This is a genomic window from Micromonospora chokoriensis (genome assembly GCF_900091505.1).
Classification (GTDB): Bacteria; Actinomycetota; Actinomycetes; order Mycobacteriales; family Micromonosporaceae; genus Micromonospora; species Micromonospora chokoriensis.
Map to the genome: position 1 here is coordinate 3,461,287 of NZ_LT607409.1, position 115,343 is coordinate 3,576,629.

The 115,343-nt window shown below is 70.5% G+C and carries 95 protein-coding genes, 1 tRNA gene, 4 pseudogenes and 5 riboswitches (2 of these 105 only partly in view); of the genes and pseudogenes, 61 read left to right on the forward strand and 39 right to left on the reverse strand.

Annotated elements, in window-relative coordinates:
- On the forward strand, positions 1-1,347 hold the 3' portion of the coding sequence (gene malQ / locus GA0070612_RS16340) for a 4-alpha-glucanotransferase (RefSeq protein ID WP_088988675.1). 612 nt of this gene lie to the left of the window's left edge; 1,347 of the gene's 1,959 nt are visible here — the last part of the coding sequence; the start codon falls outside the window, past its left edge; it ends in the stop codon at positions 1,345-1,347.
- 11 nt (positions 1,348-1,358) lie between these two features.
- Here malQ and GA0070612_RS16345 read toward each other — a convergent pair whose 3' ends face one another.
- Positions 1,359-2,468, reverse strand: a complete 1,110-nt coding sequence (locus GA0070612_RS16345; RefSeq protein ID WP_088988676.1) for a winged helix DNA-binding domain-containing protein — start codon at positions 2,466-2,468, stop codon at positions 1,359-1,361.
- 153 nt (positions 2,469-2,621) lie between these two features.
- On the opposite strand from GA0070612_RS16345, the gene GA0070612_RS16350 reads away from it, so the two are divergent.
- From GA0070612_RS16350 to wrbA, 5 genes are all read left to right on the forward strand, one after another.
- Positions 2,622-3,014: a hypothetical protein gene (locus GA0070612_RS16350; protein WP_088988677.1), complete on the forward strand. Its 393-nt coding sequence runs from the start codon at positions 2,622-2,624 to the stop codon at positions 3,012-3,014.
- Between the two features lie 139 nt (positions 3,015-3,153).
- The gene (locus GA0070612_RS16355) at positions 3,154-3,744 is read left to right on the forward strand and encodes a TetR/AcrR family transcriptional regulator (protein WP_088988678.1); all 591 of its coding nucleotides are present in this window, start codon (positions 3,154-3,156) and stop codon (positions 3,742-3,744) included.
- 33 nt (positions 3,745-3,777) lie between these two features.
- Positions 3,778-4,539, forward strand: a complete 762-nt coding sequence (locus tag GA0070612_RS16360) for a HipA family kinase (protein WP_088988679.1) — start codon at positions 3,778-3,780, stop codon at positions 4,537-4,539.
- Positions 4,536-4,904 carry a DUF3037 domain-containing protein gene (locus GA0070612_RS16365; protein ID WP_088988680.1) on the forward strand — a complete coding sequence of 123 codons (369 nt, stop codon included), beginning with the start codon at positions 4,536-4,538 and terminating at the stop codon, positions 4,902-4,904. Before GA0070612_RS16360 ends, GA0070612_RS16365 begins: the two co-directional genes overlap by 4 nt.
- A gap of 303 nt (positions 4,905-5,207) precedes the next feature.
- Positions 5,208-5,825 (forward strand): NAD(P)H:quinone oxidoreductase, encoded by a 618-nt coding sequence (gene wrbA, locus GA0070612_RS16370; protein WP_088988681.1) that lies wholly within the window; start codon positions 5,208-5,210, stop codon positions 5,823-5,825.
- 85 nt (positions 5,826-5,910) lie between these two features.
- On the opposite strand, the gene GA0070612_RS16375 is transcribed toward wrbA, so the two are convergent.
- Positions 5,911-7,833 carry an anthranilate synthase family protein gene (locus tag GA0070612_RS16375; protein ID WP_088988682.1) on the reverse strand — a complete coding sequence of 641 codons (1,923 nt, stop codon included), beginning with the start codon at positions 7,831-7,833 and terminating at the stop codon, positions 5,911-5,913.
- A gap of 206 nt (positions 7,834-8,039) precedes the next feature.
- Between GA0070612_RS16375 and GA0070612_RS16380 the strand changes: the two genes are divergently transcribed.
- From GA0070612_RS16380 to GA0070612_RS16390, 3 genes are all read left to right on the forward strand, one after another.
- Positions 8,040-9,452: an FGGY family carbohydrate kinase gene (locus GA0070612_RS16380; RefSeq protein WP_088988683.1), complete on the forward strand. Its 1,413-nt coding sequence runs from the start codon at positions 8,040-8,042 to the stop codon at positions 9,450-9,452.
- Positions 9,453-9,668: 216 nt separating this feature from the next.
- Entirely contained in the window at positions 9,669-12,095 is a 2,427-nt protein-coding gene (locus GA0070612_RS16385) for a sensor histidine kinase (RefSeq protein ID WP_231924199.1), read from the forward strand.
- A complete protein-coding gene (locus GA0070612_RS16390; RefSeq protein WP_088988684.1) occupies positions 12,092-12,514 on the forward strand; it encodes a roadblock/LC7 domain-containing protein in 423 nt (140 codons plus the stop codon). The genes GA0070612_RS16385 and GA0070612_RS16390 overlap by 4 nt, the downstream gene beginning before the upstream one ends.
- 81 nt (positions 12,515-12,595) lie before the next feature.
- Here the strand turns inward: GA0070612_RS16390 and GA0070612_RS16395 are convergent, their stop codons facing one another.
- Positions 12,596-13,939 carry a GH1 family beta-glucosidase gene (locus GA0070612_RS16395; protein ID WP_088988685.1) on the reverse strand — a complete coding sequence of 448 codons (1,344 nt, stop codon included), beginning with the start codon at positions 13,937-13,939 and terminating at the stop codon, positions 12,596-12,598.
- A gap of 832 nt (positions 13,940-14,771) precedes the next feature.
- Between GA0070612_RS16395 and GA0070612_RS16400 the strand changes: the two genes are divergently transcribed.
- Positions 14,772-17,678 carry a glycoside hydrolase family 48 protein gene (locus tag GA0070612_RS16400; RefSeq protein WP_088988686.1) on the forward strand — a complete coding sequence of 969 codons (2,907 nt, stop codon included), beginning with the start codon at positions 14,772-14,774 and terminating at the stop codon, positions 17,676-17,678.
- Between the two features lie 323 nt (positions 17,679-18,001).
- Here the strand turns inward: GA0070612_RS16400 and GA0070612_RS16405 are convergent, their stop codons facing one another.
- Entirely contained in the window at positions 18,002-18,634 is a 633-nt protein-coding gene (locus tag GA0070612_RS16405; protein WP_088991549.1) for a DUF3159 domain-containing protein, read from the reverse strand.
- A 206-nt stretch (positions 18,635-18,840) separates the two neighbouring features.
- Here GA0070612_RS16405 and GA0070612_RS16410 point away from each other — a divergent pair, with 206 nt between their 5' ends.
- Entirely contained in the window at positions 18,841-19,728 is an 888-nt protein-coding gene (locus tag GA0070612_RS16410) for a phosphatase PAP2 family protein (protein ID WP_197699443.1), read from the forward strand.
- A 7-nt stretch (positions 19,729-19,735) separates the two neighbouring features.
- Positions 19,736-20,404 carry a maleylpyruvate isomerase N-terminal domain-containing protein gene (locus GA0070612_RS16415; RefSeq protein WP_088988688.1) on the forward strand — a complete coding sequence of 223 codons (669 nt, stop codon included), beginning with the start codon at positions 19,736-19,738 and terminating at the stop codon, positions 20,402-20,404.
- Between the two features lie 10 nt (positions 20,405-20,414).
- Here GA0070612_RS16415 and GA0070612_RS16420 read toward each other — a convergent pair whose 3' ends face one another.
- Together GA0070612_RS16420 and GA0070612_RS16425 are read right to left on the reverse strand one after the other, a co-directional pair.
- Positions 20,415-21,278, reverse strand: coding sequence for a DUF1028 domain-containing protein (locus tag GA0070612_RS16420; RefSeq protein ID WP_088988689.1), 864 nt, complete (start codon positions 21,276-21,278; stop codon positions 20,415-20,417).
- Positions 21,279-21,330: 52 nt separating this feature from the next.
- The gene (locus GA0070612_RS16425) at positions 21,331-22,551 is read right to left on the reverse strand and encodes a low temperature requirement protein A (protein ID WP_088988690.1); all 1,221 of its coding nucleotides are present in this window, start codon (positions 22,549-22,551) and stop codon (positions 21,331-21,333) included.
- Positions 22,552-22,706: 155 nt separating this feature from the next.
- On the opposite strand from GA0070612_RS16425, the gene GA0070612_RS16430 reads away from it, so the two are divergent.
- Together GA0070612_RS16430 and GA0070612_RS16435 are read left to right on the forward strand one after the other, a co-directional pair.
- Positions 22,707-23,690: an LLM class F420-dependent oxidoreductase gene (locus GA0070612_RS16430; RefSeq protein WP_088988691.1), complete on the forward strand. Its 984-nt coding sequence runs from the start codon at positions 22,707-22,709 to the stop codon at positions 23,688-23,690.
- Positions 23,687-24,478, forward strand: a complete 792-nt coding sequence (locus tag GA0070612_RS16435; protein WP_088988692.1) for an SDR family oxidoreductase — start codon at positions 23,687-23,689, stop codon at positions 24,476-24,478. Before GA0070612_RS16430 ends, GA0070612_RS16435 begins: the two co-directional genes overlap by 4 nt.
- Here the strand turns inward: GA0070612_RS16435 and GA0070612_RS16440 are convergent.
- The gene (locus tag GA0070612_RS16440) at positions 24,456-25,286 is read right to left on the reverse strand and encodes a class I SAM-dependent methyltransferase (protein WP_088988693.1); all 831 of its coding nucleotides are present in this window, start codon (positions 25,284-25,286) and stop codon (positions 24,456-24,458) included. The genes GA0070612_RS16435 and GA0070612_RS16440 overlap by 23 nt on opposite strands.
- Positions 25,287-25,497: 211 nt before the next feature.
- Here GA0070612_RS16440 and GA0070612_RS16445 point away from each other — a divergent pair, with 211 nt between their 5' ends.
- Entirely contained in the window at positions 25,498-26,505 is a 1,008-nt protein-coding gene (locus GA0070612_RS16445; RefSeq protein WP_157742495.1) for a hypothetical protein, read from the forward strand.
- Positions 26,505-27,059 (forward strand): hypothetical protein, encoded by a 555-nt coding sequence (locus tag GA0070612_RS16450; protein ID WP_088988695.1) that lies wholly within the window; start codon positions 26,505-26,507, stop codon positions 27,057-27,059. Before GA0070612_RS16445 ends, GA0070612_RS16450 begins: the two co-directional genes overlap by 1 nt.
- Positions 27,060-27,160: 101 nt before the next feature.
- On the opposite strand, the gene GA0070612_RS16455 is transcribed toward GA0070612_RS16450, so the two are convergent.
- The 6 genes and pseudogenes from GA0070612_RS16455 to GA0070612_RS32510 all read right to left on the reverse strand — a co-directional run.
- On the reverse strand, positions 27,161-29,557 hold the full coding sequence (locus GA0070612_RS16455) for a transglutaminase domain-containing protein (RefSeq protein WP_231924200.1): 2,397 nt from the start codon (positions 29,555-29,557) through the stop codon (positions 27,161-27,163).
- Positions 29,551-30,711: a DUF58 domain-containing protein gene (locus tag GA0070612_RS16460; RefSeq protein ID WP_088988697.1), complete on the reverse strand. Its 1,161-nt coding sequence runs from the start codon at positions 30,709-30,711 to the stop codon at positions 29,551-29,553. The genes GA0070612_RS16455 and GA0070612_RS16460 overlap by 7 nt, the downstream gene beginning before the upstream one ends.
- Before the next feature lie 14 nt (positions 30,712-30,725).
- Positions 30,726-31,721 (reverse strand): AAA family ATPase, encoded by a 996-nt coding sequence (locus tag GA0070612_RS16465; protein ID WP_088988698.1) that lies wholly within the window; start codon positions 31,719-31,721, stop codon positions 30,726-30,728.
- Between the two features lie 27 nt (positions 31,722-31,748).
- The gene (locus tag GA0070612_RS16470; protein ID WP_231924201.1) at positions 31,749-34,373 is read right to left on the reverse strand and encodes a fibronectin type III domain-containing protein; all 2,625 of its coding nucleotides are present in this window, start codon (positions 34,371-34,373) and stop codon (positions 31,749-31,751) included.
- Positions 34,374-34,611: 238 nt separating this feature from the next.
- Positions 34,612-35,589 (reverse strand): fibronectin type III domain-containing protein, encoded by a 978-nt coding sequence (locus GA0070612_RS16475; RefSeq protein WP_197699155.1) that lies wholly within the window; start codon positions 35,587-35,589, stop codon positions 34,612-34,614.
- A 1,218-nt stretch (positions 35,590-36,807) separates the two neighbouring features.
- Positions 36,808-37,281: pseudogene (locus GA0070612_RS32510) on the reverse strand (hypothetical protein); the annotation flags it as partial.
- A 230-nt stretch (positions 37,282-37,511) separates the two neighbouring features.
- On the opposite strand from GA0070612_RS32510, the gene GA0070612_RS16490 reads away from it, so the two are divergent.
- Positions 37,512-37,595, forward strand: a tRNA-Leu gene (locus tag GA0070612_RS16490).
- A 2-nt stretch (positions 37,596-37,597) separates the two neighbouring features.
- Here GA0070612_RS16490 and GA0070612_RS16495 read toward each other — a convergent pair.
- Positions 37,598-38,986, reverse strand: a complete 1,389-nt coding sequence (locus tag GA0070612_RS16495) for a recombinase family protein (RefSeq protein ID WP_088988701.1) — start codon at positions 38,984-38,986, stop codon at positions 37,598-37,600.
- Between the two features lie 318 nt (positions 38,987-39,304).
- Positions 39,305-39,521, forward strand: a riboswitch (cobalamin riboswitch).
- A 195-nt stretch (positions 39,522-39,716) separates the two neighbouring features.
- On the opposite strand from GA0070612_RS16495, the gene GA0070612_RS16500 reads away from it, so the two are divergent.
- The 3 genes from GA0070612_RS16500 to GA0070612_RS16510 are packed head-to-tail and all read left to right on the forward strand — an operon-like array spanning position 39,717 to position 41,769.
- Positions 39,717-40,163, forward strand: a complete 447-nt coding sequence (locus GA0070612_RS16500) for an acyl-CoA thioesterase (RefSeq protein WP_408630572.1) — start codon at positions 39,717-39,719, stop codon at positions 40,161-40,163.
- A gap of 3 nt (positions 40,164-40,166) precedes the next feature.
- Complete coding sequence (locus GA0070612_RS16505) at positions 40,167-40,793, forward strand: LysE family translocator (protein WP_088988703.1); 627 nt, start codon at positions 40,167-40,169, stop codon at positions 40,791-40,793.
- Between the two features lie 55 nt (positions 40,794-40,848).
- Positions 40,849-41,769, forward strand: coding sequence for an ABC transporter substrate-binding protein (locus GA0070612_RS16510; RefSeq protein WP_231924202.1), 921 nt, complete (start codon positions 40,849-40,851; stop codon positions 41,767-41,769).
- 86 nt (positions 41,770-41,855) lie between these two features.
- Here the strand turns inward: GA0070612_RS16510 and metE are convergent, their stop codons facing one another.
- From metE to def, 5 genes are all read right to left on the reverse strand, one after another.
- Positions 41,856-44,120 (reverse strand): 5-methyltetrahydropteroyltriglutamate--homocysteine S-methyltransferase, encoded by a 2,265-nt coding sequence (gene metE / locus GA0070612_RS16515; RefSeq protein ID WP_088988704.1) that lies wholly within the window; start codon positions 44,118-44,120, stop codon positions 41,856-41,858.
- Positions 44,121-44,239: 119 nt separating this feature from the next.
- Positions 44,240-44,456: riboswitch (cobalamin riboswitch) on the reverse strand.
- Positions 44,457-44,570: 114 nt separating this feature from the next.
- Positions 44,571-45,023 carry a hypothetical protein gene (locus tag GA0070612_RS16520; RefSeq protein WP_231924203.1) on the reverse strand — a complete coding sequence of 151 codons (453 nt, stop codon included), beginning with the start codon at positions 45,021-45,023 and terminating at the stop codon, positions 44,571-44,573.
- A 29-nt stretch (positions 45,024-45,052) separates the two neighbouring features.
- Positions 45,053-46,102 carry a prenyltransferase/squalene oxidase repeat-containing protein gene (locus GA0070612_RS16525; RefSeq protein ID WP_088988705.1) on the reverse strand — a complete coding sequence of 350 codons (1,050 nt, stop codon included), beginning with the start codon at positions 46,100-46,102 and terminating at the stop codon, positions 45,053-45,055.
- Between the two features lie 53 nt (positions 46,103-46,155).
- Positions 46,156-46,316: riboswitch (adenosylcobalamin (AdoCbl) riboswitch) on the reverse strand.
- 107 nt (positions 46,317-46,423) lie between these two features.
- Positions 46,424-47,461 carry a tRNA (adenosine(37)-N6)-threonylcarbamoyltransferase complex transferase subunit TsaD gene (gene tsaD / locus GA0070612_RS16530; protein ID WP_088988706.1) on the reverse strand — a complete coding sequence of 346 codons (1,038 nt, stop codon included), beginning with the start codon at positions 47,459-47,461 and terminating at the stop codon, positions 46,424-46,426.
- A complete protein-coding gene (gene def, locus GA0070612_RS16535) occupies positions 47,458-48,012 on the reverse strand; it encodes a peptide deformylase (protein WP_088988707.1) in 555 nt (184 codons plus the stop codon). The genes tsaD and def overlap by 4 nt, the downstream gene beginning before the upstream one ends.
- Positions 48,013-48,063: 51 nt before the next feature.
- On the opposite strand from def, the gene alaS reads away from it, so the two are divergent.
- A complete protein-coding gene (gene alaS / locus GA0070612_RS16540; protein WP_088988708.1) occupies positions 48,064-50,739 on the forward strand; it encodes an alanine--tRNA ligase in 2,676 nt (891 codons plus the stop codon).
- A 27-nt stretch (positions 50,740-50,766) separates the two neighbouring features.
- On the opposite strand, the gene GA0070612_RS16545 is transcribed toward alaS, so the two are convergent.
- Positions 50,767-50,955 carry a helix-turn-helix domain-containing protein gene (locus GA0070612_RS16545; protein ID WP_167393636.1) on the reverse strand — a complete coding sequence of 63 codons (189 nt, stop codon included), beginning with the start codon at positions 50,953-50,955 and terminating at the stop codon, positions 50,767-50,769.
- A gap of 1,147 nt (positions 50,956-52,102) precedes the next feature.
- On the opposite strand from GA0070612_RS16545, the gene GA0070612_RS31465 reads away from it, so the two are divergent.
- Both GA0070612_RS31465 and GA0070612_RS31470 read left to right on the forward strand, forming a co-directional pair.
- Complete coding sequence (locus GA0070612_RS31465; protein ID WP_157742497.1) at positions 52,103-52,384, forward strand: hypothetical protein; 282 nt, start codon at positions 52,103-52,105, stop codon at positions 52,382-52,384.
- A gap of 382 nt (positions 52,385-52,766) precedes the next feature.
- Positions 52,767-52,988: a hypothetical protein gene (locus GA0070612_RS31470; RefSeq protein WP_157742498.1), complete on the forward strand. Its 222-nt coding sequence runs from the start codon at positions 52,767-52,769 to the stop codon at positions 52,986-52,988.
- Positions 52,989-52,992: 4 nt separating this feature from the next.
- Here GA0070612_RS31470 and GA0070612_RS16550 read toward each other — a convergent pair whose 3' ends face one another.
- On the reverse strand, positions 52,993-53,244 hold the full coding sequence (locus GA0070612_RS16550; RefSeq protein WP_088988710.1) for a hypothetical protein: 252 nt from the start codon (positions 53,242-53,244) through the stop codon (positions 52,993-52,995).
- Positions 53,245-53,627: 383 nt separating this feature from the next.
- On the reverse strand, positions 53,628-53,861 hold the full coding sequence (locus tag GA0070612_RS33060) for a transcriptional repressor (protein WP_157742499.1): 234 nt from the start codon (positions 53,859-53,861) through the stop codon (positions 53,628-53,630).
- A gap of 107 nt (positions 53,862-53,968) precedes the next feature.
- Between GA0070612_RS33060 and GA0070612_RS16560 the strand changes: the two genes are divergently transcribed.
- The 5 genes from GA0070612_RS16560 (at position 53,969) to GA0070612_RS16580 (ending at position 56,926) form a co-directional block, all read left to right on the forward strand.
- A complete protein-coding gene (locus GA0070612_RS16560) occupies positions 53,969-54,583 on the forward strand; it encodes a superoxide dismutase (RefSeq protein WP_088988712.1) in 615 nt (204 codons plus the stop codon).
- Between the two features lie 6 nt (positions 54,584-54,589).
- Positions 54,590-54,850, forward strand: coding sequence for a superoxide dismutase (locus GA0070612_RS16565; protein WP_088988713.1), 261 nt, complete (start codon positions 54,590-54,592; stop codon positions 54,848-54,850).
- Positions 54,851-54,926: 76 nt separating this feature from the next.
- On the forward strand, positions 54,927-55,295 hold the full coding sequence (locus GA0070612_RS16570) for a hypothetical protein (protein ID WP_088988714.1): 369 nt from the start codon (positions 54,927-54,929) through the stop codon (positions 55,293-55,295).
- Positions 55,296-55,412: 117 nt separating this feature from the next.
- Positions 55,413-56,114 carry a hypothetical protein gene (locus tag GA0070612_RS16575; protein ID WP_157742500.1) on the forward strand — a complete coding sequence of 234 codons (702 nt, stop codon included), beginning with the start codon at positions 55,413-55,415 and terminating at the stop codon, positions 56,112-56,114.
- The gene (locus tag GA0070612_RS16580; RefSeq protein ID WP_088988716.1) at positions 56,111-56,926 is read left to right on the forward strand and encodes a HoxN/HupN/NixA family nickel/cobalt transporter; all 816 of its coding nucleotides are present in this window, start codon (positions 56,111-56,113) and stop codon (positions 56,924-56,926) included. The genes GA0070612_RS16575 and GA0070612_RS16580 overlap by 4 nt, the downstream gene beginning before the upstream one ends.
- Before the next feature lie 74 nt (positions 56,927-57,000).
- Here the strand turns inward: GA0070612_RS16580 and GA0070612_RS16585 are convergent, their stop codons facing one another.
- Positions 57,001-58,434, reverse strand: coding sequence for a prenyltransferase/squalene oxidase repeat-containing protein (locus tag GA0070612_RS16585; protein ID WP_088988717.1), 1,434 nt, complete (start codon positions 58,432-58,434; stop codon positions 57,001-57,003).
- A gap of 104 nt (positions 58,435-58,538) precedes the next feature.
- Positions 58,539-58,662, reverse strand: a riboswitch (cobalamin riboswitch).
- A gap of 67 nt (positions 58,663-58,729) precedes the next feature.
- Positions 58,730-58,845, forward strand: a riboswitch (cobalamin riboswitch).
- A 94-nt stretch (positions 58,846-58,939) separates the two neighbouring features.
- Here GA0070612_RS16585 and GA0070612_RS16590 point away from each other — a divergent pair.
- The 8 genes from GA0070612_RS16590 to GA0070612_RS16625 all read left to right on the forward strand — a co-directional run bounded on the left by GA0070612_RS16590 (position 58,940) and on the right by GA0070612_RS16625 (position 71,035).
- Positions 58,940-61,669, forward strand: coding sequence for a prenyltransferase/squalene oxidase repeat-containing protein (locus GA0070612_RS16590; RefSeq protein ID WP_157742501.1), 2,730 nt, complete (start codon positions 58,940-58,942; stop codon positions 61,667-61,669).
- Complete coding sequence (locus GA0070612_RS16595) at positions 61,666-62,601, forward strand: LPXTG cell wall anchor domain-containing protein (RefSeq protein WP_197699156.1); 936 nt, start codon at positions 61,666-61,668, stop codon at positions 62,599-62,601. The genes GA0070612_RS16590 and GA0070612_RS16595 overlap by 4 nt, the downstream gene beginning before the upstream one ends.
- A 4-nt stretch (positions 62,602-62,605) precedes the next feature.
- On the forward strand, positions 62,606-63,784 hold the full coding sequence (locus tag GA0070612_RS16600; RefSeq protein ID WP_088991554.1) for a CbiQ family ECF transporter T component: 1,179 nt from the start codon (positions 62,606-62,608) through the stop codon (positions 63,782-63,784).
- Positions 63,781-65,415: an ABC transporter ATP-binding protein gene (locus GA0070612_RS16605; protein WP_088988719.1), complete on the forward strand. Its 1,635-nt coding sequence runs from the start codon at positions 63,781-63,783 to the stop codon at positions 65,413-65,415. The genes GA0070612_RS16600 and GA0070612_RS16605 overlap by 4 nt, the downstream gene beginning before the upstream one ends.
- Positions 65,412-66,263 carry an ECF transporter S component family protein gene (locus GA0070612_RS16610; RefSeq protein WP_088988720.1) on the forward strand — a complete coding sequence of 284 codons (852 nt, stop codon included), beginning with the start codon at positions 65,412-65,414 and terminating at the stop codon, positions 66,261-66,263. The genes GA0070612_RS16605 and GA0070612_RS16610 overlap by 4 nt, the downstream gene beginning before the upstream one ends.
- A 312-nt stretch (positions 66,264-66,575) precedes the next feature.
- Positions 66,576-68,405, forward strand: a complete 1,830-nt coding sequence (locus GA0070612_RS16615) for an ATP-dependent nuclease (RefSeq protein ID WP_167393637.1) — start codon at positions 66,576-66,578, stop codon at positions 68,403-68,405.
- The gene (locus GA0070612_RS16620) at positions 68,381-70,258 is read left to right on the forward strand and encodes a UvrD-helicase domain-containing protein (RefSeq protein WP_088988722.1); all 1,878 of its coding nucleotides are present in this window, start codon (positions 68,381-68,383) and stop codon (positions 70,256-70,258) included. The genes GA0070612_RS16615 and GA0070612_RS16620 overlap by 25 nt, the downstream gene beginning before the upstream one ends.
- A gap of 117 nt (positions 70,259-70,375) precedes the next feature.
- Positions 70,376-71,035: a hypothetical protein gene (locus GA0070612_RS16625; protein ID WP_088988723.1), complete on the forward strand. Its 660-nt coding sequence runs from the start codon at positions 70,376-70,378 to the stop codon at positions 71,033-71,035.
- Between the two features lie 68 nt (positions 71,036-71,103).
- Here the strand turns inward: GA0070612_RS16625 and GA0070612_RS16630 are convergent, their stop codons facing one another.
- Positions 71,104-71,565 carry a hypothetical protein gene (locus GA0070612_RS16630; protein ID WP_088988724.1) on the reverse strand — a complete coding sequence of 154 codons (462 nt, stop codon included), beginning with the start codon at positions 71,563-71,565 and terminating at the stop codon, positions 71,104-71,106.
- A gap of 436 nt (positions 71,566-72,001) precedes the next feature.
- Between GA0070612_RS16630 and GA0070612_RS16635 the strand changes: the two genes are divergently transcribed.
- Together GA0070612_RS16635 and GA0070612_RS16640 are read left to right on the forward strand one after the other, a co-directional pair.
- Positions 72,002-72,370 carry a hypothetical protein gene (locus GA0070612_RS16635; RefSeq protein ID WP_088988725.1) on the forward strand — a complete coding sequence of 123 codons (369 nt, stop codon included), beginning with the start codon at positions 72,002-72,004 and terminating at the stop codon, positions 72,368-72,370.
- Entirely contained in the window at positions 72,367-73,740 is a 1,374-nt protein-coding gene (locus GA0070612_RS16640; RefSeq protein ID WP_088988726.1) for a caspase, EACC1-associated type, read from the forward strand. The genes GA0070612_RS16635 and GA0070612_RS16640 overlap by 4 nt, the downstream gene beginning before the upstream one ends.
- A gap of 461 nt (positions 73,741-74,201) precedes the next feature.
- Here the strand turns inward: GA0070612_RS16640 and GA0070612_RS16645 are convergent, their stop codons facing one another.
- On the reverse strand, positions 74,202-75,329 hold the full coding sequence (locus tag GA0070612_RS16645; protein WP_231924204.1) for a Fic family protein: 1,128 nt from the start codon (positions 75,327-75,329) through the stop codon (positions 74,202-74,204).
- A 355-nt stretch (positions 75,330-75,684) separates the two neighbouring features.
- Here GA0070612_RS16645 and GA0070612_RS16650 point away from each other — a divergent pair, with 355 nt between their 5' ends.
- Together GA0070612_RS16650 and GA0070612_RS16655 are read left to right on the forward strand one after the other, a co-directional pair.
- Entirely contained in the window at positions 75,685-75,987 is a 303-nt protein-coding gene (locus GA0070612_RS16650; RefSeq protein ID WP_088988727.1) for a hypothetical protein, read from the forward strand.
- Positions 75,977-76,480, forward strand: coding sequence for a hypothetical protein (locus tag GA0070612_RS16655; RefSeq protein WP_088988728.1), 504 nt, complete (start codon positions 75,977-75,979; stop codon positions 76,478-76,480). The genes GA0070612_RS16650 and GA0070612_RS16655 overlap by 11 nt, the downstream gene beginning before the upstream one ends.
- Before the next feature lie 203 nt (positions 76,481-76,683).
- On the opposite strand, the gene GA0070612_RS32815 is transcribed toward GA0070612_RS16655, so the two are convergent.
- Both GA0070612_RS32815 and GA0070612_RS16665 read right to left on the reverse strand, forming a co-directional pair.
- Entirely contained in the window at positions 76,684-76,815 is a 132-nt protein-coding gene (locus GA0070612_RS32815) for a response regulator (protein ID WP_269458260.1), read from the reverse strand.
- Positions 76,816-76,822: 7 nt separating this feature from the next.
- Positions 76,823-77,710 carry a LysR family transcriptional regulator gene (locus GA0070612_RS16665; RefSeq protein WP_088988729.1) on the reverse strand — a complete coding sequence of 296 codons (888 nt, stop codon included), beginning with the start codon at positions 77,708-77,710 and terminating at the stop codon, positions 76,823-76,825.
- A 189-nt stretch (positions 77,711-77,899) separates the two neighbouring features.
- Here GA0070612_RS16665 and GA0070612_RS16670 point away from each other — a divergent pair, with 189 nt between their 5' ends.
- The 8 genes and pseudogenes from GA0070612_RS16670 (at position 77,900) to GA0070612_RS16705 (ending at position 92,097) form a co-directional block, all read left to right on the forward strand.
- Positions 77,900-78,700, forward strand: a complete 801-nt coding sequence (locus tag GA0070612_RS16670; RefSeq protein WP_088988730.1) for a GNAT family N-acetyltransferase — start codon at positions 77,900-77,902, stop codon at positions 78,698-78,700.
- Positions 78,701-78,936: 236 nt separating this feature from the next.
- A pseudogene (locus GA0070612_RS16675) lies at positions 78,937-79,581 on the forward strand (ABC transporter permease); the annotation flags it as partial.
- Positions 79,582-79,808: 227 nt separating this feature from the next.
- Positions 79,809-81,362: pseudogene (locus tag GA0070612_RS16680) on the forward strand (TlrC/CarA/OleB/SrmB family ABC-F type ribosomal protection protein); the annotation flags it as partial.
- 77 nt (positions 81,363-81,439) lie between these two features.
- Positions 81,440-83,017, forward strand: coding sequence for an FAD-dependent monooxygenase (locus GA0070612_RS16685; protein ID WP_088988732.1), 1,578 nt, complete (start codon positions 81,440-81,442; stop codon positions 83,015-83,017).
- Positions 83,018-83,124: 107 nt separating this feature from the next.
- A complete protein-coding gene (locus tag GA0070612_RS16690) occupies positions 83,125-84,408 on the forward strand; it encodes an MFS transporter (protein ID WP_088988733.1) in 1,284 nt (427 codons plus the stop codon).
- Positions 84,341-85,207 (forward strand): GNAT family N-acetyltransferase, encoded by an 867-nt coding sequence (locus GA0070612_RS16695; RefSeq protein WP_157742502.1) that lies wholly within the window; start codon positions 84,341-84,343, stop codon positions 85,205-85,207. The genes GA0070612_RS16690 and GA0070612_RS16695 overlap by 68 nt, the downstream gene beginning before the upstream one ends.
- Before the next feature lie 1,253 nt (positions 85,208-86,460).
- On the forward strand, positions 86,461-89,493 hold the full coding sequence (locus GA0070612_RS16700) for a family 16 glycoside hydrolase (protein ID WP_088988735.1): 3,033 nt from the start codon (positions 86,461-86,463) through the stop codon (positions 89,491-89,493).
- A gap of 477 nt (positions 89,494-89,970) precedes the next feature.
- Positions 89,971-92,097 carry an MMPL family transporter gene (locus GA0070612_RS16705; protein WP_231924205.1) on the forward strand — a complete coding sequence of 709 codons (2,127 nt, stop codon included), beginning with the start codon at positions 89,971-89,973 and terminating at the stop codon, positions 92,095-92,097.
- A gap of 95 nt (positions 92,098-92,192) precedes the next feature.
- Here the strand turns inward: GA0070612_RS16705 and GA0070612_RS16710 are convergent, their stop codons facing one another.
- Together GA0070612_RS16710 and GA0070612_RS16715 are read right to left on the reverse strand one after the other, a co-directional pair.
- Positions 92,193-93,095 carry an IS5 family transposase gene (locus tag GA0070612_RS16710; protein WP_088988737.1) on the reverse strand — a complete coding sequence of 301 codons (903 nt, stop codon included), beginning with the start codon at positions 93,093-93,095 and terminating at the stop codon, positions 92,193-92,195.
- Positions 93,096-93,290: 195 nt separating this feature from the next.
- Positions 93,291-96,083, reverse strand: a complete 2,793-nt coding sequence (locus GA0070612_RS16715; RefSeq protein WP_088991556.1) for an AfsR/SARP family transcriptional regulator — start codon at positions 96,081-96,083, stop codon at positions 93,291-93,293.
- A gap of 313 nt (positions 96,084-96,396) precedes the next feature.
- Between GA0070612_RS16715 and GA0070612_RS16720 the strand changes: the two genes are divergently transcribed.
- Both GA0070612_RS16720 and GA0070612_RS16730 read left to right on the forward strand, forming a co-directional pair.
- Complete coding sequence (locus tag GA0070612_RS16720; RefSeq protein ID WP_088988738.1) at positions 96,397-97,641, forward strand: IS256 family transposase; 1,245 nt, start codon at positions 96,397-96,399, stop codon at positions 97,639-97,641.
- 920 nt (positions 97,642-98,561) lie between these two features.
- Positions 98,562-99,101, forward strand: a complete 540-nt coding sequence (locus tag GA0070612_RS16730) for an RNA 2'-phosphotransferase (protein ID WP_088988740.1) — start codon at positions 98,562-98,564, stop codon at positions 99,099-99,101.
- Between the two features lie 407 nt (positions 99,102-99,508).
- Here GA0070612_RS16730 and GA0070612_RS16735 read toward each other — a convergent pair whose 3' ends face one another.
- Complete coding sequence (locus tag GA0070612_RS16735; protein WP_157742503.1) at positions 99,509-99,787, reverse strand: hypothetical protein; 279 nt, start codon at positions 99,785-99,787, stop codon at positions 99,509-99,511.
- Between the two features lie 371 nt (positions 99,788-100,158).
- Here GA0070612_RS16735 and GA0070612_RS31475 point away from each other — a divergent pair, with 371 nt between their 5' ends.
- Positions 100,159-100,311 carry a hypothetical protein gene (locus tag GA0070612_RS31475; RefSeq protein ID WP_157742504.1) on the forward strand — a complete coding sequence of 51 codons (153 nt, stop codon included), beginning with the start codon at positions 100,159-100,161 and terminating at the stop codon, positions 100,309-100,311.
- Between the two features lie 246 nt (positions 100,312-100,557).
- On the opposite strand, the gene GA0070612_RS16740 is transcribed toward GA0070612_RS31475, so the two are convergent.
- Complete coding sequence (locus GA0070612_RS16740) at positions 100,558-100,758, reverse strand: hypothetical protein (RefSeq protein ID WP_088988742.1); 201 nt, start codon at positions 100,756-100,758, stop codon at positions 100,558-100,560.
- Between the two features lie 78 nt (positions 100,759-100,836).
- Between GA0070612_RS16740 and GA0070612_RS16745 the strand changes: the two genes are divergently transcribed.
- Entirely contained in the window at positions 100,837-101,409 is a 573-nt protein-coding gene (locus tag GA0070612_RS16745) for a TetR/AcrR family transcriptional regulator (protein WP_088988743.1), read from the forward strand.
- A gap of 8 nt (positions 101,410-101,417) precedes the next feature.
- On the opposite strand, the gene GA0070612_RS16750 is transcribed toward GA0070612_RS16745, so the two are convergent.
- Positions 101,418-101,786, reverse strand: a complete 369-nt coding sequence (locus tag GA0070612_RS16750; protein ID WP_197699157.1) for a hypothetical protein — start codon at positions 101,784-101,786, stop codon at positions 101,418-101,420.
- Positions 101,787-101,913: 127 nt separating this feature from the next.
- On the opposite strand from GA0070612_RS16750, the gene GA0070612_RS16755 reads away from it, so the two are divergent.
- The 4 genes from GA0070612_RS16755 (at position 101,914) to GA0070612_RS16770 (ending at position 105,815) form a co-directional block, all read left to right on the forward strand.
- Positions 101,914-102,495 (forward strand): TetR/AcrR family transcriptional regulator, encoded by a 582-nt coding sequence (locus tag GA0070612_RS16755; RefSeq protein WP_088988744.1) that lies wholly within the window; start codon positions 101,914-101,916, stop codon positions 102,493-102,495.
- Between the two features lie 79 nt (positions 102,496-102,574).
- A complete protein-coding gene (locus GA0070612_RS16760; protein ID WP_088988745.1) occupies positions 102,575-103,663 on the forward strand; it encodes a Gfo/Idh/MocA family protein in 1,089 nt (362 codons plus the stop codon).
- A 60-nt stretch (positions 103,664-103,723) separates the two neighbouring features.
- The gene (locus GA0070612_RS16765; RefSeq protein ID WP_088988746.1) at positions 103,724-104,683 is read left to right on the forward strand and encodes an NADP-dependent oxidoreductase; all 960 of its coding nucleotides are present in this window, start codon (positions 103,724-103,726) and stop codon (positions 104,681-104,683) included.
- A 148-nt stretch (positions 104,684-104,831) separates the two neighbouring features.
- Positions 104,832-105,815, forward strand: a complete 984-nt coding sequence (locus GA0070612_RS16770) for a zinc-dependent alcohol dehydrogenase family protein (protein WP_088988747.1) — start codon at positions 104,832-104,834, stop codon at positions 105,813-105,815.
- A gap of 409 nt (positions 105,816-106,224) precedes the next feature.
- On the opposite strand, the gene GA0070612_RS31480 is transcribed toward GA0070612_RS16770, so the two are convergent.
- A complete protein-coding gene (locus tag GA0070612_RS31480) occupies positions 106,225-106,521 on the reverse strand; it encodes a hypothetical protein (protein WP_157742505.1) in 297 nt (98 codons plus the stop codon).
- On the opposite strand from GA0070612_RS31480, the gene GA0070612_RS16780 reads away from it, so the two are divergent.
- Complete coding sequence (locus tag GA0070612_RS16780; protein ID WP_088988749.1) at positions 106,520-107,086, forward strand: GNAT family protein; 567 nt, start codon at positions 106,520-106,522, stop codon at positions 107,084-107,086. The two genes, GA0070612_RS31480 and GA0070612_RS16780, sit on opposite strands and share 2 nt — an antisense overlap.
- 36 nt (positions 107,087-107,122) lie before the next feature.
- Here GA0070612_RS16780 and GA0070612_RS16785 read toward each other — a convergent pair whose 3' ends face one another.
- Complete coding sequence (locus tag GA0070612_RS16785; protein WP_231924206.1) at positions 107,123-108,442, reverse strand: IS4 family transposase; 1,320 nt, start codon at positions 108,440-108,442, stop codon at positions 107,123-107,125.
- A gap of 277 nt (positions 108,443-108,719) precedes the next feature.
- Between GA0070612_RS16785 and GA0070612_RS16790 the strand changes: the two genes are divergently transcribed.
- The gene (locus tag GA0070612_RS16790; RefSeq protein ID WP_088988737.1) at positions 108,720-109,622 is read left to right on the forward strand and encodes an IS5 family transposase; all 903 of its coding nucleotides are present in this window, start codon (positions 108,720-108,722) and stop codon (positions 109,620-109,622) included.
- Between the two features lie 8 nt (positions 109,623-109,630).
- Here the strand turns inward: GA0070612_RS16790 and GA0070612_RS16795 are convergent, their stop codons facing one another.
- The 3 genes and pseudogenes from GA0070612_RS16795 to GA0070612_RS16805 all read right to left on the reverse strand — a co-directional run bounded on the left by GA0070612_RS16795 (position 109,631) and on the right by GA0070612_RS16805 (position 111,264).
- On the reverse strand, positions 109,631-110,002 hold the full coding sequence (locus tag GA0070612_RS16795) for a hypothetical protein (protein WP_088988751.1): 372 nt from the start codon (positions 110,000-110,002) through the stop codon (positions 109,631-109,633).
- A gap of 282 nt (positions 110,003-110,284) precedes the next feature.
- A pseudogene (locus GA0070612_RS31485) lies at positions 110,285-110,440 on the reverse strand (integrase core domain-containing protein); the annotation flags it as partial.
- Complete coding sequence (locus GA0070612_RS16805; RefSeq protein ID WP_088988753.1) at positions 110,425-111,264, reverse strand: hypothetical protein; 840 nt, start codon at positions 111,262-111,264, stop codon at positions 110,425-110,427. The gene GA0070612_RS16805 and the pseudogene GA0070612_RS31485, both read right to left, overlap by 16 nt.
- Before the next feature lie 253 nt (positions 111,265-111,517).
- On the opposite strand from GA0070612_RS16805, the gene GA0070612_RS16810 reads away from it, so the two are divergent.
- Both GA0070612_RS16810 and GA0070612_RS31490 read left to right on the forward strand, forming a co-directional pair.
- Complete coding sequence (locus GA0070612_RS16810) at positions 111,518-112,555, forward strand: DUF808 domain-containing protein (RefSeq protein WP_088988754.1); 1,038 nt, start codon at positions 111,518-111,520, stop codon at positions 112,553-112,555.
- A gap of 43 nt (positions 112,556-112,598) precedes the next feature.
- Positions 112,599-112,805, forward strand: coding sequence for a hypothetical protein (locus GA0070612_RS31490; RefSeq protein ID WP_157742506.1), 207 nt, complete (start codon positions 112,599-112,601; stop codon positions 112,803-112,805).
- Here GA0070612_RS31490 and GA0070612_RS16815 read toward each other — a convergent pair.
- On the reverse strand, positions 112,802-113,218 hold the full coding sequence (locus GA0070612_RS16815) for a hypothetical protein (protein WP_157742507.1): 417 nt from the start codon (positions 113,216-113,218) through the stop codon (positions 112,802-112,804). The genes GA0070612_RS31490 and GA0070612_RS16815 overlap by 4 nt on opposite strands.
- Before the next feature lie 218 nt (positions 113,219-113,436).
- Here GA0070612_RS16815 and GA0070612_RS16820 point away from each other — a divergent pair, with 218 nt between their 5' ends.
- Positions 113,437-114,345 carry an NUDIX domain-containing protein gene (locus GA0070612_RS16820; protein WP_157742508.1) on the forward strand — a complete coding sequence of 303 codons (909 nt, stop codon included), beginning with the start codon at positions 113,437-113,439 and terminating at the stop codon, positions 114,343-114,345.
- An 84-nt stretch (positions 114,346-114,429) separates the two neighbouring features.
- Here GA0070612_RS16820 and GA0070612_RS16825 read toward each other — a convergent pair whose 3' ends face one another.
- Positions 114,430-115,343 carry the final stretch of a P-loop NTPase gene (locus GA0070612_RS16825; protein WP_157742509.1) on the reverse strand. 5,131 nt of this gene lie beyond the right edge of the window, so only the last 914 of its 6,045 coding nucleotides appear in the window; its start codon lies beyond the right edge, outside the window; it ends in the stop codon at positions 114,430-114,432.

Here is a 115,343-nt window from a genome sequence, read left to right on the forward strand (position 1 = left end):
GTCAGCGACACCGCCGCGTACCGGGCGGCCGACCCGGCAACCCGTGCGGTGGTCGACGCCCTGCGCCCCGACCGTGGCGAGCTGATCGACTACGACCAGGTGTGGGACGCCAAGCGGCACGCCCTGGAGCTGCTGCACCCGTACGCCCGGCCGGTCGACCTCGGCGCGGACCCGGCGCTGGCCAGCTTCGCCACCTGGTGTGCGCTCGCCGAGCGGCACGGCAACGACTGGCGTGCCTGGCCGGACGACCTGCGCCACCCGGACTCGCCGGCGGTCGCCGAGCAGCGCCGGCAGCTCGCCGACCGGGTCGCCTTCCACGCCTGGTTGCAGCACCTGTGCGACGAGCAGCTCGCCGCCGTGACGGCGGCGGCCAGGGCGGCCGGGATGCCGGTCGGTGTGGTGCACGACCTGGCCGTCGGCATCGACCCCGGTGGTGCGGACGGTTGGCAGCTCGCCGACGTGCTGGCCCAGGGGGTGCGGGTCGGCGCGCCACCGGACGACTTCAACCAGCTCGGCCAGGACTGGGGGCTCGCCGCCTGGCGGCCGGACCGGCTCGCCGCCACCGGGTACGCCGCCTATCGGGACATGCTGCGCCGCACCCTGCGGCACGCGGGTGGCCTGCGGGTCGACCACGTCGCCGGTCTGTGGCGGCTGTGGTGGGTGCCGCCGGGTGCCGGTGCGGCGCAGGGCACCTACGTGCGTTACGACGCCGAGGCGATGCTCGGCATCCTCGCGCTGGAGGCGCACCGGGCCGACGGGGTGGTGGTCGGTGAGGATCTCGGCACCGTCCAACCGGTGGTGACCCGGGGGCTGCGCGGGCGCAACATGCTCGGCTCGACGGTGCTGTGGTTCGCGCGCGACGACGACGGCGCGTTCGTTCCGCCGGCCCGTTGGCCGCGCAACGCGCTGGCCACGATCTCGACGCACGACCTGCCCACCGCGCCGGGCTTCCTGACCGGTGAACACGTGCGGGTGCGCGACGACGTGAAGCTGCTCGGCACCGATGTGGCGGTCGAGCAGGCCCGGGCCGCCACGGACCGCGAGCGGCTGCTGGACATGCTGCGCGCGGAGGGCCTGCTGCCCGAGTCGGCGGTGACATCCGACGAGGACGTGGTGGTGGCGATGCACGCGGCGCTCGCGGCAAGCTCCACCCGGCTGCTCGGCGTCTCCCTCTACGACGTGCTGGGCGAGGTGCGCCAACCCAACATGCCGGGCACTGTGGACGAGTACCCGAACTGGCGGCTGCCGCTGCCGGCGACCGTCGCGGAGATCCGCGCGGACCCCCGGGTGGCCCGGATCGTCGAGCTGCTCCGCACCGCCCGCCCGCGACGGGCCGACCAGGACTGACGTCGCTCAGGTCACGCCAGCCAGTCGAAGCGCGGTGGCAGCCCGAGGAAGTCCGCGTACCGCCCGAGAGCCTGCTCCACCCGGGCCCGCGCGGCGGCGTCGAGCGTCGTGAGGGGCTGGACTGCGACGGTAACCGCGGTGCGGCTGATCTTGCGCTTCCACACACCGACGACCCGACCAGCACGGACCACTGTGGCCTGGAAGATGCCGTTGTTGCCGGGCACGACGGCCTGCTGGTGGGCAGGATCGAGCATCAGCCGGCGGTCACGGTAGCCGAGCAGGTACTCGTCGAAGCCGGGCAGCGCGAGCACGTCGTCCAGCGGAACACGCGGCAGGTCAGCCAGTGCCGCGTCGACGTGCATCGGCTCGCCGTCGACCCGTACGGTGGTCAGTGTGCTCTCGGCGGCGGCCAGGCCGCGCCGCGCGTCGGTCAGCGTGAGACCGCTCCAGCCGGCGAACTCCCGGGCCGTGACCGGCCCGTGCCCACGGACGTACCGGTGGGCGAGCACTGCCAGCGCCTCGTCGCGTTCCAGCCGGCGTGACTCGGGCGCCCACTCGTCGAGCAGGGCGAAGGTCTGGTCGGTGCCGACGTTCGGGGCCACACAGGTCACCCCGCGCACGCTCGCGGTCCACAGCAGGTGATAACCGCGCTGCCCGTCGGTGCCGATGCCGGCCTCGCGCAGGGTGGCGAGGCACTGGGCGCGGGTGAGCCGGCCGCCGCCGGCCAGCGCCTCGCCCAGCACGTCCATCGCGCGGCCCTCGTCGGCCTCGGTGAGACCGAGCTGCGCCCGCCGAGTCGTCGAGCCGGAGAGCGAGCGTACGCCGGTCAGCTCCAGCATCCAGCGGGCGTCGGCGGGTGGAACGAGGTGCACGGTGCCCCGCATCGGCCAGGTGCGCAGTGCCTCGCGCCGCTCCAACGCGGCCTGCACGTCGGCGACGCTCTGCCCGGGCAGCCGGGCGCCCAGCGACCACAGGCCGCTCGCCAGATCCTGCGCCTGCATGGCACCGAACCACTGCACCACGTCGGCGACGGTGCCGGGTCGGATGCTCGGGTGCGGGCGCAGCAGCAGGCTCGTCATCCGCAAGGCGAGCGCTTCGGATGCCGTGAGGTTTCCGCTCATCGAACTCCTTTCCCGGGCCGTCGCGCCAGGGTAGGACAACCGTCCGACAAGGGCGCCGGTCGCAGCGGACCCCGGTGGGGTGGCATAACGGCCGAACCGGTGGGAAGGCGGTCACCCGACAGTGCGCGCGCCGCGCGTACGGAGGGGAGTCTCATGACTGCCGCAAGCGAGCCGGCCCGGGGCGCCGGCGTAACGGCCGGGTCCCGGAGCCATCGGGGGGACGCCCACGCGAAGACGAGCGCCGCGGCGACCTTCGCCCTGGTGTTCGGGGTGGCCGGTCTGTTCAGCGTGTTGACGGCGATCCTCGCCTGGCTGGGGCTGGTGCTCGGCATCATCGGGATCATCCTCGGCATCGTCGGCCTCAAGATGGCGCGCCGACCCGGGGTAACCGGTCGTGGCGTGTCGATCGGAGGCCTGGTGCTCAGCATCCTGGCCGTGCTGATCGGGCTGGGGCTGGCCGCGGGGATCACCACGTTCGTCAACAACGAGAACGCGGTGGACCGCCTTCAGACCCAGGTCGACAAGCTGCGCGACAAGCTCGACTGACATCGACCCGGTGAGGTGGGGGCCAGGGCGTGCCGCTGGCCCCCACCCAGCGCCACGCGGGTACAGTCGAATCGGATCAGTGTTCCACTAATGTGTGGAACGTTGACCCGTTTCCAATCGCGTGGGTGAAGGAGAGCCGGTGTCGGCGACGAGTCAGTCCCCGGAGGTGCCGGCCCGTGGCAAACGGGCCGACGCGCTGCGCAACGAGCAGACGTTGCTCGCCGCCGCCGCCGCGGTGTTCGTCACCTCCGGTGTCGAAGCGCCGATCCGGGAGATCGCGGCCCGGGCCGGAGTCGGCATCGGGACGATCTACCGGCACTTCCCGACCCGGGCCGACCTCGTCGTCGCCGTCTACCGCCACCAGGTCGAGGCCTGCGCGGAGGCCGGCCCGGCCCTGCTGGCGAACGCCGCCTCACCCCTGGCCGCCCTCCGCCAGTGGGTCGACCTCTTCACCGACTTCCTGGTGACGAAGCACGGGCTGGCCAACGCGCTGCAATCGGACACCGGCGGCTTCGACGCGCTGCACACCTACTTCGTCGACCGGCTCGTGCCGGTCTGTGCGCAACTGCTCGACGCCTCCGTCGATTCGGGCGAGATCATCCCCGGCACGGGCCCCTACGAGCTGATGCGGGGCATCGGCAACCTCTGCATCGGCCGGAACAACGACCCGGCCTACGACCCCCGCCGGCTCGTCGACCTGCTCCTGCGCGGTCTGCAGCAACCACGCTGAGCCGACACCGACGCGCACAGTAAGGTTGATCACGTGCTCCGCCAGGTCACCGCGATCCGCTACGTCACCCCGCTCCGCGAGGGCGGCTCGCTGCCGGGCGTCGTGGAGGCCGACGACCTCGGCACGTACGTGGCGAAGTTCCGGGCCGCCGGGCAGGGGCCCAAGGCGCTCGTCGCCGAGGTGATCTGCGGTGAGCTGGCCCGCCGCCTGGAGCTGCGCGTACCGCCGCTGGTGGTGCTCGACATCGACCCGGTGATCGGGCGGGCCGAACCCGACCAGGAGGTGCAGGAACTGCTGCGCAACAGCGGCGGCCCCAACCTGGGGATGGACTTCCTGCCCGGGGCGCTGGGCTTCGACCCGGTGGCGCACCCCGTCGACCCGGGGCTCGCGTCGCGGGTGCTCTGGTTCGACGCGTACGTGGAGAACGTCGACCGGAGTTGGCGCAACCCCAACCTGCTGGTGTGGCATCGGGAGCTGTGGCTCATCGACCACGGCGCCTCGCTCTACTTCCACCACAACTGGCCGCGCGCCGACGCCGCCGTGCACCGTGCCTACCGCGGCGCCGAGGACCACGTGCTCGCCCCGTACGCCGACGGGCTCGCCGAGGCCGACGCCGACCTGGCCCCACGGATCACCCCGGACCTGCTCACCGAGGTGCTGGCCCTGGTGCCCGACGAGTGGCTGACGGCTGCCGACTTCGAGACGGCCGACGAGGCGCGGGCCGCCTACCGCGACCACCTGTCCGCCCGGGTCGCCCGCACGGCCGACTGGCTGCCGCAGGGAGGCGCGGCATGAGGCAACCCTTCGAGTACGCGCTGATCCGGCTGGTGCCCCGCATCGAGCGTGGTGAACAGATCAACGTCGGGGTGCTGCTCTACTGCCAGCAGCGTGACTTCCTGGGGGCGCGTACGCACCTGGACGCCGACCGGGTGCGCGCACTGGCCCCCGAGGTCGACCTGCCCGCGGTGGCCGCCGCGCTCGGCTCCTGGGACCGGACCTGCTCCGGTGACGGGCCGGCGACCCGAATGCGACTCGGCGAGCGGTTCCACTGGCTGGTGGCACCGCGCAGCACGATGATCCAGGCGGGGCCGGTGCACACCGGGCTGACCGCCGACCCGACGGCCGAGCTGGAGCGGCTGATGGCGACCCTGGTCCACTGACTGCCGATCGCCGCACCGCGCGCAACATCCGACGACCCCTGATCGCGCTGCGCCAGCGCCGTTGCCGGCGGAGCGCGATCCCCCGTTCAGGTGCGCGGTGCGGGGCGGCGGCTCGTTCCCGCCGGCACCGGTGACATCAGGATCGCTGCTCGCGCGCGGCACAGGGCCGTAACCACTGGGAAGTTGCGGAAAACTTGAGCCCGGCGGACCGATCGGTGAGAACCCTCGCGCGCTGTCGTTAGAGAGCACGCGGACCGGGTAGTCGCGGAAGCTGAACCCGAGACGAGTTAGGGGAAACATCTGATGGCTGCCCAGACGAAGGTAGCGGTGATCTACTACAGCGCGACCGGCATCACATACCAGATGGCGCAGGCCGTGTGCGAGGCCGCCGGGGACGCCGGGGCCGACGTGCGGCTTCGTAAGGTGCGCGAGCTGGCGCCGGACGAGGCGATCCGCTCCAACTCCGGCTGGCAGGCGCACCACCTGGAGACCCAGGACGTGCCCGAGGCGATGATCGACGATCTGGCCTGGGCCGACGTGGTGATCCTCGGCGCGCCGACCCGCTACGGCATGATCGCCGCCCAGCTGAAGCAGTTCATCGACACCACCGGCCCGCTCTGGGCCCAGGGCGCGCTGGCCAACAAGGTCTACTCCGCCTTCACCTCGACGGCGACCTCGCACGGTGGGCAGGAGACCACGTTGACCTCGCTGTTCAACGTCTTCTACCACTGGGGCGGTGTGGTGGTGACCCCCGGCTACACCGACAGCAGCCAGTTCATCGCCGGCAACCCCTACGGCCCCTCGCACACGAGCAACAACGGCGAGATCGCCCCGGACGCCGTGGCGCTGGGCGCCTGTGCGCTCACCGCCCGGCGGGCGGTGCAGCTCGGGGCCGCGTTGAAGGCGGGCCTGGGCAGCTGACGGCGGAAGCGACCGGTGGCGCGGGCGGGGGCTCTCGGCCCGTCCGCGCCACCGGTCGTTCCAGCCCTACCCCGAGGCGGAGCGACTATGCGCGTCCACCGGTAGCGGACAGCTCGTCCGGGCGCGGCGCCGGCAGCAGGTCACTCAACAGCTCGGTCAACACCGCGAGACCGTCCGGGCTGAGCACCGACTCGGGGTGGAACTGCACCCCGGCGAAGCCGTGCCCCCGCAGGGCGTGCACGGCACCGTCACCCGGGTCCCGGGCCAGCTCCACCGGCCCGTACGCGGTGTCCAGCCGGTCGGCCTCCGCACGTGCGGTGAACGTCGAGTAGAACCCGACCCGCCGGGTCCCGCCGAACAGCGGCACCTCCCGCTGCAAACCCTGGTAGGGCGCGTCCCTGCGGTGCAGCGGCAGCCCCAACAACCCGGACAGCACCTGGTGCCCGAGGCAGACCGCGAGGGTGGGACGACCGGTGGACAGCAACCCGCTCAGCAGTTCGCGTACCGCCACCATCTTCGGCTCGTCCGGGCTGCCCGGGTCACCCGGCCCGGGGCCCGCCACCACCAGGTCGAACCCGTCGACGGAGCCGCTGGCGTGCCACGGTCGCGTGGTCACCTCCAGACCCAACGCGCCGAGTTGGTGGGCCAGCATCCCGGTGAAGGTGTCCTCGGCGTCCACGATCAACGCGCGACGCCCCACCAGGCCGGGGAGCGTGGGTGCGTCCGGTGACCGCTGGTCCAGCCAGAACCGTGCCAGCGGCGTGTTGCGCCCGGCCAGCGCGTCGCGTACCTCCGGGTCGTCGGCCAGCCGCGCGACCGGCCCGCGCCCGCGGTCGGGCGCCGCCGGCCCCAGGCCGAGGGCGGCCAGCACACCGGCGGCCTTGGCGTGCGTCTCGGCCACCTCACCGGCCGCCGTCGAATGCCGCACCAGCGTGGCGCCCACCGGCACCCGCAGCCGACCGGCGGGGGAGATCTCGGCGGTACGGATCAGGATCGGGGCGTCGAGTGTCTGCCGGCCGGCCTCGTCGTGGCCGACCAGGGCGAGCACGCCCGAGTAGTAGCCCCGGCCCCGGCGTTCGTGTCGGGCGATCACCCGGCAGGCGTTCTCCATCGGGCTGCCCGTGACGGTCGGCGCGAACATCGTCTCGCGCAGCACCTCCCGCACGTCCCGGGTGCTCTGCCCGGCGAGCAGGTACTCGGTGTGCGCCAGGTGCGACATCTCCTTCAGGTACGGGCCGATCACCTGGCCGCCGTGTTCGGCGACGGTGGCCATCATCTTCAGCTCCTCGTCGAGGACCATGTACAGCTCCTCGACCTCCTTCGGGTCGGCGAGGAACCGCAGCAGCGCCTCCCGGTCCGGGGTGTCGCCGGCCCGCCGGAAGGTGCCGCTGATCGGGTTCATCATCACCAGCCCGTCGTCGACACTGACGTGCCGCTCCGGGCTCGCGCCGACCAGTGTCCGGGTGCCGGTGTGCACCACGAACGTCCAGTACGCGCCGCGTTCGGCGACCAGCAGCCGGCGCAGCGCCGCCAGCGCCGCCACCAGCGGCGGGCCCTGCACGGTGGCGTGCATGGTGCGGTGGATGACGAAGTTCGCGCCCTCACCCCGGCCGATCTCGTCGGCGAGCACCCGGTGCACGGTCCGCGAGTAGTCCTCGTCGGTGATGTCGAACGCGGCGTCGGCGGTGCGGACCTGCTCGTCGGGCAGCGCGGCCAGGGCGTCGGCCAGGGTGATCCGGCCGTGGTCGCGGATCTGGAGGCACTCCAGTGGGGCACCGTCGTCGACGCAGGCGAAGCCGCGCTCGGAGATCTGCCGGTACGGCACCAGGGCCAGCGTCTGCGGCCCCGACGTGCCGGGCGTCAGCGGGATGTCGGCGAGCCGATCGACAGTGTCGACAGTGCCGGTGAACAGCTCCAGCTCGTCCGCGCCCTCACGGCGTAGCAGGGCGAAAGGGCCGGGGTCGTCACCACGGGCGATGGCGGTGAGCAGGTCGGTCAGGTGGGTCATCGGGAGTCTCCGTCGGGCTCGGTGCCGCCGTTGTGGCGGTCATCCGGCCGGGAGATCCGGCAGCCGCCTGGAGGGCGGCCGCGTGGTTGGAGCTACGCGCGGGAGGTGGCCGCCGGGTCGGCGGGCCACCAACTGGTCGGATGCGCGAGCATGTGATCCACCTTACGCGCCCGTCGCCCGGTTCGCACCGGGTAACTTGACCGGCGATGAACATTCTCGCGCTCGATCTGGGCACCTCCTCGGTCCGAGGGCTGGTGCTGGACGGGGACACCCGACCGCTGCCCGGTGCCCTGGCCCGGCGCACTGTCGAACTCGCCATCGGCGACGACGGGACCGGCACGCTCTCCGCTCCCGACTACCTCGCCTCGCTGGTCGAGTGCCTGGACGAGTTGACCGAAGCGGGGCACCTGCGCGACGTCGACCTGGTGGCGATCTCCGCGCAGTGGCACTCGGTGCTCCCGCTGGCCCGCGACGGCGCGCCGCTGGGTCCGGTGATCACGTGGCTGGACACCCGGCCCGCGCCGGTGGGCGGTACGGCGGGCCCGGCCGACCCGGACGGCTTCCACCAGCGCACCGGCTGCTGGTGGCACCGCTCCTACTGGTCGATGCGGCTGCCCTGGTTGCGCGAGCAGTCCGGCACCTCGATCTCCCGGTTCGTCGGTCTGCCCGAGTACCTGCTGGGCGAGCTGCTCGAGTCCGCGCCCATGTCGGTCTCCCAGGCCTCCGGGACCGGTCTGCTGGACCTGCGGACGCTGCGGTGGGACGAGGAGGCAGTCACGCTGGCCGGGGCGCGTCCACAGGACCTGCCGTCCCTCGGCGCGCTGGACTGGCACGGCCGTCTCCGGGCCGACCTGGCCGGGCGCTGGCCGCAGCTGGCCCAGGCCCGCTGGTCACCACCGGTCGGCGACGGCGGTGCGTCGAACGTCGGGTCGGGCTGCGTCGACCCGAGCCGGGCCGCCGTCACCGTGGGCACCTCCGCGGCCGTACGGCTGATGCAGCGGATCCCGGCCGGTGAGCCGATGCCCCGGCTCCCGGAGCGGCTCTGGCGTTACCGGGTCGACCATGACCACGTGGTGACGGGGGCGGCGTACGCCTGTGGTGGCAACCTGTTCGCCTGGGCGGACCGGGAGCTGCGGTTGCCCCGGGGTGCGGACCTGGATGCGGCGCTGGCGCTGGTGCCGACCGGCGGTGGTCGACCGGCCGACCCTCGGTTGGGCGGTGACCGGGCACCCGGCCTGGCGCCGGCGGGCACCGGTGAGCTGCGCGGCCTGAGCTTCAGCACCACATCGGTGGACATCCTGGCCGGGCTGATGCAAGGGGTGTGTGAGCTGGTCGCCGAGGATCTCGCGGTGCTGGAGTCCACCGTCGACAAACCGGTGGGCGTGGTGCTCGGTGGGGGTGCGGTGGCGGCGTCGGTGTGGTGGCGGCAGGCTTTCGCCGCCGCGCTCGCACCGCGACCGGTGTCGCACCAACGTAATCCGGAGATCGGCGCCACCGGCGCGGCGCTGGTGGCGCTCGGCCGGTTCGGTGACGCGATCGACCTCGCCGGCATCGGCCGGACGGACGAGCTGGTACTACCGACCACGGCAGGACGTTCCCACCTGCAGTATCCTTCCTGAACCACCGCTCAGCCCAAACCGTTGACAGTCCAACCAAGCCTGGTTGGATGGACTGCGCTCCCCGGACCGCGGCGGACGCGGTAGCACGGAGGAGGCAGGGTGGCGGCAGGTCCCGAGCCGGCGAACGGCGCGGTGTCGAACCATCGCCGGCGCCGCTTCGATGTCCGGGTGGTACCGCATCGGCGTCGGTCTCCGTTCCGGCTGCGCGACTGGCGGATGAGCACGAAGCTCGCCACCGTGCTGGTGGTTCCGTCGATGGCGTTCCTGGTGCTCGCCGGCGTGCAGACCAGCGCCCTGGTGGGGCGCACCACAGCCCTCAACGACTTCTCCCGTCAGGTCGGCATCGGCCGACAGATCACCGCGGCGGTGCACCAGCTCCAGGAGGAGCGTGACCGTTCGGCGGGCGAGTTGGGTGAGCTGCGCAGGGGCGGCGACCGGGCGGCCGCGGCAGCCAACCTGAAGCCGTTGCAGACGGCCACCGACCGGGCCATCGTGGACCTGAGCCGGGCGGCCGAGCCGCTGGCCGACGCCGACGCGTCCTGGCGGGTCGCGTTCTCCGAGGCGCTCGAGGCGTACGACCAGGTGATCGACATCCGGCCGGCGATCCCGCCGGCGGTGCTCAGCAACGAGACCATCCTGAGCAACTACCACCGGGCGGTCGGCGCGTTGCTCGACCTGCTCGCCGAGCCGACCCCTGGTCAGGGCCAGTCGGCGTTGAACGACGCGGTGCTGCGCTACGTCCAACTGGCCCGGGTCAAGGAGCTGTCGTCCCGGGTGCGGGCCCAGCTCTACGCCGCCGGTCGCGCCGGCACGTACGGCACGGAGGACCGGGTGATCCTCAGTGATCTGCGCGGCCAGCAGCTGACCGCGCTCAGCGCGTTCCGGGTGGCTGCCACGTCCGACCAGATCCGCCGGTACGACGAAACCTCCGTCACCCCGATGTTCCTGGTCGCCACGCAGTTGGAGGAGCGCAGCCTGCCCGGCGGCACCGCGTCGCCGGAGGTGCTGCCCTCGGAGCAGTGGTGGTCGGCCAGCGAGCAGCGTCAGGAGCTGCTGCGCCAGCTTGAGGCGGGTGTGCTGGACGACGCCGTGCGACAGGCCGACGACGCCAGCAGCGAGCAGTTACGGGCCACCCTGTTGGTGGTCGGCGGTGTCGTCGCCGTCCTGCTGGTCGCCCTGCTGATCTCCCTGCTCGTGGGTCGGTCGGTCGCCCGGTCGATGCGGATGCTGCGCAGCCAGGCGCTCCGGATCGCGCAGGTGGAGCTTCCGGACGCCCTGGACCGCCTGAAGACCGTCACCGGCGGTGTGCCGCGCATCGAGGTCGCGCCGGCGGTGGTTCGCTCGCTCGACGAGATCGGTGAGTTGGCGGAGGCGTTCGTCGCGGTGCACCGCAGCGCCGTCACCGTCGCCGTCGAGCAGGCACTGATGCGGCGCAACGTCAACGCCATGTTCGTCAACCTGGCCCGCCGCAGCCAGGTGCTGGTGGAGCGGCAGCTGGAGCTGTTGGACGATCTGGAGCGTGAGGAGAGCGACCCGGACCAGCTGGAGAACCTGTTCAAGCTCGACCACCTGGCCGCCCGGATGCGCCGTAACGACGAGAGCCTGCTGGTGCTCGCCGGCACGGACTCGACCCGTCGGTGGAACCGGCCCGTCGGCCTCGGCGCGGTGCTGCTGGCCGCCGCCGCGGAGATCGAGCAGTACCAGCGGGTCCGGATCGACGCGGTGGCCGACGTGTACGTGGTCGGGCACGCCGTCGGCGAGTTGGTGCACATGCTGGCGGAGTTGCTGGAGAACGCCACCGCCTTCTCGCGTCCGGACACGACGGTGGTGGTGACGGCGCGGGTCGACGCCGCGACCGCTCTGGTCGAGATCACCGACCGTGGCCTGGGCATGAGCCCGACCGCGCTGACCGAGGCGAACGCGGTGCTGGCCAGCCCTCCGGCCGCGGACGTCGCGACGGTGGAGCGGATGGGCCACTTCGTGGTCAGTCACCTGGCCGCACGGTTGGGCGTGCGGGTCAGGTTGGACGACCACCAGGGCGGTCTGGTCGCCCGGCTCGCGTTGCCCGCGGCGATGCTCGCCCCGGCGGGCGCGGTGCAGGCGGATCTGCCCGCGCCGGCCCGCATGCTGGGGACGGGTGCCGCGCGGGGCGTGGTCCGGCAGCCCGGGGCCGCCGCGGAGGCCCACGCCTCCGGGGTGGGCGTGGCGGCGCGGGACCTGCCGGTTGCCGGTCGGCCACCGGCCGCCGCCGTGCCGCGTCAGGCCCGGCCGGTGCCGGTGCGCGCCGAGGACGTGTTGGCCCCGGCCGGCGGCCGGGACGCCGGCGGAGGCTGGTGGTCGCGGCAGGGGCCCGGCCCGTCCGCGCCGATCGTCCCCGCGTCGGGGATGCCACCGGCCGTGCCGGTCACGGCCGGTACGAACGAGCGGGGGCTGCCGGTGCGGGTGCCGATGGCACAGTTGAGCGCCGTCACCCGCTCGGCGCAACCGACTGCGGCACCGATCCGCACCGACCCGGACCCGGAGGCGGTCGGCGGCATGCTCTCCCGGCTCTACAGCGGAGTGCGGCGCGCCGAGGCCGAGGACACCACCGAGATACCCGTGCCACCGTCCGGGGGGCACGACGAAGGGGGACGACGACAGTGACGACGTTGAGCCAGGAGGCGCGCGACCTGAGCTGGCTGGTGAGCGCGTTCGCGGAGCGGGTGCCGGGTGTGGCGCACGCCGTGGTGGTCTCGTCCGACGGGTTGTTGGTGGCGATCTCCGACCATCTGCCGCGTGACAACGCGGACAAGCTCGCCGCGGTGACCTCCGGGCTGATGAGCATCACCGCGGGCGCGGCGTCGATGTTCGACGGGGATGTCGTCAAGCAGACGGTGGTCGAGATGGGCCGCGGCTACTTCCTAGTGATGCAGATCCGCGACGGTTCGATCCTGGCGACGTTGGCCGCCGGTGACGCGGACATCGGCGTGGTGGGCTACGAGATGGCCCGGCTGGCCAAGCAGGCGGGGGAGATGCTCACCCCGGCGCTGCGGGCGGAGTTGCAGCAGGCGTTGCCGCGCTGAGTGCGGTGGCCGAGGCCCGGACGGTCACCGGCTCGTTCCGAGTCGAGCCGTCCGGGCCCGGTCGTCCGGGTGCCGGCGTGTTCAGAATCCGCCGTCGGCGATGACGGAGCGGTACCAGGTGGCGCTGCTCTTGAGCACCCGCCGCTGGGTCGCGTAGTCCACGTAGACCAGACCCCAGCGTTGGTCGTATCCCGCGTCCCACTCGAAGTTGTCCAGCAGCGACCAGACGTGGAAGCTCTCCAGCGGCACGCCGTCGGCGATGGCCCGGTGTGCGGCGGCGAGGTGGTCGCGCAGGAAGCTGATCCGGCCCGTGTCCTGGACGGTGTCGTCGGCGGCCAGCGTGTCCGGCGTGGGGAGCCCGTTCTCGGTGATGGTGAGCGGGATCGGGCCGTACTCGCGGGTGACCCGGGTCAGCAGGTCGTACAGCCCCTCGGGGTAGATCTGCTGCCACGCGGCCTCCGAGGTCGCCCAGCGGTGTTCGGTGCCGCCGTCGGCGGTGACGTAGATCGGCGTGTAGTACTGCACGGCCAGCAGGTCGACGGGTGCGGAGATGATCGCCAGGTCGCCGTCGCGGATGCCCTGGACCATCCGGCTCTGCGGGCCCAGGTCGGCCAGCACGTCCTCCGGGTAGCTGCCCTTGAGCAGGGAGTCGAGGTACAGCCGGTTCTCGTAGCCGTCGTACAGGTGGGCGGCCGCGGCAGCCTGCGGGGAGTCGTCGGCGGGATAGCAGGGGTGCAGGTTGAACGCGGGGCCGATCCGGCTGTCGCTGCCGCTGGCCCGTAGCGCGGCGACGGCGAGCCCGTGCGCGAGCTGGAGGTGGTGGGCGACCAGGTAGGCGGCGTCCGGGTCCTGCCGTCCGGGGGCGTGGTGGCCGGTGAGGTAGCCGTTCTGCACCACGGTCTTGGGCTCGTTGATGGTGAGCCAAACGGGCACCCGGTCACCGAGGGCGTGGAAGAGCAGGTCCGCGTAGTCGGCGAACCGCTGGGAGGTGTCGCGGGACTCCCAACCGCCGGCGTCCTGGAGGGCCTGGGGGAGGTCCCAGTGGAACAGGGTGGCCATCGGGGTGATGCCGCGTTCGTGGAGGCCGTCGAGCAGGCGTCGGTAGAAGTCGAGGCCGCGTTTGTTGGGCGTCCCGGTGCCGTCGGGCTGGATCCGGGGCCAGGAGATGGAGAAGCGGTAGCTGCGCAGCCCGAGGTCGCGCATGAGGTCGAGGTCCTCGGCGTACCGGTGGTAGTGGTCGATGGCCACGTCGCCGGTGTCGCCGTTGCGGGTGCGCCCCGGGACGCGGCTGAAGGTGTCCCAGACCGATTCGCCGCGCCCGTCTTCCTTGGCGGCGCCTTCGATCTGGTACGCGGAGGTGGCCGCGCCCCAGCCGAAGTCGTCCGGGAAGCGCAGCGGGCCGGCGGGCCCATTAGGTATCGACATGGATTCTCCTCATGGATACGGGGCCACCGCCGAAGATTCGGGAGCGCTCCCATGATAGGGCAGACGCGGCCTGCCGGTCATCCGCCCGTCGTGACGGGCAGGGCTGGCGGGGTGGCGGCGGGTATGGCCCCGAGCAGCGAACGAGGCCGTCCGGGCGGCGCACCGCGCCTGTCCCGTCGGCCTCTTTTCCTATCGTCTACGGGGGTTTAGTGTGGGGACGGGGGAGGGCAACCCCCGTCCCCACCGTAACTGCACACACGCAAGCGGAATTTGGGTCCTGCCATGCGTGTCGCGCGGGAGCCGGGCCACGCGAGTGGCTCTGGTTCCACCTCCCTCCGTGTGGCGGGACGATGGCTGACGACGGCGTCCGGGCTGGCCCGTCGTCGGCCATCGGTCGGGTTCCCCGGCCCCGCCTGGAGGCGACGCCGGTGATCTTCTAGTTGGAACCTTGTCGATGGAAGCGCTCCCATCGACCGATGTTGCGACTGTAACGCCCGTCACGCCTTTGTGAAAGACCCAAAACAAGATCGAAACAAGGAGCCAATCCGGCTTGTTGTGGGAGCGCTTCCATGGCACACTGTCGATTCAACGCGGCAGGAGCCACATCGCGTGAGTGCGGGTCCACCGAGGGCAGCCGGCAGCACCACGTCCGGTCACGGTCACCCCACCGCGGCCAGCGGGACCCCCTCCCGTGCCGGCCGCACCGACCCACCCCGGCCGGGCCCGGGGAGACCCCCTTCCCGGCGCCTTTCAACCCCCGCGGACCACCACCCTCGCGGGCCGGCGCCTCCGCCGGGACCATCCCGGCCTCGCCCGAGGAGACACCGCGCACATGAGACAACTGGCAATACGCCGCCGCGTGGCGATCGCCGCCGCAGCGTTGCTCGCCGTCGGCGGGGTGACCCTGCCCGCCGGTGCCGCACAGGCCGCCCCGGCCTGCGACGTGGTCTATGCGACCAACGACTGGAACACCGGCTTCACCGCCAACATCACCATCAAGAACCTGGGCGATCCGATCAGCAACTGGACGCTCAAGTGGACCTTCCCGACCAGCGGCCAGCGGGTCACCCAGGGCTGGTCGGCGAGGTACAGCCAATCCGGCAGTGAGGTCACCGCGACCAACGAGTCGTACAACGGCAACCTCGGCACCGGGGCTTCCACCACCATCGGGTTCAACGGCGCGCACTCGGGGACCAACCCGAAGCCCACGTCGTTCACCCTGAACGGCACCCCCTGCAACGGCACCCCGGCCAACCAGCCGCCGACGGTCTCGCTCGGCGTGCCGGCCGGCCCGTTCACCGCGCCGGCCGACGTGCCGTTGACCGCCACCGCCAGCGACCCGGACGGGACGATCAGCAAGGTCGAGTTCTACCGCAACGGCCTGCTGATCAACACGGACACCTCCGCGCCGTACGCCTACACCCAGGAGGACCTGCCGGCCGGCAGCTACACCGTCCAGGCCAAGGCGTACGACAACGCCAACGGCATCGGGGTCGACGAGAAGGCCTTCACCGTCGGCGCCGCCACCGGCCCGACGCTCGTCGCCACCCCGTCCGCGGTGAGCGTCGCCGAGGGTGGCACCGCCACCTTCAACCTGAAGCTCAGTGCCGCGCCGACGGCCAGCGTGCCGGTCACCCTCACCCGCACCGGCGACTCCGACATCACGGTCTCGCCGACCACCGCCACGCTGACCTCGAGCAACTGGAACACCGGGGTCACCGTCACGGTCGCCGCGGCGGAGGACGCCGACACCGCCGGTGGCGCCGCCACCATCACCGCCTCCGCCACGGGTCTCGCGTCGCTGGCGGTCGCCGCCACCGAGATCGACAACGACACCCCGGGTGGCGACAACGCCTACATCGCGAAGTTCCTCGAGCAGTACGGCAAGATCAAGAACTCGGGCTACTTCAGCCCCGAGGGCGTGCCGTACCACTCGGTGGAGACGCTGATCGTCGAGGCACCCGACCACGGCCACGAGACCACGTCCGAGGCGTTCAGCTTCTGGCTCTGGCTGGAGGCCTACTACGGCAAGGTCACCGAGAACTGGGCCCCGTTCAACAACGCCTGGACGGTGATGGAAAAATATATTATTCCGAATCATTCAGACCAGCCGACTTCGGGCTCGGCAGGCACCCCGCAGTACGCCGCGGAGTACAACCTGCCCAGCCAGTACCCCTCGGCGCTGAACCCGAACGTCTCCGTCGGCCAGGACCCGCTCCGCTCGGAGCTGCAGTCCTCCTACGGCACCGGCGACATCTACGGCATGCACTGGCTGATGGACGTCGACAACACCTACGGCTTCGGCCGCTGCGGTGACGGCACCACCAAGCCCGCCTACATCAACACCTTCCAGCGGGGCACCCAGGAGTCGGTGTGGGAAACCATCCCGCAGCCCTCCTGCGACACCTTCAAGCACGGCGGCCAGTACGGCTACCTCGACCTGTTCGTCAAGGACACCGGCGCCCCCGCCAAGCAGTGGAAGTACACCAACGCCCCGGACGCCGACGCCCGCGCCGTGCAGGCCGCGTACTGGGCGCTGACCTGGTCCAAGGCCCAGAACAAGCAGGCCGACGTCGCGGCGACCATCACCAAGGCCGCCAAGATGGGCGACTACCTGCGGTACGCGATGTTCGACAAGTACTTCAAGAAGATCGGCAACTGCGTCGGGGCGAGCGCCTGCCCCGCGGGCAGCGGCCGGGACTCGGCGCACTACCTGCTGTCCTGGTACTACGCCTGGGGCGGCGCGTACGACACCAGCCAGAACTGGTCCTGGCGGATCGGCTCCAGCCACAGCCACTTCGGTTACCAGAACCCGTTCGCGGCCTGGGCGCTGACCAACACCCCGGAGCTGGCGCCGAAGTCCCCGACCGCCGCCAGCGACTGGACCAAGAGCTTCGAGCGGCAGCTGGAGTTCTACACCTGGTTGCAGTCCGCCGAGGGTGGCATCGCCGGCGGTGCCACCAACAGCTGGGACGGCAACTACGGCCAACCACCGGCGGGCACCAGCACCTTCTACGGCATGTTCTACGACGTCGACCCGGTCTACAATGACCCGCCGTCGAACCAGTGGTTCGGCATGCAGGCCTGGTCGATGCAGCGCATCGCCGAGCTGTACCTGCAGACCGGCAACGCGAAGGCCAAGGCGTTGCTGGACAAGTGGGTGCCGTGGGCGATCGCCAACACCACGCTCGGCACCAACTGGTCGATCCCGTCGGACATGGCGTGGACCGGTCAGCCGACCACCTGGAACCCGACGAACCCGCAGCCCAACACCAACCTGCACGTCGAGGTGATCACCAAGGGCCAGGACGTCGGTGTCACCGCCGCCTACGCCCGGATCCTGATCGCGTACGCGGCCAAGTCGGGCAACGTGGCGGCGAAGGACACCGCCAAGGGGCTGCTCGACGCGCTGTCGTCGGCCAGCGACGCCAAGGGTGTCTCCACCACCGAGAAGCGTGGCGACTACCGGCGCTTCGACGACGTCTACAACGCGTCCACCGGGCAGGGCCTCTACGTCCCGCCGGGGTGGACCGGGAAGATGCCGAACGGTGACGCCATCGCCGCCGGCAAGAGCTTCCTCGACATCCGGTCCTTCTACAAGAACGACCCGGACTGGCCCAAGGTGCAGGCGTACCTGGACGGTGGTCCGGAGCCCGAGTTCAACTACCACCGGTTCTGGGCACAGGCTGACGTCGCCATGGCGTACGCCGACTACGGCAGCCTGTTCCCGAACGGCTGAGCGACCCGGGGTGGGCGGTGAGGACCCGCCCACCCCGGGATTCGGTCGGGGTCCGGGGAACGACGGACCCCGACCGGGGGACGGCCTGACACCCACGGTCAGGCCGGGGTGGGCCGGCCATCTGGCCGACGCAGCGGATCGGCTGGCCCACCCCACCGCCCGGACTGGAGCCAGGTGCGAAAAAGCCCAGAAATTCGGACCCTCACGGGATCACACCGAAGTCCACGACGGAGTAACGTACGTCACCGGAGAGGCCGCTCCCCCCGTGGCGGCCTCTCCACTTTCTTTCCCGGCACCGTTCGTCCGCGTGAGCCCTGTTCGGGTCAGCGAGGCGGCCCGACCGGGGCCGACGTCACCGGATGACGCAGACCCGGGTGCCCGGTCGGCAGCGAGCGCCGCAGCACCACCCAACTGAGCGCCAGTGCCGCCGCGACCAGCGGCCAGGTCAACGCCACCCGGGCCACCACCAGCGCGAGCACCTGCCCACCCAGGTAGAGCGGCACGAACACGGCCACCCGCAGCAGGTAGGTCGCCGTCCACACCCAACTGGCCCGGCCGTACCCCCGCAGCAACGCCGGGTCGCGTCGCCACCGGGCGCGCTGGCCCAGCACCGCGCCGACCAGCACGCCGAGCAGCGGCCAGCGCACCACGATGCTGACCGCCCACGCCAGAGCGCTCGCGGCGTTGGACAGCACCTGGATCAGGAAGAAGTTCTCGGCCCGGCCCGTGCGCACGGCGATCAACGCCGCGACGCAGACCGCCAGCAGCCCGATCAGCACCGACCGCGGTCGGTCACCCCGACGCAGCCGTACGCCGGCCACCACCGCGCCCACGGCCAGCGCCGCGCCGACCCCGCCCCAGAGCGACTCGCCGCCCAGCAACCAGCCCGCGGCGAACGCCACCGGCGGCAGGGTGGCGTCGATGGCGCCGCGTCGCCCGCCCAGCAGATCCGTCAGCGACTCGGCCCGCGCCGACCCGGCCGGGTCGGCGCCGGCCCCGGCCGGCCCCGCACCGGCGCTTCGGCGCTGCTCCGGATCGGGCTCTGCCTGGCCGCCGTCGCGTTCCGGTGTTCCGCCCACCACCGCCTCCTCGCCTCCGGCCCAACCTAACCGTCGACGGGCGGCGGGCCACCGATCGGCGGGCCGACGCCGGCCGCTACGGTGTGCGGATGCGCGCGACGGCACGGGGTTGGACCGCGGTCTGGTTGGTCGTACTGGCCCTTGTCCAGGCGGCCGCCTTCCTCGCCGTGTGGCAGGTGGCCGTACACACCGAGGTCGGTCAGTGGGTGGACACTGTCGCGCTGACCGGCAACCGGATCGGCCAGGACACCATCGACGGTCCGGTCGACCGGATCCTCAACGCGATGTCGGTGGTCTCCCTGCTGGCGGCCACCGCGATGATCGGGTTCATCGCGTTGATCCGGGGCCGGATCGCCCTGGCCGTCACCGCGACCCTGCTGATCGCCGGAGCCAACGTCACGACGCAGTTGCTGAAGTACGGGCTGAACCGCCCCGACTTCGGTGTCGACCCGGAGCGTGCCGGGGTGGGCAACAGCCTGCCCAGCGGGCACACCACAGTGGCCGCGTCGGTGGCGATCGCGTTGATGCTCGTCCTGCCGCGCAAGGTGCGCGCGGCGGGCGCCTTCATCGGTGCCGGCTACGCCGCCGCCGCCGGGGTCGCCACCCTCTCCGCCGGCTGGCACCGGCCCAGCGACGCGGTCGCCGCGTACCTGGTGGTGGGTGTCTGGGCGGCGCTGGCCGGGCTGCTCCTGCTGATCACCCAACGCGAGCAGGCCGAGGTCGCCCCCGGTGACGCGCACCGGATCGCCGCGCTGGTGCTCGGCGTGGGCGGTGTGCTCGCCCTGGTCGCCTGTGGGCTGGCCCTGGCCTGGCTGATCGACCTGCGCGGCACCGGGCCGCAGGAGTTGAGCCGCCGGCCGCTGTTCATCGGGTACGCCGGCAGTGCCGCCGGGATCGCCGGAGCGATGGCGGTGGTGATGGCGCTGGCGCTCACCGTCGTGCACCGGCTCGTGCCCCGCGTCAAGGGCTGAGCCGGGCGTGGATCCCGTCCGCGCGGCGTTCGCCGCCGAGTGCGCGCGGCTCACCGAGGTCGTGACCGACCTGACCGACGCCGACCTCGACCGACCCACCGACTGCCCGCCGTGGACCGTCCAGGAGTTGATCGCGCACGTCCGCACCGGTGTCGGCCGGCTGACCGACATGCTCGCCGCGCCGGCCCCGCCCCGCGCCGAGGTGGACGCCGCCGGTTACTTCGGTCGGGCGAAGTTCACCGCGCAGGTGGACGCCGACCGGATCGCCGGCGGGCGGCGTGCCGCGCTGCAGGTGCACCGGGCGGCGTTGGCGGCCGAGCTGGACCGGGCGTGGCGGGCCACCGACGCGGCGGTGGCCGCCGCTGCGCCCGATCGGGTGGTGCGGACCCGACACGGCGACGCGATGCGTCTCACCGAGTTCCTGCGGACCCGGGTCGTCGAGGTGGGCGTACACGGTCTGGACCTGGCCGCCGCGCTGGACCGGCCACCGTGGCTCACCACCGGGGCGGCCGAGGTGATCGTCGACCTGCTCACCGGCGGGCATCCGACCCCGGCCGCTCTGGGCTGGGACCGGATCACAGTGATCCGCAAGACCACCGGCCGGGCGGCGCTGACCGCCCCGGAACGGGCCGCGATCGACGCGGCGGGCTTCCGCTGGCTCGCCTTCGGGCGCTGAGCCGAACGGGTCAGCTCCCCGACCGGGGCGCGGGGACGTGCGGGGCGACGCCGCGCAGGTGCGTCAACACGACCGGATCGATGCGGCCCGGCACCAACCGCTCCTCCAGGTTCTCCAGCCCCGCCCAGGAGGTCAACGCCGCCTCGGGCCCGTCGTCGCTCACCGGATGGCCCAGCGCCCTGAGCAACGCCGCCACCTCCTCGGCGACCGCGCCGGTCAGGTCCAGCAGGGTGGCCGGATCCGGCCGACCGAACAGCATGGTGTGCACGGCGAGCAGCCGGCTCAGCTCGGCGATCGGCTCCGGGTGGTCGTCCACGCGAAGGTCGACCAGCACGTCGCTGGTGCCGCCGTACCCGCCGCCCCGCTCGACCACCAGCAACCCGGCGCTCTGCCGACCCCGCCGGTCACCGCCGGCCTCGTCGCCGGCCCGCAGCGCGGCGACCAGACGCTCGGCGAACGGCAACGCCGCCCCCGAAAGCCACGCGTCACCGAGGGCGTCGACGACCTCCGGGCCGGTGAGCACGTTGCCCTGTGCGGCCCAACCGTCGCCCGTCCGTCCACCGGCCCACGGCAGGCACTCCGGACCCGTCCAGCTGGCACCCGGGCCGCCGGCCCCGACGACGCCGACCTGGCGGTGCTCCCGCTCGGGGTCGGCGGCGACCAGCCCGGCCACGACGTCGGCGGCGGCCACACCGGTGCGCAGCAGGGTGAGGCCCTGCGGCCGGTAGGCGAGGTTGGCGTGCGCCTGGGTGGCCAGCGCGCCCACCTCGGCGGCGGCGGCCGGCACCACCGCCCCGGCGGCGAGGAACTTGCTGGCGACGGCCACGCCGTGCAGGCGGCCGTCGGCGGAGCGGGCGACGAGCGAGAAGGTCACCGGCCGAGATTAGCCGGTCGCGCCGGCAGGGCAGCGGTCGTACGTCGTCGTGTCAGAACGGCGGCGAGGCCGGCTCCGGTGGCGCTCCGTGGGCCCGGCGGGCGTCGGCGACCACGACCGCGGCCAGCACCACCGCCCCGAGGGCGGTCGCGACCACCCCCGGTAGGAACAGCAACGGCACCGCCGACGCCACCAACACCAGCAGGGCGATCCAGCGCGACGGTGAGACGCGCGAGAACACCTCGTACTCCAGGCGGGAGCGACCGGCCAGGAACAGCGCCGGGCCGCCGAGCACCAGGGCCAACCACGCGCCCGGGATCCGTTCCAGCGGATGCTCGATGATCAGTTCGTAGCCGATCGCGGTGGCGGCGAGACCGACCACCATCACCAGGTGGGTGTCGGACGCCGACCGCCCGACGGTGGCGGGGTGCCGAGCCTTCGTCACCGCCTCGCCCAGGATCCGCCCGGCCCGCTGCACGTAGATCCGCCACAGCATGATCGACGTGGCCAGCGCGAGCGCGAACGCCCAGGCGTGCCCCGTCTCGTACGGTCCCCTGCTGTACGAGAAACCGGCCACCAGGATCGTCTCGCCCAGGGCGACGAGGAAGAACTGCTGGTACCGCTCGGCCAGGTGCTCGCCGGCGATCTCCCACCTGGAGATCCTCGACCGGCCCAGGCCGGGCACCGGCCAGCCGCAGCGGGCCGCCAGGTATTCGAACGCGAGCGCCGTCGACCATAGCGCCACCTGCGCGTCGGTGCTCAGCATCGCGCCGCTGATCCAGAGCACCCCGCTCACCGCGTAGATCACCGCCATGCGCACCTTCAACCGGCGGTACGGGTGCGCGCCCAGCGCGACCGACAGGATCACCGGTCGGGTCACCTGCGCGACCACGTACGCCACCGCGAACATCAGCGCGGTGTCGGTGAACGCCCGGGGGATCGCCACCCCCATCACCATGCTGCACACCAACGCGGTGATGACCACGGTCTGCAACGGCACCTTGTACGGGTCGTACCGGCTGGTCGTCCACGCGGTGCCCTGCCAGACCGCCCAGAGCGCGAGCAGCAACAGCAGGGTCTTGCCGCTGCCGGTGACAGTGCCCCAGGCGTGCTGCGAACCGGGGTCCTGGGTCAGGTCCTCGAACGCGCGGGCCGAGATCCGGGTGAGCGCGAAGACGTACACCAGGTCGAAGAAGAGTTCGAGGAAGGTGGCCCGGCCGGGAGTGGCCGCCGCAGGGACCGGCTCCAGGCGTCCCGCTGCCCTGGAACCCATGGTCAGCGGCCTGCGCCGTCGGTACGGTCCACCTGGCAGTCGTAGCACCCCCCGACCGCACGCGCCGCCGGAAACCGGCGATTCTGCCCAGTACGGGGATCTTGCTCGCGTGCCCCGTCAACGGGCACGATCGATCGGTGACGAATCGATGGGGCATGACGGTGCCGCTGGGCGGGATCGCCCTGGCGCACCACGACGCGGCCTACGCGGCGCTCGACCAGGCTGGGTTCACCGACGTGTGGTCGTCAGAGGTGGCCGGGACCGACGCGTTCACCCCGCTGGCGCTGGCCGCCGCCTGGCAACCCCGGCTACGCCTCGGCACCGCGATCACGCCGGTCTTCACCCGTGGCCCCGGGCTGCTGGCGATGAGCGCGGCGGCGCTGGCCGAGGCCGCGCCGGGCCGGTTCTCGCTCGGCATCGGGGCGTCCTCACCGGTGCTGGTCCGGGACTGGAACGCGGTCCGGTTCGACGAGCCGTTCCGTCGCACCCGTGACGTCCTGCGCTTCCTGCGTGCCGCGCTGCGCGGCGACACGGTCGACGAGGTGTACGACACCTTCACCGTCCGCCGGTTCACGCTGGAACGACCACCGGCGGTGCCGCCGCCGATCCTGCTCGCCGCGCTGCGCCCGGGGATGCTCCGGCTGGCCGGCGCGGAGGCCGACGGGGTCATCCTCAACTGGCTCAGCGCCGACGACGTGCCGCGTGCCCTCGCCGAGCTGGGCGAGCGGCGTCCCGGGTTCGAGGTCGCCGCCCGCATCTTCGTGTGCCCCACCGAGGACGCCACCTACGCCCGGGCGCTGGGCCGGCGGCTGATCACCAGCTACCTGACCGTTCCGGCGTACGCCGAGTTCCACCGCTGGCTCGGGCGCGACGAGACGCTCGCGCCGATGTGGGATGCCTGGGCCGCCGGTGACCGGCGTGGGGCCGGCACCGCGGTGCCGGACGAGGTGGTCGACGCCCTGGTGCTGCACGGCACGCCCGAGCGCTGCCGCGCCCAGGTGCGCCGCTACGCCGACGCCGGTGTGGACGTGCCGGTCTTCGCGCTGCTGCCCACCCCCGAGGTGACCGCCGGTGGCGCGTCCGCGCTGATCACCCTCATCGCCCAGTTGGGCGTCGACCCGGTGGGAGCCGCAGCGTGAACCTCACCGACCGGATCGTGGTGGTCACCGGCGGCGCCGGTGGCATCGGAGCCGCGCTGTCGCGCCGCTTCGCCGCCGAGGGGGCCGCGGCCGTGGTGGTCGCCGACCTGGACGCCGAGGCGGCCCACGCGGTGGCCGAGGGCATCGGCCCGGTCGCGCACGCCACCGCCCTCGACGTCACCGACGAGGACCAGGTCCGCGAGTTGGTCGCCGACACCGAGACGCGGTACGGCCGGATCGACCTGTTCTGCGCCAACGCGGGCGTGACCACCGGCGGGGGAGTGGAGGTCGACGACGCCGGCTGGGACCGGGCCTGGCGGGTCAACGTCCTCGCCCACGTCTACTCGGCCCGTGCGGTGCTGCCCGGGATGCTCGCCCGGGGCGGCGGGCACCTGCTGCACACCTGCTCGGCGGCGGGTGTGCTGACGGCGGTGGGCGACGCCGCGTACACCGCGACGAAGCACGCCTCGGTGGGCTTCGCGGAGTGGCTGGCCATCACCTACCGGGACCGGGGCATCCGGGTCAGCGCGCTCTGCCCGCAGGGCGTGGACACCCCGATGCTCGCCGACGGCATCGCCGAGGGCCACCTCGGCGCCCGCGTGATCACCGCGTCCGGTGCGGTGCTCACCCCGGACCAGGTCGCCGGCGCGGCGATCGCCGGGTTGGCCGAGGAACGTTTCCTGATCCTGCCGCACCCGGAGGTCGCCGACTACGCCCGCCGCCGCGCCGAGGACCCGGACGGCTGGCAGGCCGGCATGCGCAAACTCATCCGTCGCCTGACCGCCTGACGGCTGCCACCGCCGGAACGCGCCCGGCAGCCAGGAGGTGGGCGCTCGTCGCGACCAGCGCCGGTTCGCTGCTGTAGAGCCGGGCGAGGTGCAACGCGCCGGCGAAGACGACGTCCTGGGCGGGCCCACCGGCCGCCGCCTCCGCCGCCGTCCAGGCCGGACCTTCCACACCGTGTACGACGACATCGGTCAGCCCGGCGACCAAACACTCGTCGGCGATCTCCTCCGCCCGGTGGAAATAGGCATGGGTGAAACCCGTCGTCGGATCGTTGGTGCCGTCGGTCAGCAACGTCCTCGCCTCCGCGAGTGTCGTCTCGTCGAGGCGCCCGGTGGCGGCGAAGTCCAGCGGTTTGGCGAAGCGTGAGATGGCGGCGGCGACGACGCGACCACCGGGCCGGGTGACCCGGGCGGCCTCCCGCAGCGCCCGGATCCGGTCGGCGCGCCGCACCAGGTGGTAGAGGGGACCCAGCAGCAGCGCGGCGTCGTGCGTGTCGGTGGCGTCCGGCAGCGAACGCGCGTCGGCGACCTCCGCCTCGATGGGGGGTTGCCCGGCGCGGGCCTGCGCGACGTGAGCCGGTACCAGGTCCACGAGACGCACCTGGTAGCCGGCGGCGGCCAGCGCCCGCGCGTACTCGCCGGGGCCACCGCCGATGTCCAGGACGCGGGCACCCGGGCCGGGCAGGAGATCACGCAGGCACTCCATCGTCCGGATCCACTCCAGCCGTGCCTGGGGTCGTCCGGCGAGACGGTGGTCCTCCCGGTAGTGCAGCGTGTAGTAGTCGATGATCTCGCTCGTCTGCAGATCCATGCACTGATGGTCATCGGGGTGCGACGCGAGGGCCAGCCGATTACCGCTCGGAAGACAGTCCCCCGGCAGAGGGAGCACGTTCCCCTGCGCCGGGGTCGAGCAGCCCGGCAGAGCCGCTGACCATGGGCTGATGAGTCCTGATGTGGGGTTTCCCTGTCGGAACCAGCGGCGCGGCAGATCGGAGCGTTCCGTCCACGCTCGTCGATCCGCCGTGGTTGCGGTGGCGTGCGCCGCCTTCGCTCTCGGCGAGGTGGCGCTGCGTCTGTACTGGCTCGCCGGCGGCCGCTGGGGTTACACCGCCTGCGATCGCACCGCCCTGGCCGACCCGACGGGCGGATGCGGCGCGGATCGCGTGCACACGCTGCCGTTCTGGGCGGGCTGGGGAGCTGTCGGAGTCGGTGTCGCTCTCGCGATCATCGTCGGGTGCGCTGTCTCGTTCCCCGGCCGCGCCGTCGCTGCCGCGAGTTGGGCGGCGAGCGCGTTGCTCCTGGTCGTCGCGTTTCCGCTGCACCTGCTCTTCGAGGTGCCGGCGGCGTTGACGGGACGCCCCTCGGACTGGCGTGACCTCGGCGCCCGGCTCGCGCTGGTAGCCGGTGGCGTCCTGTTCGCCGGGCTCGCGCACACCTCCGGTCCCCGCCGCGGTCCAGCGCCCGCCGGCTACCAGCCGGTGCCGAGGTGGACGCGCCGCTGGGCGTACGCCGCTGTCGCCCTTCCCGTGGTCGGCTGGGCCGTGCCGCACGGGCTCTGGGTGCTCGGCGTGCCGTTCGGCATCTCCGAGCAGCAGCTGGACGAGATCCAGCTGAATCTCTCCACGGAGACCGGCCTCGCGATCACCCTCGTCCCGCCGCTCGTCGGCCTGCTCGTCCTCGGGTTGGTGCAGCGGTGGGGTCAGCAGTTCCCCCGCTGGGTGCCGGGGTTGGGCGGTCGACGGGTGCCCCGGTTGCTGGCGGTGATCCCGGCCGGGGTGGTGGCGCTCGCGTTGGTCACCTACGGCGTGCTGAGCGTCGCGGTCTTCGTCGACCAGCTACGCACCGGGCACCTGCCGTGGTCGGAGGTGTGGGAGGGGTGGGCGACCAGCGCCACCCTGCTGGTGTTCCTCGGCTGGGGGGTGTCGCTCGGCGTCACCACCACCGGTTATGCCCTCACCACCCGGCCGCGTCGGCCTTCGGAGCCGGCGACTTCCCTGCCCGGCTCGATCCGTCCACGATCGGAGCGCTGATGACCACCGACTTCCACCACACCTGGGCCGCCGACCCACCACGCTGGGCCGTCTGGGCCGCCTACGCCGTCCCGCTGTTCGTCCTGCCGTCCGCGGTCTGGCGACTGACCCTGCTGGTCACCGACGATGCCGTCACCTCGTGGTACATGATCTTCCTGTCCGTCCTCTCGATGGGGTTGGCGCTGTCGACACTCGGCCTGGTGCACCGATGGGGACAACGCCTACCGCGCTGGGTGCCACTGCTCGGCGGCCGTCCCGTGCCGGCGCGCCCGGTCGTGCTCGTCGCGCTGATCGGCGGTTCGGTTCTCGTCGCGATCTGCGTCTATCTCCTCCTCAACAGCAGGTTCCACTTCGTGGAGCGCGGCTGGGTCGGCATCGGCAGCGACGAGCCCGCGCATCCGGCTCCGACCTGGGAGGTGCTGCGCTACTACGTGCCGATGGTCGCCTGGGGGCCGCTCGTCATCGCCGTGGCCGCCGACTACGCCCGCCGCGCCGCCCGCCCCCGCCGTGCCGTCCGCCCCCGCCGCTCACCGGCAAGCCACCGTCTGGGTTGATCAAGAGGTTTGCGTCACCAGCGGGCGTCTTCCTGACGCAAACCTCTTGATCACCGCGGAGAGCGGTGGGCGTGGGGGGTGGGGGTGGGGGTGGGGGTGGGTTACTGGGGGGAGCGGTTGGCGCGGGCGCGGGTCAGGGGGGACGGGTGGACGGACCAGAGCAGACGGCGCCACCACGGGCGGGCGGCACGCAGCGTCGTCACGTAGGCGGTGGCCACCTCGGCCGCCCGGGCCGCCTGGTCCGGGGTTGCGGCAGCGGGGGCGAAGCCCACCTGATTCAACAGGGCCGCCAGTTCGTCCACGGCCGACGTGGCGTCGGCCGGACCGCTGCTGGTCTGGGCGCTGCCGGCTGGGCCGCCGCTGGCTGGGCCGCTGGCCGGCGGGCCGTCTCCGGTGACGGCGGCTCGGGCGTCGGCGAGGGCCTGGCGGGCGTGCCCGGCCACCTCGGTGGCGGCCAGGTCGTCGCCGACCGGTCGGCCCGCCAGGCGCAGCGCGTCGGTGACCTCCTGCCAGGCCCCGGCGATACGCCGGCCCGGGTCACCCTGGACGAGTCGACTCCGGGTCAACGAGCGGCGCATCGCCACCAGGGTGAGCAGGAGCGCCCCCACCAGCAGCACCAGGCCGCCGCTGCCCCCGGCGACCAGCACCGGCGTGGACAGCCCACCCCGTCCGGGCGACCCGTCCGGGGCGGCCACCGGCTCCGGCGACGCGGACGGCTCCACTGTGGGCGCCGGGGCCTCCGACGGCGGCGGATCATCAGGCGTCGGTCGGAAATCCTCCTCCACCGGCCGCGGCTCGTTGTCCGGGCGCGGCAACGGGTCGAACGGCACCCACCCCAACCCGTCGAAGAGGACCTCCGGCCAGGCGTACGCGTCGCCGGCCAGCACCGGCCCCTGCCCGCCGGTCCGGAAACCCACCACCACCCGGGTCGGCAGCCCGGACAGCCGGCCCAGCACCGCGAACGCCGCCGCGAACTGCTCGGACGTGCCCTCCTGGCCGCCGCCGTTGCGCGGTCCGAAGAGGAAGAAACCCAGATTCGGGTACGCGTGCCCGCTCGGCGCGTCCGCCACCACCCGGTAGTGCTCGGCCAGGAACTGCTCGATCGCCAACGCCCGTGCGAACGGTGCGCCGTTCTCCTCGGCGAGTTGCGCGGCCAGCCTGCGCATCGGGTCGGGCACCCCGTCGGCGACCCGCAACACCCGGGCTACCTCGTCACCGGCGGGCACGTTGGCGGTGCCCAACAGGTTGGAGTCGGGGTGCTCCTCGGCGGAGGTCACCTCGTACCGCAGCCCCGGCGTCAACCCCTCGGGCCGGATCAGGGTCCCGCTCTCCGGGTCGTACGCCACCCGCGCGCCGCTGACCTCCCGGGGCGTCGCCACGGCGGGGAGGAGCCGACCGCTCAACTCCGCCACGGTGATCTGCTGGCGGACCGTGCCGACCGTGCTGGCCTCGGGTGGCGTGGCGGCCGGCAGGATCCGGCCCGCGTTGCGGTACGTCGCCCCGACCCGCCAGGTCACCCCGTCGTAGTCGCTGAGCACCGCCAACCGGATCCGCACACCGGCACCGGTGCTCGCCGCCGGCTCGGCTCCCGACTCGTCGTCGGGTGCGGCGGCGTCGGGCGGTGCGGGCGGGGCACCGTCGCGTTCCGTGCTCACGTCGAGGAGCTTCTGCTCCGGGTGCAGCGCCCAACCGGAGATCCGGATCAGCGGGTTCTCGTCCAGCGACTGCACCTGCGGCGGCTCCACGTACCGGCGTGGGTCCACCGGTCGACCGTCGACCTGACCGGCGACGAGAGGGCCGAGCAGCGCGACCAGGCCGACCACCAGCGCCACGCCGAGCGTCGCGCTGGCGGCCAGCCGGAGTCGCACCGCCGCGCGTATCCCGGGGGCCAGGTCGGCAGCCGGAACCCCGCCGGCCGGTGCCGCGTTGCCGGGTGCGGCCAGGCCGACCGCCGCGACCGCGACGAACGCCACCGTCGGTCCGATCGCCGGCTCCGCGTTCGGGCCGACCGCGTACAGGGCGGCGGCGTAGAGCCCCGCCGCCGGCAGGTAACCCAACAACACCCGGCCGGCGCGCAGCGCCACCTCCGCACCCGCCAGCCCGGCCAGCCAGGCGGCGACCACCGGCACCAGCACCGTGTCCGGTGCGGGCTCCACCGGGATCATCGCGGTGAGCAGCCGGGGGATGCCGTTGCGCGCGGCGTCCGTGGTGACCTCCAGCAGGCTGCCGGGAAGCTCGGCGTGGTCGGCGGCCAGCCGCAGCGACCACAGTGTCCAGCCGGCCATCGCGGCCACCGAGACCGGTGCCACCAGCCAGGACGGCAGCCGGCGGGCGGCGACACTGACCAGCACCGAGCCCGCCGCCGCGCCGCCCACCAACCAGGTCAGCAGGTCACCCGCGTACACCCGGCCCAGCGCCACCCCGGCGAGCACGGTCAGCCCGATCAACGCCGCCGGGACGACGGCCGCCCGCAGCACCCGCACGACGTGCGTCACCACCGGCGTACCCCGTCCCACTCGGCGGCGAACTGCGCGCCGTCCGCCGCGTCGAGGACCACCAGGCCGGCGGCGCCCGGCGGCGTCGGCTCGGCCGCGCCGAACACAGCGACCACCACCGAGGGGTACGCCCCGCGCAGCGCGCCGACGTGCCCCAGCTCGTCTCGGCCACCCGGCCCGGTCAGGAAGATCAACGTGTCGCCGAGCCGGTCCTGTCGCAGTCGGGTCGTCGCCGCGCGTGCCGCGTTGTCGTCGTCGGACAGGTCGGCGGCGGCCAGCCGGTCCAGCGGCCCGAGGGCGGGGCCTGTCTGCGCCTCCTGGTCGGGCTCGGCGGCCACGAACAGCAACACCACCGGCAGGTCCGTGCGGTGCGCGGCGGTCACCACCGACGCCGCCGCCTCGCATGCCGACTCGAACGACTCCGCCACCCCGCCGACGCGCCGCGGGTGCGCGGCGACCCGGTTGTCCAGCAGGACGACCAGGCGGGGGAGGCTGGTGTCCACGTTCTCCCGCACCATCAGCTCACCGACCCGGGCGCTGGTCCGCCAGTGCACCCGGCGCAGCTCGTCGCCGACCACGTACTCCCGCAGCGAGTCGAAGGTGATCGACCCGTGCGGCACCCCGTCCACCCGGCCGTCGAGGCTGCGCCCCGCGCCGGTGGGCACCGCCGTCAGCGGATGGATCCGGGGGTACACCCAGACCGGCACCACCGCGCCGTACGGGCGGGCCAACGCCACCAGGCCCAGCGGGTCGCGCCGGGTGACCCGCAGCGGCCCGACCGGCACCACTCCCCGTCGGTGGGTCGGCACCTCGTAGCGGACCTCGGTGTCCCGCCCCGGCCGCAGGCGTAGCACCGGAACCGGCACCGTGCGCTCGCCGCACCGGTCCTCCGCCAGCAGGTTCGCCGACCGCAGCCGGCCGGCGTTGCGCACTGTCACCGTCATGCTCGCCGACTCGCCGCGCGCCACCCGGTCCGGGTCGGCGTGCCGGGTCACCGTCAACCGGGGCCGCCAGGCCGCGACCAGCGCCGCGTAGCCCACCGCCGCGCCGGCCGCCGCACCGAGCAGCGTCAACTCGGGGTACGCGAACCGGAAACCCGCACCCACCAGCACGACGGCGGCGACGAGCAGCCCGATCCCACGGGCGGTGATCCCCATGCCGCTGCTGCCGGTCAGCCCTGCACCGGAGCGGGCTGCCCCGACGGCAGCGGCACCGGCACCGACGCGATGGCCTGGCGCAGCACCTCCCCGGCGGTCAACCCGCGTACCTGGGCGTCGGGGGTGAGCAGCAGCCGGTGCGCGAACACCGCCTCGGAGAGCGCCTTGAGGTCCTCCGGCATGATCCAACCTCGCCCGTCGATCAGCGCGTACGCGCACGCCGCCCTGGTCAACGCGATCACACCCCGGGGGCTGACCCCGACGCGCACCTGCGGGTGGGTACGGGTCGCGGCGGCCAGCCGGACCGCGTACGCGTACAGCGGCTCGGCGATGTGCACCCGGCGGGCCATCCGGACCATCTCCCCGACGGTGGCGGTGTCGGTGACCGGGGCGAGCGCCTCGGGCGAACGCACCGTCGCGCCGCGCAGCACCTCCACCTCGACCGCCTCGTCCGGGTAGCCGACGGACAACTTCACCAGGAACCGGTCCAACTGTGCCTCGGGAAGCCGGTAGGTGCCGTCCATCTCCACCGGGTTCTGCGTCGCCACCACCAGGAACGGCGACGGCACCGGGTGCCGGACGCCGTCCACAGTGACGGTGCGTTCCTCCATGACCTCCAGCAGCGCCGACTGGGTCTTCGGCGACGCCCGGTTGATCTCGTCGGCGATGACGATGTTGGCGAAGACCGGCCCCGGGTGGAACTCGAAGTCCCGAGTCGCCTGGTTGAAGATCGTCACGCCGGACACGTCCGACGGGAGCAGGTCGGGCGTGAACTGGATGCGCCGCCACTCACCCTTCACCGTGGCGGCGATGGCCCGGGCCAGGGTCGTCTTACCGACCCCGGGCACGTCCTCCAGGAGCACGTGACCCTGCGCGAAGAGCGCGGTCAGCGCCAGCCGCACCACCTGCGGCTTGCCGAGCACCACCGCGTTGACGTTCTCGGCCAGCCGGGCGGCCAGGGCCGCGAAGCCCTGCACCTCCGGCTGGGTGAGTGGCTCGTGGGTGTTCACGGTCGGTGGTGCTCCTCGGCTGGTGGTTCAGCAGGTGGGCAGGACCTTGATGTCATCGCCGCCCTCCAGGTTGAGCCAGGCCCACGGGATGTAGTTCTTTCCCTTGAACTCGACCCGCACCCACCAGTTGCTCTGCTTCTGGTTGTTGTAGATCCACGAGTCGACGTTCTCGCCCGACTTCTTGCAGTACGCCTTCAACCGGGTGCCGGGCTTCGCCCAGCCGGCCTGCTGGTCGTTGTCCTGCCGGGTGACCTTGAAGACCTCGTTGCCGTTGCGGCCGTCGACCTCCTTGTCGCAGTAGGTCCGCTGGTCACCGTCAGGCCCGTTGTTGCAGGTCGCGGTCCCGTACAGCGGCTGGGTCTCCTGGGCCTTCTGCGCGGTGCCCTTACCGGCGGCGTTGGTGGCCGTCACCGTGAACGTGTACTCCGTTCCCGGCGTCAGGCCCGCCATCGTGATGCTGGAACAGGCCCCGGCCTTCGCCGGTTCGCCCGCCGTGCTCAACGTGCAGGTGGCCTGACCGCCGCCCGCGTCCACTGTGAACGTGACAGTCGCCCCGGTGGCGGTCGACGACGAACCGGTCACCGTGACCCGTGGCTCGGCGACCGTGCGGGCGGTGGCGGTGGCCTCCGGGCCCGGCCCCGCCTCGTTGACCGCCTTCACCTTCACCGTGACGTTCTGGCCGTTGCCCAGCCCGGTGACAGTCGTGCGGGTGTCGGTCACCTCACTGGTGCGCCCACCGACATCTACCAGGTACTTCGTCACCGGCCGGCCGTTCGCCTCGGCCGGCGCCCACTGCACCGTCACCGCGCCCGGCTGGTTGGCGACGGTGCCGGCCCGCAGGTTCAGCGGCCGACCCGGCGCCGCGAAGGGCACCACCGTGTTGCTCACCGGTGAGGCCGCCGACCCGGCGCCCTTGCTGTTGACCGCCACCACGGTGAACGCGTACTGGGTGCCGTACTCCAGCTCACCGGCCGGCACCACCAGCTCCGTCTTGGTCGACTCGCCGGCCGGGGCGTTCGTCCCCGCCGAACTGGCCGTCACCGCGTACCTCGCGATGGTGTTGCCCTGCCCGTTCGCGGCCGGCCACTTCACCAGCACCGTGCCGTCGGGTCGTTCCTGGGCGGTGACGCTCGCCGGCGGGTCGGGCACCGCGGCGGTCGGGGTCACCGGGTTGCTGTTGCGCGGCGGACCGTCGCCCTTGGCGTTCACGGCGTGCACCGCGAACCGGTACGTCTCGCCGTTGGTCAGACCCTTGACCTCCACCGCACGCTGGTTCGCGCCCACCTCCACACGCTTCCCGGCACCCTCCACCACGTACTTGATGATCTCGGCGCCGTTGGCGGCCGCCGGTCGCCAGCTCACCCGGGCCTGCGCGTTGCCGGCCGAGGCGGTCACGCTGCGCGGGGCACTCGGCTTCCCCACCCGGGGCTTCTTCGGCGGGGGAGGCGGCGCGGCCACCGGTGGCGGGTCGCCGCCGAGCACGTCGTTGGCGTACTTGTCGACCTCGCGCACCTGGTGCTTGTCGTCCACCACCCGGGCGGTCGCCGCGTCGGGGGAGTTGATGAACAGGTGGTTCTCCCGGACCTCCAGCTCCAGCGGCCCGTTCGCCCGCCCGCCGATGGTCTCGACCAGCTGACCGCCCCCGTCGAAGGCGTAGATCGTGCCGGTGGACTCGTCGGCGCAGTAAAACCGGTCCGCCCAGGCCACCGCGGCGCTGAGCCGATCCCCCTCGCCCGGCACCGTGAACGCCTTCTCCTCCCCACCGTCACCCACCACCAGCACCCGCCGTTCGGCGGGCACGGTGACCGGAACCCGGGGGCCACTGGTGCGCGCTGGCAGCGCGGCCGGGCCGGACAGCGTCAACGGGGTCGGGGTCACCTTGCCCCGCTGCACGCGCACCAGCTTGCCGGCCGTGCGGTCGAGCACCGCCACCCCGTCGTCCAGGGTGGAGACCACCAGCTCGTGGCTCGCCTCGGCCACGTCGTACGACTCGACGCGCTCCGGCTTGATCCCGCCACCGTCGGGCGCGGCCGAGGCCGGCGCGGACGGCAGCTTGGCGGCGGTGATCGCCGAGACCGTGCCCTCGCTGGGCACCGCGACCCAGAGCCGCCCCTCGCCGTCGAAGGTGCCGCCGGCGATGCCCGGGGGATAGCGCACCGGCTCGCCGACCGGGGCCAGCGACCGTGGGTCGAGCTGCCGCACGATGCCCTGCACGGCGTCGACCACGAACGCCGAGTCTTCGTGCAGGGCGACACTCACGCCCAGACCGGGCGTCGTCTTGGTGGTCGCGGTGAGCTGCAGGGTCGCCAGGTCCAGGGAGCTGACCTGCCCCGTCTGAAGGTCCCGCAGGATCAGCAGCCGGTCGGTCTGGGTGACCTGCATCGGGTGACGGTTGGCACCGGGAATCTCGGTGCGGGTGTCCACCCGGGCGGTCACCCCGTTGACCCGCGCCAGCTCACTGCGCGCCGTGCTCCACAGCCAGGAACTCGCGTCGTAGTTGGCCACCGCGTTGTCGGCCGCGCCCAACCCGAGAACCGTCAACCCCATGGCGGCCAGCAGAGCGGTCACCGTGCCGACAGTCACCAGCCCGCCGCGAAGCCGGGACCGGGAGCGGGGGGCGTCAGTCCGTACGGCGTCGTCGATGCTGGCCACAGCCGGCTGCCTCCCCTGAGTCGTGGCAGGTGGCGCGCCTCGCGGCAACCCCTCCCCTGAGCCGGGTGCCATCATAAGGCGCTGCTGGTGGCGGGGGAACCCGCACGGTCACCCCTGTGGATACCGAGCGTGTGCGTTGTGGACGCCCAGCTCAGCCCGGCTCACGTTCCGGTCAGCCCGGCTCACGTCCGGATTCGGCCCGGCTGCCGCTCCGGTTCGGCCTGGCTCACGCTCCGATTCAGCTCGGAGACGGTCGGCCGGAGGGCTTCCCGCTCGACGGGGCGGTGCGCTCCCGAGCGGTGCAGACCTGACCCGATGTCGCGAAGCTGTCCGTGGAGTAGACCGCCAACACGGTGAAGCAGTGATCCACTCGGGAGTTCAGCCCGTTGACCGTGTAACTGGTCCTGCCCGGGTCCACGGTGGCCATCACCCCGAGGGCCTGCCCGGCCCGTCCGGCCGCGACCATGAACGGCACCGCACCGCCGGACGGGTCCGTCCAGGTCAGTGTGATCGTGGTCGAGTCGTCCCGTAGCTTCAGGTCCCCCGGCGGAGGCCCCGCCGCCGTCGGCACCCCCGTGGGCGCCACCGCCGTCGGTGCCGTCCCGCTGGGCGGCGGGTCGTCGCGGGTCAGCACCACCGCGCCCAGCCCGGCCACCGCCACCACGGCCACCCCGGCCGCCACCACCGCGCCGATCAGCGTGGCCCGGTTGCGGCCCGCCGAGCGGTCCTCGTCGGCGTACGCCCGGTGGTACTGCTGCCCCGGATACCACGCCTGCCCCGGGTAGTGCTCCTGGGACGGGTAGCCGGCCTGCTCGGTCGGGGTCGGCCGGTGGTCCTGGTGGTGCTGCGGCGCCGCTCCACCACCAGGCGGTGACCAGGCCGCCGGGGTCGGCGCGACCGGCGTCGCGGCGGGGCGCGGCGGCGCGGGGGCAGATCCCGCCTGGGCGACGACCGGCCCCTGCGCGGTGACGGGTTGGCGCGGACCGCCGTAACCGCTGGGCGGGCCGCTTCCCGGCGCGACGGCCGGGATCACCACGGTCTCGTCGGACGCCGAGACACGCGCCCGCTGCGTCGGCACCGGCGTGGCCTCGAAGATGTCCAGCCCGGACTCGTCGCCCCCGTCGGCGGCCTCGGCGTCCGCCGCGGGCGGCTCAGCGGCGTCGCCGTCCGCACTCGGCAGCGGCGGGCCGCTGCGGCTCCACGGCGGCGCGGTCAACCCCCACGGGGGTACGGAAGGCGCGGCGCTGGAATGCGCTGAGTCTGGTGTTGCCCTCTGTGGGGGTCCGAAGACCGGCTGCCGGGGGGCGGGAGGCGCGCTCGTCGGAGGGGCGGAGATGGAGATCGGATTGGTGGGGTCGGGTGGTGCGGACACCGAGTGGGTGGGGCCGGGTGGTGCGGACACCGGGTGGGTGTGGCTGGGTCCTGCGGACACGGCGGGCGCAGGGGTGGGTGGTGCGGAGATCGGATGGCCGGGTGGTCCGGAGGCCGGGTGCGGATGTGCTGGCGGGGCGGGGATCGGCTGTGGGGGAGCGGGTGGCGCGCTGACTGGTTGGGCCGGTGCTCGGCCAGCCGGTCGTGCCGCCCCCGGGTCACTGCTGGTCGGCAACGGCCCGCCCGGCGCGGTCGCCTCGACACCGGGTGCGTCGACGGATCCGTTCGTACCGGTCGGGCTGACTCCCGCTCGGGCTCGGGCGGCCTCCTCGGCGAGCAGCGGCTCGATCTGCCGTACCTGGATCGTGGGATCGTCCCAACGGGGTGCAGGAGTGGTCGCCGGCTGGTCTGTGGGGTCGCCGGGCGGGGTGTCGCCGACCCGCTGACGCGGCGTTACAGGAGACCCGGTCGGTGGTTGACGTGGTGGCCGCCGCTCGGATGACGGCAACGGCTGGCTCTCGGCCCTGGGTCGGGGCAGTTGACTCGCGGCCGTCGGCCTGACCGGTTGGCCCTCGGCCGTCGGCCTGACCGGTTGGCCCTCGGCCGTCGGCCTGACCGATGGCCTCGCGGTCGTCGGTCTGGTCGGCTGGCTCCCGGCCGCCGGCGCGGGGGGCGGGACCTCGGTAGGCGACGTGGGCTGCTGGCTGCCCACCGTAGGCCCAGGCGGCTGGCTCACCGTCGGAGAAGGTCCGGGTTGCGACGGCGGGGCCATGGAGGGTGCCGGCGGGCCGGAGCGCGTCGGCGGGGTGGTTGCCGGCCGGATGGGCTGAACCCGAGGTGCCGGTGCCGGAGCCGGGGCCGTGGCGTCGCTGGGTGCGGCGGGTGCGCGTACCCCTGGCGGGGTTGCCCGGGGGGTCGCCGGCGGTTGCGGCGGTGCCCAGGGTGAGGTGGTGGCCGCCGGGCCGCCGTCGGAGGGGCGCATCGCGGCGAGGGTCGCCAGGGACAGCGTCGGCCCCGACAGCGCCGACCGGGCGCCGGAATCGGGCGGAGCGCTGACCGGCTCCGGACCGGGTGCGGGCGGTGCATTGTGCGGCCCGCTCGGGGTCGACGCGAGTAGGCCGAGGTAGTCGCGGGCGGCGCGTACCACCGGGTGGTGCTCCCCGAGCACCGCGGGCCCGGCGGTGGCCACCCGGGTGTAGTTGCGGCGGGCCTCGTGCCGGTTGCCCAGTTCCTCGGCTACCTCGGCGAGTTCGAAGGCGATAGCGAGCAGGACCGGGTCGGAGTGCTCCCACCGCCGCTCACCCGCCGCGAACGCCTCCTCCAACACCCGGCGGGAGCCGAGCGGATCATCCGCCTCCCGGTGTAGCCGGGCCAGCAGATGCGCGGTGTGCAGCACCTCGGGGTGATCGTCGGAGTACGGCGGGGGAGGGGACCCGACAGCCTCCGCGAGCAGCTGCCGGGCGGCGCCGAGATCGCCCGCGGCGCGCAGGGCCAGGGCTCGGTGCTGGACGGCTGCGAGGGGGGAGGGATGGGACACGTGGCAATGCTGCCGCCAGAGGGCCGCCGGACGCTACCCGGACACGCCTGGCGGCGGTGTTGATGAGGTCGGGGAGGCCTTTTGAGCAGTGGCGCGAGCGCCGAGACCGGGACGGCGGAAGGCGATGTGCATGATCCACGGGCGGCGTGTACAGTAACTCCCCGTGCGGCCCGCCGTGCCGACATCGGATGGAAAGATCATCCGGTCGGCGAGGTAGGCTGAACGTGTAGGTCCGGGTGGCGGAATGGCAGACGCGCTAGCTTGAGGTGCTAGTGCCCGTATAGGGCGTGGGGGTTCAAGTCCCCCCTCGGACACGTTATTTCCCCACGAAGCGTGATTTCTTTTCGCGTTTCGAGCAATCCCCGTCCCGTTGGGCGGGGATCTTTGCTGTCGTGGCGAGGAAGCTCGCCGCCGGGGTGAGCGGGTAGATCGCGGTCTCGGCTTCGATGGTCCACGCGTGGTGGTCACACACGATGATCATGTTGTTGGTGCGTAGGTAGGCGGCCAGCTTTTCCGGGTCGGGGCTGCGCAGTGCGGGATGGCGACGGTGTAGCCCGCGGCCGTGTCGAATCCTGTCCAGGAGATGGTCCTCTCGGACGTAGAAGGTCTTCTGTCGTCTCGATGAGGTGGGTCGGGTGCTGGTGTTGCCGTGGCGGCAGCGGTAGCCGGGTCGGCCGTGGACCCAGTGGGAGTCCATGATCCGGCCGCACACGCCGCAGCAGATCACTCCGGCTAACACATAGCAGCGGGGGATGCCGTCGGCTGGGGTCGGCGCGGTGTGGATTGCCTGGACGGCGACGAAGCGTTCTTCGCTGACCAGCGGAGTATGCGCGATCTCGCGGGAGATGACCCAGTCAGTTGAGGCGCTCCACCGTTGGATCTCGTGGTGTCGATCGAAGGTTCCCTCGTCAGGGAGGGCATCACGGTCGGTGCGTTGACGGTTCCAGACCTGCCGCCCGGTGTAACGGGGGTTGGCCAGGATCGCCGCGACAGTGGTGAGCATCCACTGTCGGCCGGTGCGGTGGGGGTTACGCGCTGGGTCGGCGCCGGACGGGCACAGGACGTCGGTGTCGTTGAGGGCGCGAGCGATGCTGGCCACGCTCCGGCCGGCGAGCCGCTGCTCGAAGATCCACCGGACGTGGGGTGCGGTGGCAGGGTCGGGCTCCAAGCGGTGCAGGCGTCGTCCCCAGGCGGCGTGGGCGCGGTTCGGATGAGGGCCGGCGTCGGCGAGCCGGTAGCCGTAGGGTGGCCGGCCGCCGAGGTGTCGGCCCTGCAACTCTGCCTGAGCGCGCATGGCCGCGGTGGTGCGATGCCGGGCTCGGGACACCTCCCGGTGGGAGTGCACACCGAGTAGGTCCAGTAGCGCCATCTGTCGGGGGTTGTCGAAGTCCACCGGCCCGTAGGTTTCTGGTAGCCACAACTGCACGCCGTGGCTGAGCAAGGTCGGAGTCAACTGCTCAAGCTGCTGGCCGTGGAAGGCGCGCTCGTACTCACCGACGACGATCGCGTCGAACCCGCGTGCCGAGCCCATCAGGGCGTCGAGCAGCCGTGACGCCTGCGGCCGGTCCGGCCAGGGCACCCGGCGGGAGACGCCCTCGTCGAAGAACTCCACCACGATTCGGCCATGACCGGCGACCAAGTCCTCGGCAAAGTTGCGCTGCCACCGGCACGACGAGGCCCGATCCTGGAAGTGGACGGTGGACATCCGTCCGTAGAACGCGAACCGCAGTCCATCCGCAGCCCGGGTAAACCGTTGTGGCCGTAGCTTCCGCTGCCCGACGGCCCAGGATGAAAGGGTGCTCCGTTCGGGTTCTGTCATCGTCCTCGTCGCCATAGGACCTCCACGATCGGGAGATGCTTGCGGGGAGGTATGAGTGTTGTTCGTATAAGCCTGCGGCAGGCGGACAGGGTGTCCGGCTCGCGCGGATGGGCTAGACCTCCTACCCTCCCAGGTTGATCGTCGAGTGGTTCAATCCGTTAATGCCCGGGAGTCCCGGCATCTGAGCAGGTCATCCACACGGGCTATGCTTCGGGCGGCGCTGGTTCGCTCGGTCACGAGGTGGCTGGGCGTCGTAAGAGGGAACCCGGTGGGAATCCGGGGCTGCCCCGCAGCGGTGAGTGGGAACGACCGCCGTCATCAGCACTGGGCCAGTGGCCTGGGAAGCGACGGCCAGTAGGGGACCGGCGTGCAGCCGGTCGGGCCCGCGAGTCCGAAGACCTGCCAGTGCTGCGTACACAACCGTGTGCGCTGCCGTCGGCCTCGCGGGTGGGCTGAGCGGGTGACGCGCCGGGAGGTGTGCGCCGGTGTGTCCTCGTCAGCGCGCGCCCGTGGTCCGGCGGTGTGGTTTCCCGAGGGACGGACTACCGCTGTGCACGACACCACCACGATCGCCGGCCGAGCGCCGTCTGCGTCACACCTGACCCTGTCGCAGATCATGGACCAGCACCACACCAACCTGATGGGTACGGTCCACGGCGGCCGGATCCTCAACCTCATCGACTCCGTCGCCGGGGTGGTCGCCGCCCGCCATTCCGATGGGCCTGCGGTGACCGCCGCGATCGACGAGACGGCGTTCCTGCGGGCGGTGCGGGTCGGCGACGTCGTGCACGTCGACGCCCGGATCACCTGGGCCGGCCGCAGCTCGATGGAGGTGGCGGTCAAAGTGACCGCCGACCGGTGGGACCGGGCGGTGCCGCCCACCGACGTGGCAACCGCCCACCTGGTCATGGTCGCCATCGACGACAACGGTCAGCCCCGCGCGGTGCCGCCGCTGCTGCCGGAGACCGATGGGGACCGGCGGCGGTACCGCGAGGCGGAGATCCGCCGCGAGCACCGGTTGGCGCTGCGGCGGGCGCTGCTCGACGGCGCCGAGGAGGGCTGAGCGGTGCTCGGACTCTCCGTTGCGACGCTGGTCGGCTACCTCGCCGCGATCGTCGTCCTCATGGTGACGCCCGGTCCGGACATGATGTTCGTTCTGGCCAACGCCGCCCGTTACGGCACCCGCGCCGGGGTGGTGGCCGCGCTCGGCGTCGCCACCGGGGAGGCGGTGCACATCGCGGCGGTCGTCTGCGGACTCGCCACGGTGATCGCCGCCTCGCCGGTGTTGTTCACCGTGATTCGCTGGGTCGGTGCGGCGTACCTGATCATCCTCGGCGTGCGGGCACTGCGCGGCGCCGGCGCTGCGCCTTCCGGGAGGCCGGAGCAGGGTGGCAGCTCCGGGCGGGCCTTCCTGCGCGGACTGGTGACCAATCTCCTCAATCCCAAGATGATCCTGTTCAGCGTGGCGTTTCTGCCTCAGTTCGTCGATCCGGCACAGGGCAACGCGACCGCTCAACTGGTGCTTCTCGGTGCGGTCTTCGTCGTGGTGCAACTCGCCGTCGATATCGCCCTGGGCGCCGGTGTCGGGCGACTCGGCGCTCGCATGACTGACGGTCGCTTCTCGCGGCGCGTCAACAGGATCTGCGCGGCGGCGTTCGTCGCGCTCGGGGTACGCCTCGCGCTCGGGTCGTAGCGAGGGCCGGTGACCGCCGCCGTAGTCCGGCTCGCGAGGTGGACGTGGCGTGGTCATGCCTGGTAGGCAGGCGGGTGTGCGCATCGTCTCCCTGCTGCCGGCGGCCACGGACATCGTGGCCATGCTCGGCCTGACCGGGCATCTGGTCGGCCGCACGCACGAGTGTGACTGGCCGCCGGGAGACCTGGCCGATGTCCCGACGGTGACGGGGACGTCTCTGCCCGAGGCGTTGACGAGCCGGGAGATCTCGGCGGCGACCGCTGGCGGCGCGCACCGTGGGTCGTCGTTGTACCAGCTCGACGTCACGATGCTGGAAGACCTGAAGCCGGATCTGATCCTGACCCAGGACCTGTGCGACGTGTGTGCGGTCTCCTATGCGCGGGTCAACGACGCGGTGCGGCTGATCGATCTCGATACCAGGGTGGTGTCCCTGGAGGCGAGGACGATCAGCGGGATCCTGGACACGGTCGACGCCGTGGCCGCTTTGACCGACACCAGGGGCAGGGCGGCGGAGATCCGGGCGGACGCCGAACGTCGACTCGCTGCGTTGCCCGGCCCGTCGTCCGACGCGCCGACGGTGCTGTTCGTCGAGTGGCTCGACCCGTTGATGCCGGGTGGGCACTGGGTGCCCGAGCAGATAGCTGCCGCAGGCGGGCGTTCGTTGCTGCTCGGTCCGGGGGCGCACAGCACCCCACACCTGTGGTCGGTCGTTGCCGACCTGGCTCCGGACGTGGTGGTGTTCGGGCCGTGCGGGTTCACACCTGAACGGACCATCGACGAGTTGTCGGTAGCGGCCGGGCAACCGGGCTGGGCTGACCTGCCTGCGGTGCGTCAGGGGCAGGTGTGGGTGGTCGATGGGCCCGCCTACTTCAACCGCCCCGGCCCGAGGGTTGTCGACGGCGCGGAGATCCTCGCCGCCATCCTCGCAGGCCGCCCGGATTCCCGCGCTCGGCAGGTTTCCGTCGGCGCAGGTTGACGAGCCCGTGCGGCCGATGCGGGCATCGGATGCGCGTTCTCGCAAACCACGGTGGGGCGGCAGCGTGCCGCCGCCCCACCGCGCGCTCAGATGAGCGTGCTGCGGATCTCGGCGGCGCCGCTGACCAGGCGGGCCAGGGCCTGCTCGACCTCCGGGTAGCCGCGAGTCTTCAGGCCGCAGTCGGGGTTGACCCAGAGCCTTTCGGCGGGCACCGCGGCGACGGCGCGGCGTAGCGCGTCGTTGACCTCCGCCTGTTCCGGTACGCGGGGTGAGTGGATGTCGTACACCCCGGGGCCGACTCCCCGGTGGTAGCCGGTGGTGCGCAGGTCGTCGAGGATCTCCATCTTCGAGCGCGACGCCTCGATGCTGGTGACGTCGGCGTCGAGGGCGTCGATCGCGGGAAGGATCTCGCCAAACTCGGAGTAGCACAGGTGGGTGTGGATCTGGGTGGCGTCGGCGATTCCGCTGGTGGCGAGCCGGAACGCCCCGACCGCCCAGTCCAGGTAGGCGCGCTGCTCGTCCTGGCGCAGTGGCAGTGTCTCCCGTAGGGCGGGTTCGTCGACCTGGATGATGCGGATGCCGGCGGCCTCCAGGTCGCGGGCCTCGTCGCGTAGCGCGAGAGCGACCTGGTTGGCGGTGTCGGCGAGGGGTTGGTCGGTGCGGACGAACGACCAGGCCAGGATCGTCACCGGTCCGGTGAGCATGCCCTTGACCGGTCGGTTCGTCAGCGACTGCGCGTAGGTGGACCAGGCGACGGTCATCGGCCCGGTCCGGGTGACGTCGCCGTAGATGATCGGTGGGCGTACGCACCGGGAGCCGTACGACTGCACCCACCCGTTCACCGTGGCGGCGAACCCGTCGAGCTGCTCACCGAAGTACTGCACCATGTCGTTGCGTTCCGGCTCGCCGTGCACCAGCACGTCCAGCCCGAGTCGTTCCTGCACGGCGATGACGTGAGCGACCTCGGCGCGCATCCGCTCGGCGTAGCCGCTGTCATCGAGCCGACCGGCCCGGTGCGCCGCACGGGCCTGCCGCAGCTCCGAGGTCTGGGGGAAGGATCCGATGGTGGTGGTGGGCAGGGGTGGAAGGTTCAGTCGGGCCTGCTGGCTGGCGGCCCGCTGCGCGTACGGCCCGCGCCGTAGGTGCTCGGGACGCAGCGCGTCGAGCCGGGCCCGCACTCCGTCGTTGCGCCAGGCCGCCGGGGTCGCGGGCGAGGCAGGGGGCAGGGCGCCGACGCCGTCGCGCAGGGCGCGTCCGAGAGCGACCACCTCGTCGACCTTCTGCCGGGCGAACGCGAGCCGTGCACGGAGGTCCTGGTCCAGGTCAGGTTCGGCGGCGAGGTCCACCGGTACGTGCAGCAGGGAGCACGAGGTCGACACCGAGACGTGGTCGGCCAGGCCGGTCAGCGCGGCGCCGGTCGCGGCCGCGGAGCGCAGGTCGGTGCGCCAGATGTTGCGCCCGTCGATCAGTCCCGCGACGATCGTCTTGCCGTGCAGCGGGCCGGCGGCGGCGAGCCGGTTCAGGTTGCTTGGCCCGGCGACGAGGTCGATGCCGACCGCTTCGACCGGGGTGCCCAGCAGTGCCGGCAACGCGTCGCCGAGGTCACCGAAGTACGACGCGACGAACAACCGCGGCCGGTGCTTCAGCAGGCCGAGCCGGCGGTACGCGGCGCGCAGCGCGGCGATCTCCTGCGAGGTGCGGTCGGCGGCGTACGCGGGCTCGTCGAGCTGAACCCATTCGACCCCGGCACCGGCCAAGACGCCGAGGATGTCCTCGTAGACAGCGATCAGGTCGTCGAGCCGGTCGAAGGGCCGAAACCCTTCTGGGGCGTCGTCGGTGGCCTTGGACAGCAGGAGGTAGGTCGCCGGCCCGACCAGCACCGGCCTGGTGGTGACGCCGAGCGCCTTCGCCTCGCCGTACTCCCGCACCGCCTTGTCCGTCCGAGCGGTGAACGCTGTGCCCGGGCCGACCTCGGGCACCAGGTAGTGGTAGTTGGTGTCGAACCACTTCGTCAGCTCCAGCGCCGGCTCCCGCTCCGTGCCACGTGCCATGGCGAAGTAGGTGTCCAGGTCGCCGAGACCGAGGCGGCGGAAGCGGTCCGGGACCGCGTCGACCAGAACGGTGGTGTCGAGCACCTGGTCATAGAACGAGAACGTGTTCGACGGGATCGCGTCCAGGCCGGCGTCGCGCAGCGTGCGCCACACGTCGGCGCGGAGGCTGGCGGCAGTCTCTTGAAGGGTGGCCGCGTCGATCCGGCCCGCCCAGTAGGACTCGACGGCGTGCTTCAGTTCGCGGTGCGGACCAATGCGCGGATAGCCGAGCACGGTGCTCAGCCCGAACGGTGTGGTCACGGAACAGGTGTCCTTCCCTCGAGGTCGACCACCGACCACACTGGAGGGACACGGCAGGGCACGGCACGACGACCGGGCCTCGCCCTGACCCTCCCGAGAGGCCGACGGCGGCGCACGCGGACGCGTACGCGGTGCGGGCAGGTCTTCGGACTCGTGGGCGTGACCGGGGTGACCCGATCTCCTACTGGCCGTCGCTTCCCAGACGCTCAGGCGTCCAGTGCGTATGACGGCGGTCGTTCCCACTCACCGCTGCGGGGCAGTCCCGGTTTCCCACCGGGTTCCCTCTTACGACGCCACACCGGAACGGTGCGGCGAACCAGCACTGCCGACCATCGTACGGCCGCGAGCTGTTCCCCGGTGCCGCTGTTGCAGGCAGATCATCCTCGTCGTCCAACCCGAGGCTGGACCGGTCGGGAGTCCGGGGGAGCCCGGACCCCCGACCGGGCCCCGCTACGGCGGGGAGATGGACGGGGCCTGCCCGGAGCCGAAGCGCCATCCTTCGACGGTGCCCTGGGCGGGGTTGTAGCTGCTCGCGCCGAGGGTGCTGTAGGACCAGGTGCCGCCGGGCGTGGCGTGCCAGTACGACCAGTACGCGCTGGCGGGCGGCGTGTTGACGCATGGCTCGGCGGCGGCTGTGGGATAGCCGTTGATTCGGCAGACGAAGGCGAGCCCCCACCGTTGGGTACCTGTCACGGTGAAGCCGGCTCCCTGCAACGCGGCCAGGCCGGTCGGCGGGTCGCCGAGCCGGCAGCCGGTCTGGACACCGAGGCCGAACGCGGTGAGGTCGACCACCACCGTGACGCCCGCGCCCGGGGCGCACGCCGCCGCGTGCGCGGCACGTGGCACCGGGTCGACGGCCACCAGGCCGATGCTGACGACGGTGGCCGCGAGCAGAAGTGCCATCCGTCGGCGCATCGTCGCCCGCCGGCGGGTCACCACGGCGCACACGCCAGGACGGGCGCGGCAGTGTGAGCGCCGGTGGCCGACGAGGTCGCATACCCGGCGCCTGCCATGCCAGGTACGGCCTGAGCGGTGGCCCGGGCGGCGGTGCCCGCGTCGAATTCGCCGGGGGTGTACGCGATGGCGCCCCGGTCGGCTGGTGCGCCCGTGCAGGTGACCTGCAAGCTGACCAGGAATTGACGGGCGCGTAGCCAGGCCGGCGACCGACCGGCGGCGAAGAGCGCCTGGGCGGCGAGCCCGGTGCTGTTCGCGTTGGTCACGCCGTTCGCGGCGAACGAGCCATCACCGCCCTGCACGGAGACCAGCCACTGCGCGGCCGAAGCCGCGACCAACGGACGGTCCGCCGCGAGCAGGGCCTGAACGGCCAGAGCGGTCGCGTCGACGTCGCTGACACAGGTCGGCTGCGCGAAGAGCAGCGGGAAACCACCGTCGGCGCACCGGCTCGCGGCCAGGAACGCCACCGCCGACGACGGTGCACCTCCGGCACGATCCAACGCCAGCACCGCAAAGGACTGGGTGAAGGCGTTGCTGTAGTCACCGAACGCCGACCGGTCGGAGTACCGGCCGCTCGGCGTCAGCAGGCTGCTGAGCCGCGCGAGCAGGTCGACACCGCCGAACGTCGCCGGATTGAGGCCGCGGACCTGGGCACCCAGAGCGAGTTTCGCGGTCGCGCCCGCGTACGCCTCGGTGCCATCGCCGATGTAGCCGGTGATCACGGCCGGTTGGGCGAGCCAGGACATGGCGTTCGCCGCGTTCGTGTCGGCTGCCTTGGCTGCGGCGAAGGCGAACACCGCGTCGAGGGTGAGGCCCTGATCGGGATAGGCGACGCCGTCGTAGACGACCTCGAACCGCTCGCCGTCGACCAGTTGGCGGGCGAGCCAGCCGGCGGCGGCATCGACCTTATTGAGGGTGGGCGGCGATGCTGTGGCGGCGGCCGGTACGGCTGCCAGGGACAGCATGAGGACGGCGAGCGCAGCGCCTACGAAGACGCGGGCGCGGTGCCGGAGGGGGCGATTGACCATGAAGCGACGCCTTTCCGGGCTCCGATGGTCTGAGACCACCCGACTCCGGTTCGGGCGGCTCCGACCCGTGGGCCACGACGGGTGGGGAGGCTGGTCATGCGCACTGGCGGGTAATCGGGCTTACGGCGTCACTACGTGTGTCGCCGCCTACCGTTGCGGGCCAGCGCCGGATTTCGACCGGACTTCCCCCGTCAGCACACAGGTATGAAGTTGTGACGGACAGTGTTCCCACGTGTGGGGCTCGCCGTCAATGTCCGTGATCCGACGAGGCCACTTCGGCGAAGACAGCCGGAACTGCGCGAGAGCGCCGCTTGATGTCGATCAGCGGGTTCCGTGCAGCAGTGCCCCTCGAAGGACGGCGGACGGATCGGAGCCGAGGTCGAGTCGGTCGGGGGAGATGTCGGCGCGGACGAGGAGGTCTCCGACGGCGGCGATCATCGCGCCGTTGTCGGTGCAGAGCCGTGGCGACGGCACCCGCAGGTGGATGCCGGCCGCGGAGCAGCGTTGTTCGGCGAGGGCGCGGACGCGGCTGTTGGCGGCGACTCCGCCGACGAGGAGCAGTGTGTCGGCCTGGTGGTCGCGGCAGGCGGCGAGAGCCTTGCGGGTGAGGGTGTCGGCGACGGCTTCCTGAAACGACGCGGCGACGTCGGCGACGGGCAGCGGCTGGTCGCGGTGGTGTTCGACCCAGCGAGCCACAGCGGTCTTTAGCCCGGAGAACGAGAACCGGTACGGGGCGTCCTGGGGGCCGGTCATCGGGCGGGGAAAAGCGATGGCCGTCGGGTCGCCGTCGCGGGCGACCCGGTCGATGACGGGTCCGCCGGGGTAGGGCAGGCCGAGCAGGCGGGCGACCTTGTCGAACGCCTCACCGGCGGCGTCGTCGACGGTGTCGCCGAGGTGTACGACAGGGTCGCGGGCGAGGTCGCCGATCAGCAGCAGACTGGTGTGCCCGCCGGAGACGATCAGGGCGACGCAGCGGGCCGGCAGCGGTCCGTGTTCGAGGGTGTCGACAGCGGCGTGGCCGGCGAGATGGTGAACGCCGTAGAGGGGGATACCAAGGCTCAGCGCGTACGCCTTGCCGGCCGCGAGACCGACCTGGACGGCGGTGGCGAGCCCAGGGCCGGCGGTGGCGGCGACCGCGCCGATGTCGGCGAAGCCGATCCCGGCCTGGCCCAATGCGTGCTCGACCATAGGGGTGATGGCGTGCAGGTGCGCGCGGGCGGCGATCTCGGGGACCACGCCACCGAAGCGGGCGTGTTCGTCCATGCTCGTGGCGAGCGCGTCGCCGAGCAGGACGCCGTCGGCGACGATCCCGACGCCGGTCTCGTCGCAGGACGTCTCGATGCCGAGGACAACTGTCACGCGTCGGCGTCCTGGTTGACGCCGGCGCCGACACCGGGGTGTGCGGCGCTGGCCGCAAGGAGCTGTTTGCGCAGTTTGACGGGCAGCCGGTCGACGTAGGCGAGACCGTCGAGGTGGTCGACCTCGTGCTGGAAGCAGCGGGCGAGGGTGCCGGTGCCGTCCAGGCGGATCGGCTCGCCGCGCAGGTCCACCCCGGTGACGGAGGCGGTGGCGGATCGGGCCACGTCGGCGCGCTGTCCTGGCACGGACAGGCAACCCTCGGAGTCGATCACCAGGTCCCGTTGCTCGGGCAGGTGCAACACCGGATTGATCACGTGCGCGACGGTGTGAGTGTTCGTGGCGTCGGGGCAGTCGACGACGAAGATCCGGGCATCCACGCCGATCTGGTTGGCGGCCAGGCCGACCCCGTGGGCGGCGTACATGCTGGCGAACATGTCGTCGATGAGTGCGGCGAGCGCGTCGTCGAACACGGTTACCGGGGCGCATCGGCGGTGCAGGACCGGGGTGCCGTAACGGGTGATCGGTCGCGGGGTGCCGCCATGCCTCTCCATAGCTGCCCATAGTATGCAATTGCAAAACTATGGCAGTAGGGGAGTGGTCTGGTGCGGACGGCGGAGATCAAGCGGCGGTACCTCGCGCACTTCGAGGCGAATGGGCACGCCGTGGTGCCGTCCGCGCCGCTGCCCGCCATCAGCGATCCGAACCTGCTGTTCGTCAACGCAGGCATGGTGCAGTTCGTTCCGTATTTCCTTGGTCAGCAGACGCCGGCGTACCAGCGGGCGGTGAGTGTGCAGAAGTGCCTGCGTACCCCGGACATCGACGAGGTCGGCAAGACCAGCCGGCACGGCACGTTCTTCCAGATGAACGGCAACTTCTCCTTCGGTGACTACTTCAAGGCCGGGGCGATTCCGCTGGCCTGGGAGTTGTCCACGAAGCCGGTCGCGGAGGGTGGGTACGGGCTGGACCCGGAGCGGATCTGGCCGACGATCTACCTCGACGACGACGAGGCGTTCGAGATCTGGCGGTCGGTCGGGGTGCCGGCGGAGCGGATCGTGCGTCGGGGTAAGGCGGACAACTTCTGGTCGATGGGCATCCCCGGGCCGTGTGGTCCGTCGTCGGAGCTGTTCTACGACCGGGGTCCGGAGTACGGCGCCGAGGGTGGCCCGGCGGTCGACGAGGACCGGTACATGGAGTACTGGAACCTCGTGTTCATGCAGTACGAGCGGGGTCCGGGCGCCACCAAGGAGGACTACCCGATCCTGGGTGACCTGCCGGCGAAGAACATCGACACCGGTATGGGTCTGGAGCGGATGGCGTCGATCCTGCAGGGTGTGGACAACCTCTACGAGATCGACGAGGTTCGGCCGATCCTGACCCGGGCGGCGGAGCTGACCGGCAAGCGGTACGGGGCGCACTCCGGGCACGTGGCGAGCGAATCGCACCCGGACGACGTGCGGCTGCGGGTGATCGCCGACCACGTGCGCACGGCGTTGATGCTGATCGGCGACGGGGTGACCCCGTCGAACGAGGGCCGCGGGTACGTGCTGCGCCGGATCATGCGCCGGGCGATCCGCTCGATCCGGCTGCTCGGCTGGCAGGACCGGGCGCTGCCCGAGCTGCTGCCGGTGGCGCGGGACTGCATGTCCCCGTCGTACCCGGAGCTGGCGACCGACTTCGACCGCATCGCGGACTACGCGTACGCGGAGGAGGAGGCGTTCCTGTCCACCCTGCGCGCGGGCACCACGATCCTGGACACCGCAATCGCGGAGACCCGCACGGCGGGTGGCACGGCGTTGTCGGGGGCGAAGGCGTTCCAGTTGCACGACACGTACGGCTTCCCGATCGACCTGACCCTGGAGATCGCCGCGGAGCAGGGCCTCAGCGTCGACGACGAGGGTTTCCGCCGGTTGATGGCCGACCAGCGGACCCGGGCGAAGGCCGACGCGCAGGCCCGCAAGACCGGCCACGTCGACCTGTCCGCGTACCGCAGAGTGCTCGACGCGCACGGGCCGACCGACTGGCAGGCGTACCAGAGCCTCGACACCGACTCGACAGTCCTCGGGCTCCTCGGCAGCGACGGCGCGTCCACCCAGGTCGCCGAGCTGGGTGAGATCGTCGGGGTGTTCCTCGACCGGACCCCGTTCTACGCCGAGTCCGGCGGCCAGCACGCCGACGCCGGCACCCTCACCGGCGACAGCGTCCGCGCCGACGTGCTCGACGTGCAACGGCCGATCAAGGGCCTCGTCGTCCACCAGGTCCGGATCACCGGCGGCACCCTCGCTGTCGGCGACCGGATCCACGCGGCGGTCGACCCGCAGTGGCGACTCGGCGCCCGCCAGGCCCACTCCGGCACCCACGTCGTGCACGCGGCCCTGCGGCACGTTCTCGGGCCGAGCGCGTTGCAGTCTGGATCGTTCAACCGCCCCGGCTACCTGCGGCTTGACTTCGCCTCGCCGAGCGGCCTCTCGTCAGCCACCCGCAGTGAGGTGGAGGACGTGGCCAACCTGGCGATCCGCGACGACCTGCCGGTCGACGCCCGATACATGACCCTGCCCGAAGCCCGGCAGATCGGCGCGCTCGCCCTGTTCGGCGAGACCTACGACGACACCGTCCGCGTCGTTGACATCGGAGGTGACTGGTCCCGGGAACTCTGCGGCGGCACCCACGTCGACCGGTCGGCGCAGATAGGCGCGCTCGCCATCACCTCCGAGTCCTCCGTCGGCGCAGGACAGCGCCGAATCGAGGCCGTCACCGGGATCGAGGCCTTCCGCTACCTGGCCCGCGAACGGGATTTGGTCACCAACCTCGCCGACCAGCTTCGCGCCCCACGGGAAGAGCTTCCCGACCGGATCACCGCGCTGGTCAGCCGAGCGAAGGCCGCCGAGCGCCGGGCCGAGCAACTGCAACTGCAACTCACCCGAGAACAGGCCCGAGCCCTGGCCGGCAGCGCCGAGGACATCGCCGGAATCGCATTCGCGACCAGCACTGGTTCCGCCGATGCCGACCCCCGTCAGCTCGCCGAGCTGATCCGGCGAGAGCTACCGCAGGAACGCCGCGGCGTCGTGGTGGTCGCCAACGCGTCGAACGGCACGATGCGACTCGTCATCGCGGTCAACGACGCGGCGGTCGACCGCGGCACGTCGGCCGTACACCTCGTCAAGACGGTCCTCGGCGGACGCGGCGGCGGCAACGCTGGCCTCGCCCAGGGCGGGCAGCCGGGCGGACGCCCAGATCAGGTCGTGGACCTGGTACGGGAACTGCTGCGCTCAGCCAGCTGAACGATGCACCCCGGACGGCGTGTCTGCTCAGCACGAGTCGCATCGTCCGTAGACCACCACCACGCCGCCGGGGAGCCCTGCAGGGTCGGCGCTGAAGCCCACCGCGCCTGCCGCCTGCACCGCGGTGAGCACCGCCTCGGCGGGCAGGTGACACACCCGGCCGCAGAGCGTGCAGACCGCGTGGTGATGCGGGTGATCGGCGAACCCGTAGGGCACCGCCGAGCGTTCCTGACGTCGACCACGTCCGCCGTTGCCGACACCCCGCACCGGCAGTCAGGGCGGCACAGCAGGGTGCGGCGAGATCCGCTACGCCGTCACCGCCCGCCGAGACGATGGGTCGGTAAGGCTGCCTCGTAGCCCTTATTGCCGTCGGCTGAGAACCGGCCCTCAACGGCCGCCCATCGAGACGGCAGCGGTGTTTCGTCGCGAGACCTGACGAGCAGACACCCAGCCCTTGACAGAAAGTAACCGTAAGCGGTACTACGATTGATATTCATCATCGTGGAGGTGGTTGACTTGCGCAGAGCGCGCAAAGTCGGACGCATACGGCGTACCTCGGCGGCAATCTGCTACACCGTCCTCGTATGCCTCGGCACGCTCCCGGCGAGCGCGTAAGCAGCGCCGTCGTCACCGTCCGGTAAGGCATCTGGCTACTGGGCCCCCTTTCCTGGTGGTGGTCATGCCACTCCAATGGGGGAGTCAGGCAACATCGTTGCGGGTTCCTGCACGTACAGGCAGGCCAACGACACCCCGCACGGGACTGGTGAGACATCCGTCCACGGCTACTGGCTCCACATCGCCGGCACGTGTCCGAGCAAAGCGAACGTGGACATCGACTTGCAGGCGTACTGGTGCGATCCCTTGGGATGCCGGTGGGTCACAGTTGCCTCAGGCTCGGGCGACTACCTCGCAGGAGGCGGTTCCGGCCGCAGATCGAATGCGAGGATCAACTGCTCAAGCAGCGCAACCGTCGGCTGGAGGGGTGTCACCGATGTCGATCTGATCGGTGTCGCCGACCCGTCTGGGCTGTACTTCGGGGGTCCCGTGGACCGGGCGTGTAGCCCCTGAACGTCAGCTGACGCCGTCCCAGCGACGCCCGTAACCGGTGATCAGCTGACACGGTTTATTTAGTTACAACAGGAACGATCACCGGAATCTCGGGAGTCAGACAGTGACCAGCGGACAAGCCGGTTGGCGCCCGTATCCGGGCGCCTACCGTGCTCCCGAGAATCTTCCCCCGGTCGAGCCTGGTCGCATCGTTGGCCTAGTTGCCAGCTGCGATCTCCGAGGGGAGTACCCAGAGGACGCGAGTACCCGGAACTTCATAGTCAGTGAGCTCGCGATTCTGGAGGATGGTCGGCGCGTGCTCCTGCACGCGGACCGTGGGTTCACTCTCACTGCTAGATCAACCGGCGTCTCGGGTGGCGTCGTTCCGCTCGTCGAGACTCGGGAAAGCATCACCCCGAACGTTCTGAACGCCGTGCTCCCCGACGACGCTGAAGAGTCCGCAGAAGAACATTCCTGGTCGTGGCTGGCCGAACTGGCTCGGGCTCGCGGCCTGGATGCGACCGCAGAAGACCTACGAGGCCTTCCCTATCAGGTGGTCTTCACCGACACAGTGACCCGATGGCTCGCGCCTACCTGAGCCCCAGCGCCTAGGACCTGACCGCCCGTAGCTCCCGGTGGCAGGCTGACCCGAACCGCAGCGCCGGCCACAGCGCGAGGATCGGAAGCGGCGCGGCAGCATCTTCCTGAACGTGCCCCACCACTACCAGGCTGTGTGGGCGGTCGCTGGCTGAGCGGTCAGCGGGCGCAGTCGTGGTCCATGCCTGGATGGACGGATGCGGGACAAACGGGTGACGGTGCGGCAGCGGACGACGCGGTGTGCCGGCAGGGACGAAGGCCGTTGCCGCGACGGCGGCCGCCGTGGCTGGCCGTGAGGTGGACCTACCTGGCTGGCCGGGTTGCCGTGGCGTGAGCTTGGTCCGGACGAGGTTGGTCAGGCCGGTCTGAAAGGCCTCGTCTGTGTGCAGCTCGACGAGCCGTACGACGTCGGCAGGGTTGTCGATTCGGCCGATCGCGGTGGTCATGGCGGCGCTGAACGGGCCTCGTCGCCGGCATGGGCGGGCGGCCTGAACTTGCTCGGCGCGTGCCGCCTGAGCGCTGCAGGCGTCCAGCAAACGCCCGTCCTGCTGGGTGGTGGCGGCGACGACTCGGCGGGTGTCAGCGGGGTTGCTGCCTGTTGCTGATTCGTCACCACGGTGGGCTGCGCACTGGGCGGCGAGGCCGGCGACGGTGGTGGTGGTGCGCCCAGACGGCGTCGTGGACGGCCTGCCGTGCGGCATTGCAAGAGCTCGTTCGCCAGCCGGAGTCGTCGCACTTGAGGAAGATCGCCACGGAAAGGCCGGGCTCGTTCGGGTCGCCGAGCATGGCGGTGAGCGCCTTGTCGAAGGTGACGGCGAACGCGGCGACGTCGTCCTGGGCGCGGGCGGCGCCTTGCAGCATGCCGGCGTTGGCGACACGGTGAACCCGGGTGGGCCAGCCATGTGCGTTCGTCGTCGGTGAGGCTGTTGCACACCTGCTCGGGCATCTAGGAGTCGTCGAGGGTGACCGGTACGGCGGGTCCGGCGGCGGTGTTGACCGGGACGGAGTCGAGGTCGGCGATCGCGTCGACGGCAGCGGAGACGGCCCGCATCCGCTGCCGGGTGTCGACGAGTTCGTCGTGGCGGACGAAGGGCTGGCCGAGCTGGGTGTGGGCGCGTTCGATCTCCTCCCGTTGGCGGGCGATGTCGGCGACGAGCTGCCCGCGTCGGGATTCCAGGATGGCCAGGTGGTGTTCGAGGCGGCGATGAGGCCGGTGGTGCCGTCGGTCAGCGACAGCACAATGTTCATGCCGCTGAGCGGCACCGTGTGCAACTCACCCAGTCGGTCAAGTGGATCAGCACGCGGTGCACCGTCGTCAGGTCGATTCGTACACCGTTTGACCGGACCCGGTCATGGACCTGCGCGGCGCTCAGGTGCGGATGGTCGGGCGGCGCGTCCACGAGCACGCTCAGCACAGCCTGCCGTGCCGGCGTACGTCGCAATCCGCGCTCGCGCAGTCGGCCCAGCGCCGCCACCACCCGATCCGATGCTTCTGTGATCAATCACGTCCCCGGACGACAACCGGACTCTTGTTGCAAGATAATGGCAACAGCCACACTAAGGCAGCATTGAGAGGACGTACTCCATGGCCGTGTACAACCTGCCCGACCTGCCCTACGACTACGGCGCACTCGAGCCCGCCATGTCCGGCGAGATCCTGGAGCTGCACCACGACAAGCACCACGCCGCGTACGTCAAGGGCGCCAACGACGGGCTCGACCGCCTCGCCGAGGCCCGCGACAAGGGCGACTACGCGACCCTGGTCGGATTGGAGAAGACGTTCGCGTTCAACCTGTCCGGGCACGTTCTGCACTCGATCTTCTGGAACAACCTGTCCCCGGACGGCGGTGACCGCCCCGACGGTGAGCTGGCGGCGGCGATCGACGAGCACTTCGGCTCCTTCGACGGCTTCGCCGGTCAACTGTCCGCGGCGACCAAGGGTGTGCAGGGCTCCGGCTGGGGTGTCCTGGCCTGGGAGCCACTGAGCCAGCGGTTGATCGTGGAGCAGGTCTACGACCACCACGGCAACGTCGGGCAGGGGTCCACCCCGATCCTGGTGTTCGACGCCTGGGAGCACGCCTACTACCTGCAGTACCGCAACGTGCGCCCGGACTACGTCGATCGGCTGTGGAACCTGGTCAACTGGACCGACGTCATCTCCCGTTTCGACGCCGCCCGCGCCGCCACCCCGAAGATCTGATTCGGCGTGAGCGGGTACACCCCCGAGGCGGCCGAGATCGTCCAACGCGCCGCCGGGGTCATCGCCGCCAAGCATCGCGGTGACCTCGCCGGTGCGGAGGCGTTGATGTCGGCGTTCAGTTCCGAGCAGGCCCGTACCCTCGGTTTCTACCTGCTGGCCGATCTCGCTCTGGGCCTGGTCAAGGCGCAGAGCGGCCAGTCGATGGACGATCTGGTCCGGGAGCTGTCGTTGCTCCTGGCCGAGACCGCCCAGTCCCCACCGGCATGATGGTCCGCTGGGTTCCGCCCGCGGGCGGAACCCAGCGGACAACCGCAGCGTCCACCGCCCAGCTCGGGGAGGCCCGATGCGCCGGAAGACCGAACACCGTGTCCTGACGTTGGACGGGCAGCAGGTGGCGGTGCTGGCCGTGGCCGATTTCCAACGGCTCGAGGCTGCCCGTCGGCAGCTCGGTGCCAGCGAGGCCCAGGCGCACCAGCTTCGCCAGCAGCTGCGGGACAGCCAACGTCGAGTTGCCCGCCTGGAGGCTCTACTCGCCCTGTCCGCACGCTCCGGGGCGCCGGAGCGGGCCTCAGGGGTGTGCGCGCACTGCGCCGGCGAGGTCGACGACCCGGTCGGCGCGGCGGTCCCGCAGGGCCTGGCCGTGCCTGATGACCAGGGCCCCGGTCTGCTACCCGCCCTGTCGCGTCACCCGCCGGCCGACCCGATCGGTTAGTTGATCAACGAAGTGTTCACGTGGTGGTTTTGTGTGGCACACCGGCCCGGACCTGCGCGTTTCTGATCGCCCGGCACGGTCGAGGCGATCCTGTAGCCCGCAATCCCGGAGCACCCCTTGTCCCTACCCACACGTCGAGCCAGCGCGGTGGCCGTCCTCTTACTGGCGGCGCTGGCCGCTGTCGCGGTGCCGTCCCCGGCGGCAGCGCACCCGTTCGGCGACCCCCAGACCGTGTCCATCGCGCGCGACGAGCAGCGCCCGGACATCGTGCGGGTGCGCTGGCGCGTCGGCGGCCCCGACGACCTGACGCTGCTCGGCGTCTCGCTCGGCCTGCTGCCATCCGACCGGGTCCTGCTCGACGGCGCCGTCGACTACCGCACGTCAGACCCCGCGGTGATCGCCTCGTCCGAGCGCTTCGGCGCGTACCTGCTCGAACGGATCACGGTGGCCGACGGCTCGCGTCAATGCCCGGGAGTTGTCGCGCCGGTGAAGGCCCTGGCGCGGGTGGGCGCGAGCGTCGATTTCACCTGCCCGGGGTCGGTCGACCAGGTCACGGTCGCGGTGCGGATGCTGACCGACCTGAACCCCGCGTACCGGGCGATGGCCACCGGCCCCGGCGGGCAACGCGCGGTGTACGGCTCCGGCGAGGACTCCCACGACTGGGCCCTCGTCGGCGGCGCTCCGACGCTGGCCAGCGGCACCAGCCTCGGCCGGAGCGCCGCCCTGCAGATCGCCGCCGTCGTCGGCGCGGGCCTGCTCGTCGCGATCGGTGCGCTGCTGGTGGCGCGACGGCTGCGGCGACGGGGGGTCGTGGCATGACCGCCACCACGGTGCTCTCCGCGTCACTCTCGGACCGTTTTCAGGACCTCATCCACTCACCGGGCGTGCCGCCGCTGGCGTTCGTGCTCGCCTTCGCCGCCGGAGCGGGTCACGCTGTGGCCCCGGGGCACGGCAAGAGCCTGGCCGCCGCCTACCTCGCCGGCTCGCGGGGCCGGATCCGGGACGCCGCCTGGCTGGGTGGTTCGGTGGCCGTCATGCACACGCTTTCCGTGCTGGTGATCGGCGTGGCGTGGACGTTCTTGTCCCTGTCCGAGGTCATCCGGATGCAGGAACTCACGAGCTGGCTGCAACTCGGTGCCGGTCTGATCGTCCTGGCCACCGGTCTGTGGATGGTGCGCCGGCACCTGCACACCGCCGGCCACAGCCACAGCCACAGTCATACCCACACCCACACCCACACCCACACCCACACCCACACCCACACCCACACCCACACCCACGATCATGAGCACGAGCACGGCAAGCGTCCCGGCCTGTTCCTGCTCGGCGTGTCCGGCGGGCTGACCCCGTCCCCGGCCGCCTTCCTCGTGCTGGCGACCGGGCTATTCATCGGTCGGGCCGGCTTCGCCCTGCTGCTGGTCCTGACCTTTGGCCTCGGCATGGCCGTCGTACTCTTCGGCGTCGGGGTCCTCGCGGTCGCCGGTAGCTCGCTGATCACCCGGGGCGCACAGTCCCGCGCCGTTCTCGGTCTGGCCACCCGGGTGGCACCCGTCCTCGCCGCCAGCGGCATCACGCTCTTCGGCGCGGGCCTCGTCTCGGTCGCCGCGATCCGCCTCGTCACGCTCACCTGAAGCGGCGGCGGGCGGATCAGCCGGCGGATGGTCAGCGGCGGCTCGGCCGCCGCTGACCATCCCACTAGCGGCTATCAGACGCCGTAGCGCAGGTAGATCGTGTCGCCGACGGTCACTGCCGTGCCGCGGGTCGCGGTGACCGGAGTGCCGCCGTCGCGGGCGACCTTCCAGGTCGAAGAGCCGCTGTTGGCCAGGCCGTTGATCGCGGTCACGGTGCCGGTGCCACTGGTGGGAAGAAGAGAGGTGACGCAGCCGCTCGGGGTGGCCGCGCCGACGGCGGCGTCCAGGACGGCGCCGAGGGTGGTGGTTGCGGCGGTCGGCGTCAGCGTCACCGCGCACGGCGTGATGCTGCCGCTGCCGTTGTCGATGATCACGGCGAGTCGGGTGGCGGCGCCCGCCGTGAACCCGCTCGCCGCGACCCAGGTGGGCGCGCCGGCGGTGACCGGGGTCGGGGGAGCGGCGGTGTAGCCCGCGCCGGTCAGGGCACGCACCGCGTCGATGGAGGCGTACGCCGACGGGGTGGTGTTGGTGGGCAGATACTTGAATCCGCCGCCGGTCAACTGCTGCGCGCGAAGAAAGTCGATTGGGGTCTTGCCGGCGGTGGTGGTGAAGTCGGTGCCCTGGTTCGGGATGCCGCAGGCGTTGAGCCCGGAGACGGCCCAGGCGTTGGAGTCGGTGTTGACGCCGAACATCGAGCTGAACGCGCCCGAGGCGTTGACGAGCTTGCTCTTGAGGAAGTTCTTGGCCTGCACGACGTCGGTGTCGGTGTTGGGGACTCCGGCGGCGCAGAGCGCGGCCATCGCGGCGCCGGTCATGTCGATGTCGCTGGCCGCGGCGAGTTGGGTGGGATTGCCCTCGGCCTGGGTGAACGTCCAGCCGCCGTCGGTGTGCTGGTTGTTGCGGATCCGGGTGATCGAGAGGTCGAGCAGGGCCTGCGGCACGCGGGCGGCGCCGGCCTGGGTCTTCGCACCGGCCAGGGCGAGGGTGCCGAAGACGGTGCCGTTGAAGTTGGCCGGCGGGCCGTAGTAGCCGGCCGAGCCGGTCTGCCAGTAGGCGATGGTGTCGGCGATCAGGTTACGGGTGGGGGAGACCCGGGCGGGGTCGATACCGGCGGCGTAGGCGTTGAGGACCCCACGCTCGTAGTCGGTGACCACCGGCGTGCTGCTCGGCCAGGACGCGGCCGAGAGTTGGTTGCGGTAGACGGTGCGGGCGTTCTTGGTCGTGTCGCCGGAGGGGTAGACGTCCACCGCCGCGACGCCGGCGGGTGCGAACGCGCTGAACGCCCACTCGTTCGACAACCCGCCGCTGGCGTAGCTCCCGTCGGCGGCCTGCAGGGTCCGCAGGTAGGCGACGCCGTTGGTCTTGGCGGTGGCGATCTGCGCGGCGGTCGAGGTCGCGGCGGCCGGTGCGGCGCCGCCTGCGACCGCCACGACCGTGGCGATCAGCGCGGCGGCGGGAACAGCCGCGAGGCGTCTGCGGCGACGACCGGAGGAAAGACGCGAGGACATCAGGGCTCCTTGGGGGTACGGGGCACGGCTGCCTCGACCCGGAGCCCGGCACGGGCCGGCGGGAGCGGGGCGGGCCGGCCGCAGGACGCGTGGGACGGATACCGCAGGTGCTGCGTCACCACGTGGGTAGTCGGGCTCGGGACGGGGCGAACCGTCCTCACCGTTGCGCGTCAGCCCCGGATTCCCACCGGGTTCCCCCACACGATGACGCGGTCACGGTATGGGAGGGAACCCCTACCGCGCGCTGTTAGGTACATGACACGGTCTTGCGTTGACGCGGTGGTCGCGGTTGTGGTCCGATGGCCGCGATCCAGCAGTCAGGGGAAGCCGGTCAAAGTCCGGCGCTGGCCCGCAGCCGTAGGTCCCGTTACCGGGACGAGTCGGATTACCTGGCTGGATAGTGCACCGCAGCGCCGTCGAGGTACACGGCGCGGAGCCAGGTTTCCGGGGTTTGTCCTCGGGGTCCGCGTCCGCGCCTGCGCCGCTAGCCCCCGAGAGAGTCGCCATGTCCCCACTGGTTAGTCGAACGTCGCGGGTTCCCGCGGCGTGGTTGGCGGCCGTCGCCGCAGCGGTGCTCGGCGCGGTGGCGCTGGTGGTGCCGACCCGCGCCGCGCTCGCCGACCCGCTGGAGTCCTGCACCCCGACTCAGGGCGCGATCGTCGCTGTCGACTTCGGCGCGTGGGGTGGGCCGCTGCTGCGGGGCTGCGACGCCACCCCGACCACCGGCCTGGACCTGCTGCACGAGGCGGGTTTCACCACCACCGGCACCGCCCACGACGGCCCCGGCTTCATCTGCCGCATCGGGTCGCCCGACTTCGCGTCCGGTGCCGAACACCCGACGCCGGCCGACGAGGCGTGCCAGTTGACCCCGCCCGCGTCGGCCTACTGGTCCTACTGGATCGCCCCCGCCGGGCAGGACCACTGGACCTACAGCCCGCTCGGCGCCATGGCCCAGCGGCCCGGCCCGGGTGAGGTCGAAGCGTGGGTCTTCGGCGGCACCGACATCGGCGGCACGACCGGGGCCCCGACGTTCACCCCCGCGTCGGTACGCGCGAGCGGTCCGCCACCATCGGCGACACCGACCCCCACCCCGACCGCGACGGACGGGCCGACCGAGCCGGCGCGGCCGACCGAGGCCCAGGTCAAGGCCGTCGCCACCTACCTGGTCGGGCAGCTCACCGACGGCGACCATGTCGACAACGGCGGGGCCGACCACTACCGGAGCATCGCCGTCGCCACCGCCCTGGCCGCAACGGGCGGGCAGGACCAGGCACTGACGAAGATGGTCGACTACCTGCGGGCACACGTCGACGCCGCGATCTTCCCGAACGGCGACACCGCCGCGCCGCACACCGCCAACGTCGCCAACCTCGCCCTGCTGGCCACGATCACCGGCGGCGACCCGCGCGCGTTCGGCGGCCGGAACCTGGTCGCCACGCTCACCGACCGGGTGTGCGCCGTAACCGATGTCGACGCCGGCTGCGCCGCCGCCGGTGACTTCGCCGGATCGACCGGACCGATGACCCACGCGACAGCGCTGCTCGCGCTCAAGCGGGCCGGCGTCACCCCGCCCGCCCCGACTGTTGCTCGTCTGACCGAGCAGCAGTGCGCGAGCGGCGCCTTCGGTGGCCTGTGGCTCGCCCCGGCCGAGTTCTGCGACCCGGACATCGCCGCCACGACCCTGGCCGTCCTCGCGCTGCACGCCCTCGGCGGTCAGGACGAGGCGCTGGGCTCGGCCAAGGCGTTCCTGGCCGGGGCGCAGGAGACCGACGGCGGTTACCAGCCCTACACCGGGGCGGGGTTGACCGACACCTACTCGACCGGACACGCCGCGCAGGCCCTCGCCGTGCTGGGCGTCACCGACCGGGCCGCCGCCGCCACCGGTTTTCTGGTCGGCCGGATCGCCACCGGCGGCGGGCTCAGCCCCGACCCGAGCAACCCGGACGCCGACCTGGCCGCCACCGGCGCGGCGGCGCTCGCGCTCGCCGGCACGAACCTCGCCGCGCTGACCCACCGCCTGGGCGGGCCACCACCGGCCGGGTTCCGGCCGGATCTGGCCAAGGGAGTGTCCTATCTCGTCGCGCCGGCCAACCTGATCGACGGCCGGTACTACGAGTCGTTCCCCGGCTACCCCGACTTCGGGTTGACCATCGACGGCGCGTACGCGTTGGCCGCCACCGGCGGGGACGACGCGAAGCTGCGGGCGATCGTCGAGTTCCTGCGCGGTGGCGGCGCGGTCGGTGACAACGGCTTCACCGTCGACATGTGGTTGGGCGTCGGCACCGACTACGCCGTCGGCGGCGCGATCGGCAAGGTCGCGTTGCTGGCCCAGGCCACCGGCTACGACCCACGCTCCTTCGGCGGACACGACCTGATCGCCGCGCTGGGCGACGTAACCTGCGCCAAGGTCGACGCGCAGACCGGCTGCGCCGGGGCGGGCAACTACCGGTACGCCACCTCGGTCTTCGGTCAGTCGCTCGGCATCATCGCGCAGCTACGCGCGGGACAGGGCGAGGCCGCCGCCAAGCCGGTCGAGTTCCTCAGGGGACTGCAACGCGCCGACGGGTCCTTCCCCAGCCTCATCCCGGCGGCGGACACCGACCGGGACGTCGACAGCACCGCGATGGCCGCGATGGCCCTGGCCGCGCTGGCCGACGACCCGGCGGCGGTCACCGCCGTCGACAAGGCGCTGGCCTGGATCGCCTCCACGCAGAAGGAGCACGGCGGGTTCCCCGGCGCGGCCGGCGACTCCACCAACTCCACCGCCCTCGCCATCCAGGGCCTCACCCTGCGTGGCAGCAGCTACGCCGCTCAGGTCGACAAGGCGCTGGCGTTTCTGGCCTCCCAGCAGAACGACGACGGCGGCTTCACCGTCGCGGCCGGTGGTCAGGCGGGATCGGACGTCCGCGCCTCCACCCAGGTCGTCAGCGGCGCCACCGGCATCTCGTTCGCCGCCCTGACCCGGGACGTGCACGACGCGCCGGGTCCGGACCCGTCCGGCTCACCCACGCCCACGCCGACGCCGAGCGCCAGCCAACCGTCCTCGTCGACGGCGACACCCGGTGCGACCCCGTCGACGACGGGCCCCCGCGGGCACTCGTGGGGCAGCCTGCCCCGTACCGGCGTGTCCATCATGACCATCGCCCTGCTGGCGCTGGTGCTCGTCATCGGCGGTGTCCTGCTGCTGGTCGCTGCCCGTCGCCGCGCGGTGTCCGACGCCGGCGGTGGATCGTGACCGCCCGCCGGTGGCTCCGGTCGATCGCGGCCCTGACGATCGTCGCCGCGCCGGTGGTGGCACCCACGCCGGCGCTGGCCGCGCCCCTGCCGATCGGGCAGTGCACCACCTCGTCCGGGGTGATCCTCGCTGTCGACTTCAGCCGGTGGGGCGGGCCGCTGCTGCGGTCCTGCGGCACCACCCCGACCACCGGCTACCAACTGCTCAACCAGGGTGGCTGGCGCACCACCGGAACCCAGCACGACGGGCCCGCGTTCATCTGCCGCATCGGCTACGCGGGTCACCAGGGCGGAACGCAGTACCCCACCCCGGCCGACGAGAAGTGTGCACTCACCCCACCGGCCAGCGCCTACTGGTCCTACTGGCACGCCGACCCAGGGCAGAACAGCTGGGTCTACAGCCAACTCGGCGCGATGAGCTACAAACCCAAGCCCGGAAGCGTCGACCTGTGGATCTTCGGAGCGACCGACATCGGCGGAACCCAGGGACGGCCCACGGTCAGCCCGGACAGCGTCCGCGCCCGCAACAGCAGACCGGTCGGCGTCGCCACCACCGCGCCGCCCCCAGGTGCGCCCACCCCGGCCCAGCCCGGCGGCGGGAACCCACCGGCCGCCGGCAACCCGCCGGCACCGGGTGACCCCGGTGTCGGCCCACCCCCGCCCGGCTTACCACCGGCGGGAGCGCCGGCGTCGATCCCGACGGGCGGTACGCCGACACCTCCGGCCAGCCCGACGACGTTCCCCACAGCGGGAGTGCCGTCCGGGGCGCCGGACGCCACCCCCGACGGGCCGCGCATCCTCGACGCGGCACCCACCGCGACGGCCGCCCGCCAGGACACCGGCTCGGCGCTGCCAGCGCTGATCACCGTCGGCCTGCTGGCCGTCCTCGCCCTGGTCGGCGGTGTCGTCGGCTGGCGGCGACGCCGCACCTGAACCGATGCCCCCGACCCGCACCGGCCTCCCGCACCGCCTCGCGGTCGCCCGGCTGCCCCGCTCCCTGCACCCAGTGGCCTGGTGGCTGTGGGCGCTCGCGCTGGCGACCGCCGCGAGCCGCACCAGCAACCCGCTGTTGCTGCTGCTCATCTTCGCGGTGCTCGGGTTCGTCGTCACCGTCCGCCGCACCGACGCCCCCTGGGCGCGGGCGTTCCGCTACTACCTCTACCTCGCACTGATCATCATCGCGATCCGGGTGGTGTTCCGGACGGTCTTCGCCTCCGGCATCACCCCCGAGGACCACATCCTGTTCCGGCTGCCGCACCTGCCCACCCCCGACTGGTACGCGGGAATCCAGATCGGCGGCCCGGTCTCCCTGGAGGCAACCCTCTCCGCCACCGTCGACGGGCTCCGATTGGCGTGCCTGCTGTGCTGTATCGGCGCCGCCAACAGCCTCGCCAACCCCAAACGTGCCCTGCGGGTCCTCCCCGGCGCGCTGTACGAGCTGGGTGTCGCCGTCACCGTCTCGCTGAGCGTCGCACCACAACTGGTGGAGAGCGTCCAACGGGTCGCGCGTGCCCGCCGGTTACGCGCCGGACGGGCCAGGGGCCTCGGCGCCGCACGGGCCATCCTGATGCCGGTCCTGCACGACGCCCTGGACCGGTCGCTGCGGCTCGCCGCCGCCATGGACGCACGCGGCTACGGCCGGGTCGGCACCGCCACACCCGCCTCGCGACGGCTCACCGGAGTCCTCATGCTCACCGGCATGGCAGGCCTGTGCGTCGGCGCGTACGGCCTGCTCGACCCGGGGGTGCCCCGCCCGGTCGGACTCGGTGGCCTCGGTGGCGGCGTGCTGCTCTGCGTGGCCGCGCTCGCCCTCGGCGGGCGTCGGGTGTCGCGCAGCCGGTACCGACCCGACCCGTGGCAGTGGCCAGAGTGGACGGTCGCCGGTAGCGGGGTCGTCACGGCCGTTGTGCTCGGCGCCGGCACCGGCTACGACCCCGCCGCGCTCAACCCGACCCTCTATCCGCTGCACTGGCCCAGCCTGCCCGCCCTACCGGCCGCCGCGATCCTCATCGCCGCCCTCGCGGCGATCGCCGCACCGACACCACCGCGCCCGCACCGACCGGAGCCCGCCACCGGACGACGCCGCACCGCCGACACCGCAGGAGCACCGTCATGATCCGCTTCGAGCGCGTCAGCGTCACCTACGAGGACACGTCCCGCCCCACCCTCCGCGACGTCGACCTCGACATCGACGAGGGCGAGCTGTGTCTGGTCGTCGGGCACACCGGCGCGGGGAAGTCGACACTGCTCGCCGCGATCAACGGCCTCGTACCGCACTTCACCGGCGGCACCCTGCAGGGCAGCGTCCGCGTCGGAGGCCGGGACACCGCACACCATCAACCCCGCGAGTTCGCCGACCTGGTCGGCGTGGTCGGGCAGGACCCGGTCGCCGGGTTCGTCACCGACACCGTCGAGGAGGAACTGGCGTACGGGATGGAGCAGCTCGCCCTCGACCCGGCCGTCATGCGGACCAGGGTGGAGGAAACCCTCGACCTGCTCGGCCTGGCGGACCTGCGCCAGCGGGGCCTGCACGAGTTGTCCGGCGGTCAGCAGCAGCGGGTAGCCATTGGCGCCGCCCTGACCGCCCACCCACGGGTACTCGTCCTCGACGAACCGACCTCCGCGCTCGACCCGACCGGCGCCGACGACGTCCTCGCCACCATCACCCGGCTGGTCCACGACCTCGGTGTCACCGTCGTCCTGGCCGAGCACCGTCTCGAACGCGTCCTGCCCTACGCCGACCGGCTCATCCACGTCGCCCGCGACGGCACCGTCCAACACGGTGACCCGGCCACCCTCATCGCCGGCACCACTGTCGCGCCACCCGTGGTCGACCTCGGGCGGATGGCCCAGTGGTCACCGCTGCCACTGTCGGTACGCGACGCCCGCCGGCACGCGAGCGCCCTGCGCGACCGGTTACCCCCGACACCGCCGCGACCACACCGCCACTCCCACGCCGACGCGCGCAACGCGCTCACGGCAACCGGCGTTGTCGTTCGCCACGGGCCGGTCGTCGCCGTTCGCGGGGTTGACCTCAGCCTGGTACGCGGTGAGATAACCGCGTTGATGGGGCGCAACGGCTCCGGCAAGTCGTCGCTGCTCTGGGCTCTGCAAGGCTCGGGTCGCCGCGATGGAGGCAGCATCGCGGTACCCGACTCGTCGTCTCGGGACGTCGACCCGGGGCGGGTCGGCGCGAGCGAGGCCCGCCGACTCGTCGGCCTTGTCCCGCAGACCGCCACCGACCTGCTCTACCTCGACACCGTCGACGCCGAACTCGACCAGGCCGACCGCGACGGCGCCGAACCGGGCACCGCCCGGCGTCTCCTCGACGCCATCGCCGCCGACATCGACGGCGACGACCACCCGCGGGACCTGTCCGCCGGGCAACAACTCGCCCTGGTCCTGGCCATCCAACTCGCCGTCACCCCCGGCGTGCTGCTCCTCGACGAACCCACCCGCGGCCTGGACTACCGGGCCAAGGCCGCGCTGACCCGTACCCTCGACGACCTCGCCGCGCAGGGCCGCGCCATCGTCGTGGCCACCCACGACGTCGAGTTCGCCGCCACCACCGCCGACCGGGTCGTGGTCATGGCCGACGGTGAGGTCGTCGCCGACGGCCCGGTCCCGACCGTGCTCACCGCGTCACCCACGTTCGCCCCGCAGGTCGCGAAGATCCTCGCGCCGCTGCCCTACCTGACAGTCGGGCAGGTCGCCGCCGCCCTCGACGATCCAGAAGTACGCGCGTGAGCACGCTGACCGTCGCCGTCCGCGTGCCCGGCCGTGCCGTGCTCGCGATCACCATGGCGTCGTTCCTGGGCTTCGTCGCGTTCCTCTGGCCGTTCGTCGTCGCACCCGGCACCTTCGGCTCCAATCAGACCCCGCCGCTGATGTTCGGGGTGCTGCTGCTCCTTGTCCTCGCCGTCATCTTCGCCGAGATCGCCGACGGCAGAATCGACGCGAAGGCCCTCGCCATGCTGGGCGTGCTGTCCGCGATCAACGCGGCCCTGCGACCACTCGGAGCGGGCACGGCCGGCATCGAGACGGTCTTCTTCATCCTCGTCCTCGCCGGTCGGGTCTTCGGGCCCGGCTTCGGATTCGCGCTCGGCTGCACGTCACTGTTCGCCTCCGCACTGCTCACCGGGGGAGTCGGACCCTGGATGCCCTACCAGATGTTCGGCTGCGCCTGGGTCGGCATGTTCGCCGGCCTGCTGCCCAGGCTCCGGGGACGGGCGGAGATCGCCCTGCTCGCCGCCTACGCCGCCGTCAGCGGGTACTTCTTCGGCTTCATGCTGAACCTGTCGTTCTGGCCGTTCTCCCTCGACCCGACCAGCTCGATCGCCTACCAACCCGGCCTACCGATGCTGGACCAACTCCACCGGTACCTGACCTTCTTCACCGTCACCTCACTGGGCTGGGACACCGGACGAGCGGTCACCACGGCCGTCCTTGTCACCCTTGCCGGACCAGCGGTCCTGGGTGCGTTCCGGCGCGCAGCCCGCCGGGCGCACTTTCAAGCGGCACCGACGTTCACCGCCGCCGTGTCGACCGCGGCCCACTCTGAACCAGCCTCCGCTGGTCATGAATCTCAGACTTAATTGACGACATTGCGACGCCAAACGGAAGAAGGTGTCCCCTGACCTGCCTCGATCCGGAGGTGGGCAACACCCCAACCTAGGTCGGAACTCGAAGGCAGACAGAGTCTGAGCACCGAGACCAACAGACCTCGCCTGAGGAACAACCCGTCGCAGTCGATGACTACTCCGATGAGCCCTACTCGGCCGTCCTCCGCCGTCAACTGCGAGACCGCCAGAACATCTTGGCCAATGGTCACGGGCGAGTACGTCGGAGCCAGCCCGTCGTCGCAGCTATTCTCCCGGCCTGCAGTTGTGGGTGGGAGGAGGAACGCTATGTACCTCGCAGAGTTGGAGCTGTCCGGATTCCGTGCGTTTACCAAGGCCCGAATTCCATTACGACGCGGTGTGACCGTGTTGCTGGGGGAGAACAGCGCGGGAAAGTCGGGCGGTATGGACGCCCTGCGGCTTGTGACGGATCCACTTGATGGCCGGCGTTCGCTGTGGGCTGACCCTGACGATGTGTGCCGTACCGGGGAACATGCTGGCTTCACACTCCGCATGAAGCTGCGCGGCACCGTGGCGGAACTCGCCCCCTACAGTGACGCATTCACGTCATCGGCGGCCATTTCTGGTGAGGCCGAGGCGTGCTACGCCCTCACCTACGAGCCGCCCGGTGCCGCGGAGACGCGGGGCAGGACGAGCTGGACGGCCGGCAGCGGCGCGGTGGCCGACGACCCTGATCCCGGCGCGCGGAACAGGCTACGTCACGTCTACCTGCCACCGTTGCGCGACGCCATCCGCGAACTGGGATCGGCCGGCACCTCCCGAATCCGGGCGATCATAGCCCGCCTGCTAGACGACGAAACCTTCGTCGATGAGCGCGGGGATCGCCATGATCGTGAACGTTTCCAGACCGCGGTTGGCGACCAATTGCGCACCATCGAGGCCAATCCGGTCCTTCAGCGGGCAGCGCAGATGGTTAATGAACCCCTCGCTGAGCTCACCAGTGGCGCCCATGAGCAGGTCACCGATCTTGGCTACGGGCGGGCGGACCTCGCCAGTCTGGTGAAGGGGCTGCGGATACGCATGGCGGACGCCGGGGTGGTGCCTCGTGAGCTCGCCGAGTCCGGGATGGGCTACGCGAACCTCGCCTACATCGCCACCGTCCTGACCCACCTGCATGCGGCGGCCCAGGCGGACCTGACGCTGCTGCTTCTCGAAGAACCAGAGGCACACCTGCATCCACAGCTGCAGGCGGTCCTGCTGGACTACCTCTCCCGTACCGCACATAACTCTCAGCAGGCGCCTGGCAACGGTTGGCTGGGGCGCATCCAGGTGGTGGTCACCACCCACGCGCCGCTCTTGGCGGCACACACCGACGTGGCCGACGTCGTGGTGCTGCAACGGCGCCCGGTCAGCCCAGGCGAGTCCCGCCCCGTCGACCCCTTTGCGAAGAGCATGCCGGTCAGGTTCACCGCATCGGCGGTCGCCGTCGCCGAACTCGGCCTGCCGCCCAGCGACGAAGCGCGCGTGAACCGCTACCTCGACGCCACCCGCAGCAGCATGCTGTTCGGCCCCCGCACCATCCTGGTCGAAGGGATCGCCGAGGCCATTCTGCTACCCGCGATGGCGAGGAAACTGTTCAACGGACGAGATTGGACGCGCTTCGTCGGCTCCACCATCATCGCGATCGACGGTGTCGACTTCGCCCCCTACCTGCGGATGCTGCTCACTATGACACCGTCGGGCCGCATCGCCGAGCGCGTGGTCGTGCTCACCGACACTGACCCTGGCAAGCGCCATGACCCCCTCGGAAAGCTCCACCGCCTGATCGCAAGCCTCAACGCGACCGAGGTCGCCAGCGTCTTCGCCGCGCCCAGCACGTTGGAACCGGAACTTCTGGGAGCGGGCAACGCTGGTTTCTGGCCCGCCTGGGCCGCGCAGCGCCCGACAGCCGGCCCGAAGGTCAAAGCCAAGATCGACGCTGCTGCCGACGCCGACGAACGAGCCCGCATCCTGATCGCCGCCATGAAGAACACCAAGCTGCGCAAAGGCGACTTCGCGCAGGATTTCCTCGACCACACCGTGCGCGGCAACCACCCGCTGCAGGTGCCGCCCTACATCCAGGAGGCGCTGACATGGCTGGTGGCAACACCGTCATGACCGCATCGGCCACCGCCATCGCGGACGACCTGCACCAGCGTCGCGCGTCAGCTATCGCCCAACAGGACACCGTCGTGGCCACTGCCGCACCCCGCGCGGTCCTCGCCTGCCCGGGCGCCGGCAAGACCCGCACCATCGTGGAACGACACTGCACCACCCCCCGCAACCAACCGACAGGCCGAGCCATCACCTCCTTCACCAAGGTGGCGGCAGCGCAGATCCGTGCCCGCGCCCACGAACTCAACCGTCCCGACCTGCTGCAACACCCGAACGCCATCATGACTCTGGACGGGTTCTTCTGGCGATTCCTCGTCCGCCCCTTCCTACCCCCACCCGACACCACCAACCAACGCCCGTTCCGACGGCTCGAAAGCTGGCGAGACGCACCCCGGCAACTGCGACAGATCGAATACTGGACCGAGAAGAACCGCCAGCAATTCGACCTCGCCGACTTCCAGTTCCGCTATCCCGGCGGAAACTCAGCACCGATCGCAACCCTGACCGGTGCCCCCCGCTTCGAAGGCGGGCGCCGACACCTCAGCGACGACCAAATCGCCGCCGTCTGTCGATTAGCCGAGCAGCGGCGCACCGAACTAGCCAACACCCACCGGCTCTTCACCGGCGAGGAGGTCCGCCGCCAAGCCGGCGTCAACCTCGCAACGCGGAAAGAAATACTGGCGCACACCCTCCCCACCCGGTTCACCGAGCTGATCATCGACGAGGCCCAGGACTGCTCCGACATCGACGTCGACATCGTTCGGGGCATCCAACTACTCGGACTGCCCACCCTCATCATCGGCGACCCAGACCAAGCCATCTACGGCTTCCGCAACCAGGGCCCGCCCGCGATCACCCGACTACTCAACCACGCCGAAACCATCGAGCTAACCGGCAACTGGCGCTCATCAACCACCATCTGCCAACTCGCCGCAACCATGCGCACCGACCCACAGAGACAGGTGCCTGACATCGCACTGGCCGAGCACCACGACAGCGACCTGCCGGTCCACCTCATCGCGCTCGACAAGGGCAAAGAGCTAGCAGCCTTCGACACCATCGCGACCAACGCCGACATCGCCCCAGCCGACCGGCTCATCCTTGCCCACGGTGCGGCGACCCTGCCCGGGCTCGGCGGTCGTGCTCGACGACCACCATCCAGCCCAGTCGAATCACTCATCTGGGCCGTCGGCGTTCTGCGTCAACCACCCTCAGACCAACGCACCCGAGCCCTCGCCGAGCAGACCCTCCAAGCCACCCTCGTGCGGTACTGGATGCCCGACGCCGACAGCACCGCAGCAAACGACCGGCACGCTGTCTATGGCATCGACCCACACCACCTCCGTCGCCTGGCCGCCACCGCACTACACGAACTGCCCGAGCTGTCCCTGCCCGCCGCTGACTGGTGCACAGCAGCCCGCCGCACCTTCGACACGCTGTCGCCGGCTCCTGGACGAACGACGCCCGCCGGCATCGCCATCACCTCCCCCAGAGGCAAAGGCACCAAGACCGCGAGCGCAATCGCCAAAATTCCTGTGACCCCCCGCGGTCTTCCTGCAACACGGGCCGATACCGTGCACCAGGTCAAGGGCGAGGAGGCTGAGGCCGTCCTCATGCTGGTGCCCGACGAGGACCGGACCACCCGGATGCTCACACTGTGGATCGAGGGCATCGCGCGAACAGCGCCGGCCGACAGCACTTCACCTGACACGGCAGAAGCGTTGCGGGTCCTCTATGTCGCCGTCACCCGCGCTCGACGGCTTGTTGCGCTCGCACTTCCCCCTGTCCACATTCCGGAGGTCGCCCGATACCTGACGAGCCGCAACGTGCCCGTCGTCGTGACCGCGTCAGACTGACATCTGACGGCTCACCGTTTGCCGTAAGGGTAAGGCAGGTTCTCGGAGTAGACGCCCGGCGGCCGGGCCCACCGAGCGGGCCATGCCGGCGCATCATCGGGAATAGGGTTGCCGTGCATGGAGTGGGACTACGAGGCGTACCGGTTGATCGATCCCGGTGAGGCCGAACAGCGGTTCTCCTCGTCCGCACATGTTGGTTATCCCTACGCCGACCCCGCCGACCAGCAGGAGATTCGACTGTTCGAGGGCGATTGGACGGTCGACGGGGACCTGATGTCGGCGTTCGACTTCACCCGGCCGCCGTACCACGTCATCATCGACGGCGACCTCACCCAAGTCAGTGAGCTGACCTGGGTGACCGACGACCGCTCCTCGTTTTTCCTGGTCTGTGGCAATGTGGAGGCCCGGGCGGTGACGCTCGGCGGAGTCACCGCAGGGCCGGAACTTGTCATCAGCGGGAGTCTGGTGGCAGACGAGGGCGTACTGGGCGACTGCGACGACCCCGGCGGACGGCTCGTTGTCCACGGTCGTACGCACACCCCAATCGCGGTGGTACTCGACGCCTTCGTCACGGATTTTCGTCGGTCGCTGGACGGCGTCGCCGTCGGCGAACCCAGCGCCTTCGTCGGGTCGCATCCTGTCGCCAGCTACGCGGACGCACTGCGCCCCAGGCTTATCGTCGACGGCGAGCTCGACAGGGAAGCAATCTGGGAAGACCTCAGCGCTGGCGGCGCCGCTTCCCTCCTGTGGTCGCAGTACAACCCTCGGTCGGACTGACCGCTTCCGCGGTGGCAGGCAGGTGGAATCCGGGCCCGGGTGTCGGTGAGGCCGGCCTGCCACTCGGTCTACCTCCCATCCGGTGCCCGACGGCCCGAAAGCAAACCTCGCCGAGCAGCGGGCGAATTCGGGTTGGGCAGGCTGCGCAGCAGGATGCCGTGTCCGTTGATCTGCATGAGTCCGCGATCGAGTCGGACGGTGAGGCGTCTGCCGGCGAAGTGGTAGCCGACGGGGTGTTGACGGCCGGCGAGGATGATCAGGCCGGTGGCGTTGACGAGCCGTTCGAACTCGATCGGGGCCGGTAGTGATTGGTGGCGGCCCGGCGGGTCGGCCGTCGTCGGCGAGGTGGCGCAGGTGGGTGGGGTGAGTCGGGACGGGACGGGCTTGAGTCGGACGCCGTCGAGAGGCAGGTGAACGACGGTGGTGTCGGCCCACAGGGTGACCTCAGTCCGGCTCGGCTGGGGCTGCCAGAACTGCTGTCCGCAGACGGTGAGGTTGCCCCAGGCGGGAACGAGACGGGTGACCTCCACGGCCGGGCCGACTTCGCCGCTTGGCGACGCGGCAGCGACGGACGCCGAGTCGGCGGATGACGCTGGCGCCGACGGCGGCGCAAGCGGCGGCTTTCGGGGAGCGGGGATGATGGCGGAGGTCAGCGTCGGTGGAAGCCGCAGCGGCAGCTGCTCGTCCGCCGGGAGAGGCCGCGAAACGGTCCGATGGGCACGCCATGCCCAGAGACCGTTGTGGCCGTTCGGTCGAGTATTCCGGCGGGCCGACGAGAGGAAGCGGGTCGGCGGCGGGATGCCGCGTATCCTGCATCGAGCATTGGCTACGACAGAATGCTCCGCGAACACGTAGCCCGAGCTGCGTGTGGGGCCAGACCCTTCGCCGGTGAGTAGAGGCGTTTGCGCCGCAGGCCACGGACCGCGGTCGTCCGGCCCCGACGCGCGCCGGCGGGATTGGTATTTGATGAGTCTGATTCAGATGTCTGTGCGGGTGGGCTGCTCGGAGTTGGACGCAGATGGTGTGAAGGACCTGACCGCTGGGCTTCGACGGGAGGTTCTCACCACGGATGTAGCCGGCGCAGAGTGGGCTACGGCTGGGGATGCTCCGGCCGGGGCTAAGTCTGGGATCGCGGTCGCGGCTGGTGCGCTAGCGGTGACGCTGGCGCCGATAGTGGTCGAGAGCCTGATGGGCGTCATCGCGTCGTGGCTGAGCCGGCAGCCGGCCGACGTCGAGATTGAGATCGACGGCCGCCGGTTCAAGGGGCGTGTGTCGAAGGCGCAACGCGACGAACTCGTCGCCGCTTATCTGAACCGAATGAACAGCAGGTCATGACAGAGGCAACCCGCAAGCGTAGGGCGTTGCTGATCGGTTGCGGGACGTTCACCGACTCGTCGTTGGTACAGCTCAGATCGCCTCGTCGCGACGTCGAGGATATGACCCGCATGCTGTACGAGGCGGGGTACGCGCAGGTGTTTGCTGACGTTGACTGCACCACCCGTGCGGCGCAACGTGCCATCGAAGCATTCCTGCTTGAAGCCCGAGTTGATGATGCCCTGAACTTGATCTACTTCTCCACGCATGGGCTTCAGGACCGTCAGGGTAAGTTGTACTTCGCGTTCACTGACACCGAGAAGCAATACCTGAGTGCTACTGCGGTGGGTGCCGAGTGGGTACGTGACCGCATCTATGACAGCCGCTCAAAGTCCACGCTCATCCTTGTCGACTGTTGCTTCAGCGGGAGTTTCATCACGGGCATGCAGGCCCGTTCCAGCGGCGAACCCGACGTTGACGTACTTGTCCGAGGCTTACCTCAGGGCAGCGGGGTCGCGGTACTTACCGCGTCGGGTGAGCATGAGGCTAGTTTCGAAGACGTCGAATCAGCTACGGCGCGAGCCTCCTACTTCACAGAAGCCGTTGTAGATGGCGTCGCCACCGGTGCCGCAGACCTGAACCGCGACGGTCGGATCACTGTCGATGAACTCTACGAGTATGTCTACCTCCACGTCGTGAACGGGCCGTCGCCTCAACGCCCACGCAAACTCGGAATGGGCGAGGGGACGATGGTGGTTGCTGAACCACTGGGCCATCGGGGTTCCATACCCCAGGCAGCACCCCCGCCGCGCAGAACCGCCGCGCCTGTTCTTCGAGCGCGAGGTGTACTCGGCTATGCGGCGTTTGATGGCCAGTCCGTCGTCATCGGCAAGGATGGCTTCGGGCCCGTCATGAAGGGCGAGCGCCGCCTACACGTCAGCGATGTCGCCGGGGTCTCGTTCAGGCCGGCAACCTCCCTGCACTATGGCTACCTACAAGTGATCCAGAGAGGCGTCCAGCCAGCACCGATCAGCCGATTCGGACCTGGCGCGGGACGACCTCCCATGGAGGACGGTGCCTCAGTCTCCTTCGCCAGATCCGTCAACGCCGAGATGCAGCAGATGCGAGATGCCATCGAAGCAGCCATTGGTATCCCGCCACGCGCCCTCAAGGAGTCGACAGCCAAGAACAGCGCTTGGGCGAGACTCGGGCGCGGTCTACTGTGGTTCCTCGGGATCCTCGCCGGACTCCTCGAAGCCATCGTGATAGCCGTGACTGTAACCGACAGCTGGGACGACCACAGTGTCGGCACCGCCGTAACGGCGAATCTCCTTTCTGGTACCGCGGTCCTGGCCAGCGGCCGAGTGCTCTACATGAACCGTCGCAAGTAAGAGAAACAAGCCGTGACCGAGCGACTAAAAAATCACCGGGTCACAGGGCCAGGATTCAATTCGGGTGGCTCGCCCTCCAATGATGGGGGCGAGCCGATTGAAATCTTCAGAGTTGCACCTTCAGGCTGCTATCCTCGCCCTTGCGCAGGGTAATGGCGATCCAGGGTCGAGCCAATCCTGGTCGTACCGTAACCTATGAGTATGTGCACCCAATCTGGTGCACGTCTGCGACGGAGCGGTGTTCAAGTCCCCCCTCGGACACCAAATTTCGTGGAAAATCACGACAAATAGGACAGATTGACTGTCCTGTTTGGGCTTGCTTAGACCCAAATGTTATAAGTCTTGGAAGCGGCTGCCTGGCTATGGTTGGCCGCATTTGTCCAATTCGGTGACAGAGAATGGCGTCTCTTCGGCGCGCAGACGTCGCAGATTCTCGGTGGTGGGCATGCTGGGTCTGCGTCTCAGCGTCGGTACGGGTCGACGATCTCCTTGGGGCGTAGCGCGGGTGCGGCGAGGTCGCGCAGCGTCGGGGAGGTGAGGTAGAACCTGCCTCGGGTCTCGCCGTGCTGTTCGAGCGCGCCTGCCCGGACGAGGGCGCGAAGGTCACGGGTTGCTTGGTCGTCGGTGAGGCTCTCATCGCGCTGATAGAGGGTCCGGCGTACACGACCGCCGGTGGCGGCGAGGTACAGGGCGCTGACGACCCGCTCGGGTAGCCCGTGGCGTCGTACCCAGGTGTCGAGCAGTTCCCAGAGATGTGCGGCCTGATCGAGGCGTTGCCGGACCAGTTGGGCCTGTTGGTGATGGGCGCTCAGGCAGAACCGGATCCACTTGCTGGTGTCGTTCTCGGGCTGCCAGGTTGGGCCCCCGACCTCACCGAGTGCGTCGTAGTAGGCGTAGGTGTTCCGGCCGACGCCGAGCCACTCCTCGATCGAGGAGAACTCCGGGGCGAGGACACCGTCGCGGGCGAGCACAAGGGTGTGTAGACAGCGCGACATCCGACCATTCCCGTCCCGCCAGGGATGGATCTTGACCAGGTTCAGGTGAGCCATGGAGGCACGCACGAGCAGCGGGGTATCCGGTTCGCCGTCGGCCAGCCAGTCGATCAGCTCGGAGATCAGCGACGGAACATCGTCGGCGTCAGGCCCCGTGTAGACGCATCGGCCGGTGTGCGCCTCGTCGACATGGATGTCACCTGGACGGAAGCGACCCGGCCACTTGCCGAGCTCATGCCGGAGCATCATGAAGTGCAGCGCGTTGAGCAGCATGTGCTGCCAGGCGAACTCGCGTGAGCGGGCGAGTTGTTGCACGTAGGTCAGGGCGTCCCGGTAACCAGTGATGACTTCCCAGGTTTGCGGGTTCGTCTCCACCGGCTCGTCGCCGGCGACGGCGGCGGCGGCGTCGTCCAGGGATACCTGGTAGCCCTCGATCGAATTCGAGCCCTGGATAGCGTGAGCGATCAGAGTGCGTCGGAGTTGCCCTGTCCAGCGGTGCGGCTCGGCGATCTGATACCGCAGGTTGTCCCGCATGGTGTCCAGTTCGCCGAGCACGCGCTTGTCGTCGTCGGCGAGCGCAGGGGTCCGATACAGCATACGCCAATCCTACAATACTTCCCGTCTAATGCTGGAATCATTTAAGCATTCGTTTGCTGACATCCGTTAAGAAGACGATTGGTTGGCATGTCGATGGGAGGGGCGCGAGGGCGGCACGAGGTCCCGGACACGCTGTGTCTCGTTGAGCACTGTTCGACTGTCATCGTCCGGGTTATGACACGACCCATCCAGCCGAAAGAACACCTCGTCGGTCCACTCGTACCTGCTGCCCTGCCCGCGCGTGCGGGTTCAAGCCCGATGCCGATGCCAGCTCTACCCGCCCAGATGCTCGCCTCCGGCGATCATCGGCGCCGCCCTGATGCCGTGGATGGCTCTTCCGGCCCGCTGTGGCCGGGTGAGCGCGCAGCAGCTCCTGCGCGCACTGGACTGGTCCCCGCACCACCGCATCGACATTCAGCCGCGCCGCGGCATGCTCGTCATCCGCTCGGCTAGCGACGGCCGCCATCAGGTGGGCAGCCGAGGGGACCTACCCTTGCCGGCGAATGCCCAGCACATGTGTCGCATCGGGCCCGGTCAACCCGTGCTCCTTGTGGCTATCGTCACGCACGACCCGCTCGTCGTGCATCCCGTCAGCACCGTCGTACGCCTGCTCGCCGACCTGCACAATCACCTGGCGGGAGCCGGCAATGACCGCTGACCCCACCGCCATCGCTGCCGCTCGGCAAGTCCTGGCTCACCTGGGCGTCACGGTGACCGATCTGCAATCGCACCCCGCGACGCCGGCCGTTCTGCCGACGGTCGCCGAGTACCTGCCCCGTGTTGTTGCCGCTGCCGGGCCCGGAGCGCGCCGCACCTACGGCACCTACTGGGACCGGATGGCCGCCGCGTGGCCCGAGCGGCCCTTGGACTTCGTCACCGCCAGCGACGTCGAGGCCCTCAAACAGGCGATGATCACCAGGCTGACGGCTGCAGAGGGGCGGCCCGCAGGCGCGCGCCGAGTCGCCACGGTGCAGGCGAGGGCGTGGAATTCTCGGGACCGGATTTTGCTCCGGGCGAGTCGGCTGCTTCGGGTTGCTACGCCGTGTTGTGGACAGCGGGGGTCATTGCGCGTCTCGCCGGGCTTGTTTGGCGGCGAGTTGAGCGGACTTCCGCGCGGCTTGCTCCATCCGTCCGCAGGGTGCTTTGGATGATGGCGTCGATGCCTCCCCTTGCTCCGTCGGATAGTTGCTCGATGGAGCGTGTCATCACTTGGACCTTCGCGTTGACCGGTTTCGGGTCAAGGAAGTAGCCCGCTCCGACGCTGAAGAAGTTGGCCAGGGCCGTCAGGGTGGCGGCTGTGGGGTTGTCGTGCGCTCCGATCCTGAGCTTGCGGATGTTCTTCAAGAGCCGGGCCTCAGGCGGCGCTGGGCTCGGCGGGCAGGCTCGCGGCGTGGCCGTAGAAGCGGTGGATCTGCTCGACGACGCGTTCGAAGTCGCCCAGGTCGATCGGCTTGGTGACGTAGGCGTTGGCGTGTAGGCGGCGCAAGGCCCGACTACGTCGTTCGCTGCGCATTGGTGACGACTTGAACGAAGGCGCGTACCAGGGCATTCTCTCCGCCGTTGCGCCACACCGGCGCGTAGTGCAGCACCGGTCTGTCTGTGATGGGCAGGAAGGTGATGTCGCCTCGTTGCCGGGTGGCTGCCACGTCCGATCCGATCGGGGACACGACGCTGCCGCCGGCGATCGCTCGGAAGGCCTCCTCGAGGGTGACGATGGCCAGTCCGCGTCGGATGGGCCGTCCCGCTGGGGTCGTGGACGGGGTGTGCGCCTCCCACACGTAGTCCGGAATGGGTCCCTCGGGGTAGACCACCGGGTGATCGCCGAGATCCTCCAGCTCGACGCTGCCCCGGCCGGCCAGCGGATGACCGGCGGCCACCGCCAGCACCAGCTTCTCCCGGTGCAGGACCGGCCCGACCGTGAGGTCGGGCTCGCGGATGGGCAGCCAGAGGATCCCGATGTCGACCGAACCGGCCCGCAGCGGCCCGAGCGGGTCGGTCGGCAGGATCTCGCGCAGGCGCAGCTCGCACTGCGGGTGCCGCTGCCGGAACAGGTCGAGGACGGCCTCGACCGACTGGTAGTGGGTGGCCATTGTGCCGATGGTCAGCGTGCCGGCCTGGCCGCGGGCGGTGGCGGTGGCCTCCTCGACGCCGGAGATGATCTCGCTATAGCCGGCGCGGAGACGGTCGCGCAGCCGCTCGCCGAGCGGGGTGAGGCGAACAGCACGGCTCGTACGCTCGAAGAGGCCCCCGCCGATCCGGCGCTCCTGCTGTTTGATCGACTGACTGACGCGCGACTGGGACACGTGCAGACGCTCGGCCGTACGACCGAAGTGAAGCTCTTCGGTCAGGGTCAGAAAGATCTCGATATCGCGCAGCTCCACCGGACGGCCCTGTCTCCGATCATCGTGCCTGGAACTGGGCAGTCTACGGCCGCGACGAGGACGGGCGGCGCGAGCGTGGCGCGGACCACCGGCCGTCGCAGGTTCTGTCGGCGATCGATTACCGCTGGCTAATGCGGCGATGTGATCTTCTGCGTTGTTCGGCCGGGGCGGCCGGGCGATGGTGGACGCATGAGCGAGAGCGTGATCGACATCGTGGCGGCGGCGGATCATCTCGGCACCCCCCGCTGGCACGCTGTGACGTCGCCCGGTGCGGTGGCCGGGGTCGCCGACCTGCGTCCGGTCATGCCGTTCGAGTACGAGTTGCCAGTACCGACCGCCTCGCAGCCGGACACCCTTGAGCTGAACCTGTACGTGCAGCCGCAGTGGCGTCGTCGAGGGATCGGATCGCGGCTGCTGGCCGCCGTCGGTGCACACGCCGTGGGCCGGCGGTTGATCGTGCAGACAAGCGCGGGTTCCGCCGCGCGGTCGTTCTGTGAGCAGCACGGATTTCGGCGCATCGGATCCGAGAGCCGCGAACTGCTCACCTACTGCGATGTCCACCATGCCTGGCTGGGTGAGTTGGTCGATGTCGAGCACCCCGGATACCGACTGCGTCACTGGACCGGGGATCCGTGCGGCGCGACCAGCGTCGAGCAACTGCTCCGGCATCCGAGCAGGCCCGGTGCCGCGGCGGTGAGCGCCGCCGAGTCGGACGGCGGGGTGGTCGCCTATGTCGTGGCGACGACAAGCGCACTGCCGCAGTTTCGCGCCCGCCAGTACGGCCCTGCCGTGCTCGTCGGGCATCGCGGCCGGCGGCTGGGGCTGTGGGTCAACGCCGCTCTGCTTTTCCGACTACGCGAGATCCATCCACATGTCGAGGAGATCGAGACCCGCACCGCCGACGAGGACTCCGACCTGGTCGCCCTGCGTCGACACCTGGGCTTCCGCCCATTCGGGCGGCGTCTCCGCTACGAACTCTCCCTGCCGTAACCGGCGGCCATGACTCCGTTCCAGTGGCACGTCCGAGCCGACCTGTGCCCGATGAAGAGAGGTTCGTCATGAAAGATCCTGTCCGCCTGCGGATGTGGGCCGCCCCGGTCGGGAGCCGAGACCCGCCCGGTGATCCCGGGCCGCCACCCGGCGGTCGCCACCTGCCCACGTCACCATCAAGGAGCTCACCACGGTGTTCGTCAACCTTTCCACCCAGGACAAACTCGCTCTTCGCACGGCTGATGTTCGTGTACATGTTCGGCGGCGCCTTCAGCGTCGGCGTGGACTACATCGACTACGCGACGCCGGGCCTGATCCTGCTGGCCGTCTGCTACGGGCTGGGAGCCACCGCGACGGCGGTGAACTCCGACATGACCAAGGGCATCATCAACCGGTTCAAGGCCATGGACGTCTCCCGCGCGGCGGTGCTGGCCGGTCACGTCGTCACCAGCGTGCTGACCAACGTGATCGCCATCGCGGCGCTCGTCGGAGTGGCCTTCCTGCCGGAGTTCAGCCCGCAGGCGGGCCTGACCGACTGGCTCGCCGTCGGTGGTGTCGTCGTTCTGCTCGCGTTCGCGGCGGGCTGGTTCACGGTCGCGCTGGGACTGCCGGCGAGGTCGCCGGAGACGGCGGGCATCGCCGCCGCGCCGCTGGTCATGCTGCCGGTCTTCAGCAGCGCGATCGTCCCGGCGGGGAAGGTGGGGCCGGGCCTGTGACAGTTCGCCGAGTACCAGCCGTTCACGCCGATCATCGAGACCGTGCGCGGCCTGCTCGACAGCGCGCCTGACACTACCGACGCGGCCGTCGCCATCGCCTGGTGCGTGGCCATCGCCCTCGTCGGCCACCGGTGGGCGCGTGCCGGCTTCACGAAGTGGTCGTGACCCCGGCCGGTGTGGGGCGTGTGAGGCGCCACCTCGGTGCACGTAGCCCAACGAGGCGGCGCCGCAACCGGTCGAGAGCCCTCCGTCGGCACCCGGCTGTCGCGGCCGAACGGCCGTCACCACCATGTCCTTGTCCGCCTGCCAGATCAGGAGGCGTCTTGCTCACGTCGCAACTCTCGCTGCATGACATCACCCGCCGCTACGACGAGCGCTCCGTGCTGGCCGGCATGTCCTTCAGCGTCAAACCGGGCGAGAAGGTCGGCATCATCGGCGACAACGGCGCCGGGAAGTCGACCCTGCTACGCCTGATCGCCGGGGTGGACCGACCCGACAACGGAGACCTGACAGTGATCGCACCAGGAGGTGTCGGCTACCTGGCCCAGTCGCTCGCGCTGCCGCCACATGCCTCAGTCCAGGACGCGATCGACCTCTTCCTGGCCGACCTCCGCGAGCTCGAGTCGCTGATCACCCGTACCGAGGCAGCGTTGAGTGGTCTGTCGAGGGCTGAACTCGTCGCCGGCCTGGACCACTACGCCGGGCTGGTCTCCCGTTACGAAGCACGGGGCGGGTACGGGGCGGACACCCGGGTCCAGAAGGCGTTGCACCGGCTCGGTCTGCCGCATCTGGACCGTAGGCGGGCGCTGGGCACCCTGTCCGGTGGGGAGCGCTCTCGGTTGGCGCTGGCTGCCACGCTGGCCTCCGAGCCGGAACTGCTGTTGCTCGACGAGCCGACCAACGATCTCGATGATCAGGCCGTGGGCTGGCTGGAGGCGCGCCTGCGGCAGCACCGCGGCACACTGCTCGCGGTCACCCATGACCGGGAGTTCCTCAGCCGGGTCACCGACACGATCCTGGATGTCGCTCAGGGCGCGGTGACACGCCACGGCGACGGCTACGACGGGTACCTGACCGCCACGGCCGCCGAACGCCGCCGTCGGCTACAGGAGTACGAAGACTGGCGCGATCAGCTGGCCCGTAACCGTAAGCTCGCTGCCGCCAACGCGTTCCGTCTGGAGGCGATCCCGCGCAAGGCGCCGATGGCCAAGTTCGGGCACGGTGCCTTCCGTGCCCGCGGCCGTGATCACGGTGCGATGGGACGCATCCGCAACGCCAAGGAGCGCATCGAGCGTCTCACCGCAAACCCGGTCGCGCCGCCGCCCGACCCGCTGGTGTTCTCGGCCGGCATCACCGGCGTCGACGACGACGCCCCGGAGACGGTTGCCGAGCTCACCGAGGTTCGCGTCACCGACCGGCTGTACGTGCCGTCACTGCGGATCGGCGGCACGGACCGGTTTCTGGTCACCGGGCCCAACGGGGCGGGCAAGTCCACCCTCATCCGGGTCCTGGCGGGAGAACTGTGCCCGGACGATGGAACGGTACGGACCCAGGGCCGGATCGGTCACCTGCGGCAGCAGATGACGCCGTGGCCGCCGAACCTGACCGTGTGGGAAGCGTTCGCCGACGGGCCCGCTGGTGACCTGGACGAACTGCTGTCGCTGGGCCTGTTTCGACCGACTGACCTGCGGTTGCGGGTGAGCGAGCTGTCGTACGGACAACTCCGCAGGCTCGAACTGGCCCGTCTGGTCAGCAAGCCGGTCGACCTGCTGCTCCTGGACGAGCCGACGAATCACCTCAGCCCTGCTCTGGTCGAGGAGTTGGAGCAGGCGCTGGTCGACTACCCGGGCGCGGTGGTCGTCGTCACCCACGACCGCCGGATGCGGGCTCGGTTCGCCGCCGCCACGCACCTACAGCTACGTGCCGGCCACGTGGAACAACTCAGCGAGAGGACCGCTGACACCGGCACCTGCCGCGACGGCGGTGCCAGAGGCGAAGAGAAATCAGAGGGGAATGACGAGTGATGGAGACTGACGTCATCATCGTGGGCGCCGGTCCGGCGGGCTTGATGTTGGCCGGGGAATTGCGCCTGGCCGGAGCCCAAACGGTGGTGCTGGAGCGCCACCCGCAGCCGCGAGACATCCCGAAGGCCAGCGGCCTCGGCGGGCGGATCCTGGATCTGCTGCGCCACCGGGGAATTCTGGAGCGATTCGAGGAGGCCAGCAGCAATCCCCAGGTGGCCCCTCGATTTCCGTTCGGCACCATGCACCTGGACTTCACGCACCTGCCGGATCCGCCGATGCGGGCGATGCCGATTCCGCAGCGGGAGGTCGAGCGACTGCTCGAGGAACGCGCGCGGGAACTCGGCGCCGACGTCCGTCGCGGACACGACGTGGTCGGGGTGACCCAGAACGATGCCACGGTGACCGCGGACGTGCGTGGACCGAACGGGCCTGACCGGGTGACCGCTCGATACCTGGTCGGTTGCGACGGCGGGCGCAGCCGGATCCGCGACCTCGCGGGGATCGCGTTCCCCGGCGTGACCTACCCGGAGGTCAACAGGCTGGGCCAGGTCACCGTGCCCGACTCGGTGACGGTGCTCGACAACGGCGACATCGATGTCCCCGGGCTGGGCCGGATCCGCGCGGGATTCACCCGGACGGACCGCGGGGTGTTCGCGTTCGCGATCACCGCCGGCGTCCTGTTCATGCAGATCACCGAGGACGAAACCACCGAGTACGACGACGACGAACCGCTGACTCTGACCGAACTCGCGGAGAGCGCTCGCCGTGTGCTCGGCGCGGACTTCCCCCTGGGGGAACCGATCCGGCTCTCGCGCTACACGTTCAAGGATCGCCAGGCCGAACGCTACCGCCACGGGCGGATCATGCTGGCCGGCGACGCAGCCCATTTGTTCCCCGCCACCGGTACGGCACTCACCGTCGGCATGCTCGACACGGTCAACCTCGCCTGGAAGCTGGGCGCCGACATCCACGGCTGGGCGCCGGCCGGCCTGCTGGACACCTACCACGACGAGCGCCACCTCGCCGGCGCACGCGCACAGCTGCAGACCCGAGCCCAGGCGGCCATGAGGCGCGGACACGACCCGGCCGCCGAAGCGCTCCGGCAGGTCTTCCAGGAACTGATCGTCGACGAGCCGGCGCTGCGCCGGATGGGAGCACTCGTCGCCCATGCCGACATCCGCTACCCGATGCCCGGCGCCGGCCACCACGCCTTGGCCGGCGCCTTCGCACCCGACCTCACCCTGCACACCGATCGGGGCATCACCAGCGTCGCGGAACTCATGCACACCGCGCGGCCCGTCCTGCTCGACCTTGCCGACCGCCGCGAGCTGCGCCAGATTGCCGGCGACTGGGTCGCTCGCGTCGACATCCGCACCGCGAAGACCGACACCCGACCGGCAGACGCCCTCCTGATCCGCCCCGACGGGCACGTCGCCTGGGCCGCGACGCTCGACGAACCCACCGTCACCGCCGGGGCCACGTTGCGAGACGCGCTCTCCCGCTGGTTCGGCACACCGCCAATGAGCAGGGAAGTGCCGGCTGTCGAGTACGGCTGCTCGAACGGGACGGCGTCGTGAAGGCGGTACGGACACCGAAGGTGCGGGGGACAACGGGGGACGCGGTTACAGACGCCGATCGATCTGTTCCACCCGGCACCGCGCGAGCGGGTCGAGGGGGGTGCCGGATGACCGCAGACCTGCGGAGGTTGCCGGTCGGGTTCGGGCGGCTGTGGGCTGCACAGACGGTGTCCTCGCTCGGTGACGGGGTGTCGCACGCCGCGCTGCCGCTGCTCGCGTTGATGGTGACGCGGGACCCGATGGCGCTCGCCGTCGTCACGGCCGCCGGGACACTGCCATGGCTGCTCTTCGGGGTGCTCGGCGGTGCGCTGGTGGACCGCTGGGACCGCCGACGCACGATGTGGGTCACGGACGCGGCGCGTGCGGTGCTGCTCGCGATACCGGCCGCAGCGGCCGCGTTCGACGTGCTGAGCATTCCGTTGCTCGCGGCCGTCGCCTTCCTGCTCGGCCTCGGCGGACTCTTCTTCGACACCGCCGCCAGCGCCTACCTGCCGGATCTGCTCGGCCGCGACAGTGCACTCCTGGAGCGAGCCAACTCTCGCCTGCGCGGCGCGCAGACCGCCATGTCCGGCTTCGCGGGGCCACCCGCCGGGAGTGCTCTGCTCGCGCTCGGGCGCGCGGTTCCGCTGTTCGTCGACGCGGTGTCGTTCGCGCTCTCCGCACTGCTCGTACGGTCGCTGCCCGCCATGCCGCGGCCTGTGCCGGAGATCCGCGAGTCGCTGCTTCGGCAGGCGCGGGCCGGCGCCTCGTACGTCTTCCAGAACCGGTTGCTGCTCGGGCTCGCGCTCCGCCCGGCGGTCGGGAACATCGCCTTCCTCGCCGTGGGCACCGTCCTCGCACTCTTCGCGCACGACCGCCTCGGCATCGACACGTACGGCTTCGGCCTGCTCCTCACGGCGGAGGCCACCGGCGGCCTGCTCGGTGCGGGCATCGCCGCACACCTTGGCCGACGACTCGGCACCGGCACCGCGCTGACCTGTACAGCCGCCGTCGAAGGGTTTGCCATCCTGGGCCTGGCCGCCGCACCGAACCCGTACGTGGCCGGGCTCGCGCTCGCCGTCTGCGGGACCGGGATGGGCGCCACGATGGTGCTCGCACCCTCCTTGCGGCAGGCGATCGTCCCCGCTCACCTGATTGGTCGGGTCACCTCCACCTCCCGCATGCTGGCCATGTGCGCCGCCCCGTTCGGGGCGTTCCTCGGCGGCTGGCTGGCCACCACCTTCGACGTACGCACGCCGCTCTACGCCGCCGGCGGTCTCCTCCTCGCCATGACCGCCGTCACGTCGACCATGACCAGCAACCGCCGGGTCGAGGCGGCGCTCCGTGGCTCTTCCGACCGGGAGAGCCAGACCCAGGACAGCCGCCCCGCCGACGCGGTCATCGCTGCCTGAACTACCGGAAGGGCATCAGATGCTCTACTCGACCGCACGCGTCGTCACCGACCGCCCCCACCGCTACCTCAAGCAACTGGTCTCACACATGGGGCGCACGGTGCCCACCGAACTCGACCAGGAGCGCGGGTCCATCACCTTCAGCGTCGGCAGCTGCCTGCTCGTGGCCTCGACCGCCCACCTCGACTTGATAGTCAGAGCCGACGCGGCGGACGACATCGCGGCGGTGGCGGACACCATCACCCGCCACCTGCTGCGATTCGCGACCAGAGACCCGCTCACCGTCGACTGGCTGCCCCTGGTGCGACCCGCCAGAACCGAGGACGACGCCGCTCTCCTCACCCTCAACCGTTCGGCGTGGACCGTCGGCTCGGAACTACCCTCCACCCACGCCGAGCAGCGAACGGCCTACTTTAACGAACGACGGAAGCCCGAGACGCACCTGGTCGCCGCGCTCGGCGGCCAGATCGTCGGCACCGTGAGCACCCACCGGAGGGTGCCGTTCCCGGAGGGGGCTCACGTTTTCGGCCTGTGGAATTTGATGGTGGCCGAGCAGGCCCGTCGCATGAGCATCGCTTCGGCTCTGCTCTCGGCCGCCGAACGGCTCGCCGGCTCACACGGTGCGAAGAAAATCGGACTGCGCGTCCTGGGGACCAACACCGGCGCCATCCGGCTCTACGAACAGCACGGTTACGCCGTCGAAGGCCGACACGCCGACGAGTTCCTGATCGACGGCACCTACGTCGACGACATCAGCCTGGGCAAGTGCCTGACGCCGTCCTCACGACAGAGCGTCTGAGGTAATGACCAGACGCGCCAGCCGGGCGTTCTCCGCCCGTAGCCGCTCCACCTCCCGGCGAAGATCGACGAACTCGGCCACCGCATCCTCGCGCATCGAACTCCGAGCACCCCGACGCCGGCCCACTATCCTCCACCGATGGCCTCGAAGGGGACCACCGTGCTGAAGGCGATGATTGAACTTGTGCGGTCGCGTGTACCGTGCCTCGTCGCAATAGGAATGGGCCCGATTCGCGGCGTCGAGAATCCTTACGGACCGCAACGCTTCCGCGTGTACCCAGATCATTGCGGTAGGGTGAGTTATGCGGCAATCTATGGGCATGTGTACCCGATTGGTGCGCATGTGTCACGTACAAGAGTTCGAATCCCCCTCGGACACATTATTTCCACACGAACTGTGATGGTTGTTCGTGTGTTGCGTGATCCCCGTCCCGTGGGGCGGGGATTTTTGCTGTCGTGGCGAGGAAGCTCCCCGCCAGGGTGAGCGGGTAGATCGCGGTTCGGCTTCGATGGTCTACGCGTGGTGGTCACACACAATGATCATGTTGTTGGTGCGTAGGTAGGCGGCAAGCTTTCCGGGTCGGGGTTGCGCAGTGCGGGATGGCGACGGTGTAGCCCGCGGTCGTGTCGGATGCGGTCGAGCAGGTGATCTCGCCGGATGTAGAGGATCGTCGGTTGGGCGGAGGTCCTGGGGCGGGTGCTCGGGTGTCCGTGGCGGCATCGGTAGCCGGTTCGGCTGTGTATACCAGTGGGAGTCCATGACGCGGCCGCACGCGCCGCAGCAGGTCACTCCGGCCAACACATAGCGGTGGGGGACGCCGTCGGTAGGGGTCGGTGCGCTGTGGATTGCCTGGACGGCGACGAAGTGTTCTTCGCTGACCAGCGGAGGGTGCGCGATCTCGCGGGAGATGACCCAGCCGGTGGAGGCGGTCCACCGTTGGATCTCGTGGACCCGCTCAACCCGGGCGACACTGAGCGCCCTGCCCGGCCGGCGAAACGTGCAACCACCGGAGCCCCCGGGCCGACCATGCGAGGCATTGAAACATCACGATGACTCATATATAGTAACCCGACGGGAAAGCGCTTTCCTAGACCGACTTTGGGAATGTCTCCGAAGCGTTAGCAACCTGCTCCGTGGAGAAGATGACGCGGCGGCGCGCGTCCTACCTGCGTCAGGCAACTACCTGATCCCACCCCTGTCATCCGGGCCGGCGTGTGCGCTGCTGCGCGGATGCGAGCGCGAGAAGGATTGTCATGAGCTTTCAAGCCGTCCCAGAGGTCGCCCGCCGGCGGCGCCGGGCGCCAGTCCTCGTTCTGGGGCTGAGTGTATTGCTGCCATTTCTGTTGGTGCCTGGTCAGGCACACGCCGCGATCCCACCGCAGGATCCCGGGGTCACATTGCGCACCTACAACCTCGGAATCGATCGGTCCGTACTCTGCACGCTCAAGCCCGGACAGACTCCCAACGTCGACAAGCTGATGCCGGTGATCGACTGGTCGACCCAGGCCGACTTCGGAGTTGCCGACAGGTTCCACACCCAGGTCATCGCGAACATCAACATCACCACGGCCGGCTCGTACGTGTTCCGGCTCACCAGCGACGATGGCTCCCGCTTGCGCATCGACAGAAGCACCGTCGTCGACAATGACGACGCGGACAGCACGTTCACGACGGTCATCGACCACGACGGCCTTCATGGCGCGTCGCCGAAAGACGGCACCATCGACCTGTCCGTCGGCTATCACAAGCTGCGCATCGAGCATTTCGATAACACCAGTGGGCAGGCGCTCAGACTCGAGTGGCGGCCACCGGGATCCACACAGTTCTCGCTCGTGCCGACCACGGCGCTGAGCACCGAGGCCGGAGTGACCCGGGTGACCGCACCTGGCACCAAGGAATGCGTCGAGGGGGTGGACAGCCCGGGGGACGGGCTGCCACTGGACGCGGTGCATCCCAATTACACGCTGACCAATCTGCGTCCCAGCGGGTTCGAGCCAAAAGTCACCGGGATGGACTGGCTGCCCGACAACAGGCTGGCCATCACCACGTGGGGCGGCGACTACGGCACCACTACGCCGCTTGGCGAGGTCTATGTGCTGGGCAACGTCACCGGCACCACCTCTGCCGCGCAGGTGACGGTGAAGAGGATCGCCACAGGGTTGCAGGACCCCATGGGAATCAAATATGTGGACGGCAAACTGTACGTCGCGGAGCGCTACGGGCTGATCGAGATGACCGATGCCAACGGCGATGACATCATCGACAGCAGGCGAACGGTGGCGACCTGGCCGTTCGGCGGGACCTACCACGAGTTCGCGATCGGCCTCCTGTACAAGGACGGCTACTTCTACCTCAACCTGTCGGTCCAGATCACTCCTGGCGGACGCTCCACCAAACCGCAGCTCGCCAACAATCGCGGCACCGCGATCAAAGTCAACAGGGCGACCGGACAGGTCGAGTACACGGCAAGCGGATTGCGTACCCCGAATGGCATAGGCTGGGGCCCCGAAGGCGGCATCTTCGTCACCGACAACCAGGGCGACTGGCTACCGGCCAACAAGCTGGTGCATCTCAAGCCGGGCCGGTTCTTCAACCACTACAACGATCCGGCCGGTCCGTTCGACTCGAACGCGGTCACACAGCCGGTCCTGTGGCTGCCGCACAACGAGATCGCGAACTCGCCGAGCACACCGCTCATGCTCACCCAAGGCCTGTTCGCCGGCCAGATGCTGTTCGGTGATGTCACCTATGGCGGAATCCAACGCGGGTATCTGGAGAAGGTCAACGGCGAGTACCAGGGTGCGGTCTTCCGCTTCACCCAGGGACTCGAGGCCGGCATCAGCCGGATCACCCTCGGCCCCGACGGTGCGATCTACGCGGGCGGCATCGGCGGTGGACAGGCCAGCAGCAACTGGCGTCAGCAGGGCAAGCTCACCTTCGGTCTGCAAAAACTCACCCCCAGCAGTAGCAACGCCTTCGACATCCTGGCGATGCGGGCGGTCGCCGGTGGCTTCGAACTCGAATACACCCAGCCGTTGTCGGCCGCAACGCTGAGCGCGCTGGCGTCGCGGTACGCCGTACGGCAATGGCGTTACACCCCGACCTCCAACTATGGCGGCCCGAAGGTCGACTTGGAAACACTGGGCGTCACTTCGGCCATCCCTTCGGCCGACGGCAAGAAAGTCACGTTGCGGATCAACGGCTTGAAGTCCGGGCGGGTGGTGTACGTGCACTCGCCGCGGCCGTTCAGTTCGGCTTCGGGGCAGTCCCTGTGGAGCACGGAGGCCTGGTACACGCTCAACTCTCTGCCCGGTGGCCCCTACGAAGCCGAGTATGCGGCGCTCAGCGGCGCGACCGCAGGGTCCGAACATTCCGGTTACAGCGGAACCGGTTACGCCGACTTCGCGGCAACCGCCAACACCGGCGCATACACCGAATGGACAGTCAACGCGCCGAGCGCGGGAACCTATTCGCTGGAATTCCGTTACGCCAACGGCGGAACCGTCGACCGGCCTCTGGCCATCGCGGCCAACGGCACGACTGTCAGCCCAGCGCTTTCGTTCCCGCCGACGGGTGCCTGGAACACCTGGCGAACCGTATCGCTGAGCACAACGCTGCCGGCGGGGCAGAGCAAGATCCGTGCGACCACGACGGGTGCCAACGGCGCCAACCTCGACCACGTCGTCGTCGCTCCGGTATCTCGCATCCCCCTGTTCGACGGCACCGACCTGGCGGCATGGGAGAACACAAACGGCGGCCCTGCGACCTGGCCGGTGGCCGGCGGATCCATGGAATCGCTTGGCGGAAACATCCGTACCAGAGCGAAATTCGGCGACTTCAAGCTGCACGGCGAGTGGCTGCAACCCGCCTACCCGCCTGAGGTCACCGGACAGGCCCGCGGCAACAGCGGATTCTATCTCCAGGAACGCTACGAGATTCAGGTGCTGGACTCCTACGGTGACACGACACTGGCCAACAACGAGGCCGGAGCCATCTACCTCAAGCGTGCTCCCGACCGGAACATGGCCACCGCGCCCAACACATGGCAGACGTTCGACATTACGTTCCGCGCGGCGCGGTTCAGCGCGACAGGCGCGAAACTCGAAGACGCCAGGGTCACGGTGGTGTGGAACGGCGTTGTCGTCCACAACAACGTCGCCATCAACGGACCCACCGGAAACGGCCAGCCCGAAGGGCCGACGCCTGGCTCCATAGCCTTGCAAGACCACGGCGACCCCGGCGAGAATCCCCGCTTCCGCAACATCTGGATCGAACCGCTGAGTTGACGCACACTCTGGTGTCGCCGCCGGTTCCGTGCGGCGGCACCAGAGTCCTGCGTGTCCGCCGGACCGGGCCACGTTGTCGGAGTACGGGTCGGCGGCGGTGATGAGGTAGACGTCGCATTCGGTCGCCCGCTGGATCACATCGGCGAGGCCCGGGTGTTACCGGTCGTCAGGGTTCGGCGACCGCCGTAGTGGTACGAACCCGCCCGGGCGAGTTGCGCCGTGATCTTGGTGGCAACTCCTCGCCGGGGAAGAAACGCTTGCACACATCTGGCGCGGCGTCGATGTCGCTGACGCCGATCGACCGAGGTTACCGCGCCAAACGATCGTCCAGCTGATGGAGCAAGTCGTCGATCGCGTCGCGGCGGCGATCGTCGCAGCAGCTCACAGCAGGACCTGCGCACCATTGCTAGACGAGGGCAGTTGATGTTGTATTGGCTACGGCAGCGGCTAGGTCGGTTGCGGCCCGAGGAGGCTGCGGTGCTTGCACTGCTCGGCCGATGGACCGCCACACACCGAATGTGGGTGCTCGCTGGCTGGAGCGTGATCACGCTGGCCGGTGCGATCCTCGGAGGTGCGGTTTACGACCGGACCCAGTCGGTGGACAGTCTGCGACCCGACGCGGAGTCCATGGTCGCGCAGTCGCGCATCGACCGGCTCGACCCGCAGGGGGAGCGGATCGTGGCGGTCATCGCGGGCCGCGACTTCAACGCCATGGCACTGGTGGACAGCGCCACGCGGGTGATGTTCGACATCCGCGCGATCCCGGGAGTTGCGTCCGTCACCGATGCCTACACCGCAGGATCTTCGCAGGTGGCCGCCGATGATCAAAGCTCGCTCGTCGTCGTCGAGCTGCGCCCGAAACTCAGCGACGACGAGGCGCTCGCGGTGGCTGACCAGGTGGCCGCAGCACTGCGCCGCATCGACGCCCCCAGGGTGCTGGTCGGTGGGGAACTGCTTGCCGAGCGGACCTTCGGCGAGCAGGCCGTCAAGGACGCCGCCATCGGCGAGTCGATCGCGCTGGTGGTGCTCTGCGGCGTTCTCACCGTCGTGCTCGGCGGGCTGATCGTAGGCAGTCTGCCGCTGGCGGCCGCGCTCGCCGCGGTTGCCGCAACGCTGCTGGCGCTGAGCGGGCTCGCCGAGGCGATGCCGGTCAGCGAGTACGCGGTCAACGTCGTCACCCTGCTCGGTCTCGGCCTCGCCGTCGACTACAGCCTGCTGATCCTTGCCCGGTTCCGGGAGGAACGCGAGGCGGCCCCTGGGGCACCGGTGGCGGAGTTGCTCGCCGCGACCACCGCGACGGCCGGACGTGCCGTTCTCGTGTCCGGTCTCACCGTCGGTGCGGCACTGGCTGGTCTTTTCGTCTTCGCCGAGCCGCTGCTGGCGGCGATGGCGCTGGGCGGAGCGGTGGTCGTCGGCATGGCCACGGTGATCGGGCTGACCCTGGTCCCCGCGCTGATCGCCGTGGCACACCGGCGTATCCCGCCGCCGCGAGGCGCCCGGACACGGCCCTCGGCGGGCAGCTCCCGTCGCCCGGCGCCGGGTCGGCCGGGCCTGCTGGCGCGGCTGGCGGCGTTCTCGCAGCGCCGTCCCGCCGCGGTGGCGTTGACCGTGACCGCCGGCCTGCTTCTGCTGGCGTCTCCGTTGTTCCAGATCACGCTCGCCAACTCCGACGCACGGTCGCTGCCGGCCGCCACCGAGGAGCGGTTGGCGTACGAGGCCGTCGAACGGGACTTCGCCACCTGGGCCGCGCAGCCGGTCACCGTGCTCATCGAGGCCGGTGCCACCGAGCCGCCGGTACGGGCGTTGCTGCAACAGTTGCGCGACCTCACCGGCGAGAAGGAGCTCGACCTGCGCTCGGACCTGCCCGGCGACGTCACCGTGGTGGACTTGCGCCCGGCCGGCCCGGCGAGCGGCGAACCGGCCCAACGCCTGGTCCGTGACCTGCGGGCCCTCGACATGCCGGTGCCGCTCCTCGTCGGGGGGCCTGCTGCCGAGCTCATCGACGCGCGGGAGTCGACGGCTGCGCGGCTGCCGATCGCGGTGGCCGTCATCGTCGTCGCGACCGGGCTGCTGCTGGTCGCCTTGACCGGTTCGGTCGTCGTACCGGTCAAGGCTATCTGCATGAACATCCTGACGCTGCTGGCGACGCTCGGCGTCCTGGTCGCCGTGTTCCAGTGGGGATGGGGTTCGGCCCTGCTCGGGTTCGAACCCTGGGGGGCTCTGGACATCACCACACCGCTGCTGCTCTTCGTGTTCATCTTCGGGCTGTCGATGGACTACGAGGTGTTCCTGCTCGCCCGGATAAAGGAGGAGTGGGACCGCCGTACCGCCAACGGCCGGATCGACAACGACCGGGCGGTCCTCGCCGGCATCACCGCGACCGGTCCGGTCGTCACCACCGCGGCCGTAGCGCTGGGTATCGTCTTCCTCGGCTTCGCTCTCGGTGAACTGATCGCGGTCAAGGAGATCGGTGTCGGCATGACTGTGGCCGTGCTGCTGGACGTCACCGTGGTCCGTGGACTGCTGCTGCCCTCGGTCATGTCCCTCCTCGGCGCGGCGAACTGGTGGCGTCCGGCCGCACCGGCTATCAGGTCCCGGCCGTAGAGGGGTCCCCTCGTCGAGGCACCGGTCCAGCACTTCCCGCAGCCGGGGTACCAAGGCAAACTTCACCAGGTGCGGCTGGAGTACTAGCCCGTGTTTCATAAGGCTCGGAGGTACTGGTTGATGGCGGCGATGGTCAGGGTGGCTTCGTAGCGGACGGCCAGTTTGTCGTAGCGGGTGGCCATGGCGCGGTGTTGTTTGAGTTGGTTGATGCCGCACTCCACGGCGTGGCGCTGGCGGTAGGTCTCAGGGTTGAAGGCGGGTGGCCGGCCGCCGCGGGAGCCTTTCGCGCGGCGGTGTGCGTCTTGGTCGCGCTTGCTCGGGATGCAGGCCTTGATTCCGCGTCGGCGCAGGTAGGCGCGGTTGGCCCTGGACGTGTAGGCCCGGTCTGCGAGGACCTGTTGCGGGCGGGTCCGGGGCCGACCGGGCCCGGACCGGGTAACGCGGATACGGTCGAGGACCGTGGTGAATTGCGGGCTGTCACCGCGATGCCCGGCCGTGACGACGGTGGCCAAGACCTTGCGGCCCTGTTCGCAGGCAAGGTGAGTCTTGGTGCTCCATCCGCCTCGCGAGCGGCCCAGCGCGTGATCGGCAGGCTCGGTGAGGATCCCGCCGGGTGGTTCTTTCTGCTGGTCGCCGTCACGGCGGGCGCCAGCGGCGTGTTGGTGGGCGCGGCTGATCGTGGAGTCGACGCTGACGCTCCAGTCGATGCGCCCGGCCGTGTCGGCGGCGGCTTGGAGCCCGGCCAGGATGCGGGCCCAGGTGCCGTCACGTTGCCAGCGGCGGAACCACCGGTACAGCGTTTGCCATGGGGCGTAGTTCTCGGGCACGTCACGCCATGGCGCACCGGTGCGTACCCGCCACCGTATGCCGTCGATGATCTGTCGTCTGGTCCACTTGCACGGTCTTCCCCGCGCCGATTCCGCAGGCAGCAACGGGTGCAGATGCTGCCACTGGATGTCGCTCAGGTCATGCCGCGCCGCCGCCGCTAGGCTGGCCACGAGGTCTCCGGTATTCAGGTTTGCTTGGTCGCTAACCCACTTACCGGAGACCTCTTCAGTTATCGATCACCGCCACGCCGTGACCTCACCCGGCCCACGCCCACTTACGAAACACGGGCTAGCGGCCGGACGCCGTCAGCGAGCTGACCTACGCGGTGCCGGTGCCCGGACGGACAGACCGTCCGGGCACCGGTGCTACGGTGCCCCGCCGAGCCGGTCGAGGTCGGCTCGGACCTGCTCGACAGCCGGATGGTCGAGCTGCTCCAGCAGGCTCAGCGCCGCCTCCAGGCAGGCCCGGGCGCCGTCGGGATCGCCGGCCGCCTGACGGGTCTCGGCCAGGTGGCGCAGGATGTCCGCCTCGTTGAACCCTTCGTGAAATCCGCGGACCAGCTCCAGCGCGCGTTCGTAGCATCGGACGGCCTGCGCGTACTCCCCGAGGTGATGGTGGGCGAAGCCGAGACTGTCCCACGCGCCGGCCTCCGCGTTCGTGTCGCCGATCTCCTGGTGGACCGCAACCGCCTGGGTGCAGAAGGCCAGCGCTCGCCGGTGCTCGCCGAGCATCACGTGTAGCCAGCCGAGGTTGTTCAGCGCCATCGCCTGCCCGGGCCGATGGTCGACGTGCTGGTAGAGCGTCAGGGCCTGCTGGTTGAAGTCGAGCGCCTCGGCCCAGTGGCCACGCTGGTGGCAGATCCAGCCCAGCCCCCGCGCGATGTCCGCCTGTCTGCCCTCGTCGCCCAGCTCACCGAAGAGCGCGAGGGCCCGCCGCTGATTGTCGTACGCGTCGTCGAGCAGCCCCAGTTGGGTGCCGGCGAGGCCCAGGCTGCGGTGGGCGTGTGCCTGCCGCAGGGGGTCGTGGAGTCGCCGGGCCGCGTCCAGTGCCAACCGCTGGGTCTGCGCCCAGTCCCGCCAGTGCCCCTGGTAGTCGAGGAAGGTTTCCAGCGTCCACGCCAGCTGCCAGGTGTGCTGGTCGAGCCCCTGCGTGGCGGTGTGCTCCACGGCGGCGAGCAGCATCGGGTGCTCGCGTGCGAACCAGGCCAGCGCCTCGTCCTGGCCGGTGAACTCCTCCGCTGTCTCCTCGGTCGACGCGGGATCCGCGACCACCGGCTCCCGTTGCGGATCGAGCACCCGCGCGGCCCGCCACGCGGTCTCCAGGTAGTGCTCGACGAGCCGGCGCAGGGCGGCGGCGAGCAGCTCCGGCGGCTGGTCGCGGTGCGCGCGGTCGGCGGCGTACAGGCGTACCAGGTCGTGGAGGCGGTAGCGCTCCGGCCGGTGCTGCTGGACCAGGTGGTGGTCCTGCAACGTCTGCAACAGCAGTCGGGTCCGGGACGGCGACAGATCGGCCAGGCGCGCTGCCGCGGCGAGCCCGATCTCCGGCCCGGGAGCCAGCGCCAGCAGGAGGAACAGCCGGTTCGGTGCGGCGGCGAGGCGGTGCTGGGAAGCGGCGAACACCGCCCGGAGGTCGGCGGTCAGGTCGCCGGCGTTCAGCGCGTCGAGCCGGGTCGCCTCCTCGCGCAGTTCCCTGGTCACCGCGTCGAGCGGCAGGTCCGGCTGCATCACCGCCCGTGCGGCGATGATGCTCAGCGCCAGCGGCAGCCCGCCACAGCGCCGGACGATCTCCCGCAGACTGTCCTCCGCGGCGTCCGTCCGGCCTCGGCTGAGCAGCCGGGTCAGCAGCTCGTGGGCTTCCTCGCCGTCGAGGACGTCCAACCCGACCCACCGCGCGCCGTAGTTGGCGATCAGCCCGCCGAGCCGGACCCGGCTGGTGATCAGCACGACACAGCCGAGACCACCCGGCAACAGCGGCACCACCTGCTCCATGTCGTGCGCGTTGTCGAGCAGGATCAGCATCTTCCGGCCGGCTACCAGGCTGCGGTAGAGCGCGGCGCGGGCGTCCAGGTCCGCCGGGACCGAGGCTGCCGGCAGCCGCAACCCGTCGAGGAACCCGCGCAGCGCGACCTCGGGGGCCATCGGGCCGGCCGGGTCGAAGCCGCGCAGGTTCACGTACAGCTGGCCGTCCGGGAAGCTGGTCAGGTTGTCGTGGGCCCACCGCAGCGCGAGAGAGGTCTTGCCGACGCCGCCGGGCCCGCCGACGGCGCACATCGCCACCGTCTGGTCGGCGCCGTCGCGGACGGACAGCACCCGGGTTAGCTCCGCCAGTTCGCGGGCGCGGCCGGCGAAGTGGGGCGGCGGTGCGGGTAGTTGGCGGGGAACAGTCGCCTCACCGGCCGCGATCGCACCGGCCGGCTCCCGCAGCTCCGTGTCGCCCTTGAGGACGTCCGTGTGCAGCCGTTGCAGCTCCGGCGTCGGGTCGACGCCGAGGGAGTCGGCGAGACGCCGCCGCAGCCGGTCGTACTGGTCGAGCGCTTCCGCCTGTAGACCGGAGCGGCTCAGCGCGAGCATCAGTTGACCGACGAGCCGCTCGTCGAGTGGGTGATCCTCGACGCGCGCCATCAGATAGGGCGCCAGCGCGGCGTGCTGACCGTGGCGCAGAGCCAGGTCCGTCCGGTCCCGGTCGACGGCGACCCGGTCGCGCTCCCAGGCGGTCCGCAGGCTGTTCGCCCAGGGGGTGTCCAGCGGGGTGAGCGGGTCGCCGCGCCAGAGGTTCAGCGACTCCTCGAAGATTCGTAGGGCCTGGCTGGCGTCCGGCGTCGCCCGGGCCAGCCCCGCCAGTTGGTAGAACCGGTGCAGGTCCACCGAGGCGGCGTCGGCGGCGAGGAGGTAGCCGCCGGACTGCCGGATGATCTGGATGTCGTCGGCAGGCGTGAGGCAGGCGCGCAGCCTGGACAGGTAGCTGTAGAGCGTGGCCTGGGCCCCCGCCGGGGCGAGCTCGCCCCACACCCGGTTGATGAGTTGTCCGACCTGGACGACCTGGTTGACATCGACGAGTAGCGCGGCCAGAACGCAGCGCTGACGGACGTGCCCCACGTCGAGCGGATGGCCGTCCACCTGTGCCTGGAGATCACCGAGCAGGCCGAATTCCGTGGGCATCAGCACCGTTTCCTCACCCGGACGCAGCGTCCGGAAGCCGCGTCAGCCGGAGCGATTCAAGCTTGTTCAAGGATTGTCCAAGCTCGATGAGCTACGCGGCGTCCCCTGTCCACGGCTCGGGACGTGGGTTGACCCCGTCAGGGTTGTCTGGTCAGCCCGATGGTCGTGGCGGGACGGGTGAGGTCGGCGGGGCCGGGTTGCGTCCACGGGAGTGGTGTACGACTTGCCCGTGATGGGCGTGTTGCGTAGATAAGAGACGGCCATCGCGTCGATCCGTCAAGACGACCAAGTCAGAGAAGGAAGAGAGAGCGCGATGGCCGCATCTGAGAGTGTGAACCCTGTTGACCTGCTGCGCGAGCAGGTCGAGGGCGCGTCGCCGGACGTGTTGCAGGCGATGATCAAGACGTTCGCGCAGGCGGTGATGTCCGCCGAAGTCGACGCGATGTGCGGCGCCGGGTATGGGCAGCGCAGCGAGGAGCGGGTTAACTCCCGCAACGGATACCGGGTGCGGGAGTGGGACACCCGTGCCGGGACGATCGACCTTGCGGTACCGAAGCTGCGGCAGGGCAGCTACTTTCCGGACTGGCTGTTGACGCACCGCCGGCGAGCCGAACAAGCTCTCGTCTCGGTGGTGGCGACCTCCTATCTGCTCGGCGTCTCGACTCGTCGGGTGGAGAAACTGGTCGAGCAGCTCGGCGTCCGGCAGCTGTCCAAGTCGCAGGTGTCAGAGATGGCCGCGCACCTGGACGCGCAGGTCGAGGTGTTCCGCAACCGACCTCTGGATGCCGCGCACTACACGTTCGTGTGGATGGACGCGTTGACGATGAAGGTCCGCGAGAACGGGCGCACGGTCAACGTCCACGCCCTGGTCGCTGTCGGCGTCAACGCCGACGGACAACGTGAAGTCCTCGGCCTGGACGTCGCCTCCGACGAGGACGGCGCCGGATGGCTGGCGTTTCTCCGGTCGTTGACCGCCCGCGGCCTGTCCGGCGTTCAGCTGGTCATCTCCGACGCCCACCGCGGTCTCGTCGCCGCGATCGGCGCTGCCCTGCCCGGCGCGACATGGCAGCGCTGCCGCACCCACTACCTGCGCAACCTGCTCACGAAGGTGCCCAAGTCGGCCCAGCCGTGGATCGCCACCCTCGTCCGGACGATCTTCGACCAACCCGACGCCGAAGCCGTCCGCGCCCAGTTCAACCGGGTCGTGACCACGATCGAAGCGAAGTTCCCCGCCGCAGCCGAACACCTCGACCACGCCCGCGACGACCTGCTCGCCTTCACCGGGTTCCCCCGCGAGATCTGGCGCCAGGTCTGGTCCAACAACCCGCAGGAACGGCTGAACAAGGAAATCCGCCGGCGCACCGACGTCGTCGGGATCTTCCCGAACCGGGCGGCGATCATCCGCCTCGTCGGCGCGGTCCTGGCCGAGCAGACCGACGAGTGGACCGAAGGCCGCCGCTACATGGGCCTCGAACTCCTCGCCAAAGCCCGCCTCGTCACCGTCGACGCCGACCAACACGACACCGACCACGCCGATCCCAGCCCGATCGCCGCTTAACATCAAACCGGATCCCGCGATTGGCCGTCTCTTACACCACCAGCGCGGACGTGACCCGGGGCCGGCGCGGAGGATGGCGGTGAGCAGGGGGAGCCGCGAGCTTGAACAACGGTGGCGTCGCGTACCTCCCGAGGTGCCGCACCTTAAGCTGCCCACGCTTCAGATCATTGGTCCCTCGGCGGCAGATCCGCGCGACCGGCCTTGGCCCACGGTCCAGCGTCCTCGTGATATGGGCCGGCAAGCGTCTCGATCGCGAGTAACAGGGCCTCTGGTTCCCTCCGAGTGAGTCTCGTCAAATGCTCCGAGGGCTCATCTCCCCCGCTTGCCGCGTCGACGTACGCCTTGGCGTTCCGCAGGCTCATCCGCGGCGCCTGCTGGCGGACATACCGCAGCGCCGCCAGCCTGTCCCCACGCTGTACGTGGGCGCGGACTTCGGAGAGCAGCGGATCCGAAGGCCTGATGCCCTTGTGCTGCTGCTGATACACGTCAGCCCATCGATCTGTGCCGCATATCGCGACTGGTATGTGGTGGATACTGCCGTCTTCCCCATCTACGAAGTAGGGGTCTTGTCCCACCAGCATCTTGCCGAAGTCACCACGCCGCCCTACCGCCTCCACCGGGGCCAGCGCTGACGCCTTGGGGCACGCCGAAGAGGTCACCAGTCCGAAGGGCCAGCTCAGGACGTTGCTCGTAAGATCGGTGTCTCGAATGACGAAACCGCGGCGGACGTCGGCAAGCTCATCCGCAACCCTTCACGTCGATCTGCAGAGGACCTACGGGCGTGGCATCGAGCGAGCCGTGGCACCGGCCGGCGGCAGCCATCCTGAGTGCAGCGGCGCAGGCCCAGCGGAGAAAACACCGGGTTCGACGTCGTCGAAAACCTCTCGATTCGAGCGACGGGGATCGACCACAATGCCACAGTGGAACGCGAGCACCTGGTGAAGTTGAGCAAACGGATGTCGAAGGCACTCCGGCATGATCCCGACCGGGTCGGCCTGGTGCTCGACCCGGCCGGTTGGACTCCCGTCGACGCTCTGCTCGCCGCCCTACGGATCGAGCGGGCCGACCTGGACGCGGTCGTCGCCGGCAACGACAAGCAGCGGTTCGCTGTCGAACCCGGCACCGACGGGGTGCTGCGGATCCGGGCCAACCAGGGCCACTCAGTCCCGGTGGACCTCGGGCTGCCCCCGGCGACCCCACCGGAGCGGCTCTACCACGGCACCAGCGCCAGTGCGCTGGAGTCGATCCGGACCACCGGCCTGCACCGCGGCGGACGGCACCACGTCCATCTCTCCGCCGACACCGAGACCGCCCACCGGGTCGGCGCCCGACGAGCCGGTCGCGTCGTGATCCTCACCATCGACGCGGCGGCGATGGCCGCCGACGGACACGTGTTCCACCGCAGCACCAACGGCGTCTGGCTCACCGACGCGGTCCCTGCCAGCTATCTGCTCGACTGACCCCCGGCCTGCCCCGGGCCACTGTTCCGGCGGGGTGCCTACGGCCTCGAACGGGATGCGGCACGAGACATCCGGCGCAGCGACCCTGGGCCGGGACAGAAGACGGCGGCCAACACGACCGGCCCGCTTCACCCCGTCGCGGTTCACACCGCGGCCCACAGCGCGCGGACACGAACAGCTGCGGCCTGGAAGAGCCGAGCAGGTGCGCGGCGCGGGTCAGGGCCGCAACCAGGTGACCGCAACTGGGCCTGCTCGGACGTGAGGAGATGCACGCGCGCAGGAGGCTCCCGTGCCCGGGCTTGGACGCACTAGCCTCGGAGGCCAACCTGCCCAACGGCGGCAGCCCACGACCAGCGAAGACTCAAACTTCCTCAGGTGCGGCTGGGGTTATAGGCCTGTGCTGGGTTCTACTTGAAGTAATGCCACCCGCCGCCGTCGCCAACCCGGGCCTCTGAGTCGAACCCGACGGCGACACGATCAGCATCCGGCCAACCTTCCCGGGCGAAACAAGCGACGACCGTCTCCCGCATACGTTCGATCTCTGCCAGCAGATCCGCTTCGTACTGAGAGTCGGCGCGGTCCTTGCTCGGGAAGTACCAGGCGGGCAAACGGGACGGTGAACCGGCGAGTAAGACCCAGACGACGAGGTGCTTACGGTCGATTTCGACAGCTCCGTACCAGAACACGGACGAGAAAAGTCCGGTACCACCGCGACCGAGCTCCCGCCGCGCTCGCTTCACAGCGCGGTCACACTGCCTCTTCGGCATCCGTGCGAGGAGAAACACAGCCACATCGTCGCAGAGGTCAAACAACAGCGCACGAGCGGCAGCAGCTCCCGATGTCCTCGTCGCGGGCCGTCGTGTCCGGTCCCAACGCACGTACGTCGTCCGGCATCGTCGGCTCGGGCGCCTCCGACCCGTCGTTCATGCCCCCCGCCGGGGGAGGTGGCCGCCGGTCATCCGCTGGCCGGCCGGGGCAGCGTCGAGCTTGAGGATCTCGGCGATCATCCGGTGGTCTACCCCGCCGGCGGCAGCGTCGTGTCCCAATCGGATCGGCCGTGGCAGCCACCCGGCAACGAGACGACATCACCTTCCTGCCCATCACCGACAGACCGGTGCTGCACGACGCGCCAGCATGGCGCATCGGCGGAGAGAACGCCCTGGTAGGCGCCTTCGTTCAAGTCGTCACAAAGGCGCTGCAAACGACGTAGTCGGGCCTTGCGCCGCCCACACGCCAACGCCTACGTCACCAAGCCGATCGACCTGGATAACGTCGAACGCGTCGTCGAGCAGATCCACCGCTTGCACGGCTACACCGCGAGCCCGCCGCGCCGAGCCCAGCGCGGCCTGAGGCCCGGCCCTTGAGGACCGACGTTCGCCCCCGCCCGGTTCGGCGACCTTCCGGCCATGCCTCACCGTCGGGACGGATTCAGGACCTCATTCGGAGGAGCGGGCGTTCAATGACTGGGCCGGCGTCCCCAGCCGGCAAGGAGGAGACCGGCGATCCCCAGGACCACATGGCCAGCCAGTTGAACGCCGAAGCCGCCGGGTAGCCAGCCGAGCAAGCCGGCGTTGTCGTGGTCCACGAGTTGGCGCACTGCGCCTTGAGCTCCGTAGACCAGCAGAATCATGCCGATGACCAGCGTGGTTGTTCTCATGACAGACCCTCCCCCAAATTTGGTACGATTGAACCAGATCTTAGTGGTGCGATCGTACCAGCTTGATAGGAGCTTCGAATGCCTCGCCAGGTCGACCATGAGGCACGGCGCCGCCACATCGCTGCTGCGGTATGGCGGTTGGCCGCATCTGGAGGGCTCGAAGAGGCGACGATCCGGCGCGTCGCGGCGGAGGCGGGAGTGCCCGCCCGGCAGTTGCAGTACTACTTCGGCACCCGCGAGGACCTGCTAGTCGGCGCTCTCGAGCTCCTCAACCGCGACGGCGAAGCGGAAGCTCAGAAACGAGTCGCCGCACTAGGCCCCCAGCCGGAGCCTCGTGACGTGTTACGCAGCGTCCTGCTCGAACTCCTTCCGCTGGACGAGAGCCGCCGACAACGGCATCTGGTGCACATGGCGTACTTCGTTCGGCTCCTGACCGTGGACGCACTACGCGATCGGATCCGCGATGCGCCGCCGGAGCTGGAGGACCTGATCGCCATGCTCCTGCCGGAGGGACGGCGCGACGAAGCGGACTTCCTGCTGGCGGGAACGACCGGCCTACAGGGCCAAGTGCTGCTCGGGCAGCTGAGCGCGGAACGGGCGGTCGAGCTGATCGATCACCAGCTCGACCGGCTCTTCGCGCCGGTGGACTGACCTGCGGATCAGGTGTCTCTGCACAACCCGCAGACCAAGCGCCCTGGTCGCCGGGAAAGTCCGACCTGGCGGCCCAGGGCCGGAGGAAGGCCTTGACCGGGCTGGGCCACCTGCGGCCAATCGCAGTCGGCCGTCGCGGCGTCGAGCAGGGCGGCCCGGTCGACGCGGCGCAGATGCCCGGACGTCCGGGCAGGGACCGCCGCGAGGGCGGCGGCGGCGCTGCGCCGGCCCGGCCGGACCGCGTCCTGGTCCCGGTCGACGCGGGCGGCTTCCCGGTGCCGCCGGTCAGCGGCGACCTGCTCGACGACCACGGCGCGGCGGTGCCGGGCGGCCGGATGCGGCGAGGCTGCCGGACGGGTCAGCGTCTCCTCCAGCACCGCCCGCAGGTAGACCAAGGGGTCGCGGGGCTCGACGAGCAGGGGCCGGGACCGGGCCCGCCGGATCCACGGGTGGGCGCGGCCACAATTCTTTGGCGATCGTTCCAGTTAGCCGTACGGTGGTTGCATGGCTCGTACCCGGGAGTTCGACGTCGATGTGGCGGTGGCCGCGGCCATGGAGGCGTTTCGGCGCCACGGCTACGAGGGCACCTCGATCCGTGACCTCAGCGAGGCGACGGGTCTGGGCAGCGGCTCTATCTATGCCGCCTTCGGCAGCAAGGAAGGGTTGTACCTGGCCTCGCTCGACCTCTACCGGCAGCGGTACGCGACGCCCCTGATCGACATGCTGCACTCGGGCAACGACGCCCGGGAGGTGATCCGCGAGGTTTTCGTCGCCGCCGTGGACGAGATCGCCCGGGACGGGAGACACCGGGCATGCCTGATCGTCAGCGCCACGGTCGAGCGGGCCCGCGACGACCTGCAGGTCGCCGAGCGGCTCCGGTCGACGACTCGGTCGCTGGAATCCGCCCTCTTCGACGTGCTCGCCGAGGGACAGCTGCGGGGTCAGATCCGCAGCGGACGCAGCGCCTCGGATCTCGCCGCCTTCCTGGTCACCAGCCTTCAGGGCCTACGGGTGATGGGCGGGATCAACCCCGACCGGTCGACCCTGATGCGTTCCGCCGAGGTTGCGCTGACCTGCCTGGACTGACCGGCTCCCTGGGTCATCCGGGCCCCCTTTCGTACCCAAATTCTGTATCGATCACTCAAGAAAACAGTGGAGTAAGCGGATGAAACAGACAGGTGTGGGCATCATCGGGCCCGGCGCGTGGGCGTCGGTCTCGCACATCCCGGCGATCGCGGCGTCACCGTCATTCGACCTGCGCGCGGTCAGCACGTCCCGGCGCAGCTCGGCGGAGGCCGCAGAGGCCAGGTACGGGGTGCCCGGGTACGACGACCACAACGACCTCATCAACCATCCGGGGGTGGACCTGGTGGTCGTCGCGGTGCAGGTGACCCAGCACTTCGAGCTGATCTCGGCGGCGCTCGAGGCGGGCAAGATGGTCTACAGCGAGTGGCCGCTCGCCAACGGCCTGGCCGAGGCCGAGCGCCTCGCCGAGCTGGCCCGCCGGGCCGGCGTCCGTACCGTGGTCGGGCTTCAGGGACGCTACGCCCCCGAGGTCCAGCACGCCCGTGACCTGGTCCGGGACGGATACGTCGGCGAGGTGCTCGGCACCACCCTGGTCGGCTCCGGCATGGTGTGGGGCGCAGTGGCCAAGCGCAGCCAGGCGTACTGGTTCGACAACACCAACGGCGCCACCCCGCTCACCTCGGCCACGCTGCACGCCCTCGACCCGGTGCACTTCGTCCTCGGCGAGTTCGACAAGGTCGCGGCCAACCTCGTGGTGGCGCGCAAGGAGACGACGATCGCCGAGGACGGCACCCGGATTCCCGTCACGGTGGCCGATCAGGTCGCCCTGATCGGCACGCTCACCTCCGGCGCGGCTGCCTCGGTCTTCTACCGGGGCGGCGCGTCGCGCGGCGAGAACCTCCGGTGGGAGATCAACGGCAGCGACGGCGACCTCGTCGTGACCTCGGACTGGGGCAACATGCAGGTCGCCCAGCTCACCCTCGCCGGTGGCCGCGGCGCGGACGCCACCGCCACCACCATCGAGGTCCCCGCGTCCTACTCGGACGGGATCCCCGCGGATCTGGCCGGGACCCCGGCCGGAGGCGTCGCGCGGCTCTACGCGCAGTTGGCCCGCGACCTGGCCGACGGCGCCCGCACCGTGCCCGACTTCGCGCACGCCCTCAACCGGCACCGCCTCATCGACGCCGCCGAGCGCTCGTCGGCCACCGGCATCGCTCAATCCCTGTAGTGACCAACCGGCGGCCGGCGCCCCGGGGCGCCGGCCGCCTCCAGATCTGGAGCCAATGACATGAGAGCGATCGGACTGCTACGGCACGGCGGACCGGACGTACTGGAGGTCGTCGGACGGCCCACCCCGCACGCTGGACCGGGCGAGGTCCGGATCCGGGTACGCGCCGCGGCCGTCAACCCCGCCGACACCCTGATCCGGGCCGGCGTCACGCCCATCCGGCAACGCGGAAACGAGCCGGTCATCCCCGGCCTGGACGTGGCCGGCATCATCGACCAGATCGGTCCCGGCACCGACACCCGCCTCGCCATCGGCGACCGGGTGATGGCGATGGTCAACCCCACCCGCCCGGCCGGCGGCGGCTACGCCGAGTGGGTCGCCCTTCCCGAGTCGTGGGTCGTCCCGGCACCGCTCGGGGCGAGTCATGCCGAGGCGAGCACCCTCCCGATGAACGGGCTCACCGCCCTGCACGCCCTTGACCAGCTGCGACTGCCCCAGGGCAGCACGCTCGCCGTCACCGGCGCCGCCGGGGCGGTCGGCGGCTACGCCGTACAACTGGCCAGGGTCGCCGGACACCGCGTGCTCGCCGACGCCTCCCCACGAGACGCCGATCTCGTCGCGTCGTTGGGCGCCGACAGCGTCGTCGACCGCGGGTCCGGGGTCGCCGACCGGTTCCGCGCGCTCGCCCCCGACGGCGTCGACGCGGTCGTCGACGCCGCGGTCATCGGTGCCCCGCTGCTGTCGGCCGTCCGCCGCGGCGGCTCCCTGGCGTACGTACGCGGCGGGCCGGACCAGGCGGCGTTCGAGCGGGCGGCCGCGACGAGCGGCGTGACCCTCACCTATGCCCACGTGCACGACTACGACGGGCGACGCGACAAGCTCGACCTGCTCCGCCGGCTCGCCGACGAAGGACGGCTCAGCCTCCGGGTCGCCGACACCTTCCCGCCCGAGCACGCGGCACAGACCCACCGGCTCCTGGCGGCCGGCGGCGTCCGGGGCCGGCTCGTCATCGAGTTGTGAGCCCGCCGGCGAACTGGTCGGCACGGCGCCGGACCGGGAGCGCATCCCGGAGGCAGACCTCCTGGGCGCCGGCACTGTCCGCGCGGGCCCCGCTCGGCCTGGTCGGCGGAACCCCATTGTGAACTGAACTGGAAGGTGAGGTAGCAACATGCGTGCGGTAGTGCTCAAGGAATTCGGCGCCCCGCTGGTCCTGACGGAGATCGAGAAGCCGGTACCGGGCCCCGGACAGGTACTGGTCCGGGTCGCGGCGAGTGGTGTCAACCCGCTGGACACCAAGATCCGAGCTGGAAAGGCCGCCCACGCCCGGATACAGCCGCCGGCCGTGCTCGGTCTGGACCTGGCCGGTGTCGTGGCGGGGGTGGGCCCGGGGGTCACCGGTTTCGACTCCGGTGACGAGGTGTACGGGCTGACCGGTGGCGTGGGTGATCTACAAGGGTCGCTCGCCGAGTACGTCGCCGTGGACGCTCGGTTGCTCGCCCGAAAGCCGGAGTCGCTGAGTCTGCGCGAGGCTGCGGCTCTGCCGCTGGCCGTCATCACCGCCTGGGAAGGGCTGGTGGACCGGGCGCGGGTCACGGCGGGCCAACAGGTACTGGTGCACGGCGGCGCCGGCGGCGTCGGGCGGATCGCCGTCCAGCTCGCCCGTGCCCGCGGCGCTGAGGTCTTCGCCACCGGATCGACGCGAAGCGTGGAGGCCATCGCTCGGCTCGGGGCGACTCCGATCGACTACACGAGCACGACGGTCGAGGACTATGTCACCGAGTACACCGACGGCGAGGGCTTCGATGTGGTCTTCGACACCGTCGGCGGCGCTGGCCTGGACCTGTCTCTCACCGCGGTACGCACCTACACCGGCCATGTCGTCAGCATTCTGGGGTGGGGTACGCACAGCCTCGCGCCGCTGTCGTTCCGTGGTGCCAGCTACTCTGGAGTCTTCGCTCTGCTGCCGATGCTGACCGGTCGGGGACGCGCGCACCACGGCGAGATTCTGCGCGACGCGGCCGTCCTGGCTGACCAGGGAGCGTTGCGGCCGCTCGTCGATCCACGGCGGTTCACCCTCGCCACGGTGGCCGACGCCCACAGCATCGTGGAAAGCGGCACCGGTACCGGCAAGATCGTGATTGACGTCGAATGACGAGGCACCTTCAACCCTTTCTCGCGAAGCAGAGAAGGTGAGGTCGGATTGACCTGACCCAGCGGATCACCGCTCCGTTCGGCTTCGCCTCGACCGCCGCCGGGTGGGCGACGGCGTCGATCTCACGTCGACGCGCCGTCGTCACCGGTGGCGGAGCGGGCATCGGGGTCGGGACCGCACGGGCGTTGACCAGCACGGGGAGCCCAGGCGGGGAAGACTGACCTTGGCCGACCGGGAAAAGCGAGGCTCGGCCTGCGCCCTGGCGCTTCGTTCACGGCGACAGCGGGCAGGCTCGGCAGGGCCGTCTCCACGGTCTCCGGGAGGGCTTGGCAACGGCGGCCCAGGCGATCAGCGGGCATGGCATGCGCACCTGTCGTACGCCGAGACCCGCCTGTGCCCGCCCCGCAGCTCAGGGCAGCCAGTGGTTGCACGAGTGGTGGTCGCCCAGCAGGTCGTCAGCGAGAGCGCCCCCGTAGCTCTCGGGACCGGCCGCCGCGGCTCGCGGCCGCGCCCTGGTCAACTCCGAGGGCCCGTCGGCGGTCGCCGGCTTGACGCCGAAGTTATCGAGGTTCAGGTTCTTGCGGAACTCCTCGCGCACCCGCTCGGGATGCTCGATGAGATCCGGGTCGGAAATGACGTACGGAACGAGCTTGCGGAGATCTTGACGGCCTGCGACCGGGTGACGGTTGCCTATAATCAGCCGCATGACACCCTGGACGGTCGCCCGGGAGGGCACAGTGGACCCGGCCGGGCACGCGGATATCGCGTCCACCCTCCGGGCGGCGTTCCCGACCTACCCGGGCGCTTTCGAGGGGCGGCGAAGCTGGGCGGGCGCCCGGCCTGAGCTGCGGGTCACGATCAGGGACGACGCCGGGGTCGCCGCCCATGCCGGCGTGCTGCGGCGTTTCATCCAGGTGGTCGGTCCCGACCGGACCGTCGAGCAACTGGTGGCTGTGGTCGGACTGGTAGCAGTCCGCCCCGATCGGCAGGGTTCCGGGATCGGTCGGCAGATTGGTGCCGGCATCGCGGCGGCGTTGGACGAGCTGGCGGTCCCGTTCGGGCTGCTCGGCTGCAACGAGCCGGTACGGGGCTTCTACCGCTCAATCGGGTGGCAGCCGCTGCCACCGACCCGCTCGTTCTACTGCCCGCTCGACGTCGAGGACCCGGCCCGGGTGGTGGACAGCAGCGATGGTTGGTTCGTGCTGCCGGTGACCGAGCCATTCGATCGTTGGCCCGGCGGCGACCTGCACTGGAACGGCTCCCAGGTCTAGTACCAACGCCGTTCAGTTAGGGCGGTGGTAGGGGGGTCAAGGGTCGGGGCTGATGACGTCGATGCTGGTGGTGGCTTTGTAGCTGTGTCGGTCGATGGTCGGGCCGCGGGCTTGGTATTTCGAGTTCGAGCGTTTGATCATGCGGGTTTTGGTGCGTAGGCGGCGTCTGGGTAGCAGGTTCGCTAGGACGTGCTCGCCGATGACGCCGACGAGGTCGATGACGGTGTCGGCGATGATCCCGGCGGCGTGCACGATCTGGTCGCGGGCGGTGTTGAGGGCGGTGGTGAAGCTGGCTCGGTCGGGGTCGAGGCCGGGTTGGCTGTCGGTGGCGTCGGTCATGGCGGTGCGTAGCAGTTGGTAGACGATGAGCAGGGCGTGGATTTCCTGATCGATGCCGTCGGGGGTGCGGGCGCGTAGGACGCGGCCGGCGAGGATCGAGGATTTCAGTTCGAGGTAGGCGGTCTCGATTTCCCAGCGTTCGTGGTAGATCCGGATCAGGTCGGTGGCGGGATGGGTGTGTGGGTTGAGCAGGGTGGTGATCAGCCGGTAGTCGCCGGTGTGGGTGCCAGCGGTGGTGGTGATGCTGATCTGGGCTTCGACGACGCGGACCGTGGGGGCGCCGATCTTCGACAGCCAGGATCTGTCGGGTAGGCGGGCGGTGATCGGCAGGCGGCGGTTGGCTTTGGCGCGGATCAGTAGATGCGCGCCGGTCGCGGCGATGGTGGTCAGGAGGTCGGCGGCGGCGTAGTTGCGGTCGGCCAGCAGCAGCATTCCGGGACGCAGGCTCCGGGTCAGCGTTCGGGCCTGGTCGAGTTCACCGACGCTGACCGGGTCGAACACGGCATCGATGACCGACCGGGTGCCGCAGGTCAGCAAGGCGCTCAACCGTAACTGGGGGTAGCCGGAGCTGCCGTTGGTGCAGCGATGTTTGGTGTATCGGCTGGTGTTGGCCGGTGAGTCCGCGACGACCAGGGTGGTGCCGTCGATCACGGTCAGCAGCAGGCCCTGCCAGCGCACCTGCGGGGCGCTCGTCGCGGCAGGACCGCGCAGCAGGTCGAACAGCGCCTGCACCGGTCGCGGGCCGAGGCGTTGCCGGGCCTGTCGTAACGCGCTGCCGCTGGGCGCCACGATCGGTAGACCACGCAGGCCGCTGGTGAGTTTCGACCACACCTGCCGGTAGCCGAGTTCAGCGAACAGGCAGCCCGCGAGCAGCAGATACACCACGACCCGCGCCGGCAGCAGCCGGACCCGCGACTGCGTACGCCCGGTCGCGGCCAACACATCATCGACCATCTCGAACGGCACCAGCCGGGTCAGCTCGCCCAGATGGCCCGGCGCGAACACCCCAGCGGCCACCGTCGCCGTCCGGGATATGGCAATCTGATCTGCCAGCGGAGCTCCAGGTGTCAGGGCGTCTTAGAGTGACCAACCTCTATACCGAAGCTCCGCTGCTTCACGTCTCAGACACGCCTTGACACCCCGACCACCGCCCTAACTGAACGGCGTTGGGTCTAGCCCGTGTTTCGTAAGTGGGCGTGGGCCGGGTGAGGTCACGGCGTGGCGGTGATCGATAACTGAAGAGGTCTCCGGTAAGTGGGTTAGCGACCAAGCAAACCTGAATACCGGAGACCTCGTGGCCAGCCTAGCGGCGGCGGCGCGGCATGACCTGAGCGACATCCAGTGGCAGCATCTGCACCCGTTGCTGCCTGCGGAATCGGCGCGGGGAAGACCGTGCAAGTGGACCAGACGACAGATCATCGACGGCATACGGTGGCGGGTACGCACCGGTGCGCCATGGCGTGACGTGCCCGAGAACTACGCCCCATGGCAAACGCTGTACCGGTGGTTCCGCCGCTGGCAACGTGACGGCACCTGGGCCCGCATCCTGGCCGGGCTCCAAGCCGCCGCCGACACGGCCGGGCGCATCGACTGGAGCGTCAGCGTCGACTCCACGATCAGCCGCGCCCACCAACACGCCGCTGGCGCCCGCCGTGACGGCGACCAGCAGAAAGAACCACCCGGCGGGATCCTCACCGAGCCTGCCGATCACGCGCTGGGCCGCTCGCGAGGCGGATGGAGCACCAAGACTCACCTTGCCTGCGAACAGGGCCGCAAGGTCTTGGCCACCGTCGTCACGGCCGGGCATCGCGGTGACAGCCCGCAATTCACCACGGTCCTCGACCGTATCCGCGTTACCCGGTCCGGGCCCGGTCGGCCCCGGACCCGCCCGCAACAGGTCCTCGCAGACCGGGCCTACACGTCCAGGGCCAACCGCGCCTACCTGCGCCGACGCGGAATCAAGGCCTGCATCCCGAGCAAGCGCGACCAAGACGCACACCGCCGCGCGAAAGGCTCCCGCGGCGGCCGGCCACCCGCCTTCAACCCTGAGACCTACCGCCAGCGCCACGCCGTGGAGTGCGGCATCAACCAACTCAAACAACACCGCGCCATGGCCACCCGCTACGACAAACTGGCCGTCCGCTACGAAGCCACCCTGACCATCGCCGCCATCAACCAGTACCTCCGAGCCTTATGAAACACGGGCTAGACCGCGAACGGCCACCAGGAGAGGCTGCTGTCCTCGTAGTAGTCCTTGTTGCAGACCCCCCAGGTGCCGACCGGCAGGTAGCTGACGCACTCGCCGTTCCGGTACAGCGAGCCGTTGCGGTAGTTCTCCCACTCGATGCCCACGCCGCTGTAGGAGCTGGTGTCCCGGCGCAACCACCACTTGTCGCCGTAGGCCTCGAAACAGGCCTGCATCACCCCGCTGACCGGCTTGCAGGACAGGCCGGACGACGGCGGCGTGCCACGCACGGCGTAGTTCGTCTCGTACGCCGGCGCGGCGCTCGCCGGGGTAGCCATGACGAGGGTCGCCGCGACGGCCGCGGCGGGCATCAGGACGGTCCGTAGCTTCATGGAGCCTCCCAGGTCCGTGTCGCCGTGGTGGCGACGGTGTCGGTGCCGTCGTTGCCGGTCGGCCTCTGCAGCCAGCACCGGCGGTTTCGGCGTTGGGACCACCGTGCCGAAGCGACCGTGAACGGACCTTGGACCCACCTTGGACGCCGGCCTCGCCCCGCCCGGTTCTATCAGGTCCGGTCATCGACGCCGACGTGCGCCGCTGGACCCCGCTTCCGGCGGGTTGGCCGTCGTCGGCGAGAAGCTGCCGCAGGTGGGTGGGAGTGAGCCGGGACGGGACGCTTGCGCTTCTTCCGGGCTGGCCCGGACCTTGACGTCGTCGAGGAGTGCGCGTCGCAGCGTCCGGTGGAACCGTTCCACCGTGCCGGTCGTGGTGGGCGAGCGGGGTTTGGTGTTGCGGGCCGCGATGCCGTTCTCGAACATCACCTCGGCCGGCACGCTGTTTCCGGCGTACGAGGGCCCGGATGTGCTGAGTGAGGCGGGGCCCGGCCGGGCTGGCGCTGGGTGAACCGCGACGCGGGCCTGCGGTGGTGGCTCCGGCAGCTTCCATTGCAGGATCTGCTCGTGGCTGGGTGCGGTCCATTTTCCGAACGTCGACAAGTCGTATGGCTCAAGGCAGACGTAACGGTCCAAGGCGGTGCCGATGCTTTCGTCGCCGGGTCCGACGAGGGAGCGCAGCAGGTCGGCGTCGAAGCGTTCCCGGGACACGGGTTCGGTGATACCGCGCAGGTGGTCGGCAAGTCCGGGCAGGTTGACGCCGGGAAGACGGTCGCTTCCCGCTGGTCCAGGTTCGTGCCGTTGTGGTCGGTGTGCTGCCAGGTGATGCGGACCGCGTAGACGGAATCCGGACCGGGCCCAGGTGGGCCGACGACGCGCAGCGCCGCGTCAGGGGTGAAGGTCGCGTCGCGCGTGGCGGCGCCGGAGGGCAGCGGCCACATGTCGTTTACGAGGTACGCGAGCCGGTCGGGGTGGGCGACGATCGCCTTGTCCTCGAAGAAGAAGTAGGCCAGGTCCACCTCGTCGTCGTTGGTACGCACTCGCAGCTCGACGAGGGTCTGTGGAGATGGCAGGCGGTGCTCCTCGATCGCCTCGAAGAGCGAGTCGAAACCGTAGGGGCCGCCGCCGATCTCGGCATCGAGAAGCGCCTGTGGGTCGTCGTGATGCCAGGCGCGCTGGAACCAGCCGAGTACCGTCATCTCGGGCACGTGGAAGACCAATGTGCTGAACGGAGAATCCACGCGCGACCGCTCCACGAAATACACGTGAGGAGCTTAGGTGTGCGAGTGGAGACCGCGTACGCCCTGATGTTCAGCCTCTTGACGGAACCAGGGGGTCGGGTCTGCTGCACCGATAGGTGACATCCGAGATGGCTTGCCCGGCGGGCAGGCTGGAAGGATGTCGCTGTGCCCATCGAGCTCTCGCCCGATGTACGACCGGGTGGTGGCGTGCCGCGCACAGGGACGTGAGCGAGAATGGGCCCGTTCGAACTGTGCGCACCCCTGGAAGGACCCTCCCTTGGCCGGTGGACTCGTAGCCCTGCTGGATGACGTGGCGGTGCTGGCCCGTGCCGCTGCCGCGTCGATCGATGACATCGGGGCGGCCGCCGCGAAGGCCGGCGCCAAGGCTGCGGGCGTCGTCGTCGACGATGCTGCTGTCACGCCGCAGTACGTGCGGAGCCTGGCGGCCGAGCGCGAGTTGCCGATTATCAAGCGCATTGCCGTGGGGTCGCTGCGCAACAAGTTCCTCATCATCCTGCCGGCGGTGCTGCTGCTCAGTCAGTTCGTGCCCTGGCTGCTCACTCCGATCCTCATGCTCGGCGGTGCCTACCTCTGTTACGAAGGCGCGGAGAAGGTGTGGGCCAAGATCGCCCATCACGGTGTCTCCGGCGCGGGCGAGGAGACGGTGCAGGACGAGACGACACTGGTGTCCGGGGCGGTACGAACTGACCTGATCCTCTCGGCGGAGATCATGGTCATCAGCCTCAACGAGGTGATCGATGAGGCGTTCTGGTCCCGCCTGGTGATCCTGGCTGTCGTCGCTGTCCTCATCACCGTTCTGGTGTACGGCGTGGTGGCCCTGATCGTGAAGATGGACGACGCAGGGCTGCGCCTGTCGCAACGGTCCGGCGCCGTGGCCACGTTCGGCCGCGGTCTGGTGAGGGCGATGCCGGTGGTTCTCACCGTGCTGACGGTGGTCGGCACCGCAGCGATGCTGTGGGTGGGCGGGCACATCCTGCTGCTGGGTACGAACGAGCTGAACCTGCACTTCCTGTACGAGGCCGTGCACCACGTGGAGGTCGCCGCCCACGACGCCACGGGTGTTCTCGGTGGGCTCGTCGGCTGGCTCGTCAACACGGTGGCCAGCGCGATCCTCGGGCTGATCGTCGGAGCGCTGGTCGTGCTGGTCATGACTCTCACGCTCCACCGCCGCAAACCCAAGGCTGCGGCTGCGACTGCGGCGGCGACGACTGGTACTGACGGCACCAACCCCGTGCCGCCGAGCCGTGCAGCTCAGCGTCTCGACGCTCCTGCGGACCGAGCGCCGCGCGGTTGACCGCACCATCACCGCAACTCGACCACGGGGGTCAGGCGTTCCGGTGCTGAACCGCGCTAAAAAGCCTGTTTCACAAGAACTGGCCGGCCTGCGGCGGGCCCGGACGAAGCCCGGCGGCGTTGCGGCTTCGTCCGAATACACCATCGGTATCCGGATGGAACCGCGCCTTGCCGGATCGCTGCCCGGACTCCGCCTCGGCTCGATCGCCCTCATGAAACAGGGCGCCAGCACATTCGGCTGGCCGCACTAGAGGCCGACGGTATGGCTGAGGCTGCACTTCGGGACATGCACACCACTGCGGATGAGGTCTTGGCTGCACACGGACACGAACGGCGAGATTCGTCGCTCGCGCCGACTGAACCGGCAACGGCCGGCGCAGTGACGAGAGGCGCCCTCGAAGACCTCGCGGCGTACCGCGTGCTCGCCGCGGAACACGACCCGCCCAGTCCGCCCCGTCAGCGGTAGCGCGGGGGCGCTGGCGTCGCCGCTGCGTCGGATGTGGTGGGGTGCGAAGGCGGTGGCCGGACCAGCGTCGATCGGCTCGGTGAGGGAATTCTCGCGCAGGTACACGTTGCCGGATGATCGACTTGGTCGGCGAGGGCGCATCCCTGCGGGGAAGCGGCAACGGTAGTAGGCGTCGCCGTGGTTGTACTGGTCCTGCATGCGTCGGTCGTAGGCGGCGCAGTAGATCATGCCGGAAGACGTACGGGTTGCGGGTGCGCGAATGCGCCGTTCTGCGATCGTCTCGTCACTGCTATAAAGGAGGCAGTCCTGTCGAGGAGCTGAGTACGTGGTGAACCGGATTCTGCATGACCGCTGACCCGACCACGCGACTTGTGGCCGCCGCGTTGCGAGCTCTTCCCCGTGCCGACGAGAGCCCCATGCCGGTGGACGAAATCTGCCGCAAGGCCGGATTTGCTCAGGAGGCCGCGGCGACGGCGGCACCCGTCCTGACCACCTTTCTAACCCTGTTCGGGGTCGTGGCAGTCGACGACCGGCAGGCGGTCAAAGCCAAGTCCCGCACTGCCTCGCTGCTCGCCCGCAGCCTGGCCGAACACCTCGACGAGAGTCGTTCCCTGCTGGACAACTGGTCGCGGACGGCCATGACCGACGCCCCCTACGCTGAGCAAGAGATACTCGCCGGGCCACTGTTCCTCTACCTGCTGGAACGGCGGCGGCTCGCCCGGGACGGGAACGCGCTTCCGCTTGAGCAGGCGAAGGTCGCTCAGGTGCTCGTCAGCCGACGCCAGGGCGGCGACGCTCCAGCCTTCCTGTTGCTCTACGACGCGACGGCACGGCGGTTCCAACTTCCCGGCGGTCACATCCGGGCCGACGACCCGTCGCCGCACGAGGCGGCCGTCCGTGAACTCGAGGAGGAGATACCCGACTTCCGGTTCGACCCGCAGCGGGACCGACTCGAGATGCTGGGCACGGTGACCGTCACCGAGGTGTCGCGCAGCAACGGAGTGGTAACGGGGTACGAGATGACGTTCTTTCACCTGCGTACCACCCGTACCAGGCTGGATGGCGGCCCGCAGGCACAGTGGGCACCGGCGCAGATTCTGCTGACAGCTGACGCTCATGTAGCCGGCCGGCGGCTGAACACGGCCGGACTGAGGCTACTCAACCCGACCGTGCCGGGCAGCCTGGCCGGGTTGCCGCCCAGCTTCGTGGCGGCAAGACGGGGCTGGATCACCACCACCGCGAAGACGAAGCCGCTGGAGTTCTGGGGCCTAGTCATCGGCATCGTCGGGGTGCTGATCTCCGTGGTCTTCTTCCTGTTGTCCTAAGCAGATATCCGCTTCCGCCGCTGGATCTGCTTGTACCTCTGGCGCCGCTTGCACCACCAGAGGTCCGTGCGGTGCCAGCCCGGTTCATTCGTCGTCCGTCCCCAGGAACTGCAGCGGCACCGACGGGGTCGGCTCGCCGGGGCGGCGCATGACCCGTCTGCCCGGTCCGAGTTCGTCCACGACCCATCCGTGCCTGACGACCAGGGCCTGTAGCTTCGGCGGCTTGGTCTCGACTCCTCTGGCCAGCAACGCCGACCGCAGCCGGTCGCCCACAGTGGTCAAATACAACGGCAAACCCGACTGGACCATCTGCGTCACGATCTCATTCAGCAGGACCTCCCAGTCGACCGGATTGCTCGGCCCTGCTACCGCGGGGGCATTCATACCGGTGGAGGGCCCTGTGACCGGAGCGACCGGGCTGAGGAGGTGGACGTCGGGCCGCACCTCGGTAACTGTCCAACCCGGCAGCTTGTCGATGTACGCCTTCAGCGACTTACCCACTACGGCCGTGTACGGGTCGGCCCCCAGAACAGTACGTAGTCTCGCCCCCAGGACCTGCAGGATCGGCTCCTGATCGTTGTCCACCATGCTCTGGTACGTCGATGCCAGGGCATCCTCGAAGGCCCTTCCCTCGGTCCGGGCCTCGGAGAACGACTCGGCCGGCGGGTCCGGCTGAGTGGTCGCGGCGACCTCGACGACGGGACTCACCCTCCAGTTTTTTACTGTCCAGCCGGGCAGCTTTTCCAGCCGGGACAATAGCGAGCTGTTGCCGATGACGAAGTTGTACCGATCGCCGAGGACCCGCTTCAGCTCGGCCTGCACCTTCTTGACCGTCGGCCACTTCCCGTCGGCCGACCGCAGCGACGCGACGGCCCCGGCGACGGCAGCCCCGAGCTCCGCGTCACGATTCTTGCGCGCCGTGGCCGCAGTGGTGTGGCCGATAGACGCCGCAGTCCGTTCGCCGCCGCCGACCCGGCCGAACGCGACCGGCGAACGCA

What these genes read in the sequence shown, in the direction of transcription:
- GA0070612_RS16745 (WP_088988743.1), top strand. Translation starts at nt 100,837, where the DNA reads ATGCCTCGCCAGGTCGACCATGAGGCACGGCGCCGCCACATCGCTGCT.
- GA0070612_RS16635 (WP_088988725.1), top strand. Translation starts at nt 72,002, where the DNA reads ATGAGTCTGATTCAGATGTCTGTGCGGGTGGGCTGCTCGGAGTTGGAC.
- GA0070612_RS16795 (WP_088988751.1), bottom strand. Translation starts at nt 110,002, where the DNA reads ATGAAGCTACGGACCGTCCTGATGCCCGCCGCGGCCGTCGCGGCGACC.
- GA0070612_RS16580 (WP_088988716.1), top strand. Translation starts at nt 56,111, where the DNA reads ATGACCGCCACCACGGTGCTCTCCGCGTCACTCTCGGACCGTTTTCAG.
- GA0070612_RS16760 (WP_088988745.1), top strand. Translation starts at nt 102,575, where the DNA reads ATGAAACAGACAGGTGTGGGCATCATCGGGCCCGGCGCGTGGGCGTCG.
- GA0070612_RS16600 (WP_088991554.1), top strand. Translation starts at nt 62,606, where the DNA reads ATGCCCCCGACCCGCACCGGCCTCCCGCACCGCCTCGCGGTCGCCCGG.
- GA0070612_RS16375 (WP_088988682.1), bottom strand. Translation starts at nt 7,833, where the DNA reads ATGACCCACCTGACCGACCTGCTCACCGCCATCGCCCGTGGTGACGAC.
- GA0070612_RS16430 (WP_088988691.1), top strand. Translation starts at nt 22,707, where the DNA reads ATGACGGTGCCGCTGGGCGGGATCGCCCTGGCGCACCACGACGCGGCC.
- GA0070612_RS16755 (WP_088988744.1), top strand. Translation starts at nt 101,914, where the DNA reads ATGGCTCGTACCCGGGAGTTCGACGTCGATGTGGCGGTGGCCGCGGCC.
- def (WP_088988707.1), bottom strand. Translation starts at nt 48,012, where the DNA reads ATGGAGAGGCATGGCGGCACCCCGCGACCGATCACCCGTTACGGCACC.
- GA0070612_RS16765 (WP_088988746.1), top strand. Translation starts at nt 103,724, where the DNA reads ATGAGAGCGATCGGACTGCTACGGCACGGCGGACCGGACGTACTGGAG.
- GA0070612_RS16670 (WP_088988730.1), top strand. Translation starts at nt 77,900, where the DNA reads ATGAGCGAGAGCGTGATCGACATCGTGGCGGCGGCGGATCATCTCGGC.
- GA0070612_RS16685 (WP_088988732.1), top strand. Translation starts at nt 81,440, where the DNA reads ATGGAGACTGACGTCATCATCGTGGGCGCCGGTCCGGCGGGCTTGATG.
- GA0070612_RS16395 (WP_088988685.1), bottom strand. Translation starts at nt 13,939, where the DNA reads ATGTCGATACCTAATGGGCCCGCCGGCCCGCTGCGCTTCCCGGACGAC.
- GA0070612_RS16570 (WP_088988714.1), top strand. Translation starts at nt 54,927, where the DNA reads ATGCGCCGGAAGACCGAACACCGTGTCCTGACGTTGGACGGGCAGCAG.
- GA0070612_RS16815 (WP_157742507.1), bottom strand. Translation starts at nt 113,218, where the DNA reads ATGCAGGACCAGTACAACCACGGCGACGCCTACTACCGTTGCCGCTTC.
- GA0070612_RS16495 (WP_088988701.1), bottom strand. Translation starts at nt 38,986, where the DNA reads ATGTCCACCGTCCACTTCCAGGATCGGGCCTCGTCGTGCCGGTGGCAG.
- GA0070612_RS16550 (WP_088988710.1), bottom strand. Translation starts at nt 53,244, where the DNA reads ATGCTGCAAGGCGCCGCCCGCGCCCAGGACGACGTCGCCGCGTTCGCC.
- GA0070612_RS16625 (WP_088988723.1), top strand. Translation starts at nt 70,376, where the DNA reads ATGGAGTGGGACTACGAGGCGTACCGGTTGATCGATCCCGGTGAGGCC.
- GA0070612_RS16820 (WP_157742508.1), top strand. Translation starts at nt 113,437, where the DNA reads ATGCCGGTGGACGAAATCTGCCGCAAGGCCGGATTTGCTCAGGAGGCC.
- GA0070612_RS16440 (WP_088988693.1), bottom strand. Translation starts at nt 25,286, where the DNA reads ATGGATCTGCAGACGAGCGAGATCATCGACTACTACACGCTGCACTAC.
- GA0070612_RS16770 (WP_088988747.1), top strand. Translation starts at nt 104,832, where the DNA reads ATGCGTGCGGTAGTGCTCAAGGAATTCGGCGCCCCGCTGGTCCTGACG.
- GA0070612_RS16590 (WP_157742501.1), top strand. Translation starts at nt 58,940, where the DNA reads ATGTCCCCACTGGTTAGTCGAACGTCGCGGGTTCCCGCGGCGTGGTTG.
- GA0070612_RS31480 (WP_157742505.1), bottom strand. Translation starts at nt 106,521, where the DNA reads ATGCGGCTGATTATAGGCAACCGTCACCCGGTCGCAGGCCGTCAAGAT.
- GA0070612_RS16400 (WP_088988686.1), top strand. Translation starts at nt 14,772, where the DNA reads ATGAGACAACTGGCAATACGCCGCCGCGTGGCGATCGCCGCCGCAGCG.
- GA0070612_RS16450 (WP_088988695.1), top strand. Translation starts at nt 26,505, where the DNA reads ATGACCACCGACTTCCACCACACCTGGGCCGCCGACCCACCACGCTGG.
- GA0070612_RS16350 (WP_088988677.1), top strand. Translation starts at nt 2,622, where the DNA reads ATGACTGCCGCAAGCGAGCCGGCCCGGGGCGCCGGCGTAACGGCCGGG.
- GA0070612_RS16615 (WP_167393637.1), top strand. Translation starts at nt 66,576, where the DNA reads ATGTACCTCGCAGAGTTGGAGCTGTCCGGATTCCGTGCGTTTACCAAG.
- GA0070612_RS16345 (WP_088988676.1), bottom strand. Translation starts at nt 2,468, where the DNA reads ATGAGCGGAAACCTCACGGCATCCGAAGCGCTCGCCTTGCGGATGACG.
- GA0070612_RS16740 (WP_088988742.1), bottom strand. Translation starts at nt 100,758, where the DNA reads ATGAGAACAACCACGCTGGTCATCGGCATGATTCTGCTGGTCTACGGA.
- GA0070612_RS16780 (WP_088988749.1), top strand. Translation starts at nt 106,520, where the DNA reads ATGACACCCTGGACGGTCGCCCGGGAGGGCACAGTGGACCCGGCCGGG.
- GA0070612_RS16605 (WP_088988719.1), top strand. Translation starts at nt 63,781, where the DNA reads ATGATCCGCTTCGAGCGCGTCAGCGTCACCTACGAGGACACGTCCCGC.
- GA0070612_RS16690 (WP_088988733.1), top strand. Translation starts at nt 83,125, where the DNA reads ATGACCGCAGACCTGCGGAGGTTGCCGGTCGGGTTCGGGCGGCTGTGG.
- GA0070612_RS16365 (WP_088988680.1), top strand. Translation starts at nt 4,536, where the DNA reads ATGAGGCAACCCTTCGAGTACGCGCTGATCCGGCTGGTGCCCCGCATC.
- GA0070612_RS16700 (WP_088988735.1), top strand. Translation starts at nt 86,461, where the DNA reads ATGAGCTTTCAAGCCGTCCCAGAGGTCGCCCGCCGGCGGCGCCGGGCG.
- GA0070612_RS16560 (WP_088988712.1), top strand. Translation starts at nt 53,969, where the DNA reads ATGGCCGTGTACAACCTGCCCGACCTGCCCTACGACTACGGCGCACTC.
- GA0070612_RS16655 (WP_088988728.1), top strand. Translation starts at nt 75,977, where the DNA reads ATGACCGCTGACCCCACCGCCATCGCTGCCGCTCGGCAAGTCCTGGCT.
- wrbA (WP_088988681.1), top strand. Translation starts at nt 5,208, where the DNA reads ATGGCTGCCCAGACGAAGGTAGCGGTGATCTACTACAGCGCGACCGGC.
- GA0070612_RS16380 (WP_088988683.1), top strand. Translation starts at nt 8,040, where the DNA reads ATGAACATTCTCGCGCTCGATCTGGGCACCTCCTCGGTCCGAGGGCTG.
- GA0070612_RS16720 (WP_088988738.1), top strand. Translation starts at nt 96,397, where the DNA reads ATGGCCGCATCTGAGAGTGTGAACCCTGTTGACCTGCTGCGCGAGCAG.
- GA0070612_RS16585 (WP_088988717.1), bottom strand. Translation starts at nt 58,434, where the DNA reads ATGTCCTCGCGTCTTTCCTCCGGTCGTCGCCGCAGACGCCTCGCGGCT.
- GA0070612_RS16510 (WP_231924202.1), top strand. Translation starts at nt 40,849, where the DNA reads ATGCCTGGTAGGCAGGCGGGTGTGCGCATCGTCTCCCTGCTGCCGGCG.
- GA0070612_RS16620 (WP_088988722.1), top strand. Translation starts at nt 68,381, where the DNA reads ATGGCTGGTGGCAACACCGTCATGACCGCATCGGCCACCGCCATCGCG.
- GA0070612_RS16425 (WP_088988690.1), bottom strand. Translation starts at nt 22,551, where the DNA reads ATGGGTTCCAGGGCAGCGGGACGCCTGGAGCCGGTCCCTGCGGCGGCC.
- GA0070612_RS16715 (WP_088991556.1), bottom strand. Translation starts at nt 96,083, where the DNA reads ATGCCCACGGAATTCGGCCTGCTCGGTGATCTCCAGGCACAGGTGGAC.
- GA0070612_RS16520 (WP_231924203.1), bottom strand. Translation starts at nt 45,023, where the DNA reads ATGGCACTTCTGCTCGCGGCCACCGTCGTCAGCATCGGCCTGGTGGCC.
- GA0070612_RS16460 (WP_088988697.1), bottom strand. Translation starts at nt 30,711, where the DNA reads ATGGGGATCACCGCCCGTGGGATCGGGCTGCTCGTCGCCGCCGTCGTG.
- GA0070612_RS16640 (WP_088988726.1), top strand. Translation starts at nt 72,367, where the DNA reads ATGACAGAGGCAACCCGCAAGCGTAGGGCGTTGCTGATCGGTTGCGGG.
- GA0070612_RS16500 (WP_408630572.1), top strand. Translation starts at nt 39,717, where the DNA reads ATGGACCAGCACCACACCAACCTGATGGGTACGGTCCACGGCGGCCGG.
- GA0070612_RS16385 (WP_231924199.1), top strand. Translation starts at nt 9,669, where the DNA reads ATGAGCACGAAGCTCGCCACCGTGCTGGTGGTTCCGTCGATGGCGTTC.
- GA0070612_RS16525 (WP_088988705.1), bottom strand. Translation starts at nt 46,102, where the DNA reads ATGGTCAATCGCCCCCTCCGGCACCGCGCCCGCGTCTTCGTAGGCGCT.
- GA0070612_RS16645 (WP_231924204.1), bottom strand. Translation starts at nt 75,329, where the DNA reads ATGCTGTATCGGACCCCTGCGCTCGCCGACGACGACAAGCGCGTGCTC.